Here is a 113500-nt window from a genome sequence, read left to right as displayed (position 1 = left end):
TCGAGCAGGCGCGCGCTTTGTTCGATGCCCAGGTCCAGGCGTACGCCGAGGGCTTCGAACATATCGGCACTGCCGGACTTGGAGGTGACAGAGCGGCTGCCGTGCTTGGCGACATAGGAGCCCATCGAGGCGCAGAGCAGCGCCACCGTCGACGAGATATTGAAACTGCCGATCTTGTCCCCGCCGGTACCGACGATATCGATCAGCTCCGGGCGCAGTGTTTCGTCCACGGGCAGGGCGATGGCATTGGCGCGCATCACGGACGCAGCAGCGGCCAGCACCTCGACCGGCATCGTCTCGTCCAGTTTCATCGAAAGCAGGAAATCGCGCATCTGCGCGTCGTCCATTTCATGCCGGAAAAGGCGTTCAAACGCGGCTTTGGCTTCACTGTAGGTCAATTCAGTTCCTTTACGTATTCGCTTTGCATCGATTTGGGTGTGGATTTCGTCGTCGGGATCTGCAGCACTTCGTAGCGCTTCTCCCCCTTGAGGTAAGCAATGGCGATGACATCCCCCACCGCGACGTTCTTGCTCGGCTTGACGCTCTGGCCGTTGATGCTGACGACCCCGTTGGCGAGCATGTCCTGCGCCACGGTGCGGCGCTTGGTGATATTGACCGCATTCAGAAATTTGTCTATTCTCATGCGGTAATTGTAGGGAATGATTACTAAATCCGCCGTTACGGCAGATACTTTCTCGCCTCTTTCAGGACATCATGCAGGTGGCGGTCGAATTCATGCTTCAACGCCTGCAGCTTGCTGTTCTCCAAGTTCCGCGACAGGCCGACGTTCAGGGCCTCGCACACCTGCACCATGTGGTTCGCACCGATGTTCGCGCTGACGCCTTTGATATCGTGTGCCAGTTTTTTGGCGGCGTCCGTATTCCCCGTCTTCATGAAGATCTCCAATGTCTGGTCCGCACTGGCGTAGAGCTTGACGTACTCTTCGAGGATTTCGCCGTAAAGCTCCGCATCCCCGCTGGCACGCATCAGGCCATCCTTCGCCGCCAGGACTTCCGTGTTGACGAACGGCGTCTCCTTGAGCGGCGACTGCGCCTTCTTGACGGTAGGAGTAACCGTCTTGATAAAGCGGCTGAACACGGTGTAGAGCCGTCCGACCTGCACCGGTTTGGTCAGGTGGGCGTTCATGCCGATCGCGTACATCTTCGCAATCTCCTCGGGCAGCCCGAGCCCGGTCAGCGAGACGATCGGCATCTCATCGTACTGCGCATCGGCACGGATATGGCGTGTCGCCTCGTACCCGTCCATGACCGGCATGTTGATATCCATAAGGACCAGGTCGAAACGGTTCTTCGGATCCTGCACCGCTTCGAGCGCTTCCACGCCGTCGCCGGCGATAGTCACCTTGATGCCGCTGCCGTTGAAGAGGCTCAGCAGTACCTTCTGGTTGATCAGGTTGTCTTCGACGATCAGAACGGATGCCCCGGCAAAGACGCCGAAGCTCTGTTTCGAAATGTTCGGTGTTTCCGGAACGTCCTCATAGTGCTGCGGTTCCGTAAACGCCTTCGGCGACGTATGCCTCGGCGTCACGCCCTCGGTGTCGACCTCTTTGATACTGTCTTCGAAAAGGTCGACGATCAGGTCGTAGATACGCTGCAGGTTCAGCGGTTTCATGATGCGCGCATCGATGAGCGTTTTGAGCGACGAAACGTCATGCGGTTCGTTGATCATGCTCCCCGCCAGGACGACCTTGTTATTGGTTTCACTCTTGACCCTCTTGATCAGGGCCTGAACGTCCGGCGTGAAAGCATCCTCGGCAATGATGACAACTTCGCTTTCAAAGAGGATGTCGCTTTTGTTCCGGATCGCCCCCAGTGAGCGAACGCTGACGTCGTTTTTGAAGTACTCCAGCATTTTTTTGAGCGCGTCCGCCGCCGTCGGCTGAACCTCGACGATCACGAAGCTGTGCCCCGTGAAGGCCTTGGCCGGGAGACGGTAGTGGCGTTTTTCATTGACGTCAGGCACATCGAACGGGATCGTCAGGATAAAGTCGCTTCCTTTGTTCATGACGCTTTTGATCTCGATGGTACCGCCCATCATGTCGATCAGTGCCCGGGAGATATAGAGCCCCAGGCCCGTCTCTTTGAGATCGTTGGCCGAAGAGAAGGGCTCGAAGATATCGTTGAAACGGTTCGGATCGATCCCGACCCCCGTGTCGGAGATGACGAACTCCAGCATCACTTTCCCGCCTTTGTCCTCCAGGCGGCGGATATGCAGCCGCACCTCCCCGTCCACGGTGAATTTCATGGCGTTGCTCATCAGGTTGGTGAGCACCTGCCCCAGCCGTAGCGAGTCACCGATGAATTTGGCCGGGACCCCCTTCTCGATATCAAAGATAAATTCGATGTTGCTGCCGCGCGCACGGTTACTGACCGTCCCCGCCATCTCGTCGAGGACGTTGTTGATGTTGAACAGCTCATGGCGCAGTTTGACCTTGTTGGACTTGAGGTTCAGAAAGTCGATCAGGTCGTTGGTGATGTCCAGGAGCAGTTCATCGGAATTTTTGATCTTTTCCAGTTCGCGGCTCTGCACCGGGTCGAGTTTCGTCTGCAGAATCTTTTCGCTGCTGCTGCCGATCTCCTTGGCAGGCTGCCGTATCTTCTCGCCGACGTTGACCATAATGTCTTCTTGATGCTCGAGCATCTGCTCAAGCTCTTCATGCTCTTTTTTGAGCACGTGGCTTATCTTTGAGAGCTTCCGCCTCTGATAGAGACTGTAGGCGACGAGCAGCAGCAGGAGCAGCGCCATCACTGCCAGTGCCATCAAGATCTTTTCAGACGCAATCCCTTTGGCCGGCCTGTCAACATAGACGGTCTTCACCTCCGGTTCGGCCGGGATATAGACGGTCTTGATCTCGGGTTCGGCGGGAACGTAGACCGTCCGCACCTCCACCTTCGGTTCCGGTTCGGATGCCGCCGCTTCGTCCCCGCGGTGGGTGTAAACATAGGCGTCCGGGAAGTAACGCTGTACCTTCTCCAGCATCCTGGAGACGACTTCGCTGTCGCGGATCGGCTCGATACTGGCAATGTAGTAGCGCCCCGAACGGCGGCTGACGACCTCGAAATGCTCACGGGCCTGTGCTTTGACGATGTAGGGGTCTTCGGCAAATTTCCGTTGCAGGGTATGGACATGGATATCCATTTCCGATTTGCTGTTGCCCGCGGCAACAACGATGTTCATGTAGGGTTCCGCCGCCATGACGGCGAGCGATGCGGCGGCGATCATCACCACCGTAATCAAACGTACAATATTCATCCGCCACCCCCTAACGGATTTTGTATTTCGATTGCTCGATGAACTGATCGAGAGACGCAATCGTTTGTTTGAGAATAAAGCCTACGGCATTCGTCAGGGCGTCAATATCTTCCGCGTTCCGCTCCCGGCACGCGGTTTCGAGCAGATCGGCCAGGCAGGCGAGTTTGTAGACACCGAGTTCGGCGAGGGGCTGTTTCATCTTGGAACAGTACTCCGCAGCCTCCCCGAGCTGTCCCTGGTCGATCATCCCCATGAGCACACGGTCGGCCTTGACATATTTCCAGATCGCCTCTTTGAGCTTCTCGACAAAGGCGGCGTAATCGTTGCCGCAGTTGGCCAGGCCGTCCGCGGCAACGAAGAACTGATGGGACGATTTGCAGAAGACGCCATGGTCGTTTTTCTCCCCGGCGCCCCGGCTCTCAAGCGCCCTTCCGCTGAGGAAGGCTTCCACGGTTGATACGACCTTTGCTTTAACCGGTTCGGCTGCTGCAGGCACCGTCTCTTCAACGGACACTTCCGGTACCGTTACTTCCGCAGCGGGTTCCGCCGTTTCCATTTCCGCTTCGGCTTCGGTGCCGAGCGCATCGGAATAGAGCGCGACAAGCATCTCAAAGACGAACTGCTGGGTGAAAGGCTTGTAGATCAACCAGTCGACGTACTCGAGGGCGCGGTCTTCGACATCCTGGTGTTTGATCATGCTTTCGATCATAACGATTTTGGGGCACGCTTCTCCCAGCTTCTGGATGTCCGCGTAGAGTTCGTCACTCCAATACTCGGAGGAGACCATGACGATGTCGTACGACTCCATGAACGCCAGGTCGGCGGTTTTGCCGACAGTGACGTCATGACGGAAATACTCGAGCATCGGGACCACCGCCTTTGCACTGCCGATATCGTTATCAACGACCAGAGTTTTGCGCCCGACTCCCTCTTTGTTGGGCAGGCGGTAGTGGCGTTTCTCCGTGAGGTCTTCGGCGGAAAGCAGCAGGTGGAAATTGACGCGCGTCCCTTTTTTCGGCCGGCTGGTCAGGCGGATACTCCCCTGCATGGCGTGCACGATATCACGGGCGCGCTGCAGCCCGCTGCCGCGAATCTCAAACGCGCCCGCCGGGCTGTCGCTGGTCAGCATCGGCATCAGCCGTTTTTCCACCACCGTTTCGTCCATGCCCACACCGTAGTCGATAACCTCGAAATGGAGTTCCAGTGCCTCTTCATTGTTTTCATTCCGGCTGATCTGGACAACGACGTCTTCGCGTTTGTCGGTGAAATCGATGGCATTCCCGATAATGTCGGTCAAAAGACGGGAAAGCTTGTAACGGTCACCGATCACGGCGGAAGGGACATTTTTCTTCATGCGGTAGACAATGGAGATGCGCTTCTCCTGCGCATCGAGGGAGAGGATATTCGCGACATCGCGCAAGGTATCATTGAGGTTGAACGGAGCGTCTTGAAGTTCAATCTCCTCGACCGAGGCGGTCTCCTGGGGCCTCGACGTCTCTTTTTTCTTGAATAGCTTTCCAAATAGTGCCAATTGGACTCCTTTAACTGGCGAAACCGCTCCTAAACTGCTGTTTTTTGACGACTATCTCTTTTTGCTTCTCTTTGCGGCGCGTATCTTTCTCAACAAAGATACGTTTGCGCGTTACCGGATCCAGCTCCGTGTAATACATCACCGACGACCACGTCCCCGGCGTCGGCGTAAACACCTGTGCCTGTTCCGGATTCATCTTGAGCTCTTCGGACGTAAAGCGTTTCAGCTCATGCATGTCCGCTTCCGTACAGCCAGGATGTGCCGCAATAAGATAGTACGTTAAAAACTGCTTTTTCCCCTCATCTGCGTTAAGTTTATCATAAAGCTTTTTAAAATCGATCAGCGTCTGTTTTCCCGGCTTGCCCATGAGGTCCAGAACATGCTGCTGGGTGTGCTCCGGTGCCACTTTCATCTGCCCGGAAATATGGTGGCGGACGAGCTCCTTGAGGTAGTCATAGCCGTAACGTTTGTCCTCGTTGATCAGGTCGTAGCGGATCCCCGAAGCGACAAAAGCCTTTTTGATCCCCGGCACTTCCCGCACCTGGCGCAGCAGATTGATGTTGCGGGAGTGGTCCACCTTCATCGACGAGCAGAGGTGGCGCGAATCGACACAGCGCTGGTGGTCGCAGGTGCCGAGTTTGAGCTTCTTGTTGCACTCGTAGCCGTACATATTCGCCGTCGGCCCGCCGACATCGGAGATGATCCCTTTGAAATCCTTGTACTCGGTGAAGGCCTTCGCCTCGCCGACGATGGAGGCTTCCGAACGGGTGCGGATGGTGCGTCCCTGGTGCACGCCGATGGCGCAGAAGTTGCATTCGCCCCAGCACCCCTGGTGCGTCATGATGGAGAACTTGATCGTCTCGAGGCACTTCACCTCCCCCGCTTTCCGGTGAAAGGGGTGCAGTTCCCGCGTAAAAGGCATGGCGGAGAGGCCGTCCATCTCAGGCTCGCTGAGGTAGTCGCAGGGCGGGTTCTGGATCAGGTAACGCCCGTCGACCTCCTCGCAGAGCCCTTTGGCGGAGATGGGATCGTTGTTGTCGTAGAAGTACTGGAACATATCGATATAGCGTTCCTTCTCCTTCAGACACTCGGCGTGGGAGGGGAGCTGAATGTAATCGGGCTCCGGCGTTTTGGAAACGTAGCAGACCCCGCGCACCTTCATCGGCTCTTCCCCCTTTTCCAGGGTGTGGACCAGGTCCAGCAGCGCGATCTCCCCCATCCCGTAGATCAGGTAATCCGCTTTGGCATCAAAGAGAATCGGTTTGCGCAGCTTGTTGCTCCAGTAATCGTAGTGCGTGATGCGGCGCAGGCTTGCTTCGATGCCCCCAAGGACGATCGGGGCCGTGTTTTTGAAATGGCGGCGGATCAGGTTCGTATAGACCAGGGTCGCGCGGTCGGGACGCCTGTCGTTTTTGCCGCCGGGAGTGTAATCGTCGCTGTTGCGGAACTTCTTCGTCGCGGTGTAGTTGGAAACCATCGAGTCGACGCTGCCGCCGCTCACGCCCCAGAAGAGCCTGGGCTCGCCGAGACGCGCGATGTCGTCGCCGCTTTCAATGTCGGGCTGGCCGATGATCCCGACCCGGTACCCCTCGCGCTCCAGGATACGCCCCACCATCGCCACGCCGATAAAGGGCGAGTCGATATAGGCATCCCCGCTGACCAGGATGACGTCCAGCTGTTCCCATCCGCGGCGTTGCATCTCCTCGGGGGTCGTCACCAGAAAATCTTTGGCAGTAAAACCGTTGTCTTGGACGGGTTTGCGGCGGCTCAGGGCATCTCCTTGGCAGAAGCGACCTGCACGGCGCTCCCTCTAAGTATTTAAGGTTAGAATAATAGCACAAGAAGTGTACACAGGGGGCGCGGATGGAACTCAGCGAAGAGATTATCGAACATATGATGCAGCCGAAAAACTACGGCAAACTGGAGGCACCCGGCGGGGTCGGCCTCGGCTATGATGACCGCAGCGGCGAGTACGTCATCCTCTACCTCGGGCAGGATCCCAAAGCCGTCGGCGAGATCGCCTTCGCGACCAACGGCTGCCAGGACACCGTCGTGCTCGGTTCCGTCTTCACCGAAATGGTCAAGGGCGCGAGCGTCGACGAAGCGATCCGTATCATGCACAGCATGGAGCAACAGGTCGCCGGGGCCCCCGAAAAACAGCGGGCCTGCTCCGAGCTCGTGCTCACCGCGTTCAAAGCCGCCCTGCAGAACCTCGCCCACCGTGCGGCCGGGGGAGAAGAGGAGCTTCACAAACTCCCCATCGCCAGCAGCTGTGCGACGGAGGAAGAAGAATGACCCCGGCGATCTTCGAACGCAAACACGCCCTCTGGCTCAACGTGCTTTTCACCTCCTTCATGATTGAAGACGAAGCGGTCAAATCCGAGCTCTACGACCACGCCCAGATCGCCTTCAGGCATCTGCGCTGGATCGCACGGGAACTGGCAGAGAACGGTACCGCCTACACCTATGACCGCGACATCGATCTGGGTCGCCCAGCCGACAATGCCGAAGCCCTGCACGCCCTGGGCGCGGCCGTCAAAGCGACCATGGCCGCCTATCCCGATTCGGCGCTCTCGGCACGGATGATCACCGACGACCAGTACCTCATCGCCAGGCTGGAGACACTGCGTGCGCGTCCCGACAGCAATGCGCCTATTACGGCCTTCGACCGCCACCGTACCCTGCCGGGCAAAACGCTTGATACCGCTCAGACCGATGCCCTCACCCTTTTCCTGTTCGAGGAGTCCTATAAAGAGTACGAACTGATCCTCATTTACGCCTATATGCAGAATGAAAGCCGTGATCTTCTGGAGCGCGACATCTACCAGGACCTCATCGACGAGTCCCAGTTCCATCTTAAATCGTTCGGGAACATGATGGCGAAGATGGGGATCCTTGCCCTGCCCCGTCCCCTGCATGAGCAGACCTACAAGATCACCGACATCGAGGCGTTTATCCGAAACGGCATCAGTGAAGAGGAGAATGCCAAGGAGCAGTGCCGTTCCCTCGCCGAAGCGGTCAGGGACGAGGAGCTCTCCGCCTTCTTCGATTTCATCAACTTCCAGGAGAGCTACCATATCGAACTGATGAAAAAACTGCTGGCTCAGGTATCGCCGAAATAGATCTCCAGCCAGAACCGGCAGACGTAGTTCGGTCCCCAGTTGTACTGCATGTCATAATCGATCCGGGGGTTGATCTCATAAAAGAGCCATGACCGCAGGAACGACTGTTTCCAGCCGACGCCGACGCTGTACCGGTAAATGCCCGGTGTCATCTGGGCGGCGGTGCTGTTCGTGTCACTGCTCTGGACAGCATCGACCTCGGTACGCCCCGATGCGGACACATAGGTCCGGAACCCCGCGCCGAAGCGCCGGGTCTTGAAGTAGGAGATCGCCCCCATATACCCCATGCCGACCTTGTCGGTCTCGGTGGAGCGCTGCAGCTGCAGACGCACCATCTCTTCTCGTGAGATTCGCCGGTCGAAATAGAGGTCGCTCTCTTCGTAAAACTTTCGTTTGACGGAGTAGTCCACATACTGTACCGGCCGAATGAGCCAGTCATAAAAGTTCATGGGATATTCGACGCGCCACTGCGTGAAAGGGTTGGTCATTCCCCGGAAACCGATGGAAACGCTTGATTTCAGATTCTTGACGGCATCCGGGATGTAGTAGCGCGCCCCCACCCCGGTCGTCTCATCGATCTGCCCGTTTTCGGAGACGACATCTTTGTCCTTGTCCGCCAAAGGGTCCCCGATAAAGATCTGCAGCCGGTCCTGGGTGCGGGGCAGTTTCATCGCGAACCGGACATTATTGAGAAACGATTCGCCCGCCTTCTCGTTGTACTCAACCCCTGCGCGCAATATGAGATAGCTTCCTTCATTGCTGTAGAGGAAAGTGTCATCATGAAAGAGCCGGTTGAAGTAGCCCGAGATCCCTTCACTGGCATTACCGTCCCGGGGGACTCTATGGCGCTTTTTTTTCGTTTCGCCGCCGCTCCAGCTGAGAATCTGCACATCTGCATTGGCCGAGAGCACATGCACCTTCTGGGTCACATCCGCATGGAACGCGTCAACATACTCCATGCCGCTCTCCAGCCACCCCTTTTTCTCATCCAGGCGCGTCTGCCACTCATAGATGCTGATCGCCCTGTGGACATTGACTTCATTGACGAGGGCGCTGCAGTCGCATTCGGGAACAGGGGCGTCGAAGACGGATGGAAAAGAGGACGGCTCCTCCTCTGCAGACAGGAACAGCGCCACGATGAGAAACAGAAAAAGGTTAACGTGCCCCGGCATTTTCATGCCAAGAGTATAACATTACGGCGCCGTTTTCACGCAGGGGGGATTCAGACCGCCTGAAACACCAGCAGCATTTTGTCGTTCGTGTCGTAAAGCGAGATATTTTTATAGTGGGTCAGTTTGAGGTTCGGCACGTTGCGGAAACGTTTGAGCGGGTGGAACCACTGCACGATCTCCGACTGCTCCTTCATGTAGCACTCCGGCGACGTTTTCGTAAAGAGGGTGAATTCGGTGTGCAGTTCTTCGGATTCGAAATAGGCATCGACGGCCAGGAAATGGTTTTCATCCTCGTTGGTCATCGTCCCCTCGGCGACATCCGTGAAGCCGTGCAGGGTGTTGATGTCGGCAATGAAGATCCCGCCGGGGTTGAGCCGCTGCGCCACGCACTGCAAAAAGATGAAGAGTCCGTCCTTGTCGAGGAAGTTGAGCACGTCAAAAACGGCCACCGCCGCGTCGTAGCTCCCCTCGACTTCGCAGATCCCTTTTTTTGCGGCCGTCAATCCTTTGGCCGCCGCGGCCTCGACCATCACCGCACTCTGGTCGATGCCGGTGCAGACCATGCCGAGCTCCTGCGCTTTTTCCATCAGGAAGCCCCGGCCGCAGCCGATGTCGAGCAGTGTTTTGACCGGGTAGTTTTTCAGGGTCTGAATATAGAGATCGTGCAGCCGCTCGGTCGACTCCTCAATGCCGAGCAGGTGTTCCGCTTTCGCGTAGAGGTCAAGACTCACTGATCACCTTGTTGATCTTCTCGTAGATGTCGAGGATCTCCGCTTTTTTCTCGAAGTAGCTGTTCTTGTTCGCGATCAGATGCGTCGTCGACTCCATGATCTCCTCGACGACCTCCAGGCCGTTCTGCTTCATCGTCGTTCCCGTTTCGACGATATCGACGATCATATCCGCCAGCCCGACCAGCGGGGCCAGTTCGATGGAGCCGTAGAGTTTGATGACATCGGCGGCAACGGCGCGTTCGGCGAAGTAGCGCTTGGTGATGTTGACCATCTTGGTCGCGACTTTGATCTCGGGCTTGGTGAGGTCGAGCTTTTCGCCCTGTTTCATGCCGATGGCGACCCGGCAGTAGCCGCGCCCGAGGTCCAGCAGGCGGATGACATCGAGCCCCTGCTCTTCAAGCGTATCGAGCCCCACGACGCCGATATCGGCGGCCTGGTGGTAGACATACGTCGCCACATCCTGGTTGCGTACCAGCAGGAAACGGAAGTTCGGCGTATCGAGAATCAGCTTGCGGTCATCGAAGGCGAACTTCTCTCCGAAAATCGTCTCGAAAATCTCGAGGGTCTCTTTGGCGATTCTGCCCTTGGGCAGCGCGACGGTCAACATAGTCCAGCCTTTTGAATGATCTTTTTCATGCCCGAAAACAGCAGCAGCGGTTCATGGTTCGGCGCGCCGAACAGCGGCATGAGCTCCAATGCGTTCCCGCCGGTGAGGTAGACCGGCAGACCGTATGCGCGCACTTCGCGGGCCAGCAGCCCCAGTGCGCCGTAACTGATCGCATCTTTCGTATTTTTCGGCATTTTATCCAATTGCATATCAAAATTGAATGAGCTGTCCAGGCGCGGGGAGATGCGGCGGTAGGTCTCAGAAAGCGCCGAAACGCCCGGGTAGATGAATCCCCCCTCGAAACGGCCGCCGCGTACGACGTCCACGGTGATGGCACTGCCCGCATCGACGATGACCCCCTCTTCCACCGCTTCGCAGGCCGCGACGCGGTCGATGCCCATCGTCGCATAGTAATCCTCCCACGCAATGAAGGGGCGCAGGTCGGTCCAGTTTTCCAGGCTATCGAGGCGGGGCTGCAACGCGGCATTGACGTTGATGTAATAGACGGGAACGGTCACTTCGGCGGGGTCAAACGTGGCGGCCGGTTCTCTATAGTCACGCCCGCTTTCTTCGTCGTAAAAATGCAAAGAGGTGTTGCCGATGTCGCACAGCAGCATCAGATAAGCTTCCACCCCTGCTGCTTGAAGGCGGCTTCGGCTTTGGAGCAGAGCGGTGCGTCGAGCATCAGAACCCGCTGTTTGAAGGCATGGTCGACGTAGAGTTCCAGCTTGCGCAGGATCATTTCGAACTTCTCGACATCTTTCATCACGACCCGGCTCTTCTGGGCGACTACAAAGATCGCGGTGTAATACCCCTGGCGGTCCGTGGCGTTGAAGAGACGGATCTTGTTACGTATCCCCAGCGCTTTGGGCGGCACTTCATCCAGTTTTTTATAGATGAGTCCTTTGGCGTTGAGGCGGTCGATGATGGGTTTGAACATGGTGCGTGTCTCTTCGAAATGGAGCATTTTCATAGCGCCATTATAGCGCATGAAGCGTTGCAAAAACGTATCAGCTGTCGGCATGCCATTGCGGCAGCCGTTCGAAGACGACCCGGTTCCGCCCCTGTGTTTTGGCCCGGTAGAGCATCCGGTCGGCCGCTGCCAACAGGGTTTCGACCCGCTCGTCCGGCGCCGGATATGATGCAACGCCCCCGATGCTCGCCGTGACGCTTCTTTTGCCGTTGTCAAATGCCAGCTCCAGCGCCTCGATCTCACTACGGATCGTCTCGGCGATTTCCCGGTGGGCATCGGTGTTGTCCCCGCCCAGGACAATGGCGAACTCGTCCCCGCCCAGACGCACCGCCAGGTCATCCGGTCGGCGAGTGTGTTCCTGGAGTACCGCGGCGACCTGCATCAGGCAGTCGTCACCGGCGGGGTGCCCCAGCGCATCGTTGAAGGATTTGAAATTGTCCAGGTCCAGCTCAAGCAGCGTGACCGACTGCCCGCTGCGCGCGTCGCGCCTGATGGCCTCCTGCACAAATTCGCCGAAACGCCTCCGGTTCGCCAACCCCGTCAGCGGATCGTGCTGCGAAAGAAACGCGGCATGTTCCTCGGCCAGGTAGCGCTGCGTGATATCGTAATGCGCGACCACGAACATCGTCATATCGCTTCCGTACAGCGGGGAGACGTGCATCATAAACCAGCGCTTCTTCTCCGGGCTGTGGCAGGGGTATTCGTACCGGAACTCCTTGCGCCGCCCCTTCACGACATCCATGATCCCCGCGGAAGCCTCGATGGCCAGCGTATCGCCCGAAAGGATTGCAGCCTCCAGCACCGAGAGATAGCTGCACCCGACGGAGGCAAAGGTCTCCGCCAGGCCGTTATCCGTTCCGAAGCGCTTCCAGGCGGCGTTGACCTCCAGGATCGTCCCACGGCTGTCGATCACCGCGATTTGCTCGTTGAGGGAGTGGAAAACCTGCGTATGAAGCTGCGCTTTGTCAACCACCTTTCACCCCTCCGCCGAAAACGTATTGCTGCAGCTGACGGTCGTGCCAGCGTCGCATGAACAGCAGCGCAGAGAGCGCGCCGAAGAGTGCATACCCCATATCCGATTGCGTATCCCAGATATAGCCCTGCGTCCCCAGGAAGGCATCGGCAGCCTCGTCGCTGAGCAGCGCGACCCACCATTCGATGAGTTCATAAAATGCGCTCAGTCCCAGGCAGAAGGCGATAATGAAGAAAAAGCGCCATCCCTCACCCCGGATCACCTCCAGGCGGACGATCACTTCCCGCGCGATCAGCGCCGGAACGAATCCCTGCGCAAAATGGCCGAGCTTGTCGTAGTTGTTGCGTGCGCTCTGCAAAAAGCCGTCGAAATACGGGACTTCCGCATAGGTGTAGTGGCCGCCGACCATGAGGATGATGCAGTGTACGAGGATCAGCCAGTAGAGCAGCGGCGTCAGCGGGAAGCGGCGGTAGGTTGCCGCCAGCACGACGGCGCCGATGACGGCGGGGGCCACTTCCAGCCCCCAGGTCAGGCGGTCTTTCGGTGCGATCCCGGACCAGAGCAGGACCGCGGCAAACACCGCAATCCATACCAACCCCGCACTGCGCCCCATATTATCGGCCGTAGTAAGCCATCAGCGATGCCTTGGCAACCGCATGGGCATTGAGCATGTAGCCGACCAGCGCCGGCATCGCCGAAGCGTCAAGGTCAAGCTCGGCGACGTCGAGGGCATAGACCGTGAAAACGTAGCGGTGCGGCCGGTCGCCGACCGGCGGGCAGGCGCCGCCGAAGCCGGCCTGCCCGAAGCTCGTCATGCTCTGCACGGCACCTTTTGGCAGCCCTTTGGCGTCGTTCCCGGCCCCGGAAGGCAGGGAGGTGACGGTAGCGGGAAGGTTGAAAACGACCCAGTGCCACCAGCCGCTGCCCGTCGGGGCGTCCGGGTCGTAAACGGTCACGGCGAAACTCTTCGTGCCTTCGGGGGCGCCTTCCCAGTTCAGGGACGGTGAAACGTTCTGCCCGCTGCACCCGAAACCGTTAAAGACCTCTTTCATGGTCAGCTGCCCCTGCAGATCGCTGCTTTTGAGCGTGAAATTCCCAGCATACAGCCATGTCGCGGCCAACAGCAATAGACCCGTCAGTACTTTCATGATGACTCCTTTGACAGTGGTATAGTCGTCATGCATTATACAGCACAAACCCGGTGTATCCCTCTACTGCTGCCGCCTGAGCTTACCCGAGATAGGAGCGCACCGCGTCGAAAAAACGGCGATGGTCGCCGCACATCACCGATTTGCGTGAAAAATCGACCCCCGCGCCCCCGAGCCGGTTGGCGACGAACCCGCCACCGCACACCTCGGAGTGCTCACAGATCCTGCACTCCTCCGGCAGCGTATCGCGCAGGTCGGCGCAGCGGCGGATGACCGCATCGTTTGCGGCCGTTTCCAGGCCGTGTTCCCGGACGTTGTACGCCGTCCGCACCGCCCCGTCGGCAAAATAGCGCAGGTAGTCATGGCGCTCATACTGCCCGTCGGTGTTGACGACGATGCTGTTGAGTCGGTCGCCGCCGACGCCGTCGCCGTGGTGTGCGGAGCCCAGCATCCGTTTGATGGCGTCCCGGAAGATCCGGATATCGATCGACGGGTCGTCCGCCGCGCTCCAGAGCCGGAACAGTTCGGCGTACCAGGCACCGTAGTCATGCTGCGGCGGCGCGTCGTGGTTATAGTGGATGGGCCAGAGTACGCTGACCCGCTTTTTCGGCAGCGTCCCGACCCACTCCAGGTAAGTTTCGGGCGGGATCTCCGGGTCCGCCACGCTGAGCACACCCCCGAAAGCGTCCAGCAAGCCGTCGGCTTCGAGGCGGCGCAGGTTTTCCGCGACCCGTGCATAGCTCCCATTCCCGCCCTTTGTTACCCGCCGCCGGTCGTTGTAGGCGCCCGGTCCGTCGAGACTCACGCCGATGGAACCGCCCGCCGCCGCGACGCGTGAGAGCAGCCCGGCATCGTAGTCGTACAGATTGGTCTGAAAGCCGAGGCTGAGCCGCTGCGTCTCATTGCGCAGCGCGGCGACGGCTTCAAGGAAAGGCGTCATGGACGTCTCCGGCCACAAAGAGGGTTCGCCGCCGTGCAGTACCAGGCGGATCCGGTGTCCGGGGTGACGCCAGAGGTAGGCGCCGATATGATCAAGGACCTGCAGACCTGTCTCGAGCGGCAGATACTTCGGGACACGTGTATAGGTCTTGTCTTCGGAGTTGAACATGTAGCAGTAGGTGCAGTCGAGATTGCACGTTTCGGTCAGTTTGAGTACAAGCGTGGCGATCATGGCGTCTCTCGCCTCCCGCGGGAGGCTGCAGCAAGCGTTTTCAGGCGCCCGCTGTCATTTCGACTGCGACATCCAGACCGGCATCGATATCCAGGTCAAAGGGGTTCAGACCGTCCATATTGGCAGACTTGATCTCGGCAACGATGTTTTTCAAGATCTTTTTCTGCATGGTTTCGGCGCTGACGGCACCCTCCGGAAGACCAGCGATTGTGATTTGCACTTTCTGAGACATTACGACCCTCTTCTTTGATAATATTGGGAACCGGGGAGCCCCGGATTCATTGCCTCCGTCTCCCCAATTTTTCCGCACGCTCGTATGCATTTTCTGTTCGCTTATCTGCAACACTCACTTTGCCGGTGGCGGTGACGGGAAGGTCGCGTAAGGCGGGTTCGGTTCTTCATTCGGCGGCACGTAGGCCGGTGCATCCGCGCCGGCGACGCCCAGGTGCCTGACATAGCGGTAAAACGCCCGCATATCCTCCTCTTTCATCTGGTTCAGGTTGAACCAAGGCATCGGCGGGCGCGCTTTGAGCTGTTTCGCTTTCATCACCCACTCATCCTCCGTCATCCCCGCCAGGCGCATGCGGAGGTTCGTCGCGTAGGTCGTTCCCCAGGGGCCCCGCCACCCGAACGGGCTCCCCGTCAGCCAGAGGGCTTCGGGCACCTTCCCCTCGGCCATGATGTAATTGGGGGTATGGCAGTCATTGCACCCCATCATCGTTGCCACGTAGCGTCCGCGTTCGATGTCGGCTTTTCCCCCTTCTGCAGCGAGCGGCCAGGCACCCAATACCAGTATGGAGACGGCGAAGACAGCCCCATGTTTCAATCCTGAGCAGCGCATGGAAATTCCTTACAAAAATGTGATAAGTATCCATTATATTCCCGCGTTTCTTAATCAGTGCGGGAAGTCGATATTAGTTTGAATTATTCATAATGGCACCACGAAGGCTGCTTCAAGCATGCAAAAGTGCTGTTATAATGGCCGAAAAAGGTTTGACGCATGGCACCCCTCCCCCGACTGTTCCTGGCGGCGTTTCTCACCCTCCCCCTGCGGGCGGACGAGATGCCCGAGGCGTTCGTCGCGATCGATGACACCGCCCCCGGAATCGCCGTCGAGGCGCGCTACTTCACGACCGATAATTTCGTCGGTGCCCGGATCGACGGCTACGAAGCCCCCCGCTGCTACCTGACCCGCCCGGCGGCAGCGGCCCTCTCAAAGGCCGACGCCGCCCTTGCCCCCTTCGGCCTCGGCCTTAAAGTGTTCGACTGCTACCGTCCCCAGCGCGCCGTCGACCACTTCGTACGTTGGGCCAAGGATCTCGGTGATACGAAAATGAAGGCGCGCTACTATCCCCGTGTCGCCAAAAACGTGCTCTTCAAAGAGGGATATATCGCGGCCCGTTCGGGGCATTCGCGCGGCAGCACGGTCGACCTGACCCTGATCGACCGTGAAAGCGGCAGTGAACTGGACATGGGCACGGGGTTCGATTTTTTCGGGCCGGAGTCGTGGCCCAGTAGTATGGCGGTGACGGCGCAGCAGCGTGCAAACCGTCTGCTGCTGCGCAGTGTGATGACCCGCGCCGGGTTCCGGCCGCTTCAAGAGGAGTGGTGGCACTTTACGCTGGAAGATGAACCCTTCCCGGAACGCTATTTCGATTTTCCCGTCCGCTAGTGCGGGCGTGACCGTCAGGATTTGCTGTAGGGGTGGTAACGCAGGACGGTCTCTTTGAGGTTCTGTTTCTGTACATGGGTATAGACCTGCGTCGTCAGCAGCGAAGCGTGCCCCAGCAGCTCCTGGACGACCCGCAGGTCCGCCCCGCCGAGGATCAGTGCCGTCGCATAGGAGTGGCGCAGGACATGGGGCGAGACGCCGAGGTACTTCTGGGTGATCTTATAGGCGGAAACGCGGCTGAGCGGCTTGCCCCTGTGGTTCAGCCAGAGTTGGTTGCGCTCAAAGGGCACCGCATCGAGGTAACGGTCGATCAGGCGGCGTGCCGCCTCGGCGACGGGGACCAGCCGCTCTTTCTCCCCTTTGCCGTGGCGTACCCGCAGCCACTCCCCTTCGAAATCGCTGGGCTCGACGGCCAGTGCCTCGCTGATGCGCACCCCCGTCGCGTAAAGGAACAGGATCAGCGCCCGGTCGCGCAGGTCCGTCCACTTCTCCGTCCCGATGGCCGCGACCCCCTGATCGATCGCATCGTAACTGAGAAACTTCGGCAGCTGCTTGGGGATCTTCGCCAGCGCGAACTTCTCCGCCTCCGCCGTAAAGCGGCGCGAATGGCAGAAAGCGAAAAAGGCGTTGAGGGAGGAGAGTTTGCGGTTGAGGGTGCGTTTGTTGGCGATCCCGCCGAGCAGTTTCAGCACGTCGGCGGTCTCCAGGGAGAGCAGCGGACGTTCCGCCGCCTTCTCGAGCTGTTCGAGGTCGGAGCGGTAAGCCTCGACCGTCCGCTTGCTGAGGGCCTTTGTAACGGTGATGTATTCGATAAAGGCTTCGAGCGGACCGGACACGCCGACGCTACTCCTCGACGGAGATGATCTTGTCGCGCACGTAGAAGGCTTTCTCGCCGGTGAAGCTGATGCCGTCATCCAGCGCGATGCTGTAGACCTCCGTCTGCGTCATCGCCTTGTCCATGACGATCAGGTAGCCCTCTTTTTCCAGGAGGTAGAGCTTCTCTTTGCCCACGATCATTCCCAGAAAGTGCGCAAACGGGAATTTCTGCTTGGCGACCGGCTGCAGTGCCGTCGTGAGGTGAATCACTTCGCCCTCTTTCGTCGCCGCCCAGATGCCCGATTCGTCGAAAACGACGTCTCGGAGGTCGAGCTTTTCGCGCCGCTCTTTGTCGCTGAGACAGAAAAGGCGGTTCGGCGTCGCCGCGACCATCGTGTCACCGATAACCTTGAAATAGAAGATATTGTCAAAATAGGTCTCGGTGCTCACCACCGTCGAGCGCAGCAGCTCCTTCTCCTCGTAGTTGACGACGACCAGGCGCCCGTCAAGCGTCGGGAAGACGACAAGGTTACCGAGGAAATAGGGGTTGGCGATACGGACGTCAACCGCCGTCGCCGGCGTCCCCGGCAGCTTGTAGTAGCTCTTGCCGGTCGAGAGGCGGTAGATCCCAAGATCGTTGCTGGAGAAGAGCACGGCCAGGTAGTCGCCCTCCACCGCGGCCGCGGCCACGGTCTTCTCCAGCGACAGACGTTTCGTCTCGTTGCCCTCAGCGCTGTGCAGCGTGACGTTGCCGTCTATGCCGGTCGAGAGGAACCAGCCGCCGCTGCTGCCGAGGAAACGCTCGCCGTCGGGGATCTTGTAGCCGCTGACACCGCTCTTTTCGACGACCAGGCCCCGGCGTGCTACCGCCCCCTGGGCCCCTTTGGTGACAAGCTGCACCCCGGCGCGCTTACAGGTCGGCCAGGCCGGGACGTCGTCGACTTTCGGCCGTTCGCCGACAATGGCTTCCGCCGAATTGTTCGGTGCTTTACAGACCGGCCAGTCGTTGACCGTCTGCTCCGGCGTGTAGTACTCCTTGTTGCTGCAGCCCGAAAACGCGAGCAGCGCACCGATGAGAAGGAAGGAAGCCTGCTTGATCATTTCACGCCGTAGTGCGAGAGCGCTTCCGCCAGCGGGGCGAGCGGGGACTGATCCCCGATCATCTGCAGGCGGCGGTGCGCTTCGTCCGTTTTGCCCGACTGCATCAGCAAGACGGCCTCATCGATCAGCGCCATCTCTTTGTAGAGCGCACCCTGGCGGTAGCCGTAGCTTCCCAGGGCCTTGACGTCGCCGGCAATCGCCGCCGCTTCGTAGCTGCTGACGTCGGAGACTTCCACCGCAGGTGAGGACGTAAGCGCCTGCAGCGCCTTGACGTCGCCGTTTTTGATCGCCTCTGACATGCTCCACGCGTCATACAGCATCGGCGCGTTCGCCTTGAGGGTCTGCTGTGCCGCCGCATTGGCCGGGTCGGACTGCAGGGTCATATAAGCAGCATTCGCCGCATCGCGTTTGGACGCGGCATACGCATCATACGCCGCCGTACCGATGACGGCAAGGGCCACCGCCGCGACTGCCGCGATCAGCGGTTTCTTGTACTTTTTGACGAACCGTTCGGTCTTCACTGCCTGCTCGAAGAACTGCTCCTCCGTGCTCAGCTCCTCCTTGACCATCGAGATATTCTCTTTGAGACTCACCCGTACTCCTCTGATACACCGCCCCAAAGGGCGTTTCCGTAAGATGGTGCAAGTGTAGCTTAAATAGAGTAAAAAGACGGTAACGGGCATGGGGGCGGGTCGTTTCAATGGAAAGCTTGTGAATATTGTGATAAGATTTTCCTATGCTCTCAGCTGCAATACTCTGCTGGCGTGTTTACAATTATTAAGATCGTGTAGTGTATAATGCAAGCTCATAATTTTTATAACTTTTTTATAACATTCGCATTCAACAAGGAGACCGCTATCATGAAACTGGCAACTCTGCTCTGCGCTACGGCCCTCAGCCTCGCGGCTGCGACGGCCCAAAACGGGGGCCTGGCTCTGGACCAAGCCATCGACCTGCTCAAGGCACAGAACCTCGAGATCAAAGCCGCGACCTACGACGTACAAAGCGCGCACGAGCGTGCTTCACAGGCCGGGGGACAGCACTGGGGTTCCCTCGACTTCATCCAGAACATCGCCCGCTCCGACGATGCCGGCAACGTCTTCGGTTTCAAACTGACCGGGCGCGAAGCGAATTTCGGTGATTTCGGTTTCAGTGACTTTATTGCCTGTCAAGGAGCCACACCGCCGGCCTACTGTACGGACGGAACACTACTCGACCGTCAGCCCGAAGCGCTGAACTACCCCGCCGACCGCAACTTCTTCCAGAGCAAACTGCAGTACACCCTGCCCCTTTACGTCGGCGGGAAGATCAGCGCCTACGTCGAAGCGGCCGAGGGGATGGAGCGCCTCAAACGCCTGGACAAAACGAAGCTGCTCAACGAGAAGATCTACGAAACCCGCAAAGCCTTCTACGATATGCGCCTGCTTGACGAGGCGCTCTCCAACCTGAAGACGATCTACGACAACATCGGCACCCTTGAGGCGATGACGGAGTCGATGATCAAGGAGGGGTACGCCAAACGCACCGACCTGCTTGAGGTCCAGGCGAAGAAGTCCAACGTCGCACGCTCCATCCACCAGATGGAGGCGAACGAGGCGCTGCTCTACCACTACCTCAGCTTCCTGCTCGACCAGCCGGTAAGCGCCATCACCCTGCCCGCTTCCGACGTCCCCATGCCGCCGCTCGAAACGGCGGACGTCATCGCCGCCAACATCGACGTCAAACGGGCGCAGACGGGCCTGGAAATCCGTGAAAGCATGCAGGATGTCGCCCTGTCGGATTACCTGCCGATGGTCGGACTCCAGGCCGATGTCCAGACGGCCGCCGACAGTTTCGAGCATTATGCCGCCGACAAAGGCTCCTACACCGTCGGTATCCAGCTCAAATGGAACCTCTTCGCCGGCGGCAGCGACTATGCCGCCTATGAAGAGGCCCGTATCGAGACCCTCAAGACCAAAACCCAGATCGACCTCGCCAAAAAAGGGATCGCCCTTCAGGTCGACAAGATCCACACGGAGATCAAATCGCTCGACTACGAGATCGACGCCCTCTCCAAAGAGCTGGCCCTGGCCAACGAGATCTACGCCAGCTACGAAGCGCGCTACCGCGAGCAGATCGCTTCCATGAGCGACGTCGTCATCAAACAGTCCCAGCAGCTTGAGAAGGTCCTTGCGCTGCTGGAAGTCAAAAACAAACGGACCGAACGGGTTTTTGCCCTTGAAAAACTTGCCAACGGAGTCACACAATGAAAAAACTGCTTCTCACTTTTATCCTCGGTGCTGCGGCCCTCTACGCCGACGGCCTGACCGTCGCCGGGAGCGTCATCTCCGACAACCAGAAGATGATCACGAGCCGCTACATGGGCTTCGTCACCGAAGTCGGTGCCGCTGAGGGCGAACGCGTCAAGAAGGGGCAGCTGCTCTACACCATCGACTCCAAAGAGGTCGACAGCGCGAAAGCGCGCGTCGAACTGGGGATCTCCCAGGCCGAACTCGCCCTGCAGATGAACCAGAACCAGCTGAGCAACGTCCGTCTCAACCTGGCCCGCTACAAGCGCCTCCTGGAAAAGAACATGGTCAGCCAGTACGAAGTCGAGAACCTTGAACTCGCCGCCAAAAATATGGAGGACATGGTTTCCATCAGCAAGAAACAGGTGGAGCAGGCCCAGGCGCAGCTCTCCGAAGTCTACAACCAGTACAAATACCTCCGTATCAAGGCCCCGAACAACGGCGTCATCATCGCCAAGAACATCAAAGTCGGCGAGATGGCGATGCCGGGGATGCCGGCGTTCGTCCTGGCCGACCTGAGCGACCTCAAGATCGCCATCGAAGTTGCCGAAAGCGACCTCTCCAAGGTTCCCTACGGCACCAAGGTCGCCGTCGAGATCCCTTCCGTGGGGCTGCTGACAACCGGCACCGTCAGTGCCATCATCCCCAGCTCCAACCCGATGACGCACACCTTCCGCGTCAAGATCGCCTTCAAAACGACCTCCAAGGCCCCGATCTACCCGGGAATGTACGCGACGGTCACGATCCCGTAAGGAGCGCAGATGCAGACACACAAACCCTACACCCCCAAGGACTACGCGGGTAAACTCGCCCGCTACTTCATCAACAGCCCCCTGACGATGATCCTGGGGATCACCCTGCTCGCCATCGGCTACCTCTCGCTGATGATCATGCCCCGCGAGGAAAACCCCCAGATGGTCGTCAGCGGTTCTACTGTCATCATCGCGCTGCCCGGCGCCACGGCCAAAGAGGTCGAGAACGTCATCGTCCGCCCCCTCGAGCGCAAGATGAAAGAGGTGCTCGGCATCGAGCACATCATGGGGATGGCGATGGACAACGTCGGCATCGTCAACGCCGCCTTCTACATCGGCGAGGAGAAAGAGGATTCGAACCTGAAGGTCTACGACAAGATCATGCAGAACGCCGACATCTTCCCCGAAAACGCCATGCAGCCGGTCATCAAGCCCCTCGATATCGACGTCGACATCCCGATCGTCTCCGTCGCCTTCTACGCCAAAGACCCGGCCAAGATGGACGACACCCAGCTCTACGACGCGGTCAAGAATCTCCAGCACGCCATCAACGGCCTGCCCAACGTCGCCGTCACGGCGCTCAAAGGGGGGCATAAACACCAGTACAACATCCTCGTCGACCTGAACAAGCTCTCCGGCTACAACCTCTCCCTGGGGCAGATCACCCAGGCGGTGCAGGCCCTCGCCTACAACGTCCCGGCGGTCAAGAACCGCACCAAAGAGGGCGAGATCGTCATCATGGGCGTCAAGAACGCCATCGAAAGCGTCCAGGACGTCGAGGACATCATCGTCGCCCAGTACATGGGGGCACCGATCCACCTGCGCGACGTCGCCAAGGTCGAGGACGGCTACGACATCCAGAACTTCCGTTCCGCCAGCATCAGCGTCCGCGACGACGACGCCTTCTCCCCGCTTCAGGAGCAGGTCACCCTGACGATCTCCAAGCTCAAGGGCACCAATGCCGTCGTCATCGCCGACGAGGTCAGAGAGGCCCTTGAAAACTACAAGCCGGTTCTCGAAAAAGCGGGGATCAAATATTCCATCACCCGCAACGACGGCGAACGCGCCAACGAGGCGGTCAACGAGCTGGTCTTCCACCTCATTATCTCCATCGTCATCATCGCGATCCTGCTCGTCTTCGTCCTGGGGTGGCGCGAGTCGCTCATCGTTACCTTCACCGTCCCGGCCATCCTGGCGATCACCCTCTTTATCGCCTATATCACCGGGCAGACGATCAACCGGATCACCCTCTTTGCGTTCCTGCTCTCGCTGGGGCTCCTGGTCGATGCGGCCATCATCGTCATCGAGAACATTCACCGCCACTTCCACTCGGTAGAGTCGGCGGACATGCCAAAAGACGACCTGCTCGTCGAGGCGACCGACGAGATCGGGCCGCCGACGAACATCGCGACCTTCGCCATCATTCTCACCATGGTCCCCATGGCCTTTGTCGGCGGCATGATGGGGCAGTTCATGAAACCGATCCCGGCCAACGTCCCGGTGGCGCTGATCGCGTCGCTCTTCGTCGCCTATATCTTCACCCCCTATTTCGCCAAGCGGATGATGCACCGTCCCGACCATGCGAAACACCAAGGAGGCCATAAATGATCTTCCAGAAGTTCGAAGCCTTCATCGCGGCGCTGCTGCAGAGCAGAAGCCAGAAGAAAATGATCCTGATCGTGACCCTCGTCGCCTTCATCATCTCGGTGCTGATGATCGCGCCGACCGAGATCGTCAAGGCCAAGATGCTGCCGGGCAAGAACAATGACACCTTCACCGTCTACGTCGACCTGCCCAACGGCTCTTCCCTGCGCCAGACGACGGCGGTAAGCCAGTGCGTCACCTCCTTTATCCAGAAGGAGCAGGAGGTGCTCGACACCGAGACTTTCCTCGGCATGGGTGCGCCGCTCGATTTCGCCGGCCTCATCAAAGGCAGCCACTTCAAAAACGCGGAAAACGTCTCCGAGATCGTCGTCAACCTCACCAAGAAACATGACCGCGGCGAGCCCTCCTACCTGATGGTTCAGCGGATGCGTCCCCTGATCCAGGAGGCGTGCCAGCCCGTCGTCGCCGGCACGAACATCAAGTTCGTCGAACCGCCGGCAGGACCGCCGACCCTGGCCGCCATCGTCGCCGAGATCTACGGCAGCGACACCGCAGGCATTCGCGACCTCGCCGGCAAGGTCGCCGCGATCTTCCACCAGACGGCGGGGCTCGTCGACATCGACGTCATGGCCGACGAGATCTACGACAGTTTCGACCTCAAGGTCAACAGCACGAAGATCACCCGTTCGGGCCTCTCCATCAAGCAGGTCAACGACATCATCTACCTCGCCTTCGAGGGGATGGACATCGCCGTCAAGAACAGCGAAACGATCAACGAGCAGATCCCGATCTTCCTGACGCTGAGCCCGGAGTCGAAGGTCTTCAGCCGCAAGGACAAGCTCGCCCTCGAACAGAAGCTCTCGGGGCTGCGCCTGATGAACAGCAACGGCCTGCTCGTGCCGCTGACCGAGGTCGTCGACATCATCCCGACGCGCGCCAACCCGATGATCATGAGCAAAGACCTGCACCAGATGGTCAACGTCGTCGCCGAAACGGACATGGTCTCCCAGGTCTACCCGCTGATGGACGCGCGCCATATGATCCTCGATACCCTCTCTGAGCAGTATGACATCGAGAAGAGCGGCCTCTTCGACCTCTCTCTCACCGACAGGAATACGGGGAGCCATTACGAGCTGCACTGGGACGGCGAGATGGAAGTCACCCTCGACACCTTCCGGGACCTGGGCGGGGCCTTCATCGCCGCGCTCGTGCTCATTTTCCTGCTGATGGTCGTCTACTACAAGAGCTTCACCCTCAGCGGCATCGTCCTGCTGGGCAGCTTCCTCTCCATCATCGGGGTCATCGTGGGCCACTTCATTATGGACCTCTTCAGTGCCGACACCTTCTTCCTGACGGCGACGTCGCTCATCGGCTTCATCGCCCTGATCGGGATCAGCTCGCGCAACTCGCTGCTGCTCATCGACTTCACCAAGTCATTGATGCACGAGAAAGGGATGCACAAGACGGAAGCGCTCGCCTACGCCGCCGCCACCCGCGCCAAGCCGATCTTCCTGACCGCGACGGCGATCATCCTCGCCTCGACCCTGCTCGCCAGCGACGCCGTCTTCGGCGGGCTCGGTGTCGCACTCATCTTCGGCACCATCGCCGCCGTCGCCGCGTCGCTGCTCGTCGTGCCGGTCCTGCTGCACAACGCCGACCTCGACCGCCACTTCGGCTTCAAAGAGCGCAAAGCCGTCTCCGTCTACGAACCGTAGGCCTCATGCCGTGTGCCCCTGCGGCACACACCCTGCAATCATCAATGCATCCCGACTGTGATACCCATACTTCATTACATAACTTTTTTTAATTAATACTCAACGGAAATACAGACAAAAGTTCAAACCAAATATGATGGATAACTAAGAGACTAAGTGTGGTTGTGCACGGCACGGCCTGATTGCTATGTAACCATCATGAGGAGAGACCCATGAACACAGAAACCCTTACCAAATGGACAAGAACGTTGGCCTCGATGCAGCGCCGGATCGTCCCTGCTGCCTTCGGCGCCATGCTCGGCGCCGTGCTCATAGGCACCGTCCCTGCCGCTGCCGCAGAAAAAGAGATGTGGCCCGGGACCGTGGCAGGTGAGCCCGCACCGAAAATGAAAGGCGTACCGCCGGTCCTTTCCCAGAACCTTGCGAACTTTGATGACCTGGATTTCCGCGTCTACACCGGCCAGGAATGGCAGGATCTGCACAAGAGCCATACCAAGGATGTCATCGTCCACTGGCCGGACGGCCATGTAACCAAAGGCATTGAGAAGCACATCGAAGACCTGAAGTACATGTTCACCTTCGCGCCCGACAACCGGATCAAGGAGCACCCGGTCCGCTTCGGTACAGCTGACGGCCAGTGGAGCGCCGTGACCGGCTGGCTCGAAGGCACCTTCACCAAACCCATGGTGCTCGCCGACGGCACGGTCATCCAGCCTACAGGCAAGGCCTACCGCATTCCAATGGCAACCATAGGCCACTGGAACAAGGACGGCATCATGTTCGAAGAGTTCCTTTTCTGGGACAACGGCGCCTTCATGCAGCAGATCGGGCTGGCACCATAAGCATCGACAGATCGAACGTATCTGAGACTCCGCGCCCGGCACGCCGCGGGCGCTCCCCCTTCACCCGCTTTAACCCGACAGACTGTAGAATGCAGCATACAAACGGAAAGGAGCGATATGGACACCGAACTGCGTGCCGCGGGTGAAGAGGACCTCCTTTTTCTGGTTGAAGCCCTCCATAAGACTTTTCTCTTCCTCTCCAAGTGCGCAGAGGGACCCTATTACGAAGGGTTCTCCGCCCTCTCCGTCGATGCGATGGGAACCTATGCCCTCGAGTACCTCGACACACGGAAGGCGAAAACCCTCATTCTGCAGCGCAACGGCGAAGCTATCGGCTGTATCATGGGCAAGATCGCCCCGTCGCAGATCGGCGCGGCCGATATCGGGCTCGTGGGGTGGATCGGCCTGTGCTACGTGGACGAAGCCCACCGGGGCGGCGAGCAGTGTACGTTGATGTACAGGGCGATGGAGGAGTGGTTCGCGTCGAAGTCCATCAGTACGATCGAACTGAGCTATATGGCGGCGAACGAAAGCGCCCGCAGCGCCCGCAGCGCCTGGGAACGCCTGGGGTTCGAACCGCTACGGGTCATCGCTACCAAAAGCATCGGCAAGGGAGAAGCATGACAGAGGCGACACTGGGGCTTGAGCACTATAACGAGCAGCTCGACGCGGCAGCCGGCCGGCTGGACGCCCTCCCCCTGTACCGCCTCGACACGGAGACGGCTCTGCTCAAAGAGGCCTTCGGACTCGTCTACGATACAGGCGTCTTCGCCTTTCATCACTACGCCGCCGAGCTGCATGAGCAGATGAAATTCCGGCTCTTCACGACCCTGGCACCCCGTTCGGGCAGCCTCGCCTTTCTGGCCATCCAGATCCTCGCGGCGAACAAGATTATGCACGCCAACCGTTTTGTGCTGATGGCAACCTACCTGAACAGACGCTGCGGGATCGCCATCAACCACCTGCGCGCCCCGGTAACCGTCGTTTCCGCCACGCGGCGGTGCGGCACCTACCGCCTCAGCGGCCGCCTGACATGGGCGAGCGGCTACGGCATCTTCGACACCCTCGTCGTCGGTTTCCACTGCGAAGGGCAGGAGTTTCAGGCGGTGGTGCCCTTCAAACCCGAACCCGGTTTCACCGTGGGTGAAGTAACTGAAACTTTCGTTGGCAACGCTATGCAGACTGTCGATATCATCCTCGACAATTACGATGTGCCCGAGGAACACATCGTCGCCTCGCACCCCCTCGGCACCTACACAAAGAACAAATCCGTCTCCAAAACGATCCACTACGCCCTCCACGGCATCGGCATCGGCGCCGTGGATGCCCTGGAGGACAAGGAGGTCCGCCGCGCCGCCGAAAAGAGACTGGAAGCGGTGAAAAACGCCTTCCTCTCTGAGAAAGACGGCGCGGAACTCGACGCACTCCGCGTAGAGCTTTTCGAACTCGTCCAGCGTATAGTCACCACCGGCATGATCCTCAAAGGCGGAAAGTCCGTCCTCTTAACTGAACAACTGCAGCGCTACTACCGCGAACTCGTCATGTTCAACGCCAACGGGCTCAACAGCGCACTCAAGAACCTACATAAGCAGGCTTTCTTCTCAACACTCTAGCCTAATACTAATCTGATCCCGAACCTTGTCTAAAAGCTTTTTACCCATGATCTATCCTTAACATCAAAATCCGTCGATAGACCTACATTTTGTTAATCTATCACCGGATATCGATAATAGTCATACATTCATTTTTACACTACAGCACACCAAAAGGTTTAATATATTGCATATTGTTATTATTTTTGCAGTTTTTTCTAACCAAAAAAGTTCTATAGTACACTAAAATGTAAACTAATTAATAGTTAGCTACAAGGAATACAATGAGTATAAGATTAACAAGAGACCAAACATTCCAAGTTGTATGTAACCTACGAACACCAACAGCAAAGGGTACGGTAGTAGGTTCAGGTATGTTTATTCTAAAAGATGAAAAATCACCATACTTACTGACAGCTTCGCATGTAGCACATGACTGTAATCCATCTACTCAAGTAGTGATTAGCGATAATAATGGAAACTGTCAAACTTTTTTACTATCTCAACTTAATAAGACTCTAAATTGGACTCACCATTCTATTGCAGATGTTTCTGTTTTACCTATTATCCTTGAAACATCAATCATACCCATTCTTCAAGGACGCTTCTTTCCTGTAGATCAATTGAAATTCACTCAAACACCACCATCTCGTGATGATTACTTAACTGCTGTTGGCTTTCCAAATGGCTTAGGTGGAGTGGGAAAATTTAGTCCTTTTACTTTTCGTTCACATGCATCTTCATCACTAATAACACTTCCAAGATTTGACACTCAGATCCCATCTGACTTTTTTACCCTTGAGAATCCCAGTATTGGTGGATATAGTGGTGGACCCGTATTTGACTTAGGTTATGTGATCGTTGGGAACATGACAACAACTACTGGACCAACTGTGTGTCACGGTATCATGCACGGCACAATCTCAGATACAACTGGCGGTAAAATTGCTGCTGTGACTCCATGTTTTTACGTTAAGGACATTATTTAGAAGCTAACAAATCAGAGGAGACCAATCAAAAACCCGCAGGCGGCTTTTTGATTGCTCATTTTAAACGTTATATCTACATAGGAAAATATTTTTTATGAGTACAAAACTTTATAAGTATAGAAGCTTCAATGATCAATTTTTAAATAACATAATCATCAATTCATCTTTGTATTATTCTCCAATAAAATATTTTAATGATCCTTTTGATTGCAGATTATCTTTCAGAGAAAAATATAGTAATAAAGAACGTAAATTATGGCTAATCAAAGCATCGCTTCGAAACCCTCAATTTGGGAAACAAGACATTAAAGAAATGATGGCTTTTTATACAAACGAAAAACTCATAAAAATGATCAAAAAATCAAACAACGAACTTATTGATAATATTGGTGTTTTATCTTTATCTGCCACCCATGATAATATTTTAATGTGGTCGCATTACTCCAACAGTCATAACGGTTTAGTTTTTGAATTTGAACCACTTAACTATGATGGTTATGACTGTTTATATCATCCTATAAAAGTTGATTATGATGAAAAATATGAGTTGCTTTCTTATTTGGAAAGTGATGATGGAAGTGAACTTGTAAAACTGATGCTTACCAAACACATTGATTGGAAGTATGAGAATGAGTATAGATGTATAGACATAGGGTTCCAAGGTGAAAAAAAGTTTCATAAAGATGAATTAAAAAGTATATTTTTTGGTCTAGATACAACTACTAAACAAATTGAAGAATTTAAAAAACTATGTCTAGATAATGGGTTTACACATTTGAATTTCAAAAAAGCAAAAAAAATTAATGGTAAGTTTGAATTGGCATTTGATGATATTTAAACATAACAAATCAGAGGAGCCAATTAATGATTAATAAGAGTAAAAACCGATCGATCAGCATTAACGATACAACACTGTTAATTACCAATGCAGGAGGCCGGTGCAGTTTTAATCATGAAAATGAATTTTGTAATAAGGTACTTTCTGACGGCCGGGTAAATTTGGGTGAAAGAGCACATATTGTAGGGGTTAACGGTCCAAGAGCCAACGAACCTTGTAATGGAAATAAAAATAGTTATGACAATCTCATTTGGTTATGCCGAGACCATCACAAAATAATTGATCATCATGAAAATCTTGAAGTTTTTACGGTAGATGTTCTTCGGGAAATGAAAAAACGTCATGAAAGTAGAATTATAACTGGTCGTTATCCATATTATGGAACTCCTCAATCTATTCATGACTATAGTGTTTTAAGCACCATATTTTATTTTATTAATATACACAAGCTTTATTCTTGTGTAGCATCCTTTCCAACAATCCATTTAGATTTTTTTGATGTTGGCGAGGCATGCGTTCTTTTTCGTCAGGACAATCCAGGGCATCTTCCACTAAAAGACCCCATATTAAAAAGAGTCTTTTATTTATTTGAGCAATCACAACAGAAATTAGCACAATATTTAAATTTACAAACCCCTGTCAATGTAAATGAAGAAAATTTAATATGTATTTGGCCACACAGCATACATGGAGAGAATCTAGTTTTCAGATATTTACAAACTATTGAGCATTTAATAAGTTTGATAGAAAAGCGATTTCCTCAAATTTTACAGCAGGATTATTATGACCCATTTCAATAATGAAAGCATATAACAAATCAGAGGAGACCAATCAAAAACCCGCGCGCGGCTTTTTGATTGCTCATTTTAAACGTTAGGTATCACAATAGAATGAAAGAAAATATATGAATGATTTTATTATAAATGTAATGATTAGCAATGTATGGTACATGCTTTTATTTTTTTTAACTATTCTTCTGATAATGCATGCTCCATTTTTGTGGCATAAAAATTTATCAAAAAAAACATGGAAAAAAATTGATTATCTTTGGCTGTTTGCAGCATTAATAGGCATCATTTCTCTTACATCGGAACAACGTATGGATACAGCAAAACGTTGGTTCGAAATAGAAGAACATCGATTGAAATTTTTATTTAGTCAGATAAAGTATGATTTAGACCCTTCAGCACATTCATATTACTGTACAGATTCTATAAGGACTGAATATTCACCGGATAATTTTGATGAAATAGAGAGAAATAGAAAGTTAGAATGCAAATGGATTAAAGATGCAAATAAATCTATTTCACAATATGATGTAAATGATCATCCAGTAATCAACTTTGAAAATCTACCTCCTATGTCTTTCAAGCCTATGTATCCAGATATTTATGAGCATTTGAAGCAAACTATTAATGATTACAATAAACAACGCTTCATTTTGCTCGACATGAAAGAGCTTTCTCAAAAAAATGATTTTGAAAAAAGTTTATTTGCTTTAGCACCATTCTTGTTGCTATTTGCATTGGCACTTCGTATTACAAAAGTTACAGGCGAGTTAAGACATGACAATACCTAACAAACCAAAGGAGACCAATCAAAAACCCGCGGGCGGCTTTTTGATTGCTCATTTTAAACGTTAGGCAATTAGGAGTAAATAATATGCCATACCAAAGTCACCAAGATGGTTTGTATTTAGCTGTTCAACCATCAGAAAAAAATGGAATCCCAATTTCTCACTATGGTGTAATAGACATAGGAAATATATTAGAACATCCTGAGTCGGATGGTTCTCATCCAATTGTCATTCACCAGACACCGCCAAGTATTAGAGCAGATTGGCTTGGACATACAGGAAATTGGGATATTATTGGCAAGGTAACTGATACTCAAAAAGCTATACAACGAATTAAAGAAGCTTTAGAGAACCCAGAATACGATTTGTTTGGAAATAATTGCGAACACTTTGCTAGGTATGTGACTGAAGGAGTGAAGACAAGTAGGCAAGTTTTTTGGGCAGGTGTCAGTGTCGTTGCGATTGGATCACTTGCAGTGTATTTATTCAAAAAACTACAAACAAAACAAGGAAGTGCCTAACAAATCAGAGGAGACCAATCAAAAACCCTCGGGCGGCTTTTGGGTTACGCAATTCAAACCTCCAACACACAAAGGAATCCATTGAAAAAACAGCTGCTCCGTGCTTTTGGCCTACTTGGCGTCATTCTTTTTGTTCCCCTCTTCTTATTGACGTTTTCCGATCCTCACACTATTGAAAAATCGGCAAGCGGGTTCATCGAGTGGAAACTCAAAAACGATGTCGATACAAAGATCGATGCCATCCGGTGGCCACAATCGCAAACTCTGAAAACGCTGTTGGGCACGAAAGCCGAAGCGTTCAACCTCCAGGCCGATGCAAAACTGGCAGCCTACAAACAGATGCTGAAAAACGATGTACCGGCCATCCTGGCGGAACAGCTTTTCAAACTCCGGAATCTGGATTGCGAATGCCGAAAAAAGTGGGAAGAACGTTTGACGAACTACATCGCGTTTGAAATCGCTACAGCGGAAAAGGCCAAAGAGAAGCTCGCCGATTTTATGCAGGCAAAGTACATGGCGATCGTGGCGAAACTGACCCTGGACGTCAGGATATTTCTAGGGATCAACGCGCTCGTCTTCATCCTCTTGCTGACGGTCTCTTTCCTCAAACCGGAAGCGACGGAACACCTGTTTTTTCCCGGAGTTCTTCTGCTGTTATCGAGCGCCATATGCTCCTACTTCTACCTTTTTGAACAAAACTGGTTCTACACGATCCTCTATAACGACTACACAGGTTTCGGCTATCTGGTTTACCTGCTGGCGGTCTTCGCCATGCTTTGCGATATCGCTTTCAACAGGGCCAGAATCACGACAGAGATCATCAACGCTATGGCCAGTGCCGTCGGGAGTGCATTCAGCGTCGTGCCATGCTGAAGTATTTAACAAATCAGAGGCGACCTGTCAAAAGCCCGCAGGCGGCTTTTTGATTGCTCATCCTAAACGTTATGCTTGGCACTCCAAGATGTACTGTTTCATCTTTCATAGTTTGAAACTTGCAAGGGATAGATTATAGCTCCATGGGTCAGCGCTGATTTTCCATGCTGTATGACAGCGTAAAATCACACCGCGCCCGGGGCGGAAAGAGATCTAGACCCGGAGGCATAGCGTTATGGATACACAAAAAGTGGTCTGTCCCCATTGCAGTGAGATCAACACCATTCCCGTACAGGAGCATTACAGCGAAGCCGACTGCACGCACTGCAAGGCTTCGCTGCTGGAGACGAAACCGGTCGGCGTGGATGATGCGGCCTTTATGAAGCATATCTGGAACAGCGACATCGTGGTGGTCGTCGATTTCTGGGCGCCCTGGTGCGGTCCCTGCCGCACGATGGCCCCGGCATTCGAAGAGGCGGCCGCAGCCCTGCCGATGAAGGCCCGTTTCCTCAAAGTCGATACCGATACGCAAAAGCTGCTTGCAGCACGTTATAACATCCGCTCCGTACCGACGCTGATTCTCTTTAAAAACGGGTATGAGATCAACCGCAGGGCCAGGGCGATGAGCGTGGAAGAGCTCCAAAAGTGGACCGGGAAGTACATCGCCAAATGTAACGCCTACCGTCAGGATGCAGATAGTCGCTGACAAAGCAGTCGGGACCGACATTTGCACACCTCCTGTTATGTAAGCCAGGAGGATGCTGATGCAATTGGACAGACTGGAACGATATTTCAATGACTACACCTACATCAAAAAAGGACATTACCCAGTCACTGACATGGTGGTCTACTGGTACATGGGTGAGGCGTGGACAGTGGCAAATAAAGAGCACCAAATTGCTGTCAGCGAAGGACTCCTGCGGTCAATCGAAGCAAAAGGCTTCGAACTGAAGCAAGAAGATGTTGCACGTCTTTTCGAGCTCTACGATCTTCGGGGCAAAGCAGCGCGCGGCGAGCTCCCGGACGAAGCCGTGCTCCAGGCGGCCTTTACCGAGATCATAGAAGAACATCACTTATCGCACTGATTAGTGTCTTACGCATATGTAGCCGAATCAAAAAAAGGACGTTAAGACCAAAAGAGCGGATCTTGCATATCGAACAAAAACAAAGGACTATCGCTGAATTCGCAATACGCTCGGCGCGAACATAGATTCGTTTGTTAAAGTCCTTTCCAAAACAGATCGGAAACCCATGCCCAACAGACTCGCCCTCGAAGACTCGCCCTATCTGCAGCAACACAAAGACAACCCCATAGAGTGGTACCCCTGGTGCGACGAAGCGTTCGAACGCGCCCGCACGGAAGAGCGCCCCCTTTTCATCTCGGTCGGCTACAGCACCTGCCACTGGTGCCACGCCATGGAGCACGATGTGTTCAGCAATGAAAAGATCGCCGCGATCCTGAACGAGCACTATATCTGCATCAAAGTTGACCGCGAAGAGCGCCCGGATATCGACAAATACTACCAGGAGGTACACCACCTGCTGAACCGCAAACCGAGCGGATGGCCCACTTCCGTCTTCTGCACCCCGGACAACCGGCCCATCTTTGCCGGTACCTACATCACGCCGGACTCCCGCGGAGAGAAGATCGGTTTCACGGAGCTCTCTAAACTCATTGCGGCCAAAGTGGCGCAAAAAGATGAGAGCCTGTTCAAAAGTGCCGACGAGATTCAGGCCTATCTGGACAAACCTGCCCCGCAGGCAGTAGAGGTAAAACAGCTCAATGCCACCCTGATACAGCGCTTCGTCAAACAGGCGCTTCGCATTTTCGAGCCGAACAGCGGCGGCTTTTCGAATGATCTGAAATTCCCTCAGATCTACACCCTTAACGCGCTGCTGGACATCGTGCTGCTGCAAGACAATCCCGATGCCGAGAAGATGCTGACGCAGACCCTCTCTACAATGCACCGGGGCGGCATGTACGACCTCATCGACGGCGGCTTCTGCCGCTACAGTACCGACGTGAATTGGCTGGTACCCCGTTTTGAGAAGATGACCTTCGACAACGGGCTGCATTGCGAGCTCTACGCCCGTGCCGGACGTATGCTGAATGACGCGAGCTATACCCTCATTGCCAAAGAGATCGCCGACTTCATGACCGGGAAAATGCAAGAAGACGGCCTCTTCTACTCCGCCAGCGATGCCGACACCGAAGGCAAGCAGGGCATCTACTACACTTTTGAATACGACACGGCCAAAACCGCACTGCTCGAACACGGCTTCGGCGCAGACGATACGGAAACGATCCTCGCCACGTTGCATGTGACGCCGGAGGGCAACTTCATGGGCCGCAACATCGTCTGGCTCGAAGCGCCCGCCGACCGCCCGGAGTGGTTCGACGCCGTACGGGAGGTCTTCCTCTCCCTGAGACAAGCGCGCGAATACCCCTTTATCGACAAAAAAGTGCAGACCTCGTGGAGCGCGATGATGATCCGCGGCCTCTTCGAGCTGGGGAAATCCGACCCCCTCTACACGCAAAAGGCCGTCGATGCACTGGAGGCGCTTATGGATTTTGTGATGCCCCAGGGAGCACTCTTCCACTCGGGCCTCATTCACAGCACCCCGAAGGTCGGCGCCTTTTTGGAAGATTACGCCTACCTCGGCACCGCGTTCATCAAAGCGTATGAAGCCACTTATGAAAACGTCTGGCTCATGCAGGCGCAGCGGATGGCCGACTTCGCGCTGGAGGAGTTCTATGAGAACGGACGCTGGTATCTGAGTCGCGGGGAGTTCACGACGGAGGCGGACCCGGCAGACGCGCTGTACCCCGGTTCCATCGGCGTGATTGTCGATCTGCTCCTGAGCCTCGGCATGCTCCAGGATGACAGCTACCGGCAGTTCGCCTTCACAACCCTGCAGTTCTACTCTGCCAAACTGGCGAAAGCGCCTATCAGCTACCCCCACCTCTTCAACCAGGCGATCCGCTACCGCTTCGAAGACCTGCTCGTCAAGGCCAATGCCGACAAACTGGCTATGGCCGCCCCTTCCCTGGCCGAGGTCACCTACCCCTACGTTCGCGTCAAAGCCACCCATAACAAAAACTATATGCTCTGCGGGATACAGAGCTGTTTCGCACAGTTGAAAACGCCGGTAGAAATCGCCGACACCATTCGGGAGAAATTTTCATACTGACCTGCGTACGGCGATGTCCAGGGATATCCCGGACGTTCCATACGTTAGACGAAACGTGACGTAGGCAGGTTGCAGGTATAATTTTTGTATATCGCCGTCAAACCCACCGGAGTAAAGAGAGTAAGATGAACGAGTGTTTGTTGAATATATGCAAAACGTTTGAGGAGACAACGGATTTTCTTTCGAACCGATCGCAGGAGAAAGAGAAGATCGTGACAAAACTTTTTTTTGATTTTTTGGACTGTTTCTCTTCCCTGCAGGCGGAAAAGCTAGAGTATCCCAAAGAGTTCCAGAACGATGTCAAACTCTATCTGCAGGGCCACCCGATCCTGCAGAAGAAGTTTGAAGACATAGAGATCCGCTACCTGATGCTGAGCGATTTTTACGATTTCTGCCGATTGACGAAAAGGTATACAAAATAGTAGATGCCTGAACGAATCAATCGGCACACCAGGGTCACCGCTTCCATACTGGGCGTCCTTCTCGCCCTGGGCGGCATGATCAATCACGGGCTGTTTGAAATCCTTCAGGGCAATACCCCCATCCAGGGCTTTTTTATTGAAGCCATAGGCGAATCACACCGGTTCTGGCGCTACGGAACGGAGGGGGCTTTTACCGTCATCCCCAACTTTCTCGCTACCGGGATTACGGCCATTCTGGTCAGCCTTGCGGTCATCGTGTGGTCCCTTAAGTATCTCCACACCAAACACGGTGCAGCCGTGTTTCTCTTCCTTATGGTACTATTGACGCTCCTGCTCACCAACCTGACCTTCATCGCCGCATATGCGCGGGACCTTGTCACCCGGCAGGTGGAGTGAAGCCGCACGGAGATTTTTAGGATCACGCTGTGAAGCAAAAAATAGTCTATATACTGTTGGCGCTGCTGTCACTGGGCGCCTTTATCGTTTTTGGAGTCATAGGTGTTTATAAAACCGAAAACGGTATCGTGCTGGGACTTCCAGATTATGAGAAAAGAAGCATTCATGTTTCCCCGGTCGATCTGGAGATCCTGGTCAGGGCAGATACGCTGCTGGCAGATGAGGGTTCATGGCGGAAAGAGCACCTTTCGGACTGTTCCCTCTCCCAAAGGCTGGACCTTTACTGTGCACTGAAGCAGGCTTCCGTCACCGTCACGGGCAGGTATGTCCACCGTCAGCCTGCCATTCAGGAGGTGCGGTTTGCGATCGATGATCTGTACCGGGAGCGGTGGAGCAAACACAGGCTTATCGACTTCAACACGAATCAAGAGACGCACTTCAGTGACATCAAGTCGGTCCTCGCCCGGGCGATCGCAACTGTAAAAACGAAACTGGAGCGATAAACAGTTTTTTGCGTGTCCATTTCCAACATTGCCAGAGAGGTTCATACAAGAACAATGATCAGAATCTACCGTTACCTCATCGTACTGCTTTGGATGATCGGGGCGGCATACGCTGCCACCGACCGCACCGCCGATGATCGTCTCAGAAACGATCTGCTTCATTTTGCGCGTTCGCTTACGCAATCGCATTTTTCAGGCACACCGGTAGCGCTGCCGGCATCGATCGCGCTCGATGGCAACTGGACCGTCTCGGTCACCCCCTATCTCCACGGCGAGCCCCTCGGCACCGGTACCGGGCAAAGCCACCCGCTCTACGGGGCCGTTATCGATGCCGTCGGTGGGCTGCTTTCAACGTCCGGCGATCGACATCCAGATGAAGAGGCTATCAGGAATGCACGTTTTATGATCGCTTTTTCCCGGCCCGGCGCGGAAGATAATGCACTGATCGAGTACAGGGGGAAAGCCGAAGAGCTGATTGGCGACGTCGTGGCCGTTCGGAACGTGGACAGGGAGATGATCTACACCAAGATTATGGCGGCCAAAGCGTACCTCCTGCGTGCAATGGATGAAAAGACGCACGGGTTTCATAAGCTCTATACGGCCACGAGCGGCACCTTTGACCGCCGCGTCCTCACCACCTACTCCTCCTCCGCACTTTACAGCCTTCTAAAACTCAATGATCTGAAGCAGGATGGGGACATTGTCAGACTGATCCCCCTTATCGCCGATTTCATCCTCTCGATGCAACTTCACGAAGGTCCCTACAAGGGTGCGTTTCACTACTCTCTCTCCCTCGAAAGCGGCGAAAAAGACGGCCGGCTCGTCGTCGGAACGGCTTCGAAAACCATCTTCACCCTGCTGGAACTCCATAGAAGGACAAACGACGTCAGGTACCTGGATGCCGCCAGGTCGGCCGCCGACTGGCTGCTTAGCATGCGCAATCCCGACGGCAGCGTGATCAACCAGGTGAAAATCGAAAACGGCCGGCCGGTTTTTGACAGACGGTACTCGAACCTCTATACGGGCGAAGTACTCTCAGCCCTCTCCAGGATGTACGCAGCCACTTCAGACCGCCGCTACTACGACGCCGCTGAAATTCTGGCGGACAATTTTCGCGAAAGGGCCGAGCGTAATGCCTGTTTTCTGACGGACGACTATCGTTCGCCGACGGATGCCGTGCCGACAAGCTGGGGCGTGATGAGCCTGCTTGATTTTTACAAGATCAGCGGCAACGACCTCTATAAAAAGGTGCTGCGCATCTGTCTCGGCGAGATTTTGAAACGGCAGAAAAACGATCCCGACGATATGAAAAATTACGGCAGGATCGGTACCGGTCAAAATACAAGCGGCAACGGATGGATCAACGAGGTCACCTCGGAAGTGTACCTGACGTGCCAAAAAGAGCACTGGACGGGCTGCATGACCTACAGGGAGCCTATGCTGAAAATGACGCGATGGCTGATGCAGAACACCTACTCCGAAGCTAACACCTACTTTTTGAAAGCGCCCGATAAAGCGATCGGCGGCCTTATCAGGAGTTATAAGTGGGAGGAAGTCCGGACCGATGCCGTCTGCCACGGCGTCAACGGCTATATCAACCTCTATAACAGCGGGATAGAGAAACCGTTCCAACGCGAAGAGAAGGGAGAAGATCAGTGACACCCGTCATCATCCAGGCGACATCCGAAGATGCCCGGTCCATCTCCGTCCTGACCGGCGAACTGCTGCACGAGATCATGGAACGTATCGACGTCAAGGCATTCCGTTTTAACCGGGAAGAGACGGAGGAGAGGGCCGGGGAGCTGCTCTCCAGGGGAGTTTATTACGTCTTTCTCGCCAAAGAACCTGGTACCGGGGAAAAGGTCGGGTTCCTTTCGCTCTACGAAAGTTATGCGCTCTACGCCGAAGGCGCCTACGGCACGATCCCGGAACTCTATGTCCGCCCGCCCTACCGCTCGGAGGGGATCGGAAGGCAACTGCTGCAGCGGGCAAGGGATTTTGCCGTCGCCAAAGGGTGGAAACGGCTGGAAGTCACGACACCTCCCCTGCCTCAGTTTGATAGAACACTCGTATTTTATGAACGCAATGCTTTCGAAATTTCCGGCGGCCGGAAACTGAAAAGTGATATTGAGAATGTGATATGATAGAGCCCTTTCCCTGTTCCCATTGGCCAAAAGTGCTACATATACGAGGCATGATAAATCAGTTTAATACTCAATAAAACAGATATAAACAACCAACAGACACTTTATAAATTTCTTAAGTTTAGCAATGTACAATGGGCGCGATATTTAAAAAAATTATGTAAATTGTGTGATGGCCTAAAATATGATCTGTTTTTCCGAACAGGACGAATACCGAAAAGGTATAATGGTATATAAACATTCTATTAAATCTAGATAATAATTCCTTTTTAAGACGTAAATAACGGAGGACTGTTCCGGCAGTACCGAGGAGACGCGAACGGATGCATCAACGCTTCACTGTTACGATCCATGACCTTGACGGCGTGCGGCAGTACAGCCTGCACAATATCGTCAAAAAAGTCCTTCTCTACGCAGGGGCCGGTCTCGTTACGCTTATCGCCGCCGGGCTCGCCTTTATTCTCTTCCTCAACGCCTCTCTCAACGAGATCGACGAGAAAAAAGCCCAACTCGAAGCGCACAACGCCGAGCTGCTGACATCCATCACCACGGCAGAAAAAGAGCTCGCCGACAAACAGGCCGAACTCACCACGGTCTCCGACCGGCTTGACGGTATCGAGACGCTGATCGGTCTGGCGCCGGATACGGAAACGGAAAGCAGCCTGCTTGAACGGGTGGAAATCGCCCAGATGAACTCCGTACAGCGGGCGGCACTTCTGCAGCACATTCCCAACGGTTCACCCGTAGAGTACCGCGGCATTACGAGTAAGTTCGGCTACCGCACCCACCCCACCCTGAACCGTAAAGAGTTCCACCCCGGCAGCGACCTCCGTGCCCCGATGAACACCCCTGTCCATGCCACGGCGGACGGTGTCATCGAGTACGCCGGGATGCACAGCAACAGCGGTTACGGGCGCCTGATCATCGTCGACAACAACTATGGCTTCAAAACCTATTTCGGCCATCTCAACAAGATCAGCGTCAAGTCCGGCCAGTACGTCAAAAAAGGCGATCTTATCGGTTACAGCGGTAATACGGGTATGAGCAACGGTCCGCACCTGCATTACGAAGTGCGTTTTATCCAGCGCAAACTCAACCCCTACTGGTTTATCAAGTGGGATCTCGAACACTATGCCACCATATTTGAAAAGGAGAAAAAAGTACCATGGCAATCTTTGGTAGCAACAATAACACGGAATCAAAACCTGCAAAAGCTCCCGTCACCAACACCAGTACCACCATCATCACAGCTGGCGCTTTACTCAAAGGCGAAATGACACTGGAGTGCGACGTCTTTTTTGACGGCCGCCTGGAAGGAACGATGCATTCCAAGGGGGTCATCACCGTCGGACAAAACGGCGTGATCGTCGGCGAAGTCAAGGCACCCCACCTGATCGTACGCGGCCGTATCGAAGGGACCGTCGACGTCGACCGTGTCGAGATCAAAGAGAACGGCTATGTCGGAGGGATCATCTCTTCCAAAGAGATGGTCATCGAATCCAAAGGGATCTTCGAAGGCGAAAGCCATCGTAAAACGACCGAAACCGCGGCCAAACCCCTCCAGGAAGCCGCCGCCGAAAAACCTGCCGAAAAGAAGAGCTGATCGGAACGAAAGGAGCCTGAATGCCACGGGATGAGGAGTACAGCTACGCCCATAACCGCTACCTTCTGCTTCTCTCCCTGCTCTTCGCACTGGAGTTCACCCTCCTGGCATTTTCCCCCTACGACCGTCACGACTGGCTGCTGGAAAACGTGCTGGTCCTGCTGGCCGTGCTCTTTTTTGCCACGACCTACAAAACGTTCCCCCTCTCGCGCATCTCACTGACCCTGATTTTTCTATTTCTCTACCTGCACGAAGTCGGTGCCCACTACACCTATGCAGAGGTCCCCTACGAGGCGTGGGGACAATCCCTCTTCGGTATTTCGCTGAACGGGCTCTTCGGCTGGGAACGCAACAACTTTGACCGGGTCGTCCATTTTCTCTACGGGCTGCTGCTGGCCTATCCGCTGCGGGAGTTTTTTTTGCGGGTAGTCGACGTCAAAGGGTTCTGGGGTTACTTTTTCCCACTCCTGGTCACAATGGCAAGTTCCATGCTGTACGAGCTGGTTGAATGGGGCGCTGCCGTCTATTTCGGCGGGGAGCTCGGTATGGCCTACCTCGGCACGCAGGGGGATGTCTGGGATGCCCACAAGGATATGCTGTTCGCGACCATCGGCGCCCTCCTGGCCATGCTCCTCACCGCGGCCATCAACGCCGCCCTGCAGAAGGATTTCGGCCGGGAGTGGATGCACAGCTTCCGGGTCAAGCATAAGCTCCCGCTGGGCGAAAACGTCCTGATGCGCCTCTGGCGGCAGCGCCGCCGGAAGTAGCCGAAGCACACCTCCTATTCAGAGGCCTTCATAATCTCAAACGCATCAATCGGTTCGTTGAACGCGATAAAGAGCACACAGGGGTCCCCTTTTTCACAGTAGGCGACATGAGGATGTTTCTCAGGACCGAATGCGTACATGCCGGTTTCAATCAGCACGGGTTTCTGGCCGTCATACTGGACAGTCATATTGCCCGAAACGAGGATCATCCGTTCCGCCGACGTATGCCAGTGGTGCGGGATCTTGTAATCGCCCGGTACTTTGAAAAAGACGTCGGTCCGCGGTGTCGCCGGATCACCGTGCAGGACCGCGATGCCGCACCCCTCTCCCAAAAATGCGGGACAGGGACCCCATTGCAGCTGTTTGTCGTCATATTTATAAGCCAATGCCGGTTCTCCGGCCGTCGCTGCCGAAAAGAGGCCCGTTACGGCAGATACCAGCAGCATCGCCGTCACCGTTCGCATAGATGTCACCATAATGATTCCTTTGGCGTAAGACAGTGCTTACTTTTAGTATTTGCAGTACCACACGAGCATCTTAACACTACGCCCCGTCGTTGAAAAGAGCCAATCTTCGCTTAACAATACGATTTGTCGGAATATTTGATTTTTCTATACTTGACATGACACTATAATAGGCAAAAGACGAAAGGTGACACGATGGGAGCCCCGCTTCCGCTTTATACGATCGAACAGACGATCAATACCTACAAATACCTTTTCAAACCCAACCCGACCTTCGGCATGGATTTCTACGCCGAGGACTTCGAAGCCAAGGATGTCGTGCTGCTGCTCGATGACATCGCCCCGAGCCACGGCATCCCGCTGCGTTTCGACTACTACGCGCTCTTTCTCCGGCTGAAAGGGGAGACGATCCGGACCGTCAACCACTTCGACTATACCATCCGGCCGCAGGCGCTGCAGCTTGTCTCCCCCGGCTCCATCTACGCCTTCAGGGACATCTCGGAAGAGTCGAAAACCTATGTGCTGCTGTTCGACAAGGCGTTCATTGAAGAGGAGAACCTCTCCCAAGAGACCCTTGAACCCCTCTTCGTTTTTCACCGTATCCACCAGAATGACGTCGTGCTCGACACCTCAAGCTACGCACAGGTCCTTTCACTCTTCGAACAGCTCAGTTACGAACTGCGACAGAAAAAAGAGGATTATAAAAGTATGGCCAAGATGCTCATCACCCAGCTGCTCTTCCTGCTAAGGCGTGAGAAGCAGAACGCGGGCCTGCCCCAGAACCTGACCCGGGCCGAACAGCTCAGTGCCGAATTCCTGGTGCTGATCGAAGAGCACTTCTGGCAGCGCAAAAGCGTGCAGTCCTATGCCGAGCTCATGGGGATCACGCCAAAGCATCTCAGTGAAACCGTCAAGGCGACCCTGAAACACACAGCGCTCTCCTACATCCACCTGCGTATCATCAAGGAGATCCAGTACCTGCTCTGTTTCGGCAACATGTCCATCAAGCAGATTGCCTACGCCCTCAACTTCGAAAGCCCCTCACAGCTGGGACGCTTTTTCAAAAACCATGAAGGGATCTGTCCGAAGGAGTACCGTCTGAGGAACCGGATAGAGTACCCTGCGCTGATGGCGGGGAAAAAATGGTAGTATCAGCCGTTTTCCGCCGCGTAGAGCGTCAGTTCGTACACCCATTGCTGCAGCGGGAGCATCGCTTCGTAATGGGCATAGAGGGTATCGAGCAGTTTGTCTGATGTGATCAGCGCGGCATCAGTCTCCGTATAGGCGTACAGTGAATCGTAAAGGGCAAGCTCCGCAAACGGTATCTGCTTGTCGAAACCGGGCGGGAAACGTTTATAGCGCTTCTCGGGAAGCCGATACCCCTTCTCCGTCAAACCGTCAAGGATCTGCTGCAGTTCTCGGCGACGCGTTTCGGATTTGAGGTAGGCGCGGTAGGCTGAGAGCATCGCCGGTTTGAAACGGCGCAGTCCCGTCGCGACGAAGAGCGTCCTCGGATCGAAATGGAGGTAAAAAGCGCTGCTCTGCATCCGCTTCCCGCTCCCCTGCCAGAAGACAATCCCGATGTGGTCCTTGAGCGGCGGCTCGTCGAAATGAAAACGCTGGTCGCGGTAGATGCGGAAGAGCGAGCCGTTGACTTTCGGTACGGCATTGATCGTCGGCACGAGGGCCATAAGGTGTTCGCCCATCTCTTCGACGAAGGCACGGCTGGGCTCGAGGACGAGTTCATGGTAGAGCATCTTGTTGGCGTCAAACCATGCTTTGGTGTTATTGCGCTGGAGTTCGGCTAAAAAAGGGAGGGTTCCTGCGGGAAAGTGCGAGAACACCGGAAGGCTCCGATGTACGCTTTAGAGGCGGACGGCGTCGACGCTGATGCACTCTTCGAGGGCAGCCAGCTTGGCGAGTGCCGTATCTTTGACCGGGGTGTCCGTGATAATGACGGCCAGGGCTTCGCCGCTGTTATTGCGGCCCAGACGGAAGTCCGCGATGTTGACGCTGTTTTCCGCCAGAAGTGTACCGACTTTACCGATAACGCCCGGGACATCGGTATTTTTAAAGAGGATGAAGTTCCCCTTCGGCTCGACGTCGAGGTCGAAACCGTTGACCTCGACGATGCGCTGTACGCCCTCTTCGAAGATCGTCGCGTCGATGTCGACGACACGCTTGTCCGTCGTCACCTTGACGGAAATAAGGTTCTTGTAGGCGCTGCTGGAGAGTTCCGCAGAGGTCTCGATCTTGATCCCCTTCTGCTCCGCAATGAACGAGGCGTTGACGTAGTTGATGGTGTCACCCGTCTTGTCCGCCAGGGCACCGACGGTGACGAAGGTGCTCAGTGAGTCAAGATACTCGGCGATATCGCCCTGGGCGCTGACCTTGATGGAAACGATCGGCGCGCGGTTGAGCTCGCTGGCCATGAAACCGATCTTCTGTCCGAGTTCCAGGAACGGTTTGACGAATGCCGGGATCTTCGTTTCGTCGATCGGCAGGTTGAAGGCGTTCGGGTAGGCAATGCCCTTCGCTGCCTCGATCGCCTGCTGCGCTGCCTGCGTTCCGATGTTGTACTGGGATTCGAAGGTATTCGCACCCAGGTGCGGGGAGACGACGATGTTGTCGAGGTCAAGCAGCGGGTGGTCAGTCGCAGGCTCTTTTTTGAAGACGTCGATGCCGGCGAAACGGACCTTGCCGGACTTCAGGCCGTCGTAGAGTGCTTCTTCATTGTACAGACCGCCGCGTGCACAGTTGATGAGCACAACGCCGTCTTTCATCTTGGCGATCTCCTCGGCACCGATGATGTCGATCGTCTCCTGGTTTTTCGGCGTGTGGATCGTAATGACGTCACAGGCAAGGATATCGTCGAAGTTCTCGGTGTATTTCACGCCGAGGTCTGTCGCTTTTGACGCCGGGATATACGGGTCGTATGCGATGACGTCCATCTCGAATGCCTTACAGCGCGTCCCGACGCGGCTGCCGATGTTACCGAAGCCGATGACACCGAGCTTTTTGCCTTTGAGTTCGTAGCCGTACCACTTCTCGCGTTTCCAGATACGCTGGTTTTTAAGATGGTCGTGTGAGTAGGGGAACATACGCATACAGGAGAGCATATGGGCCATCGTCAGCTCAACCGCGGCAATCGTGTTGGCCGTCGGGACGTTCATAACGATAATACCCTCTTTGGAGCAGCCTTCAATATCGACGTTGTCAACCCCGACGCCGGCGCGCACGATCGCTTTCATCTTCTTGGCGGCAGCGATGAATTTGTCGTCAACATCGGTTGAGGAACGTGTAATCGTAACGTCGGCGTCCGCAATCACATCAAGCAGCGCCGTTTTGTCGACATCGGCAGCAAACACGTAATCGATCTGCGGATCGTTCTGAAGCATCTCGAGCCCGGCTTCGTGAATGTGGTCACATACGACTACTTTATATTTTTCCATCTTAAAATCCTACAGTGAAATTGAAAATGTTATCAACAAGTACCTGCCACGCAGGGCATTGCTGATAAATTTGGGAAGCCCCTCCGCAGCAGCGGAAAGGGGTTATTTTTTGAGTTGGTCTTTGATCAGATCGCCGAGGCTGTTGGATCCGTCCTCTTCGTTGAGCTTGTCGAGGATTTTCTGATCGTGCAGTCTGTCGAGTTTGCGGACAGAGAGGCGGATACGATCACGCTTGGCATCGATCGCAACGATAGCCGCTTCGATCTCCTGCCCTTTTTCCAGTTCTTCGGCCTTGAGCGGCTCGAGGTCTTCGTTGCGGATCAATGCATCGACACCGTCAACGAGGGAGATGAAGACACCGAAATCTTTCACGTCACGGACCGTACCTTTGACGATGTCGTTGACGCGGTGGGAAGATGCGAACTTCTCGACCGGGCTCTCTTCGAGCATCTTGCGGTTGAGGGAGATCTTCTGATCGTCACGGTTGATCTTCGCGATCTTGACTTCCACTTCCTCGCCGGCTTTGAAGAGGTCTTTGGCTTTGACACCTTTTTCCCACGTCGTATCCTGGTTGTGCAGGAGGCCTTCGACGCCGGCAATCTTGACGAACGCACCGAAGTCAGTCAGGGATGTGACTGTACCGGTAACGATGTCACCCTCTTTGAATTTCTTCGCGAACTCGTCAAACGGCTTCGGAAGGAGGCGTTTAAGGGAGACACGCAGTTTGTGCTTGTCCGGATCAACGTCGATCACTTCAACATCGATATCGCTGCCGACGGTCAGGTAGTCTTTCGGGTTCTTGATGTTCTTGTCCCAGGTGATCTCGGAGATATGGAGGAAGCCTTCGATATCGTTTCCAAGGTCAACAAAGGCACCGTACGGCTCGATGTTGCTGACAGTAACGGTGATGGTATCGCCCGCTTCGAGTTCATCCTCGATCTCTTTCCACGGATCCGGCTGGACCGCTTTGATGGAGAGGGAGAGGTGGCGCTTGTCTTTATCGTAGGCAATGGCTTTAACGTTGACTTTGTCGCCTTCGCTGTAGAGTTTGGACGGGTTGACCGGCCCTTTGTAGCTGATCTCGTTGTAGTGGACCAGACCGTCGACACCGCCGACGTCTACAAACATACCGTAGCTGGTGATCTTCTTGATGACACCTTCAACGACCGTACCCTCTTCCATCAGCTGGTCGATGATCTCTTTCTTGCGCTTGCGCTCTTCGTTGAAGAGTTTGCGGCGGGAAACGACGATGGAGTTGTCTTCCGGATCAAGCTTGATGACCTGTGCTTTGACTTTGCGGCCGAGAACGTTGTCGCTCTCTTTGAAGGCTGCGAGTGAACGCGGCATAAAGAAGCTGACGCCGTCCGCTTCGATAACATAGCCGCCGCGGTTCTTCTTGGTCACGGTTCCTTCGATGATCACATCTTCGAAATCCTCTTTGTGCGCTTCGACGAACTCCATCGTTTTCTGCTGCTCGAGGACTTTGCGGTAGGAGATTTTCGGACGCTCGTTGTAGTGTCCCGTTACCATAACCGTGATTTTGTCACCGACGTTGAAAAGCAGATTACCCGCTTCATCCCTGATCTCATCAAGACTGATGATACCTTCCAGTTTTTCTCCCACTCCGACGAGCGCGCGATTATCGTCTTCCTGGATTGCGACAATTTCACCTTCAGTGATGCGATTTGATTCTTGCTCCTGGAAAGAAGCCTCCAGCATCTCGGCGAAATTTTCTTCTTCAAATGCTTCGTTATCGAAAGCCATACCTGTACCCTTATTACGTAATAAAATCTCGTGAGTATAGCGAAAGAAAGCTTTTATGAAGCAGAAATATTGTGGGAGGGTTGATTTTTTACGGTTAGAAGCATCTCCCCGAAACGCAGCGGGAGTCCCGTACGTTCTAGTGCCTTTTTTTGATCCGTTCGATCACCTGCTGAATGATCCAATCCGGGGTGGAGGCACCGGCGCTGATACCGCAATACTCTTTGCCTATGAACCAGCTGTCGTCTATATCGTCGGGCCCTTCGATATGGTAGCTATCCGGGCAGTACTCCTGGGCGATGCTCTGCAGCTGTTTCGTGTTGGAGGAGTTTTTCCCGCCGATGATGATCATCACATCGGCCCTTTTTGAGAGGTCCCGCACCGCGTCCTGGTTTTCGAAGGTTGCGTTGCAGATCGTGTTGAAGACCCTGACCTCCTTGTAGCGCGGGATCAGGTAGTTGACGATCTTGAGAAACTCTTCGACCTTGCGCGTCGTCTGGGCCACAACGGCGATCTTCTCTTTGAAGCGGATCTGTTCGAGCTCCTCGACACTCATGACGACATAGGCGCCGTGCTTGGCATAGCTCTTTACCCCCCGGATCTCCGGGTGGGCTTCGTCGCCGAAAATGACGATGTCATACCCCTGCTCGCTCATCTCCTCGCAGATCTGCTGCGGTTTGGTCACATAGGGGCAGGTGGCGTCGACGACGTTGACATCACGCGCATAGAGCATCTCTAGCTCCTGCTTCGGAATGCCGTGCGTCCGGATGACCGCCGTGTCACCCGCTTTGAAATCGTCCAGGTTCTCCGTCAATGCAACCTGGAAATCCTTCTTGAGGCGGTCGATCTCCTTGGCGTTATGGATCAGCGGCCCGTAGGTCGCGGAACTGCGGTTCTCCTCGGCGATCTTGATCGCGCGTTTGACCCCGAAACAGAAGCCGTAATTCTCAGCCAGTTCAATCTTCATGATGCACTTCCCCAATCGCATTGATCAGCTCGAAAAAGTTCGGAAAGGAGGTCTGGATACAGTCGACATCCTCCACCTCCATCCCACAGCGCAACCCGGCGACAATGAAGCTCATCGCAATACGGTGGTCCCCGAAACTGTCGACGCCGGCCATCTGCAGCTCGCCGCCGGTAATGCGGTAACCGTCTTTGAACTCTTCACAGGCAATGCCGCATTTTTGCAGGTTCGTCATCACCGTCGTAATGCGGTCGCTCTCCTTGACCCGGAGCTCTTCGGCATTTCGCACTTCGCTCGTCCCCTCCGCCGTCGCCATAGCAATGGCAAGCGCCGGGAGTTCATCAATGAGCCAGGCAATGTTCTCCTCGACGACGATCGCTTTGAGCGGCCGATAGCGTACCTCGATATTACCGATGGGTTCATACCGTTCGTCAGTCACCTCGTAGCGGATGTCCGCCCCCATGCGCTCCAGCGCCTTGAAGGCCTCGATGCGGGTCGGGTTGAGGGTGACGCCCTCGATCACGGCACTGCTGCCGGGGGTGATCGCCGCGGCAACGGCAAAAAAGAAGGCGCTGGACGGGTCGGCCGGCACCCGGATATCGAGGGGCTGCAGCAGGCCGGTAAGGGGCTGCACTTCCGTACGGAGGTTCTCCGTTTTGATCTGTGCTCCCATCCCGCTTAGCATACGCTCCGTATGGTCTCGGCTGAGCTCGGGCTCTTCGAAATAACAGGGGCCGTCGGCCCGCAGCGCGGCAAGGATCATCGCACTCTTCACCTGCGCCGAAGCAACGGGGCTTTTGTAATCGAAGGCTTTGAGCGAACCGCCGCGCACGCTCAGCGGCGCCAGGTCGCCGTTATTGCGGCCGTCGAGCATCGCGCCGATGCTGCGCAGCGGTGCCGTCACCCGTTTCATCGGGCGGCGGCGGAGGTATTCATCGCCTGTAAGGACGAAATGCCCCTCGGCCGAGGCGAGCAGGCCGCAGAAAAGCCGCATCCCCGTACCGGAGTTGCCGCAGTCCAGAACGTCGCCGGGCTCCTGAATACCGCGCGAGACGATGGTAATGACATCACCGTCATCCTCGACCTCGGCCCCCAGTGCTTCGACGATGCGCAGGGTGTTCATCGTATCTTCGCCGCGCAGGAAATTGCGGACGACGCTCTTGCCCTCGGCAAGGGTCGCGAACATCGCGCTGCGGTGCGAAATCGATTTATCCGCCGCGATCCTGTCGCTGCGGAACGCAAACGTCTCCGCCGGCGCGATACGGACCCGGCTCATCGCAGTGCTACCCCGAGATCGTTCTGGAGGGCGGTAAGAATCCCTTCCATCGCCGCCGTAATCTCCTCTTCTTCCAGGGTCTTCTCCTGCGACTGCAGCACGAAACGCAGCGTCAGGCTCATCTGGTCGCCCAGGCTCTCGTCCGTGTAACGGTCGACGGGGTAGAAGCGGACGATCTCGCCGCTGCGGCTGCTTTCGATAACGCCCGAAACCTTCTCGTACGGCATCGCCTGCGGCATCAGGATACTGAGGTCGCGGTGTGACGCCTGGTATTTTGAATACGCTTTCGCTTCGACCCGCTCAAAGGCCAGCGCGTCAAACGTCCCTTCGAACATGACGGTGCGCGGCAGGTCCATCTCAGCTTGCAGTGTCGGATGCAGGGTAAACATCTCCCCTATTTTCACGCCGTGCTGGTAAACGGCCGCTGCCTGGTAGGGGTGGGCCATCTTGTGCGCCGGTGTGACGGGCTTCAGGGTGAAATCCCCCAGGACGTCCGCTGCCAGCTTGGTGAAGGACTCAAAGCTGACCGTTTCGGGTTTTCCGCTGTTGTCGAGGCTGTCCTCATTAAGGGTTCCCGCAAAGAGCAGCGCCATCTTGACCGATTCACGGCGCTGGACGTCAAAGACCGAACCGATCTCGAAGAGCGGGATGCGCTTGCGCCCGTTCTTGGCGTTGCTGCTGGCCGCATTAAGCAGTCCTGCCAGCAGTGTCGGCCGCAGCGTATCGAGGGTCCCCGCGATCGGGTTGAGCAGCGCCAGTTCTTTCGCGACGCTTGGAAGGCCGAGAGCATCGAGCTGCTCGCGTTCGTTGAAAACGAAGTGGACACTCTCGTAGAAGCCGCTCTGTGCCGCGCGCTGGCGGTAGGTCTGCTTTTTCCGGAAGGCGAAATAGTCGTCGTCGATCCGGTCCGCTTCGGTCAGCACAAACGGTTTCGCCGGGATATTGTCGATACCGACGATACGGACGACCTCTTCGATCAGGTCCTGGCGGTTGACGATGTCGTGGCGGAAACGCGGTACGCTGACGACGATCTGTTCCTCGCTCGACTTCGAAATGTCGAACCCGAGGTTTTTCAGGATGTTCGCCACACGGCTCTTATCGATTTCCGTACCGATAATGCGGCTGACATACCCCATATCGATACTGATGTTTTTCGGTTCGAAGGCTTCGGCGTGTTCCAGGGTACCGCCGTAGATTTTACCTTCGCCTTTGGCCTCGATGCAGCTGAACAGGAAGTCGCTTCCGAGCGCGAGTTCGGGTTCGCTGCCGCGCGACGTGCGGTAGTACAGCGGCCCGCTCTGCAGTTTCGTCTCCGCCATCTTCTGCGAGATGACGTCCGGCGCGATGTAGCTCGCCTCGATCACGATGACGCCGCGGACATCCTGGAGCCGGGAAGCATCTTCCTGGCGGATCCCGATGATGGACGCGCACTCGCGTCCGTAAACGGCGCTCAGACCGTGTTCATCGCGCTTGATGACGATCCCGGCAAGCTTCTCGTCGTTGGCGCGGAAGAAATCGACCGGGTAGGCGCGGAGAATGACGCCGGTGCTGTGCATCGCATACTCGAGGCACCCTTCGACGGCGTTGGCGCGGCTTTCGTCGATCATGGCCAGGCGCAGCATCATCAGCAGCGAGTCGTCGAAGAACTCGACCGAGACCGCATGGTAGCGGACACTGCCGGTGACGTCACCGTCGACATCGAGTTTCAGCAGACGCCCGATGCCCAGGCGGTTCTCATCTTCACGGCCGGCGGTCCGCGGCTTCAGGCTCTTGTCCAGGGCTGCACAGAGGTCGCGGGCGACCCCGCGGATGCTCAGACAGTCCCCGCGGTTCGCCGTCAGTTCGATCTCGATCAGGTCGTCGTTGAGCAGCGGGTACTCGGAGAGCGGTTTGCCGAGCTCGAGGGCCCCGATACTCTCGTCAAGCACGAGGATGCCGTCGTTCACTTTCGGCAGTCCCAGTTCGGTCGCGGAACAGATCATCCCCGCGGAATCGACACCGCGCAGTTTGACCGGTTTGATCTCCAGGCCGCCGGGCATCACCGCGCCGACGACGGCGACGGGAACATACTGCCCCGCAGCAACGTTGGGCGCCCCGCAGACGATCTGGCGCGTTTCACCGCCCAGATCGACCTGGCAGACGTTGAGCTTGTCCGCGTCCGGGTGTCTTTCGCATGCCGCGACCTTGCCGACGACGATCTTTTCGGGGATCCGGAAAGATTCGACTCTGTCGACTTCCAGACCGATCGCATTGAAGGTCTTGGCCAGTTGCTCCGTCGTAATGTCGGAAAGGTCGATCCATTCGTTCAGCCAGTGGCGTGTGACAATCATTTGAACTGCTCCAGAAGTCTGATATCGCCCTCAAACAGCGACCGCAGATCCCCGATACGGTGGATCAGCATCGCAAAACGCTCCACGCCGAGGCCGAAGGCGTAGCCGCTGACGTTTTCATAGCCGACCGCCTTGAAGACGTTGGGATCGACGATCCCGCACCCCAGGACTTCCAGCCACCCGGTCTTCGAACAGACGCGGCAGCCGTCGCCGCCGCAGAAGATACAGCTGATGTCAACTTCCGCGGACGGTTCCGTGAACGGAAAGAAGCTCGGGCGGAAGCGGACTTCAACATCGCCGAACATGTACTTGAGGAAGTCCTCGAGGATGAACTTCAGGTTCGCGAAGGAGACCTTCCCCTCTTCGTCGACAAGGAGCCCCTCGACCTGGTGGAACATCGGGGTGTGCGTCAGGTCGTAGTCGCGGCGGAACACGGCGCCCGGCGCGATCATACGGATCGGCGGCTTCTCCCGCTTCATCGTGCGGATCTGTACCGGGGAGGTATGCGTGCGCAGCAGCATCTCGTCTTTGAAATAAAACGTATCCTGCATGTCGCGTGCCGGGTGGTACTTGGGCAGGTTCAGCGCCTCGAAATTGTGGAAATCATCTTCGACCATCGGCCCGGTTTTGACCGAGAAGTTCATGGCGACGAAATATTCGACGATGCGGTCCATCGTCTGCATCACCGGGTGCAGCGCACCGCGTTCGCTCCCGCGTCCGAACAGCGTGACGTCGATCGCTTCCGCTTTCATGCCCGCCTCGAGCGCCTCGAGAGCCAGGATCTCTTTGCGGGCATTGAAGGCCTCGGTCAGACCGGCCTTATGCTCGTTCAGCTCCTTGGCAAAAGCCCCCTTCTCCTCGCTGGGAACGGACTTCATCTTCGCGAACTCAGCCGCGAGCACCCCTTTTTTCCCGAACACCGCAATACGGATCTCTTCAAGCTTGTCGACACTCTGCGCCGACGCAATGGCGTCATACCACTCCTGCAACCGTGGCTCCTTCCCGGGGACGTCTCCCCCATTTATCTTGCGCGTATTGTATCCAAAGAGATTTAAAGGGCAGTATTATTAATCAATTACACTGCAGGAGCAAAGCCCCTACAGCTACGCTAACGCTAAGTTCGCTTCAGCAGCGGGCTCGCGCGCCGTCGGCGCTTTGTCTCTGAAATCACCTGCTTTAAAATCAATACCGAAACCCCTCCGATTCAAAGCAGGTTAGCCTCAAAGGCTTCTATGCTACAATCACAAAAACGCTCTTTCAAGGAACATTCATGTGTCTTTTCTGCAAAATCGCCAACAATGAACTGAGTGCCAACACGGTGCATGAAAACGACGATTTTATCGCCTTCCACGACATCAATCCCAAGGCCCCGGTCCATGTGCTCGCCATTCCCAAAACCCACGTTGACAGCTTCAACGACGTGACGCCGGAGATGATGGCCGCTATGACTGCATTTATCCAGGAAGTAGTCGAAAAGGTTGATGTGAAAGAGAGCGGCTACCGTGTCATTACCAATATCGGGGAAAACGGCGGCCAGGAGGTCAAGCACCTCCATTTCCACATTCTCGGCGGTGCCAGACTCCGCTGGGGCCACTTCGCAGACGCGGACCCGAAAGACTTTTTATAAACCATACGCCGCAGGGGCCAAGCTCCTGCGACTACGTTAACACTGGGTTCTCTTCAGCAGAGAGCTCACGCGCAGCTGCACTGCGCTTTATCTCCCCATACAAACAAATACTTTTAAAAAATTCCGGCTTGGAATGTCCACGTAATAGTGAATATGAAGTGCGTTAAAAGCGTGTTTCGTGCGGCAGCCGCTTTGTCCTTTTTTCTTCCCGGTTCGGCTTCTTTTTTGGACAAGCAAAAAAGAAGGGGAACAAAGGACCTAGAAAAGGGTTTGCGGCGTGTAGAGGAGTTTCGGCTTAGCTAGGGCAGGCTTCGATTTCACCGAAGTCGATATTGCCACCCTGCCCACTGATAATCTCTTCGTTTTCACGCAGTACGTTACCGTTGTGCGTGACGGAGTAGCTGATCTTCGTCGTATCACGGACGGTGTTGATCGTCGAGCAGTAGGTCTCGATGCTGCCCATGACCCAGCGCAGCGCCGTCATATCGTCGGCATCGGAGTCAAAGCGGTAGTCGAGGTGAAGGGTGTTGAACTTGCACGGCGGTGTTTCGTTGCGTACGACCTCACCCTCGACACTGAGGTTCGTGACCGTCTTGCCCTGCTTTTTCGGGATGGCAATGAGGTCGCTGGTCGTACAGGCGACAAGGCCGGAGAGGAAATATTCGATCGGCGAGATCACCGGGCAGTCAATGACAAAGCTCTGTCCGCGGTCCGTTTTTGCTTCGAAACGCATCTCATCCAGGTGGGAAATCGTTACTTTCATAAATCAAGCTCCTTGAGGTAGTTTTCGAAGTGCACGATCTGTTCGAGCGTGCGTACCGTCGCCGTCCCGCCGGAGGAGGTACGGGCGTTCATGGAGTGTGCCAGCTGAAGATGCGGGATCACATCTTCGCCGATACGCTCGTCAATGGCCTTGAGCTCGCCGAAGGCGATCTCGCTCAGGTCTATTCCGAGGACTTCGGCGCGGGCGACGGCCTTACCCGTAATGAAGTGCGCTTCGCGGAACGGCACCCCGCAGCGCTCGACGAGGTAGTCGGCCAGGTCGGTGGCGCTCAGATGCCCTTTCTTCGAAGCTGCCAGCATGTTCTCCGGTTTGACCGTCATCGTCTTGAGGGCTTCGTTAAGGATCTCGAGGGAGATGTGCGCTGTTGCCACGGCATCGAAGACCCCCTCTTTGTCCTCCTGGGTATCTTTGTTGTAGGCGAGCGGCAGCCCCTTCATCACCGTCAGCAGTCCCATCAGCGCGCCGTAGACACGGCCCGTTTTTCCCCGCAGCAGTTCCGGGACGTCCGGGTTCTTCTTCTGGGGCATAATCGAGGAGCCCGTCGAGTATTCGTCGGAGAGTTCGACAAAACCGAATTCATAGCTCGACCAGAGGATCAGCTCTTCGCTCAGGCGGGAGACGTGCATCATCATCGTCGAGATGTTAAAGAGGATCTCCAGGGCGAAATCACGGTCGCTGACCGTATCCAGGCAGTTGACACTGACACTGTCAAAGCCCAGTTCATGCGCGGTAAAGCTGCGGTCGATATTGTGCGGGGTACCGGCCAGTGCGGCACAGCCCAGCGGGGAGACATTGTTGCGCTCGCGGCTGGAAAGGAGACGGTCGATATCGCGTTTGAACATGCTCGCGTACGCCAGCAGGTGGAAACCGAAGTTGATCGGCTGGGCATGCTGCAGGTGCGTCATCCCCGGCAGCAGTGTCTCCGTATGCCTGCCGGCAATGTCAATGAGGGTCTGCATCAGGGTTTTAAGCTGACCGGCGATCTCGAGGTCCTTGCGCAGAACGTAGCGACGGAAGTCGACGGCCACCTGGTCGTTGCGGCTGCGGGCCGTATGCAGTTTCTTGCCGGCGTCGCCGATGAGCGCGGTGAGGCGTTTTTCAATCGCCATGTGCAGGTCTTCGTCGCTGATATTCCACTCGAATTCGCCCGATTCGATCTCCTGACGTACCTGTGCCAGTCCCCCGCGGATCGCTTCAAGTTCTTCTGCACTGAGGATGCCGCGGCTCTGCAGCATGGCGGCGTGTGCCAATGAACCTTCGATGTCTTCGCGGTACAGTTCGCGGTCGAACATGATCGAGGCGTTAAACTGGTCTAGAAGCGAAGAGGCTGAGGCGCTGAAACGGCCGGACCACATTTTTTCCATAGCTCTGTCTCCAAAATAAATTACGGTATTTTAGCGAATAGGGTTTAAAGTGCAGAAAGGGCCCTCGGGCCCGGAGGTTTTAGTTACAGGCGGGAACGTTCCCGCTGTCCTTGGCGTATTCGACCATGAAGTCCTTGAGATGTTTCGAATTCTTCTGGAACTTCTTGCTCTTGAAGTATTTCCAGGATTTCTTCGCTTTCTCGTTGTTAAGATGCAGTTCGGCCAACCCTTCGCCGTTTTTCTCCATCATCTTCTTCCATGTCCTTCTTTTGAAGGTGGAGGCGATATCCTGCCCGTCATCATGACAAGCCTTACACTGCTTGTGAAACTCGCGCTGCCCTTTGTAAACGGCGGCCTCGCTGACAACACCGGTCATCAGTGCCGCTAAAAGAACAGGGAAAACGACCTTCTTCATCCGCATCCTTTCTCCATGGGAGGTGTCACACAAGAATACATTATATATTATTATGCGAGCCTTAACTGTGACAATATTGTCACATTCTATTTGAAGGCCATCTCTTCGGCCCTGGCAAGCAGTTCCCGGGCACCCTGTTCGATAAACGTCTCCGCCATCTGCCGGCCGAGATTGCCGACGGATGCTTTCGGTACTTCAACCGTTTCGGCGATCACTTCGGTTCCGTCCGGGAGCCCGACAATCGCCTGGGTGAGCACCTGGCCGTTCTCGAGGACCGTGGCATTGACACCGATCGGCACCTGGCAACCGCCCTGCAGCGTATCGACGAATTCGCGCTCGATCGTCGTCTCGATGCGCGTGTTTTCGTCTTCGAGTCCGCGTGCGATGGCGAGCACCTCCGGGTCATCGACCGCCTCAATCCCGAGCGCTCCCTGCCCCATTGCCGGGACCATGTCGGTCAGTGCGATCGGGTAGACGTACTCGACGCTGTCGAGCAGCCCCAGGCGGTTGATACCCGCAGAAGCGAGAATGATCGCGTCGAATTCGCCCTCTTTGAGCTTGCGGATACGGGTATCGACGTTCCCGCGGAGGTCCTTGATGGTCAGGTCGGGGCGCAGGGCGAGGATCTGCATCCGGCGGCGCAGCGAGGAGGTACCGACGACGGCCCCCTGCGGCAGGGCGTCGATGCTGGCATACTTTTCGCTCAGCATCGCGTCACGGTCGTCTTCGCGTTCCGTGATCGCCGCGAGCAGGAGCCCGTCGGGCATCTGTGTCGGAACGTCTTTGAGCGAGTGGACGGCGAGCTGGGCTTCGCCCGCCAGCATCGTCTCTTCGATCTCCTTGAGAAAGAGCCCCTTGCCGCCGATCTTTGCGAGCGGTACATCGAGGATCTTGTCGCCGCTCGTTACGACGATTTTTAGCGACACTTCCAGTCCCGGGTTCTGCTCTTCAAGAACGGCCTTGATGTGTTCGGACTGCCAGAGTGCCAGCTTGCTTCCGCGGGTTGCGATGACGAGTTTCTTCATTTAACGTTGACTTCCTTATAACGGTTTTTGGTCGCATCTTTCTCGCCGTCGAAATAGACTGTCGGCGTCCCGCTGACCATCAGGGATTCGATAATGTCATTGTCCGCATCCACATGGGCGTTGACGGCCGCCGCGTGCAGGTCGCTGACTTTGAGGTTCGTATTGACGGCTTTATTGAAGGCATCGAGAATCTTCTGCTCGTCCGTTTCACGCGTAATGGTCGTCGGTACGCTGTAGAGCGCCAGCGTTACATCCTTGCGTCCCTGCAGTTCCGCGGCCACCGCCGCACGCGTCAGCGTCGAGGCTGCCGGGTGCAGCCGCTCCAGCGGGAAGTGGTAGTAGTAGACGGCAAAGGTCTCCGGATACTGCTTCATATACTCCAGTGCTTTGGGGACGTAGCTGCGGCAGAAGGGGCAGAGCGGATCGGAGAAGATCGCGACTTTGTGCTTGGCGTCCGCATTTCCGTAAATCAGGTTCTCTTGGGTGTAGTAGTCGGCTTTGAACTGCGGCGCTACACTGTCGCGCAGGCTTTTGCCCGTCTTCATATTCGTCAGTTCGCCGGTGATTACCGTGTCATTGGCAAAATAGATCACGCGCTGCTTGACCTCGCGCTCCTCTTTGCCCTGCTTGACTTTGGCATCCAGCGCCACGATGAAACTGTCCCATCCTTTCATGCCATCAATCGGGTTGCGTTCAATCACTTTGACGGTCAGTGACGAAATCGCCGGATTTTTGGAGAGATTGTTTGTAAGGAAGGTTTCGACTTCGCTGTTGGTCGCGGCAAAAACGCTAGCGCTTATCAGCATCGTCGCTGACAATTTCGACATCAATGACATGGTCATCCTTTTGTGTGAAGTGAGTTGATGAATCGTGCTTGGATTGTGACACAAATCGGTTAACCAACATCTTCGTAATCACGCTGAACTGCAGCAGCACGCCGAGGATATCGGTCAGAAAACCGGGGGCGATCAGCAAAAAAGCCCCCAGAATGGTGAAGAGGTTGAGCTGTTGGAACTCGAAGGGGTCAATACGCGCCTGGTTCAGCGCGTTGATATTCTCCGCCAGCGTTCCCCGGAAGTTTGCCAAAATCACGATGCCCGCCAGGGCGCTCGCGATCAGCTCGACGAAGGTCCAGATGCCGCCGATCGCCGAAGCGATATTGACGGAAACGACCACTTCCAGGAAAAGATAGAGGAGAAAGTAGATCATCCGATCCACTCCATGATGCGCGCGAAGGCCTCGGAAGAAGGCACATCGGTTTTCGTATCTTCGGCACGGTCAAAGAACTGCACGATCCCGTTCGCCAGCTCCTTGCCGATAATGACGGTAAGCGGGTAACCGACCAGCTCCGCATCTTTCGCCTTGAAGCCGAAACGCTCCTTGCGGTCATCCATGATGACGTCAACACCTGCCGCCTGCAGTGAAGCGTAAAGGCTCTCCGCCAGGGCCACCTGCTCCTCGTCTTTGATGTTGGAGATCATCAGGTTGACCAGGTACGGTGCCGTCGCCTTTGTCCAGACGCACCCTTTCTCATCATGGTGCTGCTCGATCACGGCGGCGATGAGACGGCTCACGCCCATCCCGTAGGTGCCCATGACAAAGGGCTCCGCTTTGCCGTTTTCGTTAAGGAACTGTGCCCCCAGCGGTGCCGAGTAGACCGTGCCGAGCTTGAAGATGTGCCCGACCTCGATCCCTTTCGTATAGGAGAGCGTCCCGTCGCAGACCGGACAGCCGTCGCCCTCTTTGACCTCGTACAGCGCGGCATACTGCGCCGCTTCGGGCAGCACGGAAAGATCGACGCCGACATAGTGGTAGTCCGCTTCGTTAGCACCGCAGATCATGTTGGATGCCCCTTTGACGTCCGCATCAAAGATCGTGCGTACGCTGTCGAGGTCCAGCGGCCCGATGAAGCCCGGCACCAGCCCCAGTGCGGAGAGCTCCTCTTCGCTGACATCGACCAGGTCGAGCGCACCGCAGGCGTTCACCGCTTTGACCTCCTGCAGGTCGTCGCAGCCGCGCAGGAAGAAGACGACGACCTCATCGCCCTCTTCGTAGATCGCCCGCTTGGCCACGGCCTTGAGCGTGTAGTAGGGGTCGACGTGGAAAAAGCCGCCGAGATCCTCGATGCTCTTGATGCCCGGTGTCGCAAACTTGTTGAAGTCCGCTTCCGGCGCTTCGGGAATCGCCCTGCGTTCCGAACGTCGGGCCGCCTCGATGTTCGCGCCGTATTCACAGCGGTCGCAGACCGCCAGGGTATCTTCGCCGCTGTCGGCGAGCACCATCAGCTCTTTCGAGCCCGAGCCGCCGATCGCGCCGCTGTCGGCCTCGACGATGCGGAAGTCAAGTCCCAGGCGCTCCAGGACGCGCTTGTAGGCCGCTTCCATCGCATCGAACTCGCGGTCGAGGTCCTCGTAGGAGGTGTGGAAACTGTAGCCGTCTTTCATGACGAACTCGCGGGCGCGCATCAGGCCGAAACGCGGACGTGCCTCGTCGCGGAACTTCGTCTTGATCTGGTAGAGGTTCAGCGGCAGCTGCTTGTAGCTGTTGACGCGGTTACGTACGAGGTTGACCATCATCTCCTCGTGGGTCGGCCCCAGGACGAAAAGGTTCTCTTTACGGTCGCGGAAGCGCAGGAGTTCCTTGCCGAACTTCTCGATCCGGCCGCTCTCTTCCCACAGCTCGGCCGGGGTGACGAAACTGAGTTCCACCTCCTGTGCACCGGCACGCGCCATCTCTTCGTTGATGATCGTTTCGATCTTTTTCAGCACCCGTTTGCCCAACGGCATCAGGTTGTACAGCCCGCTGGCGACCTGGGCGATAAACCCGGCCCGGGTCAGATAGATGTGGCTCGGGAGCACCGCGTCTTTGGGCGCCTCCTTCTCCGTCGGGATAAAAGCCTGGGACATACGCATTGTCGGTTACTCCTCACTCATGTCTAAAATAAATGCCATCGAATCGATCATGGCGTCGATGTCGCCTTCGTCAGCTGCTTTCCGCAGCTGCTGTACCTGCGGGTGCAGGAAACGCTTGATCGCCTGCAGGGCCATCTTCTGCGCCTGGGCTTCATACGTTTCGGGCAGATACCCCTTGCCCACTACACGGGCCGCCTCCGTCGCCGCCGCCGTATCCGCACGGCGGTAGAGCTCCTTGATCAGCGGTTCGATGTTGAGCGATTTCAGCCAGGCGTAGAACTCCGCCGTGTAGCGGCCGACGATGGCGAAGGAGGCCTTCGCCTCCTCTTCGCGCAGCATGATGTTCTCATCAACCGTGTTTTTCAGGTCGTCGACCCGGTGCACCGTCACCATCGCGTGGTCGATGTCACCGATGTCCCGCGGGACCGCCATGTCGAACCAGTGGCACTCCCGTTCCTTTTTCAGGCCGAGCTTGCCGTCGATAATGGGCTCTTCCGCGCTCGTGGCCGTAAAGATCATGTCGTATTCGGCCAGCACATCCTTGAGGCGCGTAAAGGGGACCAGCGTCCCGTTGACCTCTTCGGCCAGCGCTTCCACCTTCGCCATCGTGCGGTTCATCAGGCTGACCTCCGCCCCGTGGTTTTTCAGGGTCCGCGCCGCGATCACGGACATTTCACCCGAACCGATGACCAGCGCCCGTTTGCCCGCAAGCGTCCCGAACGCCCGGCGGGCCGCAGCCACGGCGACGCTGGCGACGGAGACCGGCTTGGAGGAGATGTCGGTACGGTTGCGGACTTCGGCCGCGCACTTGAACGCGTAGTTGACCGCCCGGGTCAGTTTGTCGCCGCAGTAGCCGCGTTCCAGGGCGAAACGGTAGGCGTCTTTGAGCTGGCCGGAGATCTGGGTCTCGCCGACGATAAGCGAATCCAGCGAACTGGCGACGCTGAAGAGGTGGTGGATCGCCCCCTGGTCTTCGAAGAGCTCTGCGCGCCCTTCCAGCTCGTTGAGGCTGATGCCCGAGTGCTGGTGCAGCAGCATAAAGAGGTGTTTGGCCGCTTCGCCGGGATTGTTGCAGCTGCTGATGAGCTCGATACGGTTGCAGGTGGAGAGGACGAAGGCTTCGTTCAGGTAGGGGGCTTCCAGGGTACGGGCGAGAAACGTCTCTTTGGTTTTATCATCGTTGAACGCCAGCTTGTCCCGGATGGGGAGCGTCGTGTTTTTGTGCGTAAAACTGAGAATGAGGTAGTGCATCAGAAGGTTCTTTGCATCATGGATTCAATGACCGCTTCGAGCGGCGCGTCGCCGCTGACCGCCTGTTTTGCCTCGTCACTGAGACGGCGGGCCTGTGCGTAGGCGGCTTTGACCGCACCGCTTGCCTCCAGCTGCTCCTTGAGCCAGCGGGTCTCCTCCGCCGTCGCACTTTTGCCGTGAAGGGCAATGAGGCGTTCTCTCGCCTCCCCTTCGAGGGTGCGGTAGAGGTGGATATACGGCAGGGTGCATTTGCCCTCGACAAAGTCGTTCATCGCCGGTTTGCCCAGCGTCGCTTCATCGGAAACGATATCGAGGATGTCGTCGATGATCTGGAAGGCGACCCCGAGGTTTTTGCCGTAGAGCGCATACGCCCCGGCATTCTTGCCGACCAGCATGGCGGCACTTTTTGCCGCGGCTTCGATCAGGACCCCCGTTTTGAGATAGAGCATCTGCAGATAGCGGGTATCATCCTCGTTGAATGCTTTCGCCATCTGCACATCCATCATCTCGCCGACCGAGAGCGACGTAACGGCATCTGCAACGGTCTTTGCGATCTGCGCGTCGAACTGTGTCAGTTCGCTGAACGCCTTGGAGTAGAGGATATCGCCGAGCATCACCGCCTGCTTGCTCCCCTCGGTCGCATTGACCGAAGGGGTGCCGCGGCGCAGCTGGGCCTCGTCGATGACGTCGTCGTGCAGCAGGCTGGCGGCGTGGATCAGCTCGATCACCGCGGCCAGTGTCACGGAAGCGTCGCTCTCGCCCGCGATCATCATGATCAGCCGGGCACGGAGGCGCTTACCGCCGGACAGTGTTTCAAAAAGCCCGGTCGCGTACGGGTATCCCACCGCTGCGACCATCTCCTGCATTCTGCGCGCTACCGCTTCGACCATCTCGGCGCCTTCCCCCTATTCGCTTTGACTGAGGACGTTGCCCATCGACTCGATATAGAGTTCCTTCGCCATGTCATTGACGGCATCCGCTTCTTCGAACTGAAGCTGTTTGATCGTCCGGTCAATCGTCGCATCGTCCATGGTCTGGCCGAGCAGTTTCTCCATCGCCGCCAGGCGCTCGATGAGGCGCTGGAGCTCCCCTTCGGCGACGGAACGGTTGGCGTTGAAGATCACGTCCATGAATTTGCTGCGGGGCGAACCGCCGAAGATATCGCCTTCGTCTTCAAAAAGTGCTTCGTACATTTTGCATTACCTTGAAAATAATTCGTGATTATACCCCTTTTGGGCTTAAGTGCATCTCCTCAACTCATAATCACCGTCCGGACTTTGCCCATCGCTACTTTACGATCCGATAAAAAAATAAAGCTAGAAAAAAATCAAATTTTAATGAAACTGTAAGCTGTAACTTATAACAATCTGTTGTTGCTTAATTATGTAGATAATGCCAAACTCGTTGCGAAACGGGGACGGAAAGCCTACGGGTCTCACTGAGACGGCCGGGTTGCCTAAACATAAAAATAAGGTCTTCTACTCCTCGAGTGTCTTGCACACGCTCTACTAATTAGCACACATTTTTTCTCGGTTCAACATAAGGTGAATTCGGTTCACTCCTTACTACTCAACCTGATGCCAACTTGCAGGCGCTGACGTCTGTGCGGACTGGGCGTCTGTAATCAAACGAGTAACCGAATTCAAACAGAGGGAGGGAAGTGTCGGCTTCCCTCCCAACCGCACTTCCTTTTCTCCTCTCATTTCAAAGCACGTCTTTACCGCTTGATGCGGTAGACGACGGCATAAAGCAGCGGTACATAGAACAAGTTCAGTACCGTTGCCCATAAAATCCCGTACCCCAGCGATACCGCCATCGGCTGAAGAATCTGCGCCTGACCGGAAGCGAAGAAGATCAGCGTCATCAGCCCGAGTACCGTGGTAATCGACGTCATCAGGATCGGACGCAGACGGGTCCGCGCACGCTGCATCAGGACTTCGCTGTCCTTCGCTTTTCGGATAAAACTCACCATGATCAGCCCGTCGTTGACGACGACCCCTGCCAGACCGACCGCACCGATGAGACTCGGCATCGTGATCGTCAGTCCCATGATCCAGTGGCCGACATAGACCCCGACGAGCACCAGCGGGATCGTACTGAGCACGATCAGGGCCAGGACAAGCGAATCGAAGAGCCATACGAGCGTGATAAAGATGAGGAAGATCGCCACGGCGGCCGCCTGGGACATCTCCCGCACCGTTTTGGCGTTCTCTTTCTCCTCACCCTTGACCTCGATATGGAACCCTTCGGTACCCAGCTGTGCGATGACCGGGGCGATCGCCGTCATCACCTCCGATGACGTCCGGAGATCCTTGTCCAACGAGGCGTAGACGCTGCGGATACGCACACCGTCCTCCTTCTCTATTGTCACATACCCCTGGGTATAGATAAAGTCGGCGATATCGCGGAGTGCGACCGTCTGCGTACTGCCCGGGAGCTGGATGCGGAAGCTTTCCAGACTCTCGGGGTCGTCTTTTTGCACGCTCTCGATACGGATGCGCACCAGGCCGCTCTCACTGAACATCTTGCCGTATTCGCCTTTGAGGTAGTGGGCGCGAAGCTGGCGGCTGATTTCCGCTTCGCTCAGCCCCAGGTCGTAGCCGTAGTCGTTGATACGCAGTTTCAGCTCCCGTTCGCCAAGGTCGGCATCATCGGAGATGTTATAGACCCCCGTCACCCCGGCCAGTGCCTTCTCCAGCGCAGTGACGGCCGTGGCCAGTTGCGCGTCGTCCTTGCCGCTGAGTGCGAGCTCGATATCGTGCGCGACGACCCCCGTTCCCGGGACGGTGACATTAAAGTTCTCGAACGTTTTCGTCCCGTCCGCCTCCTTGCGCTGTGCAAGCGGTTCGAGCCACTGCTTGACATCCTCGCTGATCCGCTTGGCGTCGCGCTGCCGTTTGAGCACCTCCGCATTGTATTCGATGGAGAAGATGGGGTTGATGTAGCGGTTGTACCAGTTGTCGGGGGCGCGCTCGTGCAGGTCGATGAAGACCTGGAAAAGGTTCTCCCCGATCTCCGCCTTGTTCTTCGCGTCCAGGCGCATCCCGATGACCGCCGTCACCGAGGAGTACTCTTCCGGGTCAAGCTTCGAGAGCAGCACCCGCTCGATGGCCGCGACCCGCTCCTCCGTATCTTCGAGTTCGTTGTTGATATTGACTTTCCCCGTTACATAGACCTGGGTGACGTCGAACGCGGGGAAGAGCTGGAAACGGCTCTGCGATACCATCACCGCCGTCAACGCTGCGATGGAAACGACGATCAGCATCAAGGAGAGCTTACGGCGTCGGAAGAGCCGGTGAAGTGTTTTGTCGTACCAGCGGTAGAGGTGTTCCCAGATGCTGTGGCTGACATGGCTCTCCCGGCGCAGGCGCAGCAGTTCGTGCGAATGCAGCGGCAGGAAGAAGAAGGCTTCGAAAAGGGAGCTGAGCAGCAGGATCGTGATCATCACCGGCAGGATCTTGATAAAGGTCCCCATCTCCCCGCTGATGAGCAGCATCGGCAAAAAGGCGAAGACGGTCGTCAGCGTCGCCGTCAGCACGGCGGGGAACATTTCCACCGCCCCCTGGACTGCTGCCTGACGGCGCGGCATCCCCTCCTCCATATGGCGGTAGATGTTCTCCGCCACGACGATCGCCTCGTCGACGAGCATCCCCAGGGCGATCAGGGCGCCGAGCAGGGAGAGCATGTTGAGTGAATAGCCGATCATCTCCGTCGCGATCAGCCCGATCATGAAACTCATCGGGATCCCCATCGCCACAACCAGCGCGATGCCGCGGTTGACGAAGATGAGCATGGCACTGAAGACGAGGATCAGCCCGACGATGATGTTGGAAACGACGGTGTTGAGACGGTTCTTGATCCAGACGGAGGTATCGGTGTAGACGGCGAACTTCAGGTCCGGGTAGCGCGCCTCGAATTCCTTCAGGGTTTCACGGATCTGTTTGGCCAGCGCGATGGCGTTGCCCGATTTCGACTTCGTGATGTTGACGGAGACGTTGCGTACTCCGTTGTAGTGCGACAGCTCCGTCGCGTCCCCCAGCTCGAAGCTGGCGGTGGCGATCTGACCGATTTTTACCCGCTTGCCGCCGACGCCGATGACCGTGTTCTCGATCGCCGCCGTATCCTTTTCGCCGTTGTAGGTGCTGATGTAGAGGTGTTCCCCCCGGCGTTTGATGGTTCCGACGGGGAAGATGGAGCTGAGGTTCTGCAGCGCCGCGACGACGGCATCGGTGGAGAGGCCGTAGGCGTCCAGTTTGTCCGGGTCGATGCGGAAGACGAGCTCGTCGTCGGAGTCGCCGCGGATCGTAATGTCGCTGAGCTCCTTGAAGCGCGACAGCGTGCTTTTGAGTTCATCGGCACGTTCAAGCAGTACCGTCATGGGGACATCTCCCGCGATGGCGACCAGCACCAGCGGGATCGTCTCTTCATGGATCTGCGCGACGGGTTCGTCCATATCGGAGGGGAGGTCCCGCTTCGTCTGGGCAATGATATCCTTGACGTCGTTGAGCACGTTGATATTCTGCGACCCCGGCTTGATATCGCCCGTAATGGTGAAGGCGCCGTTCTTGATCGTCGTCGTCACCGTCTCCAGCTCGCTGATATTGCCCAGCTCATCCTCGATGGTCGTGACGACCATCTTGTCGAGGACATCCGCACTCGCCCCGGCGTAACCGCCGGTGATCGTGATCTTGTCCATCTGGATCGGCGGGAAGATCTCTTTGGGGATGTTGATGTAGGCGAAAACGGAGAGGAGCAGGATGAAGAGCAGGAGCATGTGGTTGAGCAGCGGCTTGTTCAGCGCGAACTCGATCAGACGTGCGATCACGGCTGCTCCTCGGCAAAGAGGGTGTCAAGCACCTGGTTTTTAAACTTCATCGCCTCCACCCGCCGTTTGATGACGAGGTTCTCCTCTTTGAGGGTCTCGTATTCGCGCTGCAGCGTCGCGATGTCACGGCTCTTGTAGTAGATGCTGTTTTGGAGGTAGATCTTGGGGAAAAGCAGCATCCAGCCGATCCCGAAGACCATCAGCATACTGAGCAGGAAACGCAGGCCTATTCCCTTGCGGGTCACAATGGCGCTGCCGGTCTCCTCCAGGAGGTTCGCTTTAGCGTCCATGGCAGTTCATCTCGAAGAGCCTCAGCTTCGCACTGCGGCTGCGGGGGTTCTGTTTGAGTTCATCGGGGAGGGCCGTGATCGGCTTTTTCGGCCGGGGACGCCCCAGGGCGTGGTTGTTGCCGCAGGTGCAGCGCATCGCGTCGCTGGGGCAGATACAGTTGCGGCTCCACTGCGCGAAACGCTGTTTGACGATCCGGTCCTCGAGCGAATGAAACGAGATGATCCCGATGACCGCGTCGGGGAAACAGGCGCGTTCGCAGACGTCGAGCAGACGGTTCAGCTCCCCCAGTTCGTCGTTCACCTCGATGCGGATCGCCTGCATCACCAGTGTCGCCGGATGGATTTTCTTGCCGCGCGGGGCGTAGGGGCGGACCGCGTCGGCAAGCGCTTTGGCGGAGGTGAAAGGGCGCTGCGCAGCGATCACCTGGGCGACTTTCCTTGCGTTGGGGATTTCGCCGTAGTCGCGCAAAATGCGTTCAAGCTCCGCCTCGGCATAGGTGTTGACGACCGTCGCGGCATCGAGCGGCGCCGAAGGGTCCATCCGCATGTCGAGGGTCTCGCTCTCAAAAGAGAAGCCGCGATCCTTTTCGTCGAGCTGCAGCGAAGAGACGCCGATATCCGCGAGCACCCCGCGGATCTGCTCAGCACCGTAATCCTGTACGATGGTTTCCAGGACTTTGGAAAAGCGCCCCTTACGGATCTCGACACGGTCGCCGAACGGGACGAGCCGTTCCGTGGAGAAACGGATCGCCGTTTCGTCCTGGTCGATGCCGATCAGGCGGATGTTGGGGTTCGCTTCGAGCAGCAGGCTGCTGTGCCCGCCGTACCCCATGGTACAGTCGACGACAATACCGGCGTCGCATCCGGAAAAAGCATCGGTAACTTCGCGGTAAAGCACCGGGATATGGGGGATATTCTGCATGCGCTATTGTAACCCGATGGAACTTAAGAGGTACTCCTGAAAATGCGCCTGCAGGGGCAGCAGGGTCTGCTGGCTGCGGGCGATCATCGTAAAGTCGCGCTCGAAATGGTGCGCCTTGACGGGTACCTCGAACAGGTGCCCCTCTTCGAGCTCCCTTTTGACGGAAATGCGCGGCAGGACACTGAGGTAATCGGGCTTGGCCAGCAGGAAGTTCTTGATCGACTCGATATGCTCCAGCTCCATCACCATGTTGAGCTCCTGGTCGACGGGGCTGATGGCGTTGAGAAAGACGGCCCGGGTCCCGGAGCCCTTTTCGCGCATGATCCACGGCCGCGACGCCAGCTGGTCGATGAACCACGGGCCCTGCTTTGCCAATTTTTTGTCGCTGCTGAGGACGACCAGTTCGTCGCGCATCAGCACCCGGCTCTCGACCTCTTCGAGGATCCCCTCCCCCTCAATGAAGCCGATGTCCACCTCGCCCGAGGTGACTTTCCGGATGACGTCGGCGGTATTGGCGCTTTTGAGGGAGATCGTGACATGTTCGTTCTGTTCCATGTAGTTGCAGACCAGCGTCGGGATGAAGTACTCCGCGATCGTCACGCTGGCCGCCAGGCGGAGCTCGCCGCGCAGCGAATCGCTGCGCATCTGGTCGTAGAGGGCATGCAGGGCATCGACATGGGGGGAGGCACTGCGCATCAGCATCGCCCCCCGCCCGTTGAGCACCAGCCGCTTGCCGATCCGTTCGAAAAGCGGTCCGTCGAGCAGCCGCTCGAGCTCCTTGATCGCCATCGATACGGCCGACTGGCTCAGCCCGAATTTTTTGGCCGTATCGATGATCTTTTCACTCCGTCCCAGATCGAGGAAAAGTTCCAGCTGTTTCAACGTATACATTCTGCCTCCCCCTGTACCTTCAAAGCCCCTGCCAGCAGGGATGGAGGGCACCCATTTAAGTACAGTTTTATTGCACATTGTATCATTTTTGTTTTATTTTTCTGAACCATATATTTTTGATAAAATACGGACATAATTTTTATCAAACGATTTTATATCGTCTCAAGGTCCTCAAATCATGAAACGCAGATCTTTCCTTAAAGGCGCGCTGGCCGGTGCCGGCGTGACCGCGCTGGGCCCCGATGCCTTTGCCGCGGGCCAGCCCGTCGATAACCGCAAAATCTCCTCCATTCCGTTCCCGCAGAAACGGCCGATGATCACCTACTCCGACCGTCCGCCGCTGCTCGAATCTCCGCGCTACGTCTTTGCCCACCCGGTGACACCGAACGACATGTTCTTCGTACGCTGGCACATGCCGGATATCCCGACGCATATCGACCTGGGAACCTTCCGTATCAAGGTCAACGGCCTCGTCGAGCGCGAGCTCTCCCTCTCCGTCGACCAGCTGAAGCATGACTTCGAGCCGGTCGAGGTCTATGCCGTCCTGCAGTGCGGCGGTAACAGCCGCTCCGCGTTCAAACCGACGGCCGGCGGTATCCAGTGGGGCAGCGGCGCCATGGGGTGCGCACGCTGGAAAGGCGTGCGTCTGCGCGACATCCTCGAACGTGCCGGGCTGAAAAAAGAGGCGGAGTGGGTCGGCTTCAACGGCTCCGAAACGGCTGCCTACTACGAAACGCCGAACTTTGTCCGCGAACTGCACCTTGAGGAGATCGGTGACCACGTCATCGTCGCCTATGAGATGAACGGCGAGGACCTGCCGTACCTCAACGGCTACCCTGTCCGCCTCGTCATCCCGGGCACCTACTCCGACAGCTGGGTCAAAATGCTGAGCAACCTGACCGTCACCAGTGACTATCAGCACCTCTTCTTCATGGACAAGGCGTACCGCGTACCGGACAACGAGTGCGAATGTCAGAAGCCGGGAGAGCACGTTCCGACGAAACCGATCACGAAGATGAACGTCAAATCCTTCATCGGCTATCCGACAAACGGCGAAACGCTCTACCACAACTCCTACGCGACAATCCGCGGGGTTGCCTTCGATTACGGTGCGGGAATCAAGGCGGTCATGCTCTCCTTCGACGACGGCAAAACGTGGCAGGAGGCGACGCTGGGCGACGATCTGGGCCGCTACGCCTTCCGCGCCTTCACCTTCGACTTCAAACCGAAGAAGTACGGCAAGCAGACCATCATGGCCAAGGCGATCAACCGCGCCGGCGAAGAGCAGCCGTTTGCCAAGGACATCAAGTGGAACCACGGCGGTTACAAATTTAACGGAATCGACGTCGTTACCGTCGAAGTAGTCTAAGGAGAGCCTTTATGAAAAAAACAATCTTTGCCGCCCTGCTGAGCCTGGGCGCCCTTAATCTCCACGCCGTCCTGAACGAGGATGTCGAAGTCCCATATGTCCCGTTTGAGATCAAGATGGGCAAACACTTCGACCTGGTCCAGGCCAACTGTCTGACCTGCCACTCTTTCGGCTACATCCTGAACCAGGGCAAACAGTCCCGCAGCTTCTGGAAAGAGAAAGTCGAAAAGATGGTCGACGCGTTCAAAGCGCCCATCACCGAAGAGGACCAGACCCTCATCACTGACTATCTCGCCGAGCAGTACGGAAACGGCCAGCCGTAAGGCCGGCCCCACCCCCTTCTCGTTCACACAAAAATTCACCTATCTTCCGTTACAATAGCGCTATGAACAAACAGCATCTCAAAGAACAGCTCGTCTCTTTTTCCCTCTCGATGTTCCGCAAAGAGTTCTTCAGCATCTACCACGGCAGCGTCTCGGCCAAATCGGACAACAGCCGTTTCATTATCAATACGAAAGACACCATCTTCGACCATATGAACGAGCAGCAGCTGATCGAACTCTATTTCCAGAAAGACTACCGCTGGAACGAGGCCAGTATCGACGCGGCCATCCACCACAGCATCTACCGTCAGATCAGCGATGCGAAGTTCATCACCTTCTCGATGCCGCCCAATACGATGGCCTACAGCCTGCTGCACCCCATCATCGAGCCCATGGACTACTTCGGGATCAAGGAGATGCCCCGTGTGGAAGTCTATGACCCCCGCTCCTTCGACCAGTGGTACGAGCGTGCTTCCACCGAGATCCCCAAACGGCTGCTGAATTCCGACCTGGAGCTGGTCGTCATCCGCGGCTACGGCATCTACGCCTACAACCGTGACCTGCATGAGATGGCGAAGCAGCTGGCCGTTTTGGAGAAGAGCTGCCGGATCCTGATGCTCCGGCAGAGTATGCTCTCCTAACTTTTATACGGCATCTGAGCAAAACAAGGGTACTGCTCGCGAAGCGATGTTTCCTCGAAAGCCCAGATACCTACGCTAACGCTGTGTTCTCGTTGTCCTCACTTCATTGCGGAATTCCGCTTCACTACATCAGCAGAGTGCGCCCTGAAAGAAGTGCTCTTGGAGCGCTCGCACGCAGATATTCTGCACTTTTATTTCAATACTACAACAGTGACGTAATTGCCTCGTAGGCCGTATCCATCACGTAGGTGAGCTCCTCTTCAGTAATAATGTAGGGCGGCATGAAGTAGACGACCGGCCCCAGGGGGCGCAGCAGCACCCCTCTGGTCAGTGCGAAATCAAAGACCTTCAACCCGATACGCTCCTCGGGAGCGTACCCCTGCAGTTCCACCGCGGCGACCATCCCCGTCTGCCGCACCGACTTGACGTTCGGCAGGCTTTCAAAACGTTTGAGTCCCTCCGCCATCATCGCAGAGAGTTTGCGGTTGGCTTCGATGACATTGTCGAGTTCAAAGATATCGAGCGTGGCATTGGCCGCGGCGCAGGCAAGCGCATTGCCCGTATAGCTGTGCGAATGCAAAAATGCTTTATAGAGGTTGTAGTCGCAGTAGAACGCCTCGTATACTTTTTCCGTGGTCATCGTAACAGAAAGCGGCAGATAACCACCGGTCAACCCCTTGGAAAGGGTCATCAGATCCGGGGTAATTCCCGCCTGTTCGCAGGCAAACATCGTTCCGGTTCGTCCGAATCCCGTCATAATTTCATCGGCGATCAACATAATGTCATAGTCATCGCACAGTTTTCGCGCCTCTTTCAGGTAGCGCGGATGGTACATATGCATGTTCCCCGCCCCCTGGATCAGCGGCTCGACGATGAGGGCTGCGACCTCCTCCCCGCGGGCCTTGAGCAGGGCTTCCAACTCCACCGCGGCAGCTAACGCGGCCTCCTCGCTCTGATCGGCCGGTACCGGTGTCTGGATCGTGTGCAGCAGGAGCGGTCCGTAGGTCTCTTTGTAGAGCGACACGTCCCCGACGGAAAGGGCCCCGATCGTCTCGCCGTGGTAACTGTTCGTCAGCGAGATGAAAAGCGGCCGCTCTTTTCCGATATTCTTATAATAGTGATAGGCCATTTTCAGGGCAACTTCAATGGCGCTCGAGCCGTTGTCCGCGTAAAAACAGCGCGTTAGCCCCTCCGGTGTCAGCGCCGCCAGGCGTTCGGAAAGACGAACAACCGGCTCGTGGGTGAAGCCGGCCAAAATAACGTGCTCTAACGTTTCGGCCTGGGTTTTGACCGCCGAGGAGATGATCGGGTTCGCATGGCCGAAAAGGTTGACCCACCAGCTGCTCACCGCGTCGATATAGCAGTTGCCGTCGAAATCCTCGAGATAGACACCGTTCCCCTTTTTGATCGGCGTGAGCGGCAGAAATTCGTGATCTTTCATCTGCGTACACGGATGCCAGATATGGCGCAGGTCCCTCTCGGAAATTTCGCGGTTGTTCATCTTGTACCCTTCCTACGGTAGAATTTTGAAAATCTTATCGAAAAATATTGAACTCACAGTGAAAAAACGTGCGGAAAACAGGGAGTTTAAGGCAATTCTTAAGCTTTAAACTTATAAAATTGACAACTACGACGCAAGAAGGCAAACGACACAGATGATTACATGGATGCAACGACACCGAAAATACCTCGTCATAACGATCTGGATCTCAACGATCGCGTTTATCGGGGCCGGATTTGTCGGATGGGGACAGTACAGCTACGGCGACAAATCGGGGGCCGTGGCCAAAGTCGGTGACGTCAGCATCACCAGCCGGGAACTCCAGAAGACCTACGCACAGCTTTTCAACCGCTACAGCCAGATCTTCCAGGGCCAGTTCGACGAAGAGCAAGCTAAAAAACTCGGCCTGGACAAACAGGCGTTACAACAGCTCGTCAACCAGGCCCTGCTCGTCAACCTGGCTAACAGCTATAACCTCGAAGCGACCGACAAAGAGGTGGCCTCAGTACTGCAGTCCCAGCAGGCCTTCACTGAGAACGGTGTCTTCAGCAAAGAGCTCTACCAGAAAGTGCTCAAACAGAACCGTTTGACCCCGGTCGACTACGAAGCGGATATCCGCCGCGCGCTGCTGATCCAGAAGCTTTTTGCTCTTTTCCCTGCCACGGCGAACAGTGTCGAAAAGACGGCGTTCGAAACCGCCCTCGGCATTGCCGACAAGTTCGAGTACAAAGTGCTTGACGGTGCCATGGTCAACATTGACACCTCCGACGCAGCACTCAAAGCGTTCTGGGAGAGCCACAAAAACGACTACATGACACCGCAGGCATTCAAGATCGCCTACATCACCCAGGAAGCGGTTGATGCCGGTGCCGGCGACGAAGAGCTGCAGGCATACTACGACGCACACAAATACGACTTCGTAGGACCGGACGGCAAGATCATGGCCTTTGAAAACGCCAAGAGCGCCGTCACCGCCGCCGTCAACGACAAAGCGACCAACAAAGAGGCCCTGAAAACCTACATCGCCTTCAAAAAAGAGAAACTCGACGAGGGCGCCAAGATCGTCGAGACGACCGTCCGCGAAGGCGACGGCAGCTTCAGCGCCGAGACGATGCAGGCCATCGCAACCGCCGATGCGGCCAGTCCCTACCTCAAACCGAAAAAAGAGCACGGGGCCTACGTGGTCATCAAGCGCCTCGAGACCATCGCGCCGATGCCGAAAAGCTTCGAAGCAGCCAAAGCAGACCTCCTTGCTGCCTACACCAGCCAGATGCGCGGCCAGAAACTGATGGAACTGGCACAGTCCTCGCTCACGTCTTTCCGCGGCACGACGACGGAAGGCTACCTCAAACGTGATGCGACAGCCGGTGTCGAAGGACTGAACGAACAGGAGACACAGGCACTGCTCGCCAGCCTCTTCCGTTCAGGCAAAGCCGAAAACATGGCGCAGCTCTCTTCTGGCAAAATCGTGCTCTACCGCATCGTCGACCAGAAGATCGACCCTGCAAGCGCGCCCAATGAGACCGAGGCCGTTGCCCAGGTCAAAGAGACCCTCCTCAGCCAGTCCCTGATCGCCGACCTTGCCGAGCGGTATGAAACACAGATCTTCCTCAAAGGATTCGGGCAGTGAAAAAAAGCGTCCTCGCGATCGATATCGGCTCCAGCAAGATCTGCGCCATCATCGCGGACATCTCCCCTGACGGGGCGATCCAGATCTCGGGGGCCGGTATCGTCCGCTCCCAGGGGATCAAAAAGGGCTCCATCACCAATATCGAGCTCGCTTCCAAAGCGATCAAGGCCGCCCTGGCAGATGCAAGACGCGTCGCCGGTACCGAAATCAAACGGGCCATCGTCTCCATTTCAGGCGCCTACACCAAGAGCCTGAACTCCAGCGGGATCGTCAATATCCCCAACCGCGAGATCACCTTCAAAGAGATCAGTCGTGTCATGCACACGTCGCTCTACAACGCCAACATTCCCAACGAGTACGAGGTACTGCATACGCTGCCGTACAACTTCATCGTCGACGACCAGGATTTCATCGAGGACCCGCTGGGGATGAATGCGTCGCGCCTCGAGGTCGAAACGCACATCATCACGACGCAGAAGTCCAACCTGAACAACCTCAAAAAAGCCGTTCGCGGCGCAGGGGTCGAAGTCGATACCGTCGTCCTCAGCGGCTATGCCTCCGCCATCGCCGTGCTCAACGAGGATGAGAAAGAGCTCGGCGCAGCCGTCATCGACATGGGTGGCCATACCTGCGACACCGTGATCCATTCAGGTACCGCCATCCGCTACAACGATTTTCTGGGAGTAGGTTCGCACCACATTACCAGCGACCTCTCCATGGCGCTGCATACGCCCCTCAACGTCGCCGAAAATGTAAAGATTAAATTCGGCTCGCTGAGCTCCCCGAGCGACGACCTGATCGAGCTCCCCATTATCGGGGACGAGGAGTCCACCCATGAAGTCTCCCTGGGGGTCGTGCACAACGTCATCTACGCCCGGGTCGAAGAGACACTGATGATCCTCGCCCAGTCCATTGACAAAAGCAACCTCAAGGATCAGCTGGGGGCCGGGGTTGTTCTCACCGGCGGCTTTACCAAGCTCGACGGTCTCCGCGACCTTGCCGTCGCGATCTTTGACAACGTCCCGGTACGCCTGGCCAAGCCGAGCAATGTCGACGGACTCTTTGAAGCCCTCAAAGACCCGGCAACCGCCACGGCGGTCGGTCTTGTCAAATACGCGGCGGGAGGCTACGCGCCTTACGAAATCGACGTCAACCGGCAGGTGCGCTACCGCAGCGAGGAGCCGCTGGAGAAACCGGATCTGACCGAACCTTCCGTTCAGGAGCCGGCAGAGGAAGAGATTCCGCTGCCCCCCTCCGAGGAAGCCGGTACGATCAGGATCAAATCCTTCGATACGAAGAAGGGTGCGGAAAAAGCGGCCGGCATCGGCAGCAAGTTTTGGAACTGGATTACACAGTTATTTTAACAGGGGAGTGACAGATGGGATCTGACAATATGTTCAAAATCGAAGAGACGACGGCCAACAACGGTGCGCGCATCGTTGCCATCGGCGTCGGCGGCGGCGGCGGCAATATGATCGGTCATATGATCAACGAGGGGGTTGAGGGCATCGAGATGGTCGTCGCCAATACGGATGCCCAGGTGCTTCAAACCTCTTTTGCACCGGTCAAAATCCAGATGGGAAGCCGTCTGACGAAGGGGCTCGGCGCCGGGATGAAGCCGAGCGTCGGCAAAGATTCCGCTATCGAGAATTATGACGATATCCGCGCTGCCATCGAGGGGGCCGACATCGTCTTTATCGCTGCCGGTCTCGGCGGGGGCACCGGAACGGGTGCGGCTCCGGTCATTGCCCAGATCGCACGCGATATCGGTGCCCTGACGATCTCCGTCGTCACCAAACCATTCGCGTTCGAGGGGCGCAAACGTCTCAAGCTCGCCGAGCAGGGGCTGGCCGAACTGAAAAAAGAGAGCGATTCCATCGTCGTCATCCCCAATGACAAGCTCCTCTCCATCATCGACAAGAACCTGGGCCTCAAGGAGTCCTTCAAGATCGTCGACAGCATTCTCGCGCAGGCCGTCAGCGGGACGTCCGGGGTCATCCTCTCCTCCGGTGACAACGACATCAACCTCGACTTCGCCGACCTCAAAACCGTCATGTGCCACCATGGTATGGCCCTGATGGGTGTCGGGGAGTATCAGGGTGATAACGCCGCCTATGAAGCGATCCGTGCGGCGATCGAGTCACCGCTGCTTGATAACATGAGCATCAACGGCGCCATGGGCGTCCTCGTCCACTTTACGATGCACCCCGACTTTCCGATGGTCGCCATCGGCGAAGCGATGGGTGTCGTCGAGGAGAGCGCGGACGAGAATGCCGATGTCATCTTCGGAACCACGACGGATGCGACCCTGGCGATCGACTACATCAAAATCACCCTCGTTGCCACCGGCTTCGACCATGAAGAGACGGCGAAAAAAGCGCCTTCCGTCAATAACGACACTTATGAAACACCGGCACAGGAGGCCCCTGCTGCCGGCCGTACCGTGACACGCCCGAGAATGGTCGTCGGCGGTGACCTGAGTGACGATTACCTCGACGTACCGACCTATATGCGCCAGCAGAAAGACTGACGCCCTTCCCAATGCCCCCTTATGAGAGCGTTCTGAAGGCCAAGACCCTGCTTGGCCTTCACGACAAAGCGACCCTGTCCGAAATCAAAACACGCTATAAGAACATGATGCACCGCTGGCACCCTGACAAGCACGCCGACGACCCGGACACGGCCAACGCCATGAGCGCACGGATCAACGACGCCTACAAAACGCTGCTCGAATTTGTCAAACATTACGAATACCGCCTGGACGAGCCCTACCTCAAAGAGACCTGCCTCACCCCCCAGGAGTGGTGGGAGCAGAAGTTCGGCGGACGCTAAGGAGACTCTATGTTAAGAAACGATGATCTTGCCCGATTGCTGCTGCGCCTCTCTGTCGGCATTCTGATGCTGTTCCACGGTGTCCACAAACTGCTGCACGGCATCTCCCACATCCAGGGGATGATGCAGGCGCACGGACTGCCCGGCTGGCTCGGATACGGCGTCTTTGTCGGCGAAGTGGTCGCCCCGGTGATGATCATTCTGGGATTCTATGCGCGGATCGGCGCGGCGCTGATGGCCGTCAATATGATGGTGGCCGTGGCCCTTCTCGGCGGTCTCTTCCCGCTGCAGCTCACCAAAACAGGCGGTCCGGTCAGCGAAATGGCCCTGCTCTATCTTTTTGCCGCACTGGCCCTCTTCTTCTCCGGGCCGGGGCGTTACAGCATCAACCGCTCCTAACGGGGCGGTATCCTCTTAAATTAGCGCCCGGCAGCGGGCAGAAACATCAGCTGCATGCGGCGGACGAACAGCACGATGAGTGCGACCGCCAGCAGTTTGAAATCGAATTCGCTGGCGCTGTGCAGGGATGCGAAGGCTTCGCTGGCTGTGGCATCGGCCCCCTCTGCCTGCATGGCAAGGATCATCGGCACATAGACCGCGGCGAACATCAGCAGGGTCGCCACCCCGAGCAGCGCGCTCATGATGGCCCACTTGTCACGGCGCTGGCGGCGGTACTCGTTTCCTTCGAAGACGAGCATAATGACGGCCATCACGTAGGCCCAGTAACTGAAACGACGGAAGATCTCCCCCATCAGCATCCCCTCTTCATAGCGGCTCAGCAGATCGTTCGGCAGGACCGCCGCCGAGTGGAAGATCACCGGGGCGACCACGATGCCCAGGATCAACACCGCACCGAGCGTTGCTGCGACTGCGAGCAGGTAAAGCGTGACGCTTAACTGTTTTGTATTCATCTATCATCCTTTCGTGTCATGACAAACCCGCGGTCAAGCCCCGCAAGGTCCTTGTAGAATTTAACCCCATACCCCTCCGGGACGATGGCCGAGACGGCCTCGCGCTGGTCGTAACCCATTTCGCAGCAAAAGAGCGGGATCTGCCTCTCGGCGACCGCGTCGATCAGGCGGACGATGATGTCCATCCCCGTTACGCCGCCGAAAAGGGCCAGGTCGGGTTCATAATCGAGATTGCGTTCGAGTGCCGCATCGGCGGCGACGTAGGGGGGATTGGAAACGAGGACGTCGATCGTTTCCGGAACGTTCGCAAGCAGGTCGCTCTGCCGCAGGTCGATCCGCGCTTCGAGCCCGAAATCCGCGATGTTCTTTCCCGCAACCCCCAGGGCATCCTCGCTGATATCGACGCCGATCATCGTCGCCTTCTCCAGGTGGAGCGCTAGGGTCACGCTGACCGCACCGCTGCCGACCCCGACCTCACAGAGCGTGAAATTTCCGTCGTGATCCACCGCTTCGAGGACACGGTCGATCAGGAGTTCCGTCTCCGGGCGCGGGATCAGGGCCCCCGGTGCGATATAGAAGAGCTGCGAATAGAAACTGACACGGTTGAAGATATATTCCAGCGGCTCATGCGCTTTGCGCCGTGCCACCCACTCCCAGAGCCGCTCGTCGCAGGAGAGCGGTTCGTCCTGGTGGGTGATCAGCCAGAGGCCGTCACGCTCCAGATACTCCATCAGCATCCGTTCCGCCTCCCGCCGCGGGCGCTCCGCGCTCACGGCGATTTCGGCGGCGATGATATCGAGGCATTCGCGCAGCGGACGGACATGTTCACCCATCAGGAGCGTACCCCTTCGTCATCAAGCTCACGCTCGACGCTGTCGGCGTCGCACTCCGAGCGCATCGCGCCCTTTCCGCTTCCCCGCTCCTCGAATCCGAGGGCCCGCAGGCGTTCGATCACCGGCGGATGGGTGTAGTAGAAAAAGATATAGAGCGGGTGCGAAAGGGGGAAGGAGCGGTTCTCCGTCACCAGTTTGCGCAGGGCGTTGGCCAGGTAGAGCTTGCCGACGAGTTCACCCCCGCTGCGATCCGCCTCGTACTCGTTGTGGCGGCTGATGAGTCCCATGAGCGGCATGATGAAGAAACTGACCAGCGGCATGAAAAGCAGGAACAGGATAACCGTTACTGCCGGTGTGTTGCCGACCCCAAGATGCATAAAGAGCGACTCGGGCAGATTCCCGAAGAGTGCGAGCATGAAAAAGAGGACTCCCCCGACGATCCCGATGTTCTTGTAGAGGTCGCCGTGGGCGAAGTGCCCCAGTTCATGTCCGAGAACGGCCAGGAGTTCGCGGTCTTCGAGCTTTTCGAGCAGCGTATCATAGAGGACGACACGCTTGCTCTTGCCCAGCCCGCCGAAATAGGCGTTGAGCCGGGTGTCCCGTTTGCTGGCGTCGCTGACGAAGACCCCGCTGCTGACAAAGCCGGTCTTCTGCATCAGCGTATCGATCTCGCCCGCCAGTGTTGCATCCTCCAGGGGCGTCAGCTTGTCGAAAAAGAGCGCCCGAAGCGTCGGGAAGAGCATATTGAGTGCGACGACGACGGCAAAGAGGAAAAGGAAGGTCCAGAACCACCACAGCGCCGCCGACGCGATGATCGCCGTCACCCCCCAGATGACCGCACCGCCCAGCAGTGCGACCAGTGTCATCGTAATCAGCGTATCTTTGATGTAGAGACCGACTGACGTACGGTTGAACCCGAATTTCGCATCGAGCACGAATTTCTCATAGAGCGACAGCGGCAGCTCCACCAGCGTATTGATCAGCAGAAATGCCAGCACCATACTGATGCTCTTCATCGGTTCGTCTATCCCACCCGTCACGCTCTCGAGCCAGCGGATACCGCCGTCGAGCCAGACAAGGAACAGGATATATTCGATCAGCATCCCCGTCATCTGCAGCTTCTCTTTGGCCACGGCGTAATTGCCGGCTTTAAGATAATCCGCGCTCCCCATCATCACCGGGGCCATCCGCTTGGCGCGGTTGATGAAACCGACCTGCATCACGCTGATATAGAGCTTGACGATAAAATAGAGGCTGATCATAACCATCAGTGCTGTCACCATGAAGAAACCTTATGAGAGTATGTCGGTAATTGTAGCATCGCGACCCTAAAACGGGTCAGCGAAGGGCAAAGAAGTTCAGCGGTTGAAGGGAACGGCGGTAATGCCGTCACTGACCGGCAGCCGGTCATGCACATCCCCGATATAGCTGTTCGACACGATGACATAGAGCGCCCCCAGCAGCAGACCCGTAAGCAGTACCCCCCGGACCACCCATTTTTTCTCACCTTTGAGGCCATTGTAATCGCCAATGCTCTGCAGTGTCGGCTCACTCATAATCTATCCTTTTAATTTTTATTTGTCAAAATCATACTTATTCTTCATGACGCCGCCAACCGGTTTCCAGATTAATCTGACGATTTAAGTCTATTTTTTTATTTATTTTTTCGTCAGTTTATCTTCCCTGCCCAAATTGCTATAATCATGCCATGAAAACCGATATCCCGCTGCTCGAACCGACGCCCGAACCGATCAAACCCTTCTGCCGCGCCGCGGTACTCCTGCTGGGGTGGCTTTTCTCCTACGGCACCTACCTCCTCGCCGTGGCGGCCTGGTTCTATTATGACTGGTTCTACGCCATTGCGGCGCTGCTGTTCGGCTTCGTCGCGTTCGGCATCCTCCGTGCCAAGATCCGGAACATCTCCATCCCCCCTGCCCAGCAGGAGTATCAGTACACCGACCAGGCCATTGCCAAATGGTTCATCGTCCGCCGCATGCTCTGCGATCTCTGACCTTCCAAACCCTGGACTTTTAGCCTCACAACAGCATCCTGCCGTCGAATCCGCTGCACGCGGGTTTATCCTTTATTAATAAACCATGAATAATAATGGGTTTATGTGATTTAAAAAGGAGTGACGATGGCACTGCGTATCGATACCCACCAGCTGGCCGGCGACCTGTTCGGCCGGGAAGTCGTTTTTGATCCCTGCGAAAACAAAGACAGCGGCCCTTACGAGGCGGGTCTGCCCGATACCGTCGTCATCCACTTTACCGCCGGCCCCACCCTCGCCTCCGCCGTCAATACCTTTAAAAACCCCGACGTCGAAGCCTCGGCCCACCTCATCATCGACCGGGACGGCAGTGTTGTCCAGATGGTCGGTTTCGACCGTATCGCCTGGCATGCAGGGACGAGCCGCTGGCAGGAGCGCAGCAGCCTCAACCGCTATGCCATCGGCATCGAGCTCGTCAACGCCGGGGAACTCACCCCCTCCGGCGGGGGCTACCTCGCCTGGTTCGGCAGACGATACGAAGAGGCGGAGGTCATCCAGGCCATTCACCGGAACCAGACGTCGCCCTCCTACTGGCACACCTATACGGCCGAACAGATCGAAGCCTGTTTCGAGGTGTGCCGGGTGCTCAAAAGCAGCTACGGTATCCAGACGATCCTCGGCCACGAGGAGATCGCCCCCGGCCGTAAGATCGACCCCGGCCCGGCCTTCCCGCTGGAGCGTCTGCGCGACAGGATCCTGACGGGGCGCCATGCCGACGCGGAAACGGCGGAGGAGAAGGAGGCCGGAGCGGCAAACGCGACGGTCACCGCCAGCCTCCTCAACGTCCGGTCCCAGCCCTCGGGAAGCGCCCCGCTCGCGGGTGATCCGATCGAGAAAGGGACCCGGGTCGAACTGGTTGAACGCAACGGCGTATGGCAGAAGGTCCGTATCTGCCGCGAGGGGTGGGTGCACGGCGACTACCTGCAGACAGAAACGCCCGTCGGCTAATATCACGAAATAGAGACAATTTCTTGATACAATAAGCCATCTAGTTTAGGAGTATCAATCATGACCTTTCAAACCAAATCACTTTCACTCGTCCTCGCTGCTGTACTGATCGGCGGCTGTGCCAGCACCCAGCCCAATGCAGACGGCACGCAGACGGATGAATACGACAAGACGAAAAAAGGAGCACTGATCGGCGCGGCGGTCGGCGCGGTCGGCGGCCTGCTTCTCGGCGGCAAGAACAAAGGCCAGGGCGCGCTCATCGGTGCCGCGGTCGGCGCCGCCGCCGGCGGGGGGATCGGCTATGCGATGGACCAGCAGGCCAAAGACGTCGCCAAGTCCCTCAACACCACCGTCAGCCAGAGTGACGTCGGTGCGGAAAATATCATTGTCACCCAGCATGAGAAATTTGTCAAAGTTACCTTCAAGAGCGCTATGATGTTCCCGACAAACTCTGACAACCCGACGCCGATGGCACTCACGAAGATCGACCAGCTGACGACGGCGCTGAAAAAATACCCCAGCTCCATCGTCCAGGTCGTCGGCCATACCGACCCGCGCGGTTCCTATGACTACAACCTGCAGCTCTCCGAGCGCCGTGCACGCACCGTCGCCACGGCGATGGTCAACCAGGGGCTCTCCAACGCCGTCTATGCCCGCGGCTGCTCCTTCGACAAACCGCTCGTCCCCAACAACAGCGAAGCCAATATGGCGCAAAACCGCCGCGTCGAGATCTTCCTCTACCAGACACAGGAGAACGTTGTCGACCAGTGCCTCTAGGCTTTCCGGTAACGCCCGCATCAGGCGGCGTACCGGCACCGAATAAGGGCATTTCCCTTCAAGCCCTATCCACTTTCATGTCACCATACGCGAAAGCATTATCCCCCGACACCTGACTTTCAACCCGTTATAGTAAAATACGAAGAAAAAAAGAGCATTATGGCCCTCATCGATCTGCACGGCATCTCCAAAAACTACGAAGCGCAAAAAATCCTCGAGAACGTCGATTTCCATGTCGACGAAGGGGAGCGCGTCGTTATCGTCGGCAAGAACGGAAGCGGCAAATCGACGCTGATGAAGATCGTCGGCGGCACGCTGGAGTACGACGAGGGCGAGCGCATCATCCGCCAGAACCTGCAGGTCAGGATGCTCGCCCAGGTGCCGCATTTCGAGCAGGGGCACAGCGTGCGCGAGGCGATCGAACACGGCCTCGTCGAACTCAAGCAGGCGCTGGCGCGTTTCGACGTCCTTTCGGCGCAGATGGCCGAGAAGTTCGACGACCCGCAGCTCATCAAGGAGCACACGGAGCTCTCCGCCTACCTCGACCACCACAGCGCCTGGAACCTCGACGACAAGATCGAGCGGGTCCTGCAGCACTTCCAGCTCAAGATGTACGAGACCAAGAACGTCAACCTGCTCAGCGGGGGCGAACAGCGCCGGGTCGCGCTGGCATCCCTGCTGCTGCAGAAGCCCGACGTCCTGCTGCTCGACGAACCGACCAACCACCTCGACGTCTACATGGTCGAGTTCCTCGAAGAGCTTATCCTCAAAGAGAAGTTCACCCTCGTCTTCATCTCGCACGACCGCTACTTCATCGACCAGATCGCGACGAAGACCGTCGAGGTGGAAGATGCCTCATTGCGGGAGTTCAAAGGGGGCTACAGCAGCTACCTGACGCAAAAGGAGGAGCTGCTGCGCACGATGCAGAAGCAGCACGACAACCTCCTGCGCCTGCTGCGCTCCGAGAACGAGTGGTATTCGCGCGGCGTGCGTGCCCGCCTCAAGCGCAACGAGGGGCGCAAGGAGCGGCTGATGAACCTGCGCGAGCAGGCAAAGACGAACCCGGCGCAGATCCGCAAGATGAAAGTCGAACTCGACCGCGAAGCGAAGCACTTCAACCGCGACAAGAGCATCAACAAACAGAAGATGCTCTTCGAGATCGAACACCTCGACATCACCCTGGGCAGCAAAATGCTCATCAAAGACTTCTCGACGCGCATCCTTCAAAAAGACGTCATCGCCGTCGTCGGCCCCAACGGCAGCGGAAAGTCGACCCTGCTCAAAGCGCTGCTGGGACGCCTCAAGCCGACGGCGGGCAAGATCAAGCAGGGGGAGTTCTCCATCGGCTACTTCGACCAGCACCGCGAGATGCTCGATGACGACAAGAACCTCATAGAGACCTTCTGCCCCCACGGCGGCGACCGGGTTGAGGTCCAGGGCAGGAACATGCACGTCTACGGCTACCTCAAGAACTTCCTCTTCCCGCGCGAATTCCTCGACAAGAAGATCGGTATCCTCAGCGGCGGCGAGAAGAACCGCGTGGCCCTCGCCCTGCTCTTTACGAAGCAGGTCGACTGCCTCATCCTCGACGAACCAACCAACGACCTCGACATCCCGACCATCAACATCCTCGAAGAGAAGCTGCAATCCTTCCCGGGTGCCGTCATCCTCGTCAGCCACGACCGCTACTTCGTCGACAAGATCGCCAAGAAGCTCTTCGTCTTCAAAGGCGACGGCGATGTCGAGGAGCGCTACCAGCTCTACAGCGAGTACCTCGAGCAGGAGAAAGAGTTCCGCGAAATGGAGGCGATGGAGCGCGATGCCGAAACAGCAACCGCCAAACCGGCCGTGCAGGAGAAACCGAAGAAGGATAAGCCGCTGCGCCTCACCTACAAAGAGAAGATGGCCCTCGAGTCACTGCCCGGCGAGATCGAAGCGCTGGAGGCGAAGATGGAAGAGCTCAATGCCTGTCTCGCCGACCCGAAGTGCTACGCCGAGAAGGGGATCTCGGTCCTGGCCAAGGAGCTCGAAGCCCTCGAAGCCGACTACGAAACGAAAGTCGACGCGCTTCTCACCATCGAGGAAAAAGCGGAGCAGATCGAAGGACAATGAGAGCGTGTCCCCTCTGCCAGACCCCCTCCCCTTCCTTCCGCGACCGGCAGCTGGGCTGCCTCACGTACCACTGCCCCCGCTGCGAACTGATCTTCAAAGAGGAAGCGGCCCACCCTTCCGCGGAACAGGAGCTGAAAAAGTACAACGAGCATCACAACTCGCTCGAGAACGAGGGGTATGTCGCGATGTTCGAGCAGTTCATCGATGCCACCCTTGCGCACACCGGCCATCGTGTTGAAAACGTGCTCGATTTCGGCTCCGGCCCGACACCGGTACTGGCCGAACTGCTGCGCCGCCGCGGCTTCGAGGTGACGATCTACGATAAATTTTTCGCGCCGGAAGCCCCGGCGCCGGAGGCGCGTTTCGACCTGATCACCGCGACCGAGGTGATCGAGCACATCGCCGACCCGATGCAGACCCTGGCAGAGCTCAAAGCGCGCCTGGTGCCGGGCGGCACCCTGGCGCTGATGACGCAGTTCCACCAGAGCAGCGAGGCGTTCTATCAGAACTGGTGGTACCGACGCGATCCGACACACCTTGTTTTTTTCACACCAAGAAGCTTCGAAACGGCCGCGGAACGGCTGGACATGGAGCTCATTTTCCACGATAACAAGAAAACGGTACTGCTCTCGAAACGCCCGTAAGCGGGCATCATAAAACTATCACATCCAAAAGCCAATTTAATAAATTATTATATCTTCATGGTCATTTAAGGCAGCCATCCGATATAATCAATCCTAATATCTTTAGGAGGATAGCTTTATGCGAAGAGGATTTGCGTTTCTTATTTCTTCAGTTGCGGCTGCAGCCCTTATGACCGGCTGTGCCAAACTGAACACGTTGACGAATGTGCTGGTACCGAGCCATGTGGATTTGGAAAGCGCGAAAAAGATGAATATGCCGGTCGTCATCTACGATGTTGATGTCGAAACCGATGACAAGGGCGACAGCCGGCCGGTCGTCTACTTCGTCAATGCGTCACCCAAGCCGGTGGACATGGCTACGTTCTACGTCGAGGGCATGACAGAGGACGGCAAGACCGTGACCCTCTGGGCGGATGACTATGAGCGCGTTGCCCCCGACAAAAGCAGCCAGAAAGGCGTTCTGGGCGGCAAATGGTCCAAAACAAACGTCAAGTGCATCGAGATCAAGAAAGCAGCGTTCCACATCGACGGTGTCGATTACCGCTTTATCGAAGAGAACATCAACCAGCTCTTCCAGAACCCGTCTCTGAACGAGTGTAACTGACGCACAGGCCGGAGCTGCTCCGGCCCGCTGCATTCACCTCCCCTTAACGGACGTAATCGACCACCTTTGACAGCTCCGTCACTTCCTTGATAAACGCCACGACCTCCAGATGCGCCGGATGCGTCGCATAGGTAGAGAGCCCCTCTTTCGTTTCAAACGTCGACGTCAGCACCAGGTCCATCGACCGCTCGCTGCCGCTGAAGTCCACGCCGACTTCCATACTGATCAGCGGATCGATCTTCTCCGTAAGCGCTTCGAGCATCGCCTTGGCTTTGGCGACGTTCTCCGCTTTGTTCTCCGCTTTGAATGCAAACATGACAATATGGACAATCATCTCTTTTCTCCTCTGTTTTTCCCGCCGAGACGGGCATATTTTTGATGCCATTTTAACCTATGTAGGTTATGATTGAATTATGCGACACTACCGATCGGAAGCGGCGGGCAGCCCCCTGCCGTATACCTTTTCACTACTGAGCTGGAACGTCCACAAAGAGATGGGGCGTTCCCCCTTCGACAAAACGCTCCAGTCACTCCTGGCCACCGGCAGTCCCGAACTGATCCTCTTCCAGGAGGCGGTCCTCGATGCGCATACTTCAGACCATTTTCCGGGCTACAACGTCTCTGCCGCCATCAACATCGACCTCCGCCACCGCCAATACGGTGTTCTGACCGCGGCCCGGTGTCCCATTCACGATACCGTCGGCCTCAAAACCAACCGCCGCGAGATGCACATTGCCACCCGCAAAAGTATGCTCATTACGACCCACCCGTTTGAAGACGGGAGCGAACTCACGGCCGTCAACCTTCACGCCATCAATTTCGTCTCCGCCGCCGTCTTCGTCGAAGAGATCGAGCGGCTGCGCGTCGCACTGCTACAGCGAACGGGAGCGCTGATCGTCACGGGCGATTTCAATACCTGGAGCCGCAAACGGATGGAGTACCTTGAGCACTTTGCCGCGGCCGTCGGTCTCCTGCCCGCCGCCTACCTCAACGGCCATCATATCAAGCAGCGTTTTTCCAAACCCCTGGACCATCTCTACTACCGAGATGTGACGCTTTTGGCCGCCGAAGCCGTGGATACGGGCCGGGTCTCGGACCACAACCCCATTCTGGCTACCTTCAAGCGCTAGCCTACTACCCCCAGTACCGGACGCCAGAAGAGATAGGCGATCAGCACGATCAGGATGATGCCGACAAGGTTGAACAGAAGCCCGTACAGGGCCATCGTCCGTATCGGGATCACCCCGCTGGACATCGCAATGGCATTGGGCGGGGTCGCGATGGGCAACATGAACGCGTAACTCGAACAGATCGTCGCGACCATCATGAAAAGGGTTGCATCCAGCCCCGTCTGCTGTGTCACCGCGTAGATGACCGGCAGCATGATGGAGATCAATGCCGTATTGGAGGTGATCTCCGTCGTAAAGGTGATCAGCGCCGCAACGATCAGCATGAGGTAGAGCGGTGCCAGGTAGCTGTAGTCGACAAGGTACTCTGCTACCCTTCCCGCCAGGCCTGTCTCGGAAAAGGCCTTGGCGATGGCGAACCCCGCCCCGAACAGGAACATGATGCGGTAGGGGATCTTCGCCTTGTCCTCCTGCCAGACCAGCAGGTTGAACGGGGGCGCGAAGAGCAGCAGACCCGCGCTGAGCAGAATCACCGGTTCGCTCATGCCGAGCCCCTCCCACCAGGGACGGATGGGGGCGTTCACGAGCAGCAGTACCACGAGCCCGCCCAGCAGCGCGAGGACCTTTTTCTGCTCCGGCGTCAGCGGCTTCTCCACCTCCGGGAGTTCCAGGCGCACATCACGTATCCCCAGTGCCAGGACCAGGGAGATGATGATGACCATCACGAGGGCCAGAGGGGCGACCATCCACATCCACTGTACGAAGGGGATCATCGCCATGCCGTGTTCTTCCATGACGCCCAGCAGGATCAGGTTCGGCGGGGTGCCGATGGGCGTCAGTATCCCCCCGATGCTGGCGCCGTAGGCGATGGCCAGCGTGAAGCGCATCTTCAGCCGCGGATCGTCGGAGAGGAAAAGCGCAATGGTCATCAGCAGCAGGGCCGTCGTCGTGTTCGAGAGGATGGAGCTCATCACCCCCGAGGTCAGCGCCAGGGAGATGATGATCCCCCGCCCCGTCGCCGGGAAGATCCCCAGCATTTTGCGTGCGATCCAGATGTGCAGGCCGCTCTTTTCCACGGCGATGGCAAGCATAAAGCCCCCCAGGAAGAGGTAGATGATGGGGTGGGCGTAGTTGACGGTCGTTGCCTTTGTCGGCAGAATGTGAAGGGCCGGGAAAAGGACGATGGGCAGGAGGGAAACGACGCCGAGCGGCAGTCCCTCGTTCGTCCAGAGCACCACCAGCAGCGTCACCACCCCGACCAGGGCCGCCTGCACCGGTGAAAGCAGCAGAAGCGCAGCGGTGTAAAAGAGCAGTGCCGTACCTACGGCCCAGACAATCTTGACCGCCGACGCTTCCATGCGCTACCTCGTCAGCAGATCGTTGAGGCTCTCCCGGGGGGCTTTGCCCTCCAGGATTTCATACACCTCCGTCGCGATCGGCAGGTAGACCCCGCTGCGCTGCGCGATGCCGTGCAGGGCGTAGGCCGTCCCGATCCCCTCGGCCACTTCGCCGAGGTCCTCGACGATCTGCTCTTTCGCTTTGCCTTCGGCCAGCCCCAGGCCGACACGGTAGTTGCGCGACAGCACGGAGCTGGCGGTGAGGAAAAGGTCCCCGGCGCCACTGAGGCCGAGGAAGGTCTCATCCCTCGCCCCGTAGGAGAGTCCGAAGCGCCGCATTTCGATCAGGCCCCGGGAAATGAGTGCCGCCGCGGCGTTGTTGCCGAGCTTCAGCCCCGCGCAGATCCCCGCGGCGATCGCGATGACGTTTTTATAGCTGCCGCACACTTCCGCCCCGGCGATGTCGTCGTCGGTATAGGTGCGGATGAATTCCGGGAACGCCTCGGCGAACCCCATGGCCGTCTGGGCATCCGTGCTGCTGACGACCAGTGCGGTCGGCAGCCCCTGAATCACCTCCGCCGCGAAAGAGGGGCCGGAGAGGAATGCAATGTTCTGGTCGGGGACATAGGGCGCGAAGATTTCATTGAGGAAACGGCCGCTCTGTGCTTCGATCCCCTTCGCGGCGACCAGCACCTTCTGGTCGTTATAGCGGAAGTGCTCCTTCAGCCATGCGCCGACCTGCTGTGCCGGGATCGCCATGACGAGGTACTCGCGCTGCAGCGCCGTCTCCAGGTCGACGAAATTGGGAACATCCCTTGAGTGCCGAGACGTGATGACCACGTCGTTTTCCCCATTCTCCCCCAGTGCGAACGCCAGGGCCGAGCCCCATTTACCCGCTCCGATGACTGCGATCCGTTTCACATACCCCTCCGACTTCCTCTTCAAATGCCTTGATCTCCTTATCGTAGCCTATCACGACTAAAACATCCCCCGCATTCAGCAGGTGGTTGTAGCCTTTGGCCGTAAAAATAAACGACTCGCTCATGCGCTGGTCAACGACGGCCAGGACGATGATGTCCCGCTGCGTTGATTCAAGCAGTTCGTTGATATGTCTGCCGACCGCGGATGACTGCTCCGAGAGAACAATCTGCGCGACCTTGAGATCCATCTGCCTATCCATGAGTGCTTCAAGCAGCCGCGTGATCACCGGTTTTTCCAGCCGCTCGATGATCAGGTTCGCCGTTGTCTGCAGTTCGGCAATGACCTTGTTGGCACCGGCCAGACGGAGCTTGGATGCATTCTCCTGCGTCGTGGCCAGGGCGACGATCACCGCCTCGGGGAAGCGGTCGCGCAGCGAGAGGGTCAGGAAGACGTTTTCCGCCTCGCTCTCAAGGGCACAGATGATCCGTGTCACAGAGAAGTCAAAGGAGAGCAGGTCGTCCCAGTTGTCCTCCAGATCCGCGAGATGCGCCTCGAGCCCCGCGGCCTGCGCCTGCTCGACATCACTGTTATTGAGCGCATAAACGACGATGCGCGGGCAGGTGTAGCGGAGCTGCTGCGCAATCTCCCGCGCAAATTCGTTGTACCCGAAAAGGATGATGGCTTCGATGGTCATGAGCGCACCGCCTTGTGAAGATCGATGCGGTACTCATGCAGCATCGCATTCTCCCCGATGACGACCAGGAGGTCCCCCTCCGCGAGGACGAAATCGGATGCAGGATTGAAAACGAAACGCTGTTCGCGGCGCGACTCGACACCGAGCAGGATAATGCGCCCTCCCCTGATTTTCAGATCCTGCACGCTCTGTATAAAACGGGCCATCCGTTCGTCGACGAGGATCTCGTCGATCACGACACCGGAGTGCTCGGCACGCAATGCATGCAGCGCCTCGAACGCAATGGGCTGATCGCTGTATTCGCGTGACAGCTGCCCGATCAGCTCCTGGGCGTAGACGATGTCGTTCACCCCGGCACTCTCCAGTTTGCGGCGGTGTTTTTTGTCATGCAGCAGGGAGAGGATCCGCAGCTCTTTGTTCATCGAACGCAGTGTGAGCGCCGTATAGACGTTTTCGACATCGGTATCGCCGAGCAGGATGACGGCCCGGATCTGCCGTACGGGGTCGATGCCGAGCTGCCCGATCGACTCAAGGCTGGCGGGGTCGAACGCCAGGGCCAGGTCATGATGACGGCGCGCTTCGGCGATCTTTGATGCATCGGCATCGAGGATGACCACCTCCCGGCCCATCCGGCGGAGTTTGGAGGCCGTCTGCTGCGCCACCGTGCCGTAGCCGCAGATCAGGTAGATATGCTTCAGTTTCTGCAGCTCCTGGATCAGCTTCCCGTCGCGGATATCATCAAGTTTCTCGGTGAAGGCCGAAACGACGATCGAGGTCGCGAAAGCGAGGACAGCCACCCCGGAGACGATGACAATCAATGCAACGATCTTCCCTTCGCCGCTGACGGGAACGACATCGCCGTATCCCACGGTCGAGATCGTCACGACCGACCAGTAGAGTGCATCAAAGAGCGTATTGACCTTGGAGTCGGGGTTGAGCGCCTCCATGACGTAGATCATCACCGACGCAACGAAAATGATGAGGCCGACGAAGGTAAAGAGCGTCAGGAGTTCGAACTTCTTGCTGGCCAGAATCGCCCCGAAATGGTGCATGTTCTGGGCGTAGCGGAAAAGCTTGAAGACCCTGAAGATGATAAAGAGGCGCAGCAGCCGCAGTTCGTGGAAAAACGGCATGATTGCAAGCAGGTCGATGATGGCCGCCAGGGAGCTCATGTAGCGCCACTTGGCGTAGAGTACCTTCATCACGGCCCTGCCGACACGGAAATTCCGCTGCAGCAGCACATCCTTCTCATACTGGTCAATCATGATGCGCGCACTGTCGCTGCTGACCCAGAAGCGCATCAGGTATTCGATCAGGAAGATAAAGGAGATGATGTAGTTGTTGAAAACGGCCAGGAAATCGTTCTGTTGGAACTTGACGTCGCGGATAAGGATGAAAACGCTTGAGAGGATCAGCACCATCATAAAGAGGTCGAAGTAGCGCTTGTAGCGGTAGCCGGCGTTGTTCATCAGGTTGTCGACATGGTGGCGCGTCCGGCGCAGGCCTTCGGAGGACTCCAGAGCATAGGCACTGTCGACAAGCGCCCTGGAGAAAAGGTTCACGGAATCAGCCCAGCTTCTGCTTGAGGATATCGTTTACCGCCTGAGGATTCGCACTGCCTTTGCTGGCTTTCATTACCTGACCGACGAAGAAGCCGAAGAGCTTGTCTTTACCGCCGCGGTACTCCTCGACCTTGGCCGGGTTCGCCGCGAGGATCTCGTCGACCATCGCTTCGATGGCCCCCGTGTCGCTGACCTGTTTGAGGCCCAGTTTTTCGATCGTCGCATCGACGCTCTCGTCGTTTTCCATCAGGTAGTCAAGCACCTCTTTGGCCGCTTTGCCGCTGATGGTGTTGTCTTCGATACGCTTGACGATGAGGCCCAGTTTGTCGGCATCGACCGGCGAGGTGGCAACCGTCATGCCGCCCTTGAGACGTCCCAGGAGTTCTACGGTGAGCCAGGTGACGGCATTCTTGGCGCTGATGCCCTGGGAGAGCATCTTCTCGAAGAAGTGCGCCATCTCCAGCTCGGCGGTAATGACACTCGCATCATACTCGCGCAGCCCGTGCTCTTTGACAAGGCGCTCGCGCTTCTCGTCCGGCAGTTCGGGGATCTGTGTCGCGCTCTCGTACATCGCGTCGTCAACGACGACCTTGAGAAGGTCGGGTTCGGGGAAGTAGCGGTAATCCGCCGCCTCTTCCTTCCCGCGCATGGAGCGGGTCTCCTGCTTCGCCTGGTCGAACAGGCGGGTCTCCTGGACGATCTCCTCGTCATAGACCCCGTCTTCCCAGGCGTCGATCTGGCGCTGGACCTCCATCTCGATCGCCTTCTGGATGAAGCGGAAGCTGTTGATGTTCTTGATCTCGACACGGGTGTAGAGCTTCTCGTCCCCTTTGGGGCGGATGGAGACGTTTACGTCGACGCGGAAGGAGCCCTCCTGCATGTTCGCGTCCGAGATATCGAGGTAGCGTACGATGGAGTGCAGCTTTTTGAGGTAGAGGATCGCCTCGTCCGCCGATCGCATGTCCGGCTCGGAAACGATCTCGACCAGCGGGGTGCCCGCACGGTTGAGGTCGACTTTCGAGACGGCACCGTCGTGGATGTTCTTGCCGGCATCTGCCTCGATATGGGCGCGGTTGATGCGGATCGTCTTGTGCGTACCGTCCTCGAAATCGATCTCCAGCTTTCCGTGCTCGACGACGGGCGTATAGAGCTGCGTAATCTGGTACGCGCTCGGGCTGTCCGGGTAGAAGTAGCTTTTGCGGTCGAAGAAGCTGGTGCGGTTGATCGTCGCGTCAATCGCGGTACCGAACATTACCGCCTTGTGAAGCGCGCCTCTGTTGAAGACCGGGAGCGCACCCGGGAGAGCCAGACAGGTCGGGCAGGTGTTGACGTTCGGGCGGTCGTTGAAACTGGTGGGACACGAACAAAAAAGTTTGGTTTTCGTATTGAGCTGGACGTGGACTTCGAGTCCGATAATCACTTCGAACAAAAGGATTCCTTGGCTGAATTTATAAAGTATCTGATCGATGCAAAACCGGCGGCACCGGCGGCGCGGACCGCGCTGATCTGATCGGGGCTGACGATGCCCCCCAGCGCGATAACAGGTAGGTCAATTTTACCCGCTGTTTCATTTAAATCGTCTAAACCTTTGGGCTCCCCTTTGCCCGGGCTCTCGAAGATCGGGCTGTAGGTCGCGGCATCGGCCCCCTCGGCCGCCGCATGCGCCAGTTCGACGGGGCTGTGCGCTGAAATCACGGTAAAGAGCCCCTCGGCTTTCGCCCCTTTGATCGCTTCGAACTGCGTCGACGTCAGGTGCACGCCGTCCGCCCCCAGCAAGAGCGCCAGGGCCGTGTCGCGGTGGATGATCGCTTTGACCCCGTGCGCCCGGCACGCATCGACAAATACGGCGGCAAACCGCGCATAGTCCGGGTTCGCTTTGTCCCGGTAGAGTGCATAATCGACGCTATGGGCCTCAAAGAGCGTTTCAAGCCGTTTGGCGAAGGCGCCCGGCGTCGCGGCTCCGTAGCAGCCGTCGGTAATCAGGTAGGCGAAAAAAGGCATTGGATCACGCCTCCTTTTCAAGCAGCTCCGCGATCCGCTGCAGCAGTTCGGTCTGGCGGCGCTGGTTTTCGACACGGTCTTTATAGAGGTTGAGCCCTTCGAGCATCAAAACGGCACAGAGTATCAGAAAGACAAAAAGGATGGTCGCGAGAAGCGCGATGGAGAAACCGAAGATGGCGGTAATATTGAAGACAAGCCAGGAGCCCAGCACCAGCAGGGCCCAGGCAAAGCCGAGCAGGAAACTCAGAAGCGTATCAAACGTGCTGCGTTTCATCCGGCGTCCCAGAAAAGATTAGAGGGATTCTTCGTGAAGGGTGACGGCTCCGCCGAGGTAAACGTAGGTCAGCATCATAAAGATGAACGCCTGCAGAAGCGCCATGAACGAGAGCAGCGCGAACGGGATCATCGGCAGCAGCCACGGTGCGAGCATCAGCATGACCATGAGGAACATGTCGTCCCCTTTGACGTTACCGAAAAGACGGAAGCTGAGTGAAACGATACGGGAGATGTGTGAAACGATCTCGATCGGGAACATCAGCCATGCGAGCCACCATACCGGCCCCATGAAGTGCTTGAAGTACTCGACGACACCGTTACGGCGGATCCCTTCGAAGTTATAGTAGATGAAGACGATCAGCGCCAGCGCCAGCGTAAAGTCCAGGAATGCGGACGGTGCTTCAAAGCCCGGGATAACCCCGATCAGGTTGGCAATACCGATAAAGAGACCCAGTGTCGCGACGAGCGGCAGGTAGCGCATCGCTTTTTCGCGGCCCATAACGTCCGAACCCATTGCAACAACGCCCTGGAGGTACGCTTCCATCAGGTTCTGTGTGCCCCCCGGGACGACTTTGAGGTTCTTGGTCGCCATTTTGGCAAGCATGATAACGATCAGTGCTGTCAGCAGCATATGCGACATAAAGAGGTAGGCGTGATTTTCGCTGATCACACCGAAGAAAGTAAAGAGTTCACCCACGAGAATTCCTTCGATCAAAATAGTTGTGCGATTATAGCCCTCTTCGCATTAAAAGAGCCTAAGCCAATGCCGGATGCGGCGGGCTGTCACCGGAAAAAGAGCCCCGGAATGGGCACTATTGCGCCATTTTGGCTGCGGTGATGCATAAAAAGCGTTCAGAGTTCCAGCCGTACCACCGCTTTACGCGCTGCCGCGATGTCCTGTGCGATCTGTGCCTTCAGTGCCTCGAGCGACGGGAACTTTTCGTTGCCGCGCAGCCGCCGGACGAAACTGACATCGATCTGTTCCCGGCAGGCGATCTCCCCGTCAAGGACGTGCGTTTCCACGGCAAAGCTGCCGTCGGTGGTGACACGGTGGCCGACAAACGTGACGGCGGGATGGTAGTGCTCCTCGCCGTCAAGGCGGGCGAGGCTCGCGTAGACCCCCTCTTTGGGAAGCAGAAAACCGTCAGTGAGCATGTTGACCGTCGGCACAAGCTCCTTTTTGCCTATCCCCTGCCCCTGGACGACCCTGCCACGGACGGTGTAATTGTGACCGAGAAAGCGGTTCGCCCCGGTCACGTCGCCGATGATCAGCTTCGCCCGGATCTTGTGCGAATGCACCGATTCGCCGCCGACGGTCACTTCGTCAATCACCTGCACCTCGCCCCCGAAAGCCTTCGTGAGGTCCGCATGGGAGAACCTGCGGTCGCGGCCGAACCGGAAATCATACCCCACGACAATTTTCGCAAGCGCCGGGAAACGTTCCAGAAGATAATCGACGAAACCCCGGTCGTCGAGCATACGGATGTCGTCAAGGGGAAGGTAGACAATGGGGTGTGACGTAAAATGCTCCCGCTCGCGCCCCGGGGTCAGGTTGGCGTATCCCGTCTCGATCACGACGATCGCCCCCGCTTCGCCCAGGGCGTTGAAAAGGTGCTGATGCCCTTCGTGCATCCCGTCAAAGCCTCCGATGGCGACGGCCTCAACCTCTTTCAAAGCAGTAGCATGTTTCACTGTTCCCCTCCTTGCCCGTGATTGCAGCCTCTTCCTTTGCACGCAGCCGCCAGCCCCGCGCCGCGCAGGCCGCTTCGAACTCCTCCATCGCTTTCGCGACGGCCGCCTTGTCCGTGACGACCCCCTTCCTGTCCCGCGCCGCGTCGCGGCCGACCTCGAACTGCGGTTTGAAGAGCAGTACGATCCAGCGTGCTGCGAGCCGCTCCACGTCATCGAGGATATGGTGCAGCGAAATGAACGAGACGTCGCTGGTGACGACGTCGTAGGTCCGGCCCGGCGTGAAACGGCGGATATCGGTCTGTTCGAAACTCCGGACGCGCGGGTCCGCCTTCACCTCCGGGTGGAGCTGGTCCCTGCCGACATCGACGGCATCGACCTCTGCCGCGCCCGCTTCGAGGAGCACCTGGGTGAATCCCCCCGTCGAAGCGCCGATATCGAGTGCATGCATCCCCGTCACGTCGAACGGCAAGGATGGCAGAAATCCCTTGAGCTTCAGCGCCGCGCGGCTGACATAGGGCATCGCTTCGGTCACCGCCACCTGCTGCGACGTGACGTCGAAGGCCGGTTTCGTCACGACGCTGCCCTCAACGGTGACGCTTCCCGCTTTGACGAGCTGCTGCGCTTTCGAACGCGTCGGTGCCAGGCCCGCTTCGACGAGGTAGTGGTCGAGACGCACTAAAAAAGCACCTGGATGCCGACATAGGCACTGCCGAGATTCATGTCATAGGAGGTCCCGTTCTCGTCCATCCCGAACTGGTAGAGATCATACCCTGCGTTGACCGTGAGCCACTCCAGTGCCCTTACACCGATGCCGATGCCGTAGACGACCGTCCCGGCCGAACTGCTCTTGCGCTCGGGGCGGCTCTGGTCCCAGTAGAGCTCCCCGGCGCCGAAACGCGCATAGAGGTCGATCCGCTCGTTAAAGACGGGGTAGTGCCCCGTCACGGCGGCCGACAGCGCTTTGAAGGTCTCCCGGGAGGTTTCGCCTGTTCCCGTACGCCCGTCGAAATCCCCAAACTGGGCATAATCAAGCGAGACGGAGAGGTAGTCATTGATAAATGCCCCCGCCCCGAAACGGTACTGTGTGACGCTATCGGTCGTGACCTCCGCGCGGCGGCTGTCGTCGTTGTAGCTGCCCAGGCCCGCCCCCGCTTCCAGGTAGGGACCGCTGCGCTCGGCAGCGCACAGCAGGGTCGCCGCGAGCAGCATGCCTACGCCTCTCACCCCCGCCTCCGCAGGTACTTGGTTTCAAAAAGCTCCGGCGGCAGGGCACGGTCGAAGTAAAAGCCCTGCAGGGCATCGCACTCCATCGTCTTGAGCAGTTCCAGCTGTTCCAGCGTCTCGACCCCTTCCGCGACGATCTGCAGCCCTAGGCTGTGCCCCATCTTGATGATCGCTTCGGCGATGGAGCGGTCATCGGGATTTTCCACGATGTCGCGTACGAGGAGCTGGTCGATCTTGAGGGTGTCGATCTTGAAACGTTTGAGGTACCCCAGCGACGAGTAGCCGCTGCCGAAATCATCCATCGCCAGTCTGACCCCGGCATGTTTGAGCCGTTCGAGCTGTACGACGGTCTCCTCGGCAAACTGCATCAGGTAGGTCTCCGTCAGTTCCAGGCCGATGTAGTCCCGCGCCAGTGCGCTCCGGTTGAGGATCTCCGTCAGGCGGGTCACATCTTTTTCGTTGATGTGGCGGCCGGAGATATTGACCGAGAGCGGAATGATCCGGTTGATCGCCATCGCATGCCAGCGCCGCAGGTCGGCAATGACCTGGGTAAGCACCATCTCGTCGATCCGCGAAATCAGCCCCGTCTCCTCGGCGAAGGGGATGAATTCGCTGGGCAGAAGGAGTCCGCGTTCGGGGTGTTGCCAGCGCACCAGAGCCTCCGCCGCGCGGATGCTCGTGCCGCTGCCTTCGAAAACGGGCTGGTAATAGACAACGAACTCGTTGTTGCTGATCGCTTCACGCAGCTCCTTTTCCAGTACCAGGCTCTTGAAGCTCTGCTCGCTCATCTGCGGGGTGTAGAAACGGATATGGTCCTGGGCCTGCTTCGCCTGGTACATCGCCGTGTCGGCATGTTTGAGCAGGCACTGGGCATCCTTCCCGTCGGCCGGGAACATGGCGATGCCGATGCTGCCGTAGATATGGAAACGCTGCTCGGCCAGCTGGAACGGCTCGCTGAAAGCATCGATCAGACGCTGGGCCTTCTCCAGGACCTCGTCCCTGTCCTCATCCTCTTCGAACAGGAGGACGAATTCGTCTCCGCCGAAGCGCGCCACCGTATCCTCGTTGCGCACGTTTTCGCCGAGGCGCTTGGCCACCTCCACCAGCAGACGGTCCCCGGTCGCGTGCCCGTAGGTATCGTTGAGGAACTTGAAGCGGTCCAGGTCGATGAAAAAGAGCGCCGCCCCCTTTCCGGTACGTTCGGAACGGGCGATCATGTGTTTGAGCCGCTCCTCGAGCATTACCCGGTTCACCAGTCCCGTCAACGGGTCGTGAAAGGCAAGGTAGCTCAGTTTTTCGCGGTTCTGCTCCCGTTTGAGGACGATACTGACGATCCGGGCACCCACGGTGAGCAGCATTTTATGAAACAGGGACGGTGCACGCTCTTCAAAAGAGGTCAGGGCAAACGTCCCGACGGTCTTTCCCTCCAGGACGACCGGCATGGACCAGCAGGCGTTGAGCCCGAACTTCTGGGCAAACTCCAGCACGTTCTGCCAGCGCTCGTCGCTGCTGATGTCGCAGACGAACTGCGGTTCGTTTTGTAAGACGACATTCGCACAGGAGCCGTTTCGCGGGCCGGGAAGCAGCCCGTCGAGCGTATTGATCGCCCCCTTCGGGAGCGACGGTGCCGCCTCGACGTAGAGCTTTCCGTCATCGGCATTCAGCAGCATGATCGACGCGACGCTGCCGGGGACCATCTTCTCCTGCAGCCGGCAGAGCTCCTCGAGCACGGCCTCCTTGCTTGCATCTTCGGCCACCTTTTCCAGGATGACATTCTGGAGTTCCAGGATCTCCTGGTAATCACCGACGATAATATTTTCTGTGGGGCTTTTCATGCGTCTATTGTAGCATCTGTTTCATCGCATCTTCCGTAAGCGCCGTCACACCGAGCGCAACCGCCTTGTCGTACTTGCTGCCGGCATCCTCGCCGTAGATGAGATAATCCGTCTTTTTCGACACGCTTCCCGCGACTTTCGCCCCCAGGGCTTCCAGGTCGTTTTTGATCTCCGGCCGGGGGCGGCTCATCGTGCCGGTGAGTACGACCGTCTTCCCCTTGAAAGGGTTCTCCGCCGCTTCGGTTTTCTGCGCCGGGGCCGCCGGCTGGACGACGCTGCGCAGCGCTTCAATCTGCTCCCGGTTGACCCGGACGAACTCCAGCACCGACGCCGCCATCTCCCCGCCGAAACCGTCGATGGCGAGCAGTGCCTCCTCCGTCGCATCGGGAAAATCCAGACCGAAGGTGTCGCAGAGCTGCTTCGAAGCGACCTCCCCGATATGCTCTATTCCCAACCCGTTCACGAAGCGCCAACACGCGGTTCCTTTGCTCTTTTCGATGGCGTCGAGCAGGTTCTGGCTCTTCTTCTCTTTGAACCCGTCGAGTGCCAGCAACGCGTCCAGGGAGAGACTGTAAAGGTCGATCACCCCCTTGACCAGCCCGGCTTTAAAGAGCGCTTCAACGATCTTGTCGCCGAGCCCGTCGATGTTCAGGCACTGCTTGGAGGCAAAGTAGATGATGGCATTGACGACCCGCGCTTCACACGAGAGGTTCTGGCACTTGATCAGCGCCCCTTCATCCAGCAGTTCGCTGCCGCAGACCGGGCAGTGCGTCGGGCGGGCCAGTGCCTTTTCCGTCCCGTCGCGACGCTCGGGAATGACCTTGATGATCTTCGGGATGACGTCGCCGCTGCGCAGGATGATGACGTGGTCGCCGATATGGATATCTTTGCGTGCGATCTCGTCGAAGTTGTGCAGGGTCGCGCGTTCGACGACGACCCCCTCGATGTCGACGGGTTCGACGACGGCCACCGGGGTGACGACGCCCGATCGCCCTACCTGCAGGATGACGTCACGGACCCGGGTCATCTTCTCGACTGCCGGAAACTTGTAGGCCACAGACCAGCGCGGGTTCTTGACCGTATACCCCATATCCTCCTGGGCCTCGACCTGGTCGACCTTGATGACCATGCCGTCGAGCATCATCGCGAAATTGTCCCGGGTCGCTTTCATCTCCTCGTAAATCGCCTCGATCTCGTCGTAGCCCGTACAGACGCGGTGCAGCGGCGGCTTGCGGAAACCCAGGGCGTAGATCCACTCCATCCGCTTGCTCAGCAGCGGGATGTCGAGGGTGTTCTCGCCGATACCGTAGGGGAGGAAGACGAGGTTCCGCGCCGCGGTGATCTTCGGGTCGAGCTGGCGCAGGCTGCCGGCGGCGGCGTTGCGGGGATTGGCGAAGAGCGCTTCGCCCTGCGCCTCCCGCTCCCTGTTGATGGCGTCGAACTCCTCTTTGAAGATGACGACCTCGCCGCGGATCTCGATACGCCCGTCGTAGTCGATGGCGAGCGGGACGCTGCGGATCGTTTTGACATTCTGCGTCACCTCTTCGCCGATGCTGCCGTCGCCGCGGGTAATCGCCTGGACCAGCCGGCCCTCCTCGTAGATCAGGTTGAGACTCGCCCCGTCGAACTTCGGCTCGCAGTAGAAAGTAACATTGTCCGCGAGTTTGGCGACCCGCTCCAGCCACTTCTGCAGTCCCTCGGCGTCGAAGATGTCCTCCAGGCTCCACATGCGGCTGCGGTGGGCGGCTTTCTCGAACCCCTCCAGCGCTACGCCTCCGACCCGCTGCGTCGGCGAATCGGCCAACGTCTGCTCCGGATGCGCCGTTTCATACGACAGGACGTCGTGGTAGAGTCTGTCGTACTCTTCGTCGCTGGCAATGGGGTTGTCGAGGACATAATAGTGGTAGGCGTAGCGGTTCAGCAGCGCCACACTGTCGCGGTAGGTTTCAGCCGTCATATCGTGTTGCTCTTTTTTTTACAGGATTATAACGAAGGTTGTTGAGAGAAAAGGGGTCACAGGCAGGCCGAAAAGAATACAATATGCATTGAGATACGCAAGTTTACAAAGGAGGCGGTATGACACACGATCTTCGCCTGAATGTTGAAGAGATGGATACGGCGCACGAGCGTTTCCTGGAGATGCTCGAGCAGCTTCAAAAGACGGAGGGCGGGATCGACACGGCGCTTTTCAGGGAATGGATCGACGAAACGAAACGCCACTTCGCCGAAGAGGAGAAGCTGATGATGAAGCACCTCTACCCCGAACGCGAAACCCATACCGGCGACCATGAACAGCTCGTGGACGAGATGGAGTCCTTTTTTGCCATGATCACGACGATGCCGCCGATGGCACGCTCCTTTGTCGAGGGCTACGCCTACGACAAATTCCGCCGCCATACGATGTTCTACGACCTCGACCTGGCGAAGTTCCTGGCGGCGAACGAAGCCGGCTGAGCCCGACAGCTCCCCGTACCCCGATATCATCCGGGGTACATTCATAGCCACCCTCCTCTGACATCTCCCCAGCTTCCGGTCTCTTTCGTCAAGATGACGGTATTCACTTTTGCGATATCGCGTACCACAGCGCCGATACCACGGCATTAAATATAATTATTTTTTATTATTTTACCAATGGAAATTAAGTAATCTTCTTTTATGCTGTTCCCGTGCTCGGCATCCTAGTTCTCTTCGTTTCCATGGCACGGGGCGGGAGTTCGACCCCCCCCTTGACGTTTTTCCTTGGATGAAGAGTGTACTTGCGTGTCGCAGATTCGCATACGCTTTGCACGGATCTGCGGCCTACTGGAACTGAAAGGTGACTCATGAACAGACGAAAGTTTCTCTCTACAAGCGCGATCGCGCTCTATTCGCTCCCTGCAATCAATCTCCTATCGGGCTGCGGCGGTTCCGGCGGCGGCACCGCGCTCTCCCCCATCGATGAGCGTGTCACACTGCTGCAAACGGCCAAAATGCAGAACGACAGCACCGTGGCCGAGTTCGAAAACCTTCTGGGCAGCCTGACGGGAACCTACACCCCCCCATTACTGACAACGGCCCAGCCCATCCCGGCCGACATCAGCAGTTTCTTCGCCGCGGCAGCTCCCACCCTGCCGGCCTCCTCCCCGCTCAATGCGCTGTTTTTCCAGAGCGACGAGACGGAATCGATGTGGCGAAAATACGAAACCTACGGCAGCCTCGCCCACCAGCAGTTCGGCCACCAGTATGTCAAACTGCTGGCGACCATGCGTCTTTTTGACTACAATAACCGCCTGCAGGAACCGTCACAGAGTACCCCGGCAGCTGCCGTCGCTTCAGCGCATTATCGTACCGCGGCGGACACCCCCTCGGAATTCAGCGATTTCGACAACCTCCTCGCCAAACTGAAAGCGGCGGCCGGCGATGCGCTCCAATATATCTTCGATGCCATCCGGATCGCCATGAACGGCTTTTTCAACTACCTCAAAAGCCTCTTTGACAGCAACGACGCCCGAGCCCTCCTTTACGCCACCCTGACCTACTTCGCCATTGACAAACTGCTCAAGATCATTGCGGAAAAAACGGCAGCCGATCTGAGCTTCGAAAGCAATAGCGACACCCTGTTGAGCTTTGCAAAGATGGCGATCGCGGCGGTGGCCCTCATGGGGCTTTTTTCCCTCGATAAACTGGCTTCAGCCGGTGCGGCGGCGGCATCCCCTGCGTCTACCGGCACGATGACACCCGATGAGACCCTGCAGATGGAAGCGTTCCTCGGATCGGTTTCCGTGCAAAGCGCCCTGGTGACGCTGATGTTCAAGGCCGTCGGCGGCGCCGTCGGAGAGATCATCGGTACGACAAAGACGCACACCGAAGTGCTGCTGGCGTCGCTTCAGGACGGCTATGACCCTACGACCGAGCACTACAAGCTGAGCACCGAGCAGCTGGCGTCGATCGATACCCTCAAAAAACGTTCCGTTTCCCTCTCGGTCATCTCCGTCGTAGTACGACAGCTCTTCACGATGCTGAGCGCGCACGCGGTCACGCCGGAGGGGGTCGTGCAGGAGGGGTTTGCCGTGGGGAGCGATGCCCAGACCTTCGTCACCCTCTTCGGTTCCGATGGCCTGCCGCAGACGGATGCCTTCACGGTCTATACCCGTGAGATGCAGGGGGCGTTGACGACAGGCACCCTCTCTGCAACGGACAACGCCGGTTATTTCGATCAGCTCCGTGACCTTCTGGACGGCAATGCCTCCTGGCGCGACATCTTCGACCTTATCGCCACGATGTCCGTCACCTTTTCGACCCAGGCGGCCGATTTCGCCTCCCAGACGGAAACCGATGCCTTTGCCTTTGCATCGCACCTGGCGGACCTCGCCTACAGCTTTACCGCCCAGACGGCAAGCGACGCCTACGACTTTGCCACCCATATGGCCGACCTCGCCTACAGCTTTACGATGGATATCGAGGAGGATGCCTACCAGTTCGCGATGAAAGGGATGGAGTACGGCTACCTTTTCGCCTCCCGCGGCGAGGAGGTGGGGGTCATGGCCGACCGGATCCTCTGGATGGCCGTGCAGATCGGCCAGATGGCCGACCGGATCGGCGAGATGGCGGACCGGATCGTCTACACCGAACAGCTGATCGTCTATACGGAGATGTTGATCCTCGATTTCGGGCTGCTGATCTATGACGGGATGAAGACGATCACCAACCTGATGCTGACGGGGATGGCGCTCATCCTCGACCGCGAATGGTACACGCCAGCGGCAGAGGACCAGATCGTCACCGTCGTCGCGGGCACGATGGAGCAGATGATGGCGAACATGCAGGCGTATGCCCTTGCGGTGCTGGAGAACCAGAGCCTCCTGCGCGAGATCACCCTCAGCGCGCTGGAGTGGGTCGGCAGCCATACCGGCCAGACGGCAGATACCAATGCGACGGTGTGACATGCAGTGGCACCGTACAGCCGCCCTGCTGACCTGGGCCGGAATCAGCCTGTTCGCTTCGGAGAGCGCCGAAGCCATCTATGCGAAAAGCGCCAAAATCTTCTCGTTCGGCAACCTGCGTTTCGACGTTGCGATGACCGTCGAAAACGAGGGCAACCGTCAGGAACGCTCTTTCATGGTCGCCGAACGGCAGACGGGCGACGCATCGTCACTCCTGATCCGCTTCCGCTCCCCGCAAAACATCAAGTGCACGGCCATACTCATCGAACGGGAGGAGGAGAGCAGCAGCAACGCCATCTATTTCCCAGCCCTGAAGCGCGTGCGGATCATCCCCGAACAGGAGGAGGAGAGCGAAGCCGTCGGCATGGGGATCTCCTACGCCGAACTGGATGCGAAAAAAGGGACCTTCGAACCGCTGGAGGAAACGCTGTTTGACGGCAGCGCCTGTTACAAGGTGACGCTGAAGCGAAACGGGAACCGCTCGGTCTACTACATCGACCCCGTGACCTCCGTGATCAGAAAAGTCGAGATTTTCAAAGGCGCTCAGCTGCAGCGGATCGTCAATATCGACGAAGTAGACCGCTTTGATGAACAGCTGCTCATTACCCGCTGGCAGGTCAACGACCTCATCAAGTCGCGGACACTGACCTACAGGGTTGACACCCAAAGCGTCTCGCGCGATATCCAACAGGGGCTTTTTTATCACAACCGTCTTCACCGCTGCGCCTTCTGACTTCACCCGCAGCGGGTGAAGTAGCGCTTCAGCAGTATGGGCAGCAGGTAGACCACGACGGCAAGGTTTGCCGCGAGCAGGCTCCCCAGCTCCAAGCCGAACTGACGAATCATCGTGCCGCCGAACAGCATCCCGGCCAGCCCGATCAGCATCGTCATATTCGAAACGATGATCGGATGGAGGACGCTGCCGATGCACGCATGTCCCTGCTGCTTGATACAGATGAAGAGATGGATGACCGAATCGGTGACCAGCCCGACGAACAACACGGTGCCAAGCAGGGTGATCATGGTGAGGTCCATCCCAAAAAGACGGTGCACACCCACAAGCAGAAGGAGCGAAAGCAGCGGGGACACAAGGACGATGACACTCTTCCATGTCCGGCAGTAAAAAAGAAAAAAGAGCACGACAAAACCGAGTGAGATGCCGACACCGGCAAAGAACTCCCCGGCGAACCGTTTCAAAAAATGTTCAAAGTCGGCGATCTTGCCCAGAACACTGACCGAGAAATCGTCCGAGGCCTCACCGATCGCCCGGAGCCGTTTGACCATGGCGGTGATGGCATACGAAGGGGTCGTGATCGGAATGCTCAGCGTCATGTAGGTGTCGCGCTGATCCGGGCTCAGCAGCGGCAGGCCGCCGTCGAGCCACTCCATGGCGAGCAGGTACTGGGCATAGGCATCGGGCGTCGCATCAACGAGCGGTGCGTCTGCAAAACGCTCATACCCCATCGGAAGGCTCCCAAGCAGCCTCCCGGGGACCGCTTCGGTAATGCGCTGCATCACTCCGGCGAGTGCCCGGGCCTTTTCGACATCGGAAAAGTCGCCCTGCTTCGCATGTAAACGGACGACAAAAGGCAGCGTCGGCAGATAGTCGGACTCAAATGCCGCAATGCGCTTGTACATCGCCATTGTCGGCTGCATAAGATTCAGAGGGTTCAGATCTATCGAAGGTGTTTTTGCGCAGACGAAACCGCAGGCGACGGCAGCAGTGCCGAGAAGCAGCATCCCCTTTTTCAACCAGGCACCCTCTGCCTGCCACCGCCTGCGCCAGCCGAACACGAAACGCACCGGCCCAAACAGATAGATCCGGCCGATGAGATAGCCGTAAAGCACCCCGAGCCCGAGCAGCATCATCTTCCCGAAAGTGCTGATGAGCCCAAACTCAGACCCATAGAGGAAGAGACTGCTCAATGCGGTCGTGGCGACCGAAAGGGTAATGCCGAATGCCAGCTGATGTTTGCTGATCTCCCCCGAATGAAGATAGTTGAAAAGGGTCAACGCATAAATGACGAGAAAAACGACCGCCAACAGTGCCGCGGGATCGACGGCGACTCCGACGGCCACCAAAACAGCAAGCAGCGATACCGTAAACGCCCCGATCTCGATCAGAATGTTCAGCAGGTATTCCAGCGATGTCAACAGCCAAAGCAGCAGAAGCAGGAACGGGGCTATCGCAGAGACATAAAACACCATGTCATCGAAAAAGCCCTGCAACAGCAGCGCGCCGACGACGGCGGTGCCGCTGTGCGGATAGGCCCCAACCCTTTCGAGGATGGTATTCTGGTTTTCCCGGCTGAATGTGATCAGGTAGAGTCCCTGGGCGTCAAGGCGGTAATAATCCGTGATCAGCCCATCCGAACGCCATACGGGTAGGGGCGACTCCTCTGGGAGTGCCGTAAAAAGATACTGCCGGTCCGGCGTGAACCACTGCTGCTGCACCGCAGAAGCAGGCGTACCTGGAAAAAAACGGCTCCAATCCACCGTACGGACCTCAACCTGCCGCATCAGGACAGCGCCGAACAGCAGCAGTATCAGCAGCACACCCGTTTTCTGCGCGAGCTTCAAAAGGTCGCCCTTAGCGTGAACCCGAGGGTGTTGTACGCTTTGTCGTCCGAGTGGTAAAGGGCGTGAAGGTCGACCTCAAAGGCACCCCGGCTCAACACAAGGTTCGGGAGCATCACGGCGGTGGCATTGCCCGCATACCACCCCGTGATCAGGTAATGGTCGAAGCGTACGGCCACGCCCCGGTACACGGCCAGATCAAACCTGTTCAGCAGCATCGTCGCCAACACACTCTCGCGGTACTGTTTGAGATAGCCCCACTGTACTTCCAGGTCGAAGTAGGCATCCCCGGCCTGGCGATCCAATCCGAAACCGAGCATGGTAAGCGGTGTAAAGCTGTTGAGTACCGGTACCCTGTCGCGTACGCTCGCTTCGGCGCGAACGCCGTAACTATTGACCGTCCCCTCGGCATACAGGGCAAACTGGTTATACCGAAAGCCTCTGACCCCCTTGATGGGATTGAGGTCCGGCTGATCCAGGTAGGCTCTGAGTGCTTCCCCGGTACTTTCGCCGTCCGCAAGCGCGTCGATCACCGCCAGCAGCTGCTCGTCAACCCGGATATAGGGCACTTCCGAATAGCGGTTCGTCCAAGCGGCACCGAACGTCGCCCCATCGCTGCTGCGCTCAAAAAGTGCCTGAAACGTGCTTTTCCCGATGGCCAGGGCACGTTCATTGTATTGTGAATCGATATCACTTTTGAGCGCAGGACTGATACTGTCACGGTACAACGGGAGGAAAACCTCCTGGTAGACCGCTGCCCCTTCTGCGCTGTTACGGCTGAGTTCTTCGAAATAGGCGGGGAGATAGCTGTCAAGCAGAAACCCCACATAGGTCGAGAGGTAGCTCTGTGTGCGCCCGTCGTAGGGCTGGACGGTCACCCTGACCAGGGAGGCATTCCCGACGAAGTAGGAGAGCTCCGCCATCCACTGGGGTATCCTGCGGAGATTGATATTCGTGTCGTCGAAAAAGTCCACCCGTACCGGGTTGAGGGTATCCAACCCGCTCAGATAGTCCAGTACCCCCGTTTTGGATACGAATTTGCCGATTCTGACGTCGAAATCGTCCCCCCAGTAGACCAGGGCCGCCTGGTTGAGAGTCACGCCGCTGCCGTCATGCCCTTTGTAGAGCAGAAGCCCGCCGTCGATGCGGTACGATCCCTCCTCGTAATTCCCTTCGCTCAGTGTCAGGATATAGGGGGTATCCGGGTAGGTAGCGCCGTTGTCGAGCTGCCGCACGATAAAGGATTGTTTGAGGGTAAGGCTTCCGGGCAGGCCGGTCGCCGAAGAGGAAATCTCTTTTCCGTCCAGCAGTGTGCACCCCCCTATCACTCCCAAGGTCAGCATCACGGCAACAAGACGGTTCACGGTAGACGTCACCTCTCCATCCGGCCCGGCAGCAAGGCGTTCCCGGGCCAAGAATATTAGAGGATATTATATCAGAGGTGAACGATTTTTGCCCCGAAACCGCCCAGCTGCGGGGGGGCGTCCTCGAAGCTTTTGACGCTGGGGTGCTCTTTGAGGAACTCTTTGACGGCGTAGGAGAGTTTGCCCGTGCCGATGCCGTGGTAGATGATCACCTCGTCCCACCCCTGGATCAGCGCGTCGGAGATGAAGACGTCCATCTTCTCACGGGCCTGTTCGGCCCGCATGCCGTGCAGGTCGAGTTTGAGGCCGCCGCGTTTTTCGACCTTGTTGCTCACCTGCACTTTCGGTTTGGGAACCGCCGCCTTTCCGGCGGGCTTGAGCTCGTTGCGTCTCACGCGCAGCCGCATCCCCTCGACTTCGATCGTCGCCTCCTTCTCTTTCAGTGCCACGATAACGCCGCGCTGCTTGCGGTACTTGACGGCGTCCCCGACGCTGAACGCGACCGGGGTGCTCTTCTGCGGCGGCTCCTGCTTTTGCGGCAGCTGCCGGTTCGCTTCGTTCATCGCGCGGTGGATCGCCGCCGTATCCCCCGCCTTGGCCGCCTGCTTGGCGCTCTCGATCGCCTGCTGGAACTCGCCCCGCAGCCGGCGCTCCAGTCCTTCATACTCGCGCCGCAGCGTTTCGCGCTCCTCTTTGAGTGAACGTTCCCGTTCGTCAAGCTGTTCCAGACGCTCGTCCACCTCGGCATGCTTGCGTCGCAGTTCCCGCTCCAGTTCGCTCCCGCGTTCGATGAGAAGATTGAGCTTCTCGTGCTGCTCGCCGTAGACCTCTTTGGCCCTGTTGACGATCCCCTGGGCGATCCCGTAGCGCAGGGCCGTCTCAAAGGCGTAGCTCTTGCCGATGATCCCCTGGAGGAAATCGTAGGTGGGGACCCGGCGCTCCTCGTCGTAGACGGCCGCGACCAGTTCGACGTCGTCGCGGTCGGCCATCAGGGAGGCGAGCCGCTTGTGGTGGGTGGTGACGACGATCTTCTGCCCGCGCCGGATCAGGTCGTCGAGGATCACCTTGAACAGCGCCGCCGCCTCGTCGCTGTCCGTTCCCAGTTCGATCTCATCGACCCCGACCAGCGCCGATTTCCGTTCGAAGAGCCGGGAGAACTGCTGTATCCGCCCGGCGAAGGTGGAGATGTCGTTTCGGACGTTCTGGGGGTCGTCGATGACCGCCTCGATCTGTTTGAAGGAGCCGATGCGGGAACGGTGGGGATTGAGCTTCATCGGCAGCAGGTACTTGGCCATCAGCGCGGCGGAGAGGATCGATTTGAGCAGCATCGTTTTCCCCCCTGCGTTGACCCCGGTGATCATCAGCACCGAGGCACTGAAGTCGAGGCTGACGGGTTTGGGGTTGGAGAGGGCGGGATGCTCGAACGACTCCAGGACGATGGCATCGCCCTGCTGTGCCGCGACGATATGCAGCCCTTTGGCTCGGGCGAAAAGCACCCGGGCCTGGTAGTGGTCCAGGCGGTCGAACTCCTTGTCGATAAAACCGATAAAGGGCTGCAGCTCGCGCAGCTGTGCCGAGAAGCCTTTGGCGTACTCGTAGTAGCGTGCATCGCGCTGTTGGGACAGGGCACGGATCTGCTCTTTGCTTTTGAGCAGGCTGTCGGGGGTGACATAGAAAAAGCCCGCCCCCGTCCGGCCTACGACGCTCCCTTTGAACACGGCGCCGAAACCGCCGCGCACCAGGAGGCACTCCTCGTCGTTGACATAGTGCACCTGGGTGTCGACGAGGTATGTACGCAGATTGTCCGCATAGAGCAGCCGTTTCATCTGTGCCGCGATATCGCTCTTCTGCGCCCTGATCCGCTCGGCGATGGCATAGAGTTCCTCATCGAGTTCCTCTTTGAAGTGGCCCTTTTCGTCAAAGTGGCGTTCGACCTCTTTGAACGTATCCGGGACGACGACGGAGGCCATCCATTCGCCGATGATCCCCTCGAAGCCGCGGTTTCGCAGGGTACGGAAGTAGCGCACGACCTTGATGAGTTCGAAGATCTGTTCGAAGCTGAGCACCCCCTGCTTTTTCAGGTGGATCAGGATCGTGTCGAAAGCGGTCGTTTTGGGAGGGGCGGGAAACTCGAGGGCGTCGAGGGCACGGATGAACTGGTAGTGGCGTCCCTGGTCGCCTTCGATATAGAGGGGTTTTTTCCGGCTGAGAAAGCTCTCGATCTCGGCCACGTGGGCCTGCAGATCAAGCTGATCGAGCAGATGGCCGAATGCGCTCATCGGCACCCTGCGGCGTCGAAGATCTGCCCGGCATGGGGCGTCCCTGCATGGGCGATAAAGCTCTGGGTCCCGACGCTGAGGGTAAAGGTACGGTCATTGACTTCCACCCCCCTACACTCAAGTGTCTGGTGCTGGTTGAACTTCAAAATGACGGCACGGACATGCTCCTGCTGCGCATCGACCGACTGGTTCCAGGCCACGGCCCCCGCGATGATCAGCAGCAGCACACCCGCCATTGAGAGCTTCTGCCGGTGGGAGAGCTCGGTAAAGAAGTGCATCCCCGCATACAGCAGCGCGATGACGGCGACGATATAGAGGTAACTCATTTTTCTCCCCGGAGCTGGTAGGTGATATCGCCGGCACCGAACCCGATGATCAGGCCCGATTCGAGCTGCTGCACCATTGTATCCTCTTTCAGGACCTCCAAGCCGCAGCCCCGGCGTTTGACCCGGTCGGCCAGCAGCGGGCTGTACGCGGCGAACACCCCTTCGAAATCGATGATGCGGGGCTCTTCGCCCGCCGCCCATACCGGCAGGATGATCAGGCGGTCCACCCCTTCGAAGCAGTGCGAGAACGCCTCGAGGTTATCGATGGTGCGGGAGTATTTGTGCGGCTGCCAGACGGCCGTCACCGTCTCCAGGCCCAACATGCGGGCGTAGGTCCGTGCCGATGCCATCGTCGCCGCGATCTCCGTGGGATGGTGGCCGTAATCGTCGATCAGCACGCAGCCATTAGCACTCTCGATGATATCGAAGCGCTTTTTGATCCCCCGGTATCCGAGAATGCGCTCACGCACCGTCTCGACCGGCATCGTCTCTGCCGCGGCGAGGATCGCCAGCGCCGCATCCAGGGCGATATGCTCGCCGAAGCCCCAGACGTCGAACGTCCCCAGCTCTTTCAGGCGGAAACGCGTATGCGGCTCCCCGTCGTGCAGGACGTATTCGACCTCGGAGATGTCGCGGCTGGGATAAAGCCGGATCGCATCCCCCTCAATCGTCCCGAGAAATTCGTCTTCCGCGTTGATGACACGGATCGCGGCCGACGCGATAAAGCGGCGGTAGGCGTCATAGAAGCGTTCGTAATCGTACTCGTAATACTCCATGTGCTCCGGTTCGGCATTGGTCACGATGGCACAGTAGGGGTTGGAGTTGAGGAAACTGCCGTCACTTTCATCCGCTTCGAAAATGAGCCGTTCGTTCGTATCGTCGTACCGGACGTTGGAGCCGAAAGCCTTGGACTCGGCCCCGATGATGGCGGAGCCTTCCATAATCGCCGCGAGAATCGCCGAGGTCGTACTTTTGCCGTGCGCACCGGCGACGGCGTAGACCTCTTTGTCCTGGAGAATGCGCAGCAGCGCTTCACGGCGCGGCAGCACCTCGATCCCTTTCTCCTGCGCCGCCACCACTTCGACATTGGTCGGTTTGATGATCGCCGAATGCACCACAAGGTCCTGGTCCGTGATCGCGCTCGCGTCGTGGGGAATGGTAATGGCGATCCCTTTGGAGCGGAGCTGTTTGACGATCCGGTTGTCGGCGATGTCGCTGCCGCTGACCGTGTTGCCCTTGTGGTCCATGTACTGTGCGAGACCGGAGATGCCGATCCCCCCGATGCCGATAAAATGGATCTTCACGATTCGTCCGTCCCGTTCCCGTCCATGCGGAACGCACTGATGTAGAAGGTCCCGTTGCGCTGGGTTGCTTCCAGGTCGGCCGCGTCATCCAGGAACTGCCCGAAATCGGGGAGCCGTTCTGCAAAGCTCTGGTGCTGCGTCATCGCCTCGGAAAAACGCGCGTCGTCGCTGAGGCCCGCGAGGATCTCGAAGAGCGCCGCCGCATCGGACGCTTTGCCGGCGCTGTAGTGTTCGACGGCATACTCGTAAAGGGCCCGCAGCGTGGCAAAGTCCTTAACCTCGGTCATCTGCATACGGCGAGCAGTCCCCAGTGCGTCGGTCAGGTTTTCCAGGGCCAGGTCGAGGATGTTGGCGTAATAGGCGATCAGCGTCTGCTCGTCAAAACACTCGTTCGCTTCCTGCTCCAGTACGTAGAGGCCGGCGATATCCGCCGCCTCCTGCGCCTTGAGGATTTTTTCTTTCAGGGCTTCGGCCTTATCCATTCATCGCCTCCTTGATGCGTTCGAGCGCCATGCGCGTGCGTTCCGGGCTCTCGACGAGGGCGATGCGGATACGCCCTTTGCCCGGGTTGTTGCCGTTGATGTCGGTGCGCGCCAGGTATTCGCCCGGCAGAACCTTCAGGTTGTAGTCGCGGTAGAGCTTTTCGGTAAAGGCAATGGCATCGTCCACCTCCAGCCAGAGGTAGAAGGTCGCCTCCGGCACCTCCGTGCCGAGGATCTCCCGTGCCATCTCGAAGTTCTCGCGGTAGACGGCCCGGGCCTCTGCGACATGGGCTTCGTCCGCCCAGGCCGCCGCCGCGGCCGTCTGCAGCGGCAGCGGCGAAGCGCAGCCGATATAGGTGCGGTACTGGCGGTACCCTTCAAGGATCGTCGCATCCCCGGCAAGGAAGCCGCTGCGCAGCCCCGGTGCGCTTGAGCGTTTGGAGATGGAGTTGAGCGCGAGCACATTCTTGAACGCCGTATTGCCGACGGCCGCGCTCGCCTCGAGGATGCCTGCCGGGGCTTCATGCGGATAGATCTCGCTGTAGCACTCGTCGTTGAGGAGGACGAAATCGTACTCCAGCGCCAGTTTGACCCATTCGCCGAGCTCTTCGACGGAGAGACAGCTGCTGGTGGGGTTGTTCGGGAAATTGAGGATCACCAGGTCGCTGGCCCGCAGCACCGCCGGGTCGACCTGCGGTCTGAACCCGTTGGAAGCATCGAGGTTGAGGTAGTTCACCTTCGCACGGCTCGCGATCGCGGCCCCCTCATAGATCTGGTAGAAGGGGTTCGTAAACGTCATGACCGGATCGGGCTTGTCGAACAGCAGGTACTGCGGGAAATTGAAAAGGACTTCCCGGGTGCCGAAGCTGGAGACGAGCTGATCGTTGGCCAGCGTCACCCCGAAACGGCGGGCGACGAAATCGCGCATGGCGCCGTTGAGGGTCTCTTCGCCCGCCGTTTTCGGGTAACGGCGCAGCGTATCGGCACTGCCGCACAGCGCGTTGCGGATAAAGGCGGGGGTCTCGAACTGCGGCTCCCCGATGGTCAGTGTCAGCGGGGCGTAGGCACTGTTGGGCTCGATGGGATCGAGCAGGGCACTCAGTTTTTCGAACGGGTAGGATTCAAACTGCATTCTCGTCCTGATTTTTTTTGCTCTATTATACTTTGCGGCCCATTAGAATCTGCTATACTTTTGCAGCACCGGGGGGCCCGAACCCCCGAAAGGAACGAGATGGAATGCTTCCCCTGCTACCGCCGCCTCGGACGTGATTCCAGAAAACTGATCGACGCCCACGCCGGGGGAATCCGGCTTGAGGGAGGCATGGAGCTCTTCCGCCAGGGGGACCGCTGCAGGGAGATCCTTTTTCTCACGGAGGGGAACGTCCGCGTCTTCCGGCAGCATGAGTCGGGACAGGAGATCACCCTCTATTTCCTCGGCGCCGGCGAACAGTGCAACGTGAATCTCAACAGCGCCTTTACCGACACTCCCGCAATCGGAACCGCCGTCGCCGACGGGCCGATCAGCGGTTATCTTTTCCCCGCCGGCGTCGTCAAACAGCTCTATACAACCGAACCCGTCTACCAGGACTATATTTTCGCTCTCTTTGCCAAGCGGCTCGAATGCATGGCGGGGCTGGTCGAGGATGTGCGTTTCAAGAAACTCGACGACCGCCTCCTGGAGTGGCTGCAGGCCCAGAATGCGCGCTGCATCCCCATCACCCACGAAAAACTCGCCGCGCACCTCGGCTCTTCAAGGGAGGTGATCAGCCGCCTGCTCAAAGAGTTCGAACACAACGGGGTCGTCACGCTTCACCGGGGCATGATCGAACTGCTCCAATGCCCCGAAGCTACGCACTTTACTTAAAGTGAATTTATATGGAGGAACAAACTTCTTCCGCACCTTTGACCCAAATGCTCTAACAGTGTACAATGGCGGCATCTTTTTAAAAAGGCTCCCTTTGATGAGAACCCTTGCTTTTACAGCCGCCCTGCTCCTGCTCGCCGGCTGTAACGATTCACCGAAGACACAGCCCGAGGCCACATCCCAAGCCGCAGCCCCCGTTGAAACTCCTGCACCGGCAGCTGAACCGACACCGGCGCCGGTAGCGGAAGTTGCGGACAACACCTCTGTCGCGCCGGCGACGCCTGTTGCCGAAACGGCACCTGCCGCGGCCCCGGCAGCGGAGAGCGCACCCGTCGCCGAAACGGCTCCGGCTGAACTCTTCCAGAAGTGCGCCGCCTGCCACGGCAACCACGCCGAAAAAATGGCACTGAACCAGTCCGCCGTCATCGGCGAATGGGAGAGCAAGCGCATCGCCGACGCCATCATCGGCTACCAGAAAGGCACCTACGGCGGTGCCATGAAGACCCTGATGCAAAACCAGGTCAAAGAGCTGACCCCGGTCCAGGTCGAAGCCCTCTCCGAATACATCGCCAACCTCTACGTCAAAACGCACTGAGGTCCGGCCATGCAGACGATGGAAGAGACCCAGATCAAACTCGTCATTTTTCTCGTCATCGGCGCGATCTTCCTCTACGTGCTGACCCGCAAGAAAAAATAGGTTATACTTATTTTTCTTTCACACTGAGGAGGGTTTTCACATGAAGGATTTAACGCAGTTTCAGCGCGACCGCAACTGGTTTATCATCTTTTCAGTCGCATTCGTTTTCGGGATTGTCTGGAGCATGATGGGAGACACAACCGGTAAACTGGTCTATACGGTGATCGCTTTCGCACTCTTTATCCATTCGGGTATCACGATGGAGCTTCACGCGCACCACGCCGAACACGACCACGACGGTAACGGCTGATTTCCTTGAACGTTACGGTATACGGGTAAAGCCCGTCTACCTGAACTCGCACCCGGTGCGCTTCGGCAGCAATCAGTGGCTGACGTCCCGGCCCAACTCCCGCTGTACGGAGTCGATCTTCCCTTTTAAC

The 113500-nt window shown here is 57.2% G+C and carries 118 protein-coding genes and 1 riboswitch (2 of these 119 only partly in view); of the genes, 50 read left to right on the top strand and 68 right to left on the bottom strand.

The window, feature by feature from the left end:
- The 5 genes in view from trpD to WCX18_RS04890 are tightly spaced (at most 35 nt apart) and all read right to left on the bottom strand, a layout consistent with a single transcriptional unit that may run on beyond the window.
- Positions 1-398, bottom strand: the 5' portion of a protein-coding gene (gene trpD, locus WCX18_RS04910; RefSeq protein WP_345990219.1) for an anthranilate phosphoribosyltransferase. 589 nt of this gene lie to the left of the window's left edge; 398 of the gene's 987 nt are visible here — the first part of the coding sequence; its start codon is at positions 396-398; its stop codon lies beyond the left edge, outside the window.
- The gene (locus WCX18_RS04905; protein ID WP_345986493.1) at positions 395-643 is read right to left on the bottom strand and encodes an RNA-binding S4 domain-containing protein; all 249 of its coding nucleotides are present in this window, start codon (positions 641-643) and stop codon (positions 395-397) included. The genes trpD and WCX18_RS04905 overlap by 4 nt, the downstream gene beginning before the upstream one ends.
- A 35-nt stretch (positions 644-678) precedes the next feature.
- Complete coding sequence (locus WCX18_RS04900; protein WP_345990217.1) at positions 679-3273, bottom strand: ATP-binding protein; 2595 nt, start codon at positions 3271-3273, stop codon at positions 679-681.
- A 10-nt stretch (positions 3274-3283) separates the two neighbouring features.
- The gene (locus tag WCX18_RS04895) at positions 3284-4804 is read right to left on the bottom strand and encodes an ATP-binding protein (RefSeq protein WP_345990215.1); all 1521 of its coding nucleotides are present in this window, start codon (positions 4802-4804) and stop codon (positions 3284-3286) included.
- A 10-nt stretch (positions 4805-4814) separates the two neighbouring features.
- Positions 4815-6521 (bottom strand): YgiQ family radical SAM protein, encoded by a 1707-nt coding sequence (locus WCX18_RS04890; protein ID WP_345990213.1) that lies wholly within the window; start codon positions 6519-6521, stop codon positions 4815-4817.
- A 146-nt stretch (positions 6522-6667) separates the two neighbouring features.
- Between WCX18_RS04890 and WCX18_RS04885 the strand changes: the two genes are divergently transcribed.
- Together WCX18_RS04885 and WCX18_RS04880 are read left to right on the top strand one after the other, a co-directional pair.
- A complete protein-coding gene (locus WCX18_RS04885; RefSeq protein WP_345990211.1) occupies positions 6668-7099 on the top strand; it encodes an iron-sulfur cluster assembly scaffold protein in 432 nt (143 codons plus the stop codon).
- A complete protein-coding gene (locus WCX18_RS04880; protein ID WP_345990209.1) occupies positions 7096-7926 on the top strand; it encodes an iron-binding protein in 831 nt (276 codons plus the stop codon). Before WCX18_RS04885 ends, WCX18_RS04880 begins: the two co-directional genes overlap by 4 nt.
- On the opposite strand, the gene WCX18_RS04875 is transcribed toward WCX18_RS04880, so the two are convergent.
- The 11 genes from WCX18_RS04875 to WCX18_RS04825 form a co-directional block, all read right to left on the bottom strand.
- A complete protein-coding gene (locus WCX18_RS04875; RefSeq protein ID WP_345990207.1) occupies positions 7908-9104 on the bottom strand; it encodes a hypothetical protein in 1197 nt (398 codons plus the stop codon). The genes WCX18_RS04880 and WCX18_RS04875 overlap by 19 nt on opposite strands.
- A gap of 44 nt (positions 9105-9148) precedes the next feature.
- Positions 9149-9829 carry a class I SAM-dependent methyltransferase gene (locus WCX18_RS04870; protein WP_345990205.1) on the bottom strand — a complete coding sequence of 227 codons (681 nt, stop codon included), beginning with the start codon at positions 9827-9829 and terminating at the stop codon, positions 9149-9151.
- A complete protein-coding gene (gene hisG / locus WCX18_RS04865; RefSeq protein ID WP_345986485.1) occupies positions 9819-10436 on the bottom strand; it encodes an ATP phosphoribosyltransferase in 618 nt (205 codons plus the stop codon). Before hisG ends, WCX18_RS04870 begins: the two co-directional genes overlap by 11 nt.
- Positions 10430-11068, bottom strand: coding sequence for a type III pantothenate kinase (locus WCX18_RS04860; protein ID WP_345990203.1), 639 nt, complete (start codon positions 11066-11068; stop codon positions 10430-10432). Before WCX18_RS04860 ends, hisG begins: the two co-directional genes overlap by 7 nt.
- Complete coding sequence (locus WCX18_RS04855; protein WP_345990201.1) at positions 11053-11409, bottom strand: hypothetical protein; 357 nt, start codon at positions 11407-11409, stop codon at positions 11053-11055. The genes WCX18_RS04860 and WCX18_RS04855 overlap by 16 nt, the downstream gene beginning before the upstream one ends.
- Before the next feature lie 37 nt (positions 11410-11446).
- Positions 11447-12382, bottom strand: coding sequence for a GGDEF domain-containing protein (locus WCX18_RS04850; protein WP_345990199.1), 936 nt, complete (start codon positions 12380-12382; stop codon positions 11447-11449).
- Positions 12375-12995 carry a DUF2238 domain-containing protein gene (locus tag WCX18_RS04845; RefSeq protein WP_345990197.1) on the bottom strand — a complete coding sequence of 207 codons (621 nt, stop codon included), beginning with the start codon at positions 12993-12995 and terminating at the stop codon, positions 12375-12377. The genes WCX18_RS04850 and WCX18_RS04845 overlap by 8 nt, the downstream gene beginning before the upstream one ends.
- Position 12996: 1 nt before the next feature.
- Entirely contained in the window at positions 12997-13530 is a 534-nt protein-coding gene (locus WCX18_RS04840; protein ID WP_345990195.1) for a YbhB/YbcL family Raf kinase inhibitor-like protein, read from the bottom strand.
- Positions 13531-13612: 82 nt separating this feature from the next.
- Positions 13613-14701 (bottom strand): radical SAM protein, encoded by a 1089-nt coding sequence (locus tag WCX18_RS04835; RefSeq protein ID WP_345990193.1) that lies wholly within the window; start codon positions 14699-14701, stop codon positions 13613-13615.
- A 40-nt stretch (positions 14702-14741) separates the two neighbouring features.
- Complete coding sequence (locus WCX18_RS04830; protein ID WP_345990191.1) at positions 14742-14921, bottom strand: hypothetical protein; 180 nt, start codon at positions 14919-14921, stop codon at positions 14742-14744.
- Between the two features lie 126 nt (positions 14922-15047).
- A complete protein-coding gene (locus WCX18_RS04825; RefSeq protein WP_345990189.1) occupies positions 15048-15542 on the bottom strand; it encodes a c-type cytochrome in 495 nt (164 codons plus the stop codon).
- Between the two features lie 159 nt (positions 15543-15701).
- On the opposite strand from WCX18_RS04825, the gene WCX18_RS04820 reads away from it, so the two are divergent.
- Entirely contained in the window at positions 15702-16373 is a 672-nt protein-coding gene (locus tag WCX18_RS04820) for a M15 family metallopeptidase (RefSeq protein WP_345990187.1), read from the top strand.
- Between the two features lie 14 nt (positions 16374-16387).
- Here WCX18_RS04820 and WCX18_RS04815 read toward each other — a convergent pair whose 3' ends face one another.
- Genes WCX18_RS04815 through WCX18_RS04805 form a run of 3 tightly spaced genes read right to left on the bottom strand, consistent with a single transcriptional unit; the run spans position 16388 to position 18883 of the window.
- Complete coding sequence (locus WCX18_RS04815) at positions 16388-17209, bottom strand: tyrosine-type recombinase/integrase (protein ID WP_345990185.1); 822 nt, start codon at positions 17207-17209, stop codon at positions 16388-16390.
- 7 nt (positions 17210-17216) lie between these two features.
- Positions 17217-18290 carry a hypothetical protein gene (locus WCX18_RS04810; protein WP_345990183.1) on the bottom strand — a complete coding sequence of 358 codons (1074 nt, stop codon included), beginning with the start codon at positions 18288-18290 and terminating at the stop codon, positions 17217-17219.
- Positions 18287-18883 carry a hypothetical protein gene (locus tag WCX18_RS04805; protein ID WP_345990181.1) on the bottom strand — a complete coding sequence of 199 codons (597 nt, stop codon included), beginning with the start codon at positions 18881-18883 and terminating at the stop codon, positions 18287-18289. Before WCX18_RS04805 ends, WCX18_RS04810 begins: the two co-directional genes overlap by 4 nt.
- 267 nt (positions 18884-19150) lie before the next feature.
- Between WCX18_RS04805 and WCX18_RS04800 the strand changes: the two genes are divergently transcribed.
- The 24 genes from WCX18_RS04800 to WCX18_RS04685 all read left to right on the top strand — a co-directional run bounded on the left by WCX18_RS04800 (position 19151) and on the right by WCX18_RS04685 (position 40908).
- Entirely contained in the window at positions 19151-20539 is a 1389-nt protein-coding gene (locus WCX18_RS04800) for a TolC family protein (RefSeq protein WP_345990179.1), read from the top strand.
- Positions 20536-21330 carry an efflux RND transporter periplasmic adaptor subunit gene (locus tag WCX18_RS04795; protein WP_345990177.1) on the top strand — a complete coding sequence of 265 codons (795 nt, stop codon included), beginning with the start codon at positions 20536-20538 and terminating at the stop codon, positions 21328-21330. The genes WCX18_RS04800 and WCX18_RS04795 overlap by 4 nt, the downstream gene beginning before the upstream one ends.
- A 9-nt stretch (positions 21331-21339) precedes the next feature.
- Positions 21340-22938: an efflux RND transporter permease subunit gene (locus tag WCX18_RS04790; protein WP_345990175.1), complete on the top strand. Its 1599-nt coding sequence runs from the start codon at positions 21340-21342 to the stop codon at positions 22936-22938.
- The gene (locus tag WCX18_RS04785) at positions 22938-24650 is read left to right on the top strand and encodes an efflux RND transporter permease subunit (RefSeq protein WP_345990762.1); all 1713 of its coding nucleotides are present in this window, start codon (positions 22938-22940) and stop codon (positions 24648-24650) included. The genes WCX18_RS04790 and WCX18_RS04785 overlap by 1 nt, the downstream gene beginning before the upstream one ends.
- Before the next feature lie 212 nt (positions 24651-24862).
- Positions 24863-25492: an ester cyclase gene (locus WCX18_RS04780; RefSeq protein WP_345990173.1), complete on the top strand. Its 630-nt coding sequence runs from the start codon at positions 24863-24865 to the stop codon at positions 25490-25492.
- Positions 25493-25609: 117 nt separating this feature from the next.
- Positions 25610-26116 (top strand): GNAT family N-acetyltransferase, encoded by a 507-nt coding sequence (locus WCX18_RS04775; RefSeq protein ID WP_345990171.1) that lies wholly within the window; start codon positions 25610-25612, stop codon positions 26114-26116.
- Positions 26113-27105, top strand: a complete 993-nt coding sequence (locus WCX18_RS04770; RefSeq protein WP_345990169.1) for a hypothetical protein — start codon at positions 26113-26115, stop codon at positions 27103-27105. Before WCX18_RS04775 ends, WCX18_RS04770 begins: the two co-directional genes overlap by 4 nt.
- A 263-nt stretch (positions 27106-27368) precedes the next feature.
- Positions 27369-28073, top strand: a complete 705-nt coding sequence (locus tag WCX18_RS04765; protein WP_345990167.1) for a trypsin-like peptidase domain-containing protein — start codon at positions 27369-27371, stop codon at positions 28071-28073.
- A 94-nt stretch (positions 28074-28167) separates the two neighbouring features.
- Entirely contained in the window at positions 28168-28911 is a 744-nt protein-coding gene (locus tag WCX18_RS04760; RefSeq protein WP_345990165.1) for a DUF2971 domain-containing protein, read from the top strand.
- A gap of 26 nt (positions 28912-28937) precedes the next feature.
- Entirely contained in the window at positions 28938-29711 is a 774-nt protein-coding gene (locus WCX18_RS04755) for a hypothetical protein (protein ID WP_345990163.1), read from the top strand.
- A 104-nt stretch (positions 29712-29815) separates the two neighbouring features.
- Positions 29816-30490, top strand: a complete 675-nt coding sequence (locus WCX18_RS04750; protein ID WP_345990161.1) for a hypothetical protein — start codon at positions 29816-29818, stop codon at positions 30488-30490.
- Positions 30491-30573: 83 nt separating this feature from the next.
- Positions 30574-31008, top strand: a complete 435-nt coding sequence (locus tag WCX18_RS04745) for a lecithin retinol acyltransferase family protein (protein WP_345990159.1) — start codon at positions 30574-30576, stop codon at positions 31006-31008.
- Positions 31009-31089: 81 nt separating this feature from the next.
- Complete coding sequence (locus WCX18_RS04740; protein WP_345990157.1) at positions 31090-31881, top strand: hypothetical protein; 792 nt, start codon at positions 31090-31092, stop codon at positions 31879-31881.
- A gap of 235 nt (positions 31882-32116) precedes the next feature.
- Positions 32117-32587 carry a thioredoxin TrxC gene (trxC, locus tag WCX18_RS04735; RefSeq protein WP_345990155.1) on the top strand — a complete coding sequence of 157 codons (471 nt, stop codon included), beginning with the start codon at positions 32117-32119 and terminating at the stop codon, positions 32585-32587.
- Positions 32588-32645: 58 nt separating this feature from the next.
- Positions 32646-32966 carry a hypothetical protein gene (locus WCX18_RS04730; RefSeq protein WP_345990153.1) on the top strand — a complete coding sequence of 107 codons (321 nt, stop codon included), beginning with the start codon at positions 32646-32648 and terminating at the stop codon, positions 32964-32966.
- A 166-nt stretch (positions 32967-33132) separates the two neighbouring features.
- Entirely contained in the window at positions 33133-35073 is a 1941-nt protein-coding gene (locus WCX18_RS04725; protein ID WP_345990151.1) for a thioredoxin domain-containing protein, read from the top strand.
- 212 nt (positions 35074-35285) lie between these two features.
- The gene (locus WCX18_RS04720; RefSeq protein WP_345990149.1) at positions 35286-35495 is read left to right on the top strand and encodes a hypothetical protein; all 210 of its coding nucleotides are present in this window, start codon (positions 35286-35288) and stop codon (positions 35493-35495) included.
- A gap of 3 nt (positions 35496-35498) precedes the next feature.
- Positions 35499-35891 carry a hypothetical protein gene (locus tag WCX18_RS04715; RefSeq protein ID WP_345990147.1) on the top strand — a complete coding sequence of 131 codons (393 nt, stop codon included), beginning with the start codon at positions 35499-35501 and terminating at the stop codon, positions 35889-35891.
- Positions 35892-35920: 29 nt separating this feature from the next.
- Positions 35921-36394 carry a hypothetical protein gene (locus WCX18_RS04710; RefSeq protein ID WP_345990146.1) on the top strand — a complete coding sequence of 158 codons (474 nt, stop codon included), beginning with the start codon at positions 35921-35923 and terminating at the stop codon, positions 36392-36394.
- Positions 36395-36448: 54 nt separating this feature from the next.
- The gene (locus WCX18_RS04705) at positions 36449-38053 is read left to right on the top strand and encodes a hypothetical protein (RefSeq protein WP_345990144.1); all 1605 of its coding nucleotides are present in this window, start codon (positions 36449-36451) and stop codon (positions 38051-38053) included.
- The gene (locus WCX18_RS04700) at positions 38050-38538 is read left to right on the top strand and encodes a GNAT family N-acetyltransferase (protein ID WP_345990141.1); all 489 of its coding nucleotides are present in this window, start codon (positions 38050-38052) and stop codon (positions 38536-38538) included. The genes WCX18_RS04705 and WCX18_RS04700 overlap by 4 nt, the downstream gene beginning before the upstream one ends.
- A gap of 323 nt (positions 38539-38861) precedes the next feature.
- A complete protein-coding gene (locus tag WCX18_RS04695; protein WP_345990138.1) occupies positions 38862-39815 on the top strand; it encodes a M23 family metallopeptidase in 954 nt (317 codons plus the stop codon).
- Positions 39812-40141 (top strand): polymer-forming cytoskeletal protein, encoded by a 330-nt coding sequence (locus WCX18_RS04690; protein WP_345990135.1) that lies wholly within the window; start codon positions 39812-39814, stop codon positions 40139-40141. The genes WCX18_RS04695 and WCX18_RS04690 overlap by 4 nt, the downstream gene beginning before the upstream one ends.
- 20 nt (positions 40142-40161) lie before the next feature.
- Positions 40162-40908 (top strand): DUF2238 domain-containing protein, encoded by a 747-nt coding sequence (locus WCX18_RS04685; protein WP_345990134.1) that lies wholly within the window; start codon positions 40162-40164, stop codon positions 40906-40908.
- Between the two features lie 14 nt (positions 40909-40922).
- On the opposite strand, the gene WCX18_RS04680 is transcribed toward WCX18_RS04685, so the two are convergent.
- Positions 40923-41384, bottom strand: a complete 462-nt coding sequence (locus tag WCX18_RS04680; RefSeq protein ID WP_345990131.1) for a cupin domain-containing protein — start codon at positions 41382-41384, stop codon at positions 40923-40925.
- Between the two features lie 183 nt (positions 41385-41567).
- Between WCX18_RS04680 and WCX18_RS04675 the strand changes: the two genes are divergently transcribed.
- Positions 41568-42521 carry an AraC family transcriptional regulator gene (locus WCX18_RS04675; protein WP_345990129.1) on the top strand — a complete coding sequence of 318 codons (954 nt, stop codon included), beginning with the start codon at positions 41568-41570 and terminating at the stop codon, positions 42519-42521.
- 2 nt (positions 42522-42523) lie between these two features.
- On the opposite strand, the gene WCX18_RS04670 is transcribed toward WCX18_RS04675, so the two are convergent.
- The 7 genes from WCX18_RS04670 to pheS all read right to left on the bottom strand — a co-directional run bounded on the left by WCX18_RS04670 (position 42524) and on the right by pheS (position 52144).
- Complete coding sequence (locus tag WCX18_RS04670) at positions 42524-43216, bottom strand: DUF2461 domain-containing protein (RefSeq protein ID WP_345990126.1); 693 nt, start codon at positions 43214-43216, stop codon at positions 42524-42526.
- Positions 43217-43237: 21 nt separating this feature from the next.
- Positions 43238-44824, bottom strand: coding sequence for a phosphoglycerate dehydrogenase (gene serA / locus WCX18_RS04665; protein WP_345990124.1), 1587 nt, complete (start codon positions 44822-44824; stop codon positions 43238-43240).
- 102 nt (positions 44825-44926) lie between these two features.
- On the bottom strand, positions 44927-46588 hold the full coding sequence (locus WCX18_RS04660; RefSeq protein WP_345990122.1) for a 30S ribosomal protein S1: 1662 nt from the start codon (positions 46586-46588) through the stop codon (positions 44927-44929).
- Positions 46589-46724: 136 nt separating this feature from the next.
- On the bottom strand, positions 46725-47552 hold the full coding sequence (locus WCX18_RS04655) for a 4-hydroxy-3-methylbut-2-enyl diphosphate reductase (protein WP_345990119.1): 828 nt from the start codon (positions 47550-47552) through the stop codon (positions 46725-46727).
- On the bottom strand, positions 47542-48825 hold the full coding sequence (gene aroA, locus WCX18_RS04650) for a 3-phosphoshikimate 1-carboxyvinyltransferase (RefSeq protein WP_345990117.1): 1284 nt from the start codon (positions 48823-48825) through the stop codon (positions 47542-47544). Before aroA ends, WCX18_RS04655 begins: the two co-directional genes overlap by 11 nt.
- Positions 48822-51155, bottom strand: a complete 2334-nt coding sequence (pheT, locus tag WCX18_RS04645; RefSeq protein WP_345990114.1) for a phenylalanine--tRNA ligase subunit beta — start codon at positions 51153-51155, stop codon at positions 48822-48824. Before pheT ends, aroA begins: the two co-directional genes overlap by 4 nt.
- Positions 51152-52144 (bottom strand): phenylalanine--tRNA ligase subunit alpha, encoded by a 993-nt coding sequence (gene pheS / locus WCX18_RS04640; protein WP_345990112.1) that lies wholly within the window; start codon positions 52142-52144, stop codon positions 51152-51154. Before pheS ends, pheT begins: the two co-directional genes overlap by 4 nt.
- Positions 52145-52425: 281 nt before the next feature.
- Between pheS and WCX18_RS04635 the strand changes: the two genes are divergently transcribed.
- Positions 52426-52782, top strand: coding sequence for a histidine triad nucleotide-binding protein (locus WCX18_RS04635; protein WP_345990111.1), 357 nt, complete (start codon positions 52426-52428; stop codon positions 52780-52782).
- Positions 52783-53077: 295 nt separating this feature from the next.
- Here the strand turns inward: WCX18_RS04635 and WCX18_RS04630 are convergent, their stop codons facing one another.
- From WCX18_RS04630 to WCX18_RS04565, 14 genes are all read right to left on the bottom strand, one after another.
- Positions 53078-53545, bottom strand: a complete 468-nt coding sequence (locus WCX18_RS04630; protein ID WP_345986437.1) for an OsmC family protein — start codon at positions 53543-53545, stop codon at positions 53078-53080.
- Positions 53542-54930, bottom strand: a complete 1389-nt coding sequence (gene argH / locus WCX18_RS04625) for an argininosuccinate lyase (RefSeq protein ID WP_345990108.1) — start codon at positions 54928-54930, stop codon at positions 53542-53544. Before argH ends, WCX18_RS04630 begins: the two co-directional genes overlap by 4 nt.
- Before the next feature lie 79 nt (positions 54931-55009).
- Positions 55010-55345: a cytochrome C gene (locus WCX18_RS04620; RefSeq protein WP_345990106.1), complete on the bottom strand. Its 336-nt coding sequence runs from the start codon at positions 55343-55345 to the stop codon at positions 55010-55012.
- A gap of 86 nt (positions 55346-55431) precedes the next feature.
- Entirely contained in the window at positions 55432-56370 is a 939-nt protein-coding gene (gene hemC / locus WCX18_RS04615) for a hydroxymethylbilane synthase (RefSeq protein ID WP_345990102.1), read from the bottom strand.
- Positions 56367-57197 carry a thioredoxin domain-containing protein gene (locus WCX18_RS04610; RefSeq protein ID WP_345990099.1) on the bottom strand — a complete coding sequence of 277 codons (831 nt, stop codon included), beginning with the start codon at positions 57195-57197 and terminating at the stop codon, positions 56367-56369. Before WCX18_RS04610 ends, hemC begins: the two co-directional genes overlap by 4 nt.
- Complete coding sequence (locus tag WCX18_RS04605; RefSeq protein WP_345990097.1) at positions 57160-57579, bottom strand: FxsA family protein; 420 nt, start codon at positions 57577-57579, stop codon at positions 57160-57162. Before WCX18_RS04605 ends, WCX18_RS04610 begins: the two co-directional genes overlap by 38 nt.
- A complete protein-coding gene (locus WCX18_RS04600; RefSeq protein ID WP_345990095.1) occupies positions 57576-59282 on the bottom strand; it encodes a proline--tRNA ligase in 1707 nt (568 codons plus the stop codon). Before WCX18_RS04600 ends, WCX18_RS04605 begins: the two co-directional genes overlap by 4 nt.
- Positions 59283-59288: 6 nt before the next feature.
- Positions 59289-60533, bottom strand: a complete 1245-nt coding sequence (gene hemA, locus WCX18_RS04595) for a glutamyl-tRNA reductase (protein WP_345990093.1) — start codon at positions 60531-60533, stop codon at positions 59289-59291.
- A complete protein-coding gene (locus tag WCX18_RS04590) occupies positions 60533-61423 on the bottom strand; it encodes a polyprenyl synthetase family protein (protein WP_345990091.1) in 891 nt (296 codons plus the stop codon). Before WCX18_RS04590 ends, hemA begins: the two co-directional genes overlap by 1 nt.
- Positions 61424-61438: 15 nt before the next feature.
- Complete coding sequence (locus tag WCX18_RS04585; RefSeq protein ID WP_345986428.1) at positions 61439-61726, bottom strand: DUF2018 family protein; 288 nt, start codon at positions 61724-61726, stop codon at positions 61439-61441.
- A 191-nt stretch (positions 61727-61917) separates the two neighbouring features.
- Positions 61918-61993, top strand: a riboswitch (cyclic di-GMP riboswitch).
- 257 nt (positions 61994-62250) lie between these two features.
- Positions 62251-65358: an efflux RND transporter permease subunit gene (locus WCX18_RS04580; RefSeq protein ID WP_345990089.1), complete on the bottom strand. Its 3108-nt coding sequence runs from the start codon at positions 65356-65358 to the stop codon at positions 62251-62253.
- Positions 65355-65648, bottom strand: a complete 294-nt coding sequence (locus WCX18_RS04575) for a hypothetical protein (RefSeq protein WP_345990086.1) — start codon at positions 65646-65648, stop codon at positions 65355-65357. The genes WCX18_RS04580 and WCX18_RS04575 overlap by 4 nt, the downstream gene beginning before the upstream one ends.
- The gene (gene rsmH / locus WCX18_RS04570; protein WP_345990084.1) at positions 65638-66570 is read right to left on the bottom strand and encodes a 16S rRNA (cytosine(1402)-N(4))-methyltransferase RsmH; all 933 of its coding nucleotides are present in this window, start codon (positions 66568-66570) and stop codon (positions 65638-65640) included. The genes WCX18_RS04575 and rsmH overlap by 11 nt, the downstream gene beginning before the upstream one ends.
- Before the next feature lie 3 nt (positions 66571-66573).
- A complete protein-coding gene (locus WCX18_RS04565; protein ID WP_345990082.1) occupies positions 66574-67461 on the bottom strand; it encodes a LysR family transcriptional regulator in 888 nt (295 codons plus the stop codon).
- Positions 67462-67639: 178 nt separating this feature from the next.
- Between WCX18_RS04565 and WCX18_RS04560 the strand changes: the two genes are divergently transcribed.
- The 3 genes from WCX18_RS04560 (at position 67640) to WCX18_RS04550 (ending at position 69794) form a co-directional block, all read left to right on the top strand.
- A complete protein-coding gene (locus WCX18_RS04560; protein ID WP_345990079.1) occupies positions 67640-68830 on the top strand; it encodes a molybdopterin-dependent oxidoreductase in 1191 nt (396 codons plus the stop codon).
- Positions 68831-68841: 11 nt separating this feature from the next.
- Positions 68842-69153, top strand: a complete 312-nt coding sequence (locus tag WCX18_RS04555; RefSeq protein WP_345990077.1) for a sulfite:cytochrome C oxidoreductase subunit B — start codon at positions 68842-68844, stop codon at positions 69151-69153.
- A 62-nt stretch (positions 69154-69215) separates the two neighbouring features.
- Positions 69216-69794, top strand: coding sequence for a class II aldolase and adducin N-terminal domain-containing protein (locus tag WCX18_RS04550; RefSeq protein WP_345986421.1), 579 nt, complete (start codon positions 69216-69218; stop codon positions 69792-69794).
- A 202-nt stretch (positions 69795-69996) separates the two neighbouring features.
- On the opposite strand, the gene WCX18_RS04545 is transcribed toward WCX18_RS04550, so the two are convergent.
- The gene (locus WCX18_RS04545) at positions 69997-71295 is read right to left on the bottom strand and encodes an adenosylmethionine--8-amino-7-oxononanoate transaminase (RefSeq protein ID WP_345990075.1); all 1299 of its coding nucleotides are present in this window, start codon (positions 71293-71295) and stop codon (positions 69997-69999) included.
- A 154-nt stretch (positions 71296-71449) separates the two neighbouring features.
- Here WCX18_RS04545 and WCX18_RS04540 point away from each other — a divergent pair, with 154 nt between their 5' ends.
- Genes WCX18_RS04540 through WCX18_RS04520 form a run of 5 tightly spaced genes read left to right on the top strand, consistent with a single transcriptional unit; the run spans position 71450 to position 76156 of the window.
- Complete coding sequence (locus WCX18_RS04540; RefSeq protein ID WP_345990073.1) at positions 71450-72925, top strand: peptidylprolyl isomerase; 1476 nt, start codon at positions 71450-71452, stop codon at positions 72923-72925.
- On the top strand, positions 72922-74289 hold the full coding sequence (gene ftsA, locus WCX18_RS04535) for a cell division protein FtsA (protein ID WP_345990070.1): 1368 nt from the start codon (positions 72922-72924) through the stop codon (positions 74287-74289). Before WCX18_RS04540 ends, ftsA begins: the two co-directional genes overlap by 4 nt.
- A gap of 14 nt (positions 74290-74303) precedes the next feature.
- The gene (ftsZ, locus tag WCX18_RS04530; protein ID WP_345990068.1) at positions 74304-75455 is read left to right on the top strand and encodes a cell division protein FtsZ; all 1152 of its coding nucleotides are present in this window, start codon (positions 74304-74306) and stop codon (positions 75453-75455) included.
- A gap of 11 nt (positions 75456-75466) precedes the next feature.
- Entirely contained in the window at positions 75467-75757 is a 291-nt protein-coding gene (locus tag WCX18_RS04525) for a J domain-containing protein (RefSeq protein ID WP_345986416.1), read from the top strand.
- 9 nt (positions 75758-75766) lie between these two features.
- Positions 75767-76156, top strand: coding sequence for a DoxX family protein (locus WCX18_RS04520; protein WP_345990065.1), 390 nt, complete (start codon positions 75767-75769; stop codon positions 76154-76156).
- Between the two features lie 20 nt (positions 76157-76176).
- Here WCX18_RS04520 and WCX18_RS04515 read toward each other — a convergent pair whose 3' ends face one another.
- The 4 genes from WCX18_RS04515 to WCX18_RS04500 form a co-directional block, all read right to left on the bottom strand.
- Complete coding sequence (locus WCX18_RS04515) at positions 76177-76668, bottom strand: DUF4149 domain-containing protein (protein ID WP_345986414.1); 492 nt, start codon at positions 76666-76668, stop codon at positions 76177-76179.
- The gene (prmC, locus tag WCX18_RS04510; protein ID WP_345990063.1) at positions 76665-77501 is read right to left on the bottom strand and encodes a peptide chain release factor N(5)-glutamine methyltransferase; all 837 of its coding nucleotides are present in this window, start codon (positions 77499-77501) and stop codon (positions 76665-76667) included. The genes WCX18_RS04515 and prmC overlap by 4 nt, the downstream gene beginning before the upstream one ends.
- A complete protein-coding gene (locus tag WCX18_RS04505; protein WP_345990061.1) occupies positions 77501-78784 on the bottom strand; it encodes a M48 family metallopeptidase in 1284 nt (427 codons plus the stop codon). Before WCX18_RS04505 ends, prmC begins: the two co-directional genes overlap by 1 nt.
- Positions 78785-78859: 75 nt before the next feature.
- Entirely contained in the window at positions 78860-79057 is a 198-nt protein-coding gene (locus WCX18_RS04500) for a hypothetical protein (protein ID WP_345990059.1), read from the bottom strand.
- Between the two features lie 152 nt (positions 79058-79209).
- Between WCX18_RS04500 and WCX18_RS04495 the strand changes: the two genes are divergently transcribed.
- From WCX18_RS04495 to WCX18_RS04470, 6 genes are all read left to right on the top strand, one after another.
- The gene (locus tag WCX18_RS04495; RefSeq protein WP_345990057.1) at positions 79210-79512 is read left to right on the top strand and encodes a hypothetical protein; all 303 of its coding nucleotides are present in this window, start codon (positions 79210-79212) and stop codon (positions 79510-79512) included.
- Between the two features lie 126 nt (positions 79513-79638).
- Entirely contained in the window at positions 79639-80499 is an 861-nt protein-coding gene (locus tag WCX18_RS04490; protein ID WP_345990055.1) for an N-acetylmuramoyl-L-alanine amidase, read from the top strand.
- A gap of 60 nt (positions 80500-80559) precedes the next feature.
- Positions 80560-81276, top strand: coding sequence for an OmpA family protein (locus tag WCX18_RS04485; RefSeq protein ID WP_345990053.1), 717 nt, complete (start codon positions 80560-80562; stop codon positions 81274-81276).
- A gap of 159 nt (positions 81277-81435) precedes the next feature.
- Entirely contained in the window at positions 81436-83388 is a 1953-nt protein-coding gene (gene abc-f / locus WCX18_RS04480) for a ribosomal protection-like ABC-F family protein (RefSeq protein WP_345990050.1), read from the top strand.
- Complete coding sequence (locus WCX18_RS04475) at positions 83385-84032, top strand: class I SAM-dependent methyltransferase (RefSeq protein ID WP_345990048.1); 648 nt, start codon at positions 83385-83387, stop codon at positions 84030-84032. The genes abc-f and WCX18_RS04475 overlap by 4 nt, the downstream gene beginning before the upstream one ends.
- Positions 84033-84150: 118 nt before the next feature.
- Positions 84151-84636 carry a hypothetical protein gene (locus WCX18_RS04470; RefSeq protein ID WP_345990046.1) on the top strand — a complete coding sequence of 162 codons (486 nt, stop codon included), beginning with the start codon at positions 84151-84153 and terminating at the stop codon, positions 84634-84636.
- Positions 84637-84679: 43 nt separating this feature from the next.
- On the opposite strand, the gene WCX18_RS04465 is transcribed toward WCX18_RS04470, so the two are convergent.
- On the bottom strand, positions 84680-84970 hold the full coding sequence (locus WCX18_RS04465; protein ID WP_345990043.1) for a Dabb family protein: 291 nt from the start codon (positions 84968-84970) through the stop codon (positions 84680-84682).
- Between the two features lie 79 nt (positions 84971-85049).
- Here WCX18_RS04465 and WCX18_RS04460 point away from each other — a divergent pair, with 79 nt between their 5' ends.
- Complete coding sequence (locus tag WCX18_RS04460; RefSeq protein ID WP_345990041.1) at positions 85050-85766, top strand: endonuclease/exonuclease/phosphatase family protein; 717 nt, start codon at positions 85050-85052, stop codon at positions 85764-85766.
- Here WCX18_RS04460 and WCX18_RS04455 read toward each other — a convergent pair.
- The 13 genes from WCX18_RS04455 to ligA form a co-directional block, all read right to left on the bottom strand.
- Entirely contained in the window at positions 85763-87121 is a 1359-nt protein-coding gene (locus WCX18_RS04455) for an SLC13 family permease (protein WP_345990037.1), read from the bottom strand. The two genes, WCX18_RS04460 and WCX18_RS04455, sit on opposite strands and share 4 nt — an antisense overlap.
- Positions 87122-87124: 3 nt before the next feature.
- Positions 87125-88021: an NAD(P)H-dependent glycerol-3-phosphate dehydrogenase gene (locus tag WCX18_RS04450; protein WP_345990035.1), complete on the bottom strand. Its 897-nt coding sequence runs from the start codon at positions 88019-88021 to the stop codon at positions 87125-87127.
- A complete protein-coding gene (locus tag WCX18_RS04445; protein WP_345990032.1) occupies positions 87990-88715 on the bottom strand; it encodes an NAD-binding protein in 726 nt (241 codons plus the stop codon). The genes WCX18_RS04450 and WCX18_RS04445 overlap by 32 nt, the downstream gene beginning before the upstream one ends.
- On the bottom strand, positions 88712-90277 hold the full coding sequence (locus WCX18_RS04440; RefSeq protein ID WP_345990029.1) for an ion transporter: 1566 nt from the start codon (positions 90275-90277) through the stop codon (positions 88712-88714). Before WCX18_RS04440 ends, WCX18_RS04445 begins: the two co-directional genes overlap by 4 nt.
- A 4-nt stretch (positions 90278-90281) precedes the next feature.
- Positions 90282-91706, bottom strand: a complete 1425-nt coding sequence (gatB, locus tag WCX18_RS04435) for an Asp-tRNA(Asn)/Glu-tRNA(Gln) amidotransferase subunit GatB (RefSeq protein ID WP_345990026.1) — start codon at positions 91704-91706, stop codon at positions 90282-90284.
- Positions 91694-92278 (bottom strand): thiamine phosphate synthase, encoded by a 585-nt coding sequence (locus WCX18_RS04430; protein WP_345990023.1) that lies wholly within the window; start codon positions 92276-92278, stop codon positions 91694-91696. The genes gatB and WCX18_RS04430 overlap by 13 nt, the downstream gene beginning before the upstream one ends.
- Before the next feature lie 4 nt (positions 92279-92282).
- Positions 92283-92552, bottom strand: a complete 270-nt coding sequence (locus tag WCX18_RS04425) for a hypothetical protein (RefSeq protein ID WP_345990021.1) — start codon at positions 92550-92552, stop codon at positions 92283-92285.
- A gap of 18 nt (positions 92553-92570) precedes the next feature.
- Positions 92571-93251 carry a F0F1 ATP synthase subunit A gene (locus tag WCX18_RS04420; RefSeq protein ID WP_345990759.1) on the bottom strand — a complete coding sequence of 227 codons (681 nt, stop codon included), beginning with the start codon at positions 93249-93251 and terminating at the stop codon, positions 92571-92573.
- 155 nt (positions 93252-93406) lie between these two features.
- Positions 93407-94246: a bifunctional riboflavin kinase/FAD synthetase gene (locus WCX18_RS04415; RefSeq protein WP_345990017.1), complete on the bottom strand. Its 840-nt coding sequence runs from the start codon at positions 94244-94246 to the stop codon at positions 93407-93409.
- On the bottom strand, positions 94215-94922 hold the full coding sequence (locus tag WCX18_RS04410) for a TlyA family RNA methyltransferase (RefSeq protein WP_345990015.1): 708 nt from the start codon (positions 94920-94922) through the stop codon (positions 94215-94217). The genes WCX18_RS04415 and WCX18_RS04410 overlap by 32 nt, the downstream gene beginning before the upstream one ends.
- Positions 94922-95455 (bottom strand): outer membrane beta-barrel protein, encoded by a 534-nt coding sequence (locus WCX18_RS04405; protein WP_345990012.1) that lies wholly within the window; start codon positions 95453-95455, stop codon positions 94922-94924. Before WCX18_RS04405 ends, WCX18_RS04410 begins: the two co-directional genes overlap by 1 nt.
- An 11-nt stretch (positions 95456-95466) precedes the next feature.
- The gene (locus WCX18_RS04400; protein WP_345990009.1) at positions 95467-97305 is read right to left on the bottom strand and encodes an EAL domain-containing protein; all 1839 of its coding nucleotides are present in this window, start codon (positions 97303-97305) and stop codon (positions 95467-95469) included.
- Between the two features lie 4 nt (positions 97306-97309).
- The gene (ligA, locus tag WCX18_RS04395) at positions 97310-99262 is read right to left on the bottom strand and encodes an NAD-dependent DNA ligase LigA (protein WP_345990006.1); all 1953 of its coding nucleotides are present in this window, start codon (positions 99260-99262) and stop codon (positions 97310-97312) included.
- A gap of 119 nt (positions 99263-99381) precedes the next feature.
- On the opposite strand from ligA, the gene WCX18_RS04390 reads away from it, so the two are divergent.
- The 3 genes from WCX18_RS04390 to WCX18_RS04380 all read left to right on the top strand — a co-directional run bounded on the left by WCX18_RS04390 (position 99382) and on the right by WCX18_RS04380 (position 102960).
- Positions 99382-99759, top strand: a complete 378-nt coding sequence (locus WCX18_RS04390; protein WP_345990003.1) for a hemerythrin family protein — start codon at positions 99382-99384, stop codon at positions 99757-99759.
- Between the two features lie 368 nt (positions 99760-100127).
- A complete protein-coding gene (locus WCX18_RS04385) occupies positions 100128-102227 on the top strand; it encodes a hypothetical protein (protein ID WP_345990000.1) in 2100 nt (699 codons plus the stop codon).
- On the top strand, positions 102214-102960 hold the full coding sequence (locus WCX18_RS04380) for an outer membrane lipoprotein-sorting protein (protein WP_345989997.1): 747 nt from the start codon (positions 102214-102216) through the stop codon (positions 102958-102960). Before WCX18_RS04385 ends, WCX18_RS04380 begins: the two co-directional genes overlap by 14 nt.
- Before the next feature lie 2 nt (positions 102961-102962).
- Here the strand turns inward: WCX18_RS04380 and WCX18_RS04375 are convergent, their stop codons facing one another.
- The 7 genes from WCX18_RS04375 to WCX18_RS04345 form a co-directional block, all read right to left on the bottom strand.
- Positions 102963-104807: a hypothetical protein gene (locus WCX18_RS04375; protein WP_345989993.1), complete on the bottom strand. Its 1845-nt coding sequence runs from the start codon at positions 104805-104807 to the stop codon at positions 102963-102965.
- Complete coding sequence (locus WCX18_RS04370) at positions 104804-106168, bottom strand: hypothetical protein (RefSeq protein WP_345989989.1); 1365 nt, start codon at positions 106166-106168, stop codon at positions 104804-104806. Before WCX18_RS04370 ends, WCX18_RS04375 begins: the two co-directional genes overlap by 4 nt.
- 71 nt (positions 106169-106239) lie before the next feature.
- Entirely contained in the window at positions 106240-108447 is a 2208-nt protein-coding gene (locus tag WCX18_RS04365) for an endonuclease MutS2 (RefSeq protein WP_345989986.1), read from the bottom strand.
- Positions 108444-108773 (bottom strand): hypothetical protein, encoded by a 330-nt coding sequence (locus WCX18_RS04360; protein ID WP_345989983.1) that lies wholly within the window; start codon positions 108771-108773, stop codon positions 108444-108446. Before WCX18_RS04360 ends, WCX18_RS04365 begins: the two co-directional genes overlap by 4 nt.
- The gene (gene murC / locus WCX18_RS04355; RefSeq protein WP_345989981.1) at positions 108770-110077 is read right to left on the bottom strand and encodes a UDP-N-acetylmuramate--L-alanine ligase; all 1308 of its coding nucleotides are present in this window, start codon (positions 110075-110077) and stop codon (positions 108770-108772) included. Before murC ends, WCX18_RS04360 begins: the two co-directional genes overlap by 4 nt.
- Positions 110074-110559 (bottom strand): hypothetical protein, encoded by a 486-nt coding sequence (locus WCX18_RS04350; protein WP_345989979.1) that lies wholly within the window; start codon positions 110557-110559, stop codon positions 110074-110076. The genes murC and WCX18_RS04350 overlap by 4 nt, the downstream gene beginning before the upstream one ends.
- Positions 110552-111691, bottom strand: coding sequence for a succinyldiaminopimelate transaminase (locus WCX18_RS04345; protein WP_345989976.1), 1140 nt, complete (start codon positions 111689-111691; stop codon positions 110552-110554). The genes WCX18_RS04350 and WCX18_RS04345 overlap by 8 nt, the downstream gene beginning before the upstream one ends.
- Before the next feature lie 99 nt (positions 111692-111790).
- On the opposite strand from WCX18_RS04345, the gene WCX18_RS04340 reads away from it, so the two are divergent.
- The 3 genes from WCX18_RS04340 to WCX18_RS04330 all read left to right on the top strand — a co-directional run bounded on the left by WCX18_RS04340 (position 111791) and on the right by WCX18_RS04330 (position 113370).
- Positions 111791-112423 carry a Crp/Fnr family transcriptional regulator gene (locus tag WCX18_RS04340; protein ID WP_345989973.1) on the top strand — a complete coding sequence of 211 codons (633 nt, stop codon included), beginning with the start codon at positions 111791-111793 and terminating at the stop codon, positions 112421-112423.
- 97 nt (positions 112424-112520) lie between these two features.
- Entirely contained in the window at positions 112521-113018 is a 498-nt protein-coding gene (locus tag WCX18_RS04335) for a c-type cytochrome (RefSeq protein ID WP_345989970.1), read from the top strand.
- 142 nt (positions 113019-113160) lie between these two features.
- Positions 113161-113370 (top strand): hypothetical protein, encoded by a 210-nt coding sequence (locus WCX18_RS04330; protein WP_345989967.1) that lies wholly within the window; start codon positions 113161-113163, stop codon positions 113368-113370.
- A 72-nt stretch (positions 113371-113442) separates the two neighbouring features.
- On the opposite strand, the gene WCX18_RS04325 is transcribed toward WCX18_RS04330, so the two are convergent.
- Positions 113443-113500, bottom strand: partial view of an MTH1187 family thiamine-binding protein gene (locus tag WCX18_RS04325; protein WP_345990757.1) — the 3' end only. 245 nt of this gene lie beyond the right edge of the window; only the last 58 of its 303 coding nucleotides appear in the window; its start codon lies off the right edge, out of view; the stop codon is at positions 113443-113445.

This window comes from Sulfurimonas sp. HSL1-2 (assembly GCF_039645565.1).
GTDB classification, from domain to species: Bacteria; Campylobacterota; Campylobacteria; order Campylobacterales; family Sulfurimonadaceae; genus Thiomicrolovo; species Thiomicrolovo zhangzhouensis.
This window is presented reverse-complemented; position numbering and strand designations above follow the sequence as displayed.

Excerpts from the sequence above, each read along its gene's own strand:
- WCX18_RS04905 (WP_345986493.1), bottom strand. The coding sequence starts at position 643 with ATGAGAATAGACAAATTTCTGAATGCGGTCAATATCACCAAGCGCCGC.
- WCX18_RS04900 (WP_345990217.1), bottom strand. The coding sequence starts at position 3,273 with ATGAATATTGTACGTTTGATTACGGTGGTGATGATCGCCGCCGCATCG.
- WCX18_RS04885 (WP_345990211.1), top strand. The coding sequence starts at position 6,668 with ATGGAACTCAGCGAAGAGATTATCGAACATATGATGCAGCCGAAAAAC.
- WCX18_RS04880 (WP_345990209.1), top strand. The coding sequence starts at position 7,096 with ATGACCCCGGCGATCTTCGAACGCAAACACGCCCTCTGGCTCAACGTG.
- WCX18_RS04875 (WP_345990207.1), bottom strand. The coding sequence starts at position 9,104 with ATGAAAATGCCGGGGCACGTTAACCTTTTTCTGTTTCTCATCGTGGCG.
- hisG (WP_345986485.1), bottom strand. The coding sequence starts at position 10,436 with ATGTTGACCGTCGCGCTGCCCAAGGGCAGAATCGCCAAAGAGACCCTC.
- WCX18_RS04855 (WP_345990201.1), bottom strand. The coding sequence starts at position 11,409 with ATGAAAATGCTCCATTTCGAAGAGACACGCACCATGTTCAAACCCATC.
- WCX18_RS04845 (WP_345990197.1), bottom strand. The coding sequence starts at position 12,995 with ATGGGGCGCAGTGCGGGGTTGGTATGGATTGCGGTGTTTGCCGCGGTC.
- WCX18_RS04840 (WP_345990195.1), bottom strand. The coding sequence starts at position 13,530 with ATGAAAGTACTGACGGGTCTATTGCTGTTGGCCGCGACATGGCTGTAT.
- WCX18_RS04835 (WP_345990193.1), bottom strand. The coding sequence starts at position 14,701 with ATGATCGCCACGCTTGTACTCAAACTGACCGAAACGTGCAATCTCGAC.
- WCX18_RS04825 (WP_345990189.1), bottom strand. The coding sequence starts at position 15,542 with ATGCGCTGCTCAGGATTGAAACATGGGGCTGTCTTCGCCGTCTCCATA.
- WCX18_RS04820 (WP_345990187.1), top strand. The coding sequence starts at position 15,702 with ATGGCACCCCTCCCCCGACTGTTCCTGGCGGCGTTTCTCACCCTCCCC.
- WCX18_RS04810 (WP_345990183.1), bottom strand. The coding sequence starts at position 18,290 with ATGATCAAGCAGGCTTCCTTCCTTCTCATCGGTGCGCTGCTCGCGTTT.
- WCX18_RS04800 (WP_345990179.1), top strand. The coding sequence starts at position 19,151 with ATGAAACTGGCAACTCTGCTCTGCGCTACGGCCCTCAGCCTCGCGGCT.
- WCX18_RS04795 (WP_345990177.1), top strand. The coding sequence starts at position 20,536 with ATGAAAAAACTGCTTCTCACTTTTATCCTCGGTGCTGCGGCCCTCTAC.
- WCX18_RS04790 (WP_345990175.1), top strand. The coding sequence starts at position 21,340 with ATGCAGACACACAAACCCTACACCCCCAAGGACTACGCGGGTAAACTC.
- WCX18_RS04780 (WP_345990173.1), top strand. The coding sequence starts at position 24,863 with ATGAACACAGAAACCCTTACCAAATGGACAAGAACGTTGGCCTCGATG.
- WCX18_RS04775 (WP_345990171.1), top strand. The coding sequence starts at position 25,610 with ATGGACACCGAACTGCGTGCCGCGGGTGAAGAGGACCTCCTTTTTCTG.
- WCX18_RS04770 (WP_345990169.1), top strand. The coding sequence starts at position 26,113 with ATGACAGAGGCGACACTGGGGCTTGAGCACTATAACGAGCAGCTCGAC.
- WCX18_RS04765 (WP_345990167.1), top strand. The coding sequence starts at position 27,369 with ATGAGTATAAGATTAACAAGAGACCAAACATTCCAAGTTGTATGTAAC.
- WCX18_RS04760 (WP_345990165.1), top strand. The coding sequence starts at position 28,168 with ATGAGTACAAAACTTTATAAGTATAGAAGCTTCAATGATCAATTTTTA.
- WCX18_RS04755 (WP_345990163.1), top strand. The coding sequence starts at position 28,938 with ATGATTAATAAGAGTAAAAACCGATCGATCAGCATTAACGATACAACA.
- WCX18_RS04750 (WP_345990161.1), top strand. The coding sequence starts at position 29,816 with ATGAATGATTTTATTATAAATGTAATGATTAGCAATGTATGGTACATG.
- WCX18_RS04745 (WP_345990159.1), top strand. The coding sequence starts at position 30,574 with ATGCCATACCAAAGTCACCAAGATGGTTTGTATTTAGCTGTTCAACCA.
- trxC (WP_345990155.1), top strand. The coding sequence starts at position 32,117 with ATGGATACACAAAAAGTGGTCTGTCCCCATTGCAGTGAGATCAACACC.
- WCX18_RS04730 (WP_345990153.1), top strand. The coding sequence starts at position 32,646 with ATGCAATTGGACAGACTGGAACGATATTTCAATGACTACACCTACATC.
- WCX18_RS04725 (WP_345990151.1), top strand. The coding sequence starts at position 33,133 with ATGCCCAACAGACTCGCCCTCGAAGACTCGCCCTATCTGCAGCAACAC.
- WCX18_RS04715 (WP_345990147.1), top strand. The coding sequence starts at position 35,499 with ATGCCTGAACGAATCAATCGGCACACCAGGGTCACCGCTTCCATACTG.
- WCX18_RS04705 (WP_345990144.1), top strand. The coding sequence starts at position 36,449 with ATGATCAGAATCTACCGTTACCTCATCGTACTGCTTTGGATGATCGGG.
- WCX18_RS04695 (WP_345990138.1), top strand. The coding sequence starts at position 38,862 with ATGCATCAACGCTTCACTGTTACGATCCATGACCTTGACGGCGTGCGG.
- WCX18_RS04690 (WP_345990135.1), top strand. The coding sequence starts at position 39,812 with ATGACACTGGAGTGCGACGTCTTTTTTGACGGCCGCCTGGAAGGAACG.
- WCX18_RS04685 (WP_345990134.1), top strand. The coding sequence starts at position 40,162 with ATGCCACGGGATGAGGAGTACAGCTACGCCCATAACCGCTACCTTCTG.
- WCX18_RS04680 (WP_345990131.1), bottom strand. The coding sequence starts at position 41,384 with ATGGTGACATCTATGCGAACGGTGACGGCGATGCTGCTGGTATCTGCC.
- WCX18_RS04675 (WP_345990129.1), top strand. The coding sequence starts at position 41,568 with ATGGGAGCCCCGCTTCCGCTTTATACGATCGAACAGACGATCAATACC.
- serA (WP_345990124.1), bottom strand. The coding sequence starts at position 44,824 with ATGGAAAAATATAAAGTAGTCGTATGTGACCACATTCACGAAGCCGGG.
- WCX18_RS04660 (WP_345990122.1), bottom strand. The coding sequence starts at position 46,588 with ATGGCTTTCGATAACGAAGCATTTGAAGAAGAAAATTTCGCCGAGATG.
- WCX18_RS04655 (WP_345990119.1), bottom strand. The coding sequence starts at position 47,552 with ATGAAGATTGAACTGGCTGAGAATTACGGCTTCTGTTTCGGGGTCAAA.
- aroA (WP_345990117.1), bottom strand. The coding sequence starts at position 48,825 with ATGAGCCGGGTCCGTATCGCGCCGGCGGAGACGTTTGCGTTCCGCAGC.
- pheT (WP_345990114.1), bottom strand. The coding sequence starts at position 51,155 with ATGATTGTCACACGCCACTGGCTGAACGAATGGATCGACCTTTCCGAC.
- WCX18_RS04635 (WP_345990111.1), top strand. The coding sequence starts at position 52,426 with ATGTGTCTTTTCTGCAAAATCGCCAACAATGAACTGAGTGCCAACACG.
- WCX18_RS04630 (WP_345986437.1), bottom strand. The coding sequence starts at position 53,545 with ATGAAAGTAACGATTTCCCACCTGGATGAGATGCGTTTCGAAGCAAAA.
- argH (WP_345990108.1), bottom strand. The coding sequence starts at position 54,930 with ATGGAAAAAATGTGGTCCGGCCGTTTCAGCGCCTCAGCCTCTTCGCTT.
- WCX18_RS04620 (WP_345990106.1), bottom strand. The coding sequence starts at position 55,345 with ATGAAGAAGGTCGTTTTCCCTGTTCTTTTAGCGGCACTGATGACCGGT.
- hemC (WP_345990102.1), bottom strand. The coding sequence starts at position 56,370 with ATGAAGAAACTCGTCATCGCAACCCGCGGAAGCAAGCTGGCACTCTGG.
- WCX18_RS04610 (WP_345990099.1), bottom strand. The coding sequence starts at position 57,197 with ATGTCGAAATTGTCAGCGACGATGCTGATAAGCGCTAGCGTTTTTGCC.
- WCX18_RS04605 (WP_345990097.1), bottom strand. The coding sequence starts at position 57,579 with ATGATCTACTTTCTCCTCTATCTTTTCCTGGAAGTGGTCGTTTCCGTC.
- WCX18_RS04600 (WP_345990095.1), bottom strand. The coding sequence starts at position 59,282 with ATGCGTATGTCCCAGGCTTTTATCCCGACGGAGAAGGAGGCGCCCAAA.
- hemA (WP_345990093.1), bottom strand. The coding sequence starts at position 60,533 with ATGCACTACCTCATTCTCAGTTTTACGCACAAAAACACGACGCTCCCC.
- WCX18_RS04590 (WP_345990091.1), bottom strand. The coding sequence starts at position 61,423 with ATGGTCGAAGCGGTAGCGCGCAGAATGCAGGAGATGGTCGCAGCGGTG.
- WCX18_RS04585 (WP_345986428.1), bottom strand. The coding sequence starts at position 61,726 with ATGTACGAAGCACTTTTTGAAGACGAAGGCGATATCTTCGGCGGTTCG.
- WCX18_RS04575 (WP_345990086.1), bottom strand. The coding sequence starts at position 65,648 with ATGGACGCTAAAGCGAACCTCCTGGAGGAGACCGGCAGCGCCATTGTG.
- rsmH (WP_345990084.1), bottom strand. The coding sequence starts at position 66,570 with ATGCAGAATATCCCCCATATCCCGGTGCTTTACCGCGAAGTTACCGAT.
- WCX18_RS04565 (WP_345990082.1), bottom strand. The coding sequence starts at position 67,461 with ATGTATACGTTGAAACAGCTGGAACTTTTCCTCGATCTGGGACGGAGT.
- WCX18_RS04560 (WP_345990079.1), top strand. The coding sequence starts at position 67,640 with ATGAAACGCAGATCTTTCCTTAAAGGCGCGCTGGCCGGTGCCGGCGTG.
- WCX18_RS04555 (WP_345990077.1), top strand. The coding sequence starts at position 68,842 with ATGAAAAAAACAATCTTTGCCGCCCTGCTGAGCCTGGGCGCCCTTAAT.
- WCX18_RS04550 (WP_345986421.1), top strand. The coding sequence starts at position 69,216 with ATGAACAAACAGCATCTCAAAGAACAGCTCGTCTCTTTTTCCCTCTCG.
- WCX18_RS04545 (WP_345990075.1), bottom strand. The coding sequence starts at position 71,295 with ATGAACAACCGCGAAATTTCCGAGAGGGACCTGCGCCATATCTGGCAT.
- WCX18_RS04540 (WP_345990073.1), top strand. The coding sequence starts at position 71,450 with ATGATTACATGGATGCAACGACACCGAAAATACCTCGTCATAACGATC.
- ftsZ (WP_345990068.1), top strand. The coding sequence starts at position 74,304 with ATGGGATCTGACAATATGTTCAAAATCGAAGAGACGACGGCCAACAAC.
- WCX18_RS04525 (WP_345986416.1), top strand. The coding sequence starts at position 75,467 with ATGCCCCCTTATGAGAGCGTTCTGAAGGCCAAGACCCTGCTTGGCCTT.
- WCX18_RS04520 (WP_345990065.1), top strand. The coding sequence starts at position 75,767 with ATGTTAAGAAACGATGATCTTGCCCGATTGCTGCTGCGCCTCTCTGTC.
- WCX18_RS04515 (WP_345986414.1), bottom strand. The coding sequence starts at position 76,668 with ATGAATACAAAACAGTTAAGCGTCACGCTTTACCTGCTCGCAGTCGCA.
- prmC (WP_345990063.1), bottom strand. The coding sequence starts at position 77,501 with ATGGGTGAACATGTCCGTCCGCTGCGCGAATGCCTCGATATCATCGCC.
- WCX18_RS04505 (WP_345990061.1), bottom strand. The coding sequence starts at position 78,784 with ATGGTGACAGCACTGATGGTTATGATCAGCCTCTATTTTATCGTCAAG.
- WCX18_RS04500 (WP_345990059.1), bottom strand. The coding sequence starts at position 79,057 with ATGAGTGAGCCGACACTGCAGAGCATTGGCGATTACAATGGCCTCAAA.
- WCX18_RS04495 (WP_345990057.1), top strand. The coding sequence starts at position 79,210 with ATGAAAACCGATATCCCGCTGCTCGAACCGACGCCCGAACCGATCAAA.
- WCX18_RS04490 (WP_345990055.1), top strand. The coding sequence starts at position 79,639 with ATGGCACTGCGTATCGATACCCACCAGCTGGCCGGCGACCTGTTCGGC.
- WCX18_RS04485 (WP_345990053.1), top strand. The coding sequence starts at position 80,560 with ATGACCTTTCAAACCAAATCACTTTCACTCGTCCTCGCTGCTGTACTG.
- abc-f (WP_345990050.1), top strand. The coding sequence starts at position 81,436 with ATGGCCCTCATCGATCTGCACGGCATCTCCAAAAACTACGAAGCGCAA.
- WCX18_RS04475 (WP_345990048.1), top strand. The coding sequence starts at position 83,385 with ATGAGAGCGTGTCCCCTCTGCCAGACCCCCTCCCCTTCCTTCCGCGAC.
- WCX18_RS04470 (WP_345990046.1), top strand. The coding sequence starts at position 84,151 with ATGCGAAGAGGATTTGCGTTTCTTATTTCTTCAGTTGCGGCTGCAGCC.
- WCX18_RS04465 (WP_345990043.1), bottom strand. The coding sequence starts at position 84,970 with ATGATTGTCCATATTGTCATGTTTGCATTCAAAGCGGAGAACAAAGCG.
- WCX18_RS04460 (WP_345990041.1), top strand. The coding sequence starts at position 85,050 with ATGCGACACTACCGATCGGAAGCGGCGGGCAGCCCCCTGCCGTATACC.
- WCX18_RS04455 (WP_345990037.1), bottom strand. The coding sequence starts at position 87,121 with ATGGAAGCGTCGGCGGTCAAGATTGTCTGGGCCGTAGGTACGGCACTG.
- WCX18_RS04445 (WP_345990032.1), bottom strand. The coding sequence starts at position 88,715 with ATGACCATCGAAGCCATCATCCTTTTCGGGTACAACGAATTTGCGCGG.
- WCX18_RS04430 (WP_345990023.1), bottom strand. The coding sequence starts at position 92,278 with ATGCCTTTTTTCGCCTACCTGATTACCGACGGCTGCTACGGAGCCGCG.
- WCX18_RS04425 (WP_345990021.1), bottom strand. The coding sequence starts at position 92,552 with ATGAAACGCAGCACGTTTGATACGCTTCTGAGTTTCCTGCTCGGCTTT.
- WCX18_RS04405 (WP_345990012.1), bottom strand. The coding sequence starts at position 95,455 with ATGCTGCTCGCGGCGACCCTGCTGTGCGCTGCCGAGCGCAGCGGTCCC.
- WCX18_RS04400 (WP_345990009.1), bottom strand. The coding sequence starts at position 97,305 with ATGAAAAGCCCCACAGAAAATATTATCGTCGGTGATTACCAGGAGATC.
- ligA (WP_345990006.1), bottom strand. The coding sequence starts at position 99,262 with ATGACGGCTGAAACCTACCGCGACAGTGTGGCGCTGCTGAACCGCTAC.
- WCX18_RS04390 (WP_345990003.1), top strand. The coding sequence starts at position 99,382 with ATGACACACGATCTTCGCCTGAATGTTGAAGAGATGGATACGGCGCAC.
- WCX18_RS04385 (WP_345990000.1), top strand. The coding sequence starts at position 100,128 with ATGAACAGACGAAAGTTTCTCTCTACAAGCGCGATCGCGCTCTATTCG.
- WCX18_RS04380 (WP_345989997.1), top strand. The coding sequence starts at position 102,214 with ATGCGACGGTGTGACATGCAGTGGCACCGTACAGCCGCCCTGCTGACC.
- WCX18_RS04365 (WP_345989986.1), bottom strand. The coding sequence starts at position 108,447 with ATGAGCGCATTCGGCCATCTGCTCGATCAGCTTGATCTGCAGGCCCAC.
- WCX18_RS04360 (WP_345989983.1), bottom strand. The coding sequence starts at position 108,773 with ATGAGTTACCTCTATATCGTCGCCGTCATCGCGCTGCTGTATGCGGGG.
- WCX18_RS04350 (WP_345989979.1), bottom strand. The coding sequence starts at position 110,559 with ATGGATAAGGCCGAAGCCCTGAAAGAAAAAATCCTCAAGGCGCAGGAG.
- WCX18_RS04345 (WP_345989976.1), bottom strand. The coding sequence starts at position 111,691 with ATGCAGTTTGAATCCTACCCGTTCGAAAAACTGAGTGCCCTGCTCGAT.
- WCX18_RS04340 (WP_345989973.1), top strand. The coding sequence starts at position 111,791 with ATGGAATGCTTCCCCTGCTACCGCCGCCTCGGACGTGATTCCAGAAAA.
- WCX18_RS04335 (WP_345989970.1), top strand. The coding sequence starts at position 112,521 with ATGAGAACCCTTGCTTTTACAGCCGCCCTGCTCCTGCTCGCCGGCTGT.
- WCX18_RS04330 (WP_345989967.1), top strand. The coding sequence starts at position 113,161 with ATGAAGGATTTAACGCAGTTTCAGCGCGACCGCAACTGGTTTATCATC.